Raw genomic sequence first — 115,343 nt, 5'->3', positions numbered from 1 at the left:
CAGCCGTTTGGCTACATCAAGCGTGCGCACTCCAAATTTTTTCAAGCCTCGCCCCGACATTACGAATTCGTGTTTGCAATGTCCAGGGTAGGGCAGGTCAAAATGTGGAGCGAGCCGATGCATCATGTAATTGGCATTGAGCACAGCGCATTCCGATACACGCTTTAAGCCATCAGGACCGTAGCTACGGATATAGGCGTAGGCACGAACGAGAATACCGAAGTTGCCGTAAAAGGCTTTAACCCGTCCAATAGAATCTCCCTGTTCCCGGTCCCAGTGGTACACCCCCTGCGAACCACGTACGACAAGCGGCTTGGGCAAATAAGGGATGAGCCGTTGCTTTACGCCGACAGGCCCAGCGCCGGGGCCGCCGCCGCCGTGCGGGGTACTCATCGTTTTGTGCAAATTGAGATGCACTACATCGAAGCCCATATCGCCGGGACGAGTAATTCCCATGATGGCGTTGGAGTTCGCCCCGTCATAGTAGAGCAGACCACCCGCGTCATGCACGATGGCAGCAATGTCAGTGATTTGCTTCTCGAATAGTCCAAGCGTGTTCGGGTTGGTCAGCATGAGCGCAGCGGTGTCGTTGCCTACGGCTTGACGTAGCGCATCCAGATCCACCAGCCCCTCAGGGGTGGAGGGAAGGGTGACTGTTTCGAAGCCCGCGACGGTTGCGCTGGCGGGGTTCGTTCCGTGCGAGGAATCCGGCACGAGCACCTTGGTACGTCGCTCACCACGTGCTTCGTGGTATGAGCGAATCATCATCAGCCCGGTCCATTCGCCATGGGCGCCCGCGGCAGGCTGAAGTGTGACGGCATCCATGCCAGTTAACGCAGCCAAATCATTTTGGAGCGTATGCAGCAGCTCCATAGCACCCTGGATGCTCTCCTCGGGCTGATATGGATGGATTTTGGCGAAGCCTGTATATCGGGCGACATCCTCATTCACTTTCGGATTGTATTTCATCGTACAGGAGCCGAGCGGATAAAATCCGTTGTCCACGCCGAAATTGCGCCGGGACAAGGCGGTATAATGCCGAATAACGTCTACTTCGTATACCTCGGGTAATGCCGCAGGTTCACTGCGCAGCGCATAATCTGGCAAAAGCTCTGCCACCGGGCGACGGGGAACGTCGCACTCGGGAAGAGAATAGGCGATGCGACCCGGACGGCTCAATTCAAAAATGAGCGCTTGATCGTGTTCCTTCAACAGCCCTTGTTTCTGATCCTGTCTGGTGTGTATCATAGCAATCCCCCCAAGGTGTGTACAAATTGGTCAATCTCCTCTTTGGTTCTTTGCTCCGTCACGGCAATCAACATGTGACCAGCAAGTTCCTCATAGTCCCGGCCCAAATCGTAGCCAGCGATAAATCCAGCAGCTAGCAACTCAGTCTGGAGTTTGCTCATATCTGTACCCTCAGGCAGTCTAAGGGCAAATTCGTTAAAAGTCGGTGCGTTAAACGAGGCTGTTACGCCCTTCAAGCTCAGCAATTGCTCTAAAGCATAACGGCTTTTATGCAAATTTAGCTCGGCTACTTCCTTGATCCCCTGTCTACCCATGACAGACAAGTACACAGATGCAGATAAAGCTAGCAACGCTTGATTGGAGCAAATGTTAGACGTGGCCTTTTCGCGGCGGATATGCTGTTCCCGCGCTTGCAAGGTCAGCACGAAGCCGCGTTTACCGTTACGGTCAGTGGTCTGACCCACAATACGGCCGGGGATACGGCGCATATGTGCCTGAGAAACGGCAAAGTATCCACAGGTCGGACCGCCGAGAGAAGAGGAGATGCCAAGTGGCTGCGCATCTCCTACCACAATATCCGCGCCCTGTTTGCCGGGTGTCTCCAGCAAGCCAAGTGCCAGTGGGTTGGCGCTGACGACCAAAAGACCTTTGTGCGCATGGATGAGATCAGCCATCGGCTTCAGGTTTTCCACGGCTCCGAAAAAGTTGGGGCTTTGGACTAAAACAGCCGCGGTCTGTTCTGATACGGCCGCCGCTAACGCATTAGCATCCGTTACGCCGTCCGAACAGCCGATTTCCACGATGTCCAAATCCAATCCGCGTGCATAGGCTGCCAATACCTGACGTGCCTCCGGATGGACGGACCTTGATACGATAAGCTGTTTACGGCGGGTAGCTGCGGCGGACAGTGAGCCCGCTTCCGCCAGTGCAGTCGCTCCGTCGTACATGCTGGCATTAGCTACAGCCATGCCCGTCAATTCGCAAATATACGACTGAAATTCGAAAATGGCTTGTAGCTCGCCTTGGCTTACTTCCGGCTGATAGGGGGTGTAGGCTGTATAGAATTCCGAGCGTGAAGTGATGTGCTGGATGACAGACGGAATATGATGATCATAAATTCCTGCGCCAAGAAAGCTGGCATGTGTGTCTGTATTGGCGTTGTGTCCAGCCAGCTCGGCCAAGTGGCGGGTTAAGGCTCTCTCGTCGAGTCGAGAAGAAAGAGGGAGTTCCCCTTGATATCGAATGGCCTCTGGAATGTCACTGAATAAATCATCGATGGATGAAATGCCGACCACACGCAGCATTTCGGTTTGATCCTGTTCAGTCATAGGGAGATAACGATGCTGCTTCATAGGTTCTGGCTCCTTTCGAAAAGCAAAATTTAAATCGTAAATTAGCTAATAAAAAAGTGTGAGATGGAAAACCCAGAAGTTCATATCTGACATGTTTGCTTTATTGAAATGAAGAGAGTTTAAGATCAGCGCGGACGTTTATAAAAGGGGGCTGCCACCACCTCGGCACGCAGGCGTTTGCCACGAATCTCAACCTCCAGCGGTGTGGAGAGGGCGCTAAAACGACTGTCTACCAAGGCGAGGCCGAGATTACGCTTCAAGGTGGGCGACTGAGTCCCCGTTGTGACCTCACCGATGTGTTGTCCTTCTGCGAATACCGGGTAATGGGCGCGTGGGATACCGCGATCCATCATTTCCAGCCCGATCAATTTGCGAGGAATCCCTTGATCTTTCTGACGTTGCAGTGCTTCTCTACCGATAAAATCTCCTTTATTCAGCTTGACGAAGAACCCTAGACCGGCTTCGAGTGGTGAAATCGTGGCAGATAACTCCTGTCCGTACAGCGGCAACCGTGCCTCAAAGCGTAGGGTATCCCGAGCACCAAGTCCAGCGGGAATCAGCCCATACGACTCACCGGAACGAAGCAAACCCTCCCATATGGCTGTTGCTTCCGCGGCAGGTACGTAAAATTCAAAACCGTCTTCACCCGTATATCCGGTTCGTGAGACGAGTGCTTTTGCTCCGAACAATGGCACATTCTCATGGAAGCGGAAAGATGCCAGATTCGTAATGTCCGTATCTGCCACGGCTGCGGCAATACGTGCTGCTTCCGGTCCTTGCAACGCCAGCAATGCTATCGCATCAGACACATTCTCCATGTGAACGGATGCAGGCATATGGCGAATTAGCCAATCCCAATCCTTATCGATGTTAGAGGCGTTCACAACGAGCATGTAGCGCTCCGGTCCTTTGCAGTAAACAAGCAGGTCGTCTACTACCCCTCCATCGGGGTAACACAGGAGTGAATATTGTGCCTGACCTGGTTCCAACTGGCTGACATCATTCGTGGTCATCCTTTGCAGAAAAGCTTCGGCCTCTTTGCCTTCAACCAAAAATTCGCCCATATGCGATACATCGAATAAACCCGCACGTTGCCGGACGGCCTCATGCTCCTTTTGAATGCCGCTAAACTGAACGGGGAGCTCCCAGCCGCCAAAGTCAATACAACGAACCCCAGACTGCGTCCCGTAGGACGAATATAGCGGTGTTTTTCGCAAATTAGTCATTTTTCCACTCCTATCCGGTGTGATCGGCTAAACAAAAAAGACAGGCCGAAAAAAACGTATAGACGGCAGTCTACACTCTTTTTTCAGCTCTGTCCTTGATACCAGAAAGTTACCCCGGTATGTACCGGGTTTCCCCTTGGGTGATCCGCTCCAATAGCGAATGCTCTCCAGAGATGCGTCCGGCAGAGGTCCTTTTGCCTGAGAGATTCACCTGCAATGCAGGCTTACTCCTTCGGCGCTACCTTCGGGATCAACAGTATATTACCTGGCTTTGCAGATAACAACTTGATCCGATTCGCGTGAACTTATGTTTCATAAGCCGCAACAGCTATGCGAATCTTTTTAGCAGTCTCTCCCTCCGCGTTCATCCGCGTTTGCAGTTGTCGGGGTGTTTCCCAAAGCATTTGCTATAACCCATTAATACGCAAATTCATTCAAAATGTCAATAAAAATGTCATCAAAAACAATAGAAAAAACATTTAATATATAAATAAGGATATGTAAGCGTTTGTTATAAGCTATCATATTTTTATATAGTACGCCATATGAGGTGATATGAAGTATTTTTGTTAGTATTATTGACATGAGTGTTCTTGTTGTCATAATCTTAACCTGTCTAATACAGGTGAGCAAAAGCGATTTTATTCATATGGAAGTGAGGGGAACAGGATGAGTGAAGTAAAGCAGCAACTTTGGTATACAGACGAACATGAGTGGGTTCAGCGCACAGCGGATGGGACGTTGCGGATTGGTATTACAGACTTTGCACAGCATCAACTGGGTGATATTGTTTTTGTAGAATTACCTGAGGTGGGAGTAACGATTGAGCAGGGAGCGGAGATCGGTACGATTGAATCGGTGAAGACGGTATCCGACCTTTTTGCTCCGGTGACGGGAACCGTATTAAAAGTGAATGAAGCGCTGGAAAGTACGCCTGAGCTAGTGAATGAATCTCCCTATGAAAAAGGTTGGATGATCGAAGTAGAGATGGGTAAAGATGTGGAGGAAGCATTGGGCAAGCTACTGTCTGCGGATCAATACGAGCAGTTGATTTCCGATGAGCAGTAATGGAGCAATGTAGTATGGAATAAGAGTGTTATTTGTCTGCTGATTTTTGTATACAACAGTCGCTATGATTTGACATAGCGGCTATTTTTTTGTCTTTTTTCAGACGTAATTACGTGTTTTATTCTGATGTAGAGGGTTGTCCCTATAGTAAGAATCATACATAATCCAGCACGGTTTTTCGACTATTTTCTATAGCTACAGGTCATATTAAGAAGAATTATGCAGGTATAATACCTTCTCGGATAATTTAAATTTAAATGTTGTCATCAACGTTCATGACGAAAGTACGTTTTCATTTCGTTGATGAAGATAGCGCTGTCATTTAGTATGAATTTTAAGAAAAGGTAGTGATGCTTACCTACAAGGAGGATTTGAATATGAGTACATTGGACGCAAAGCCAAGTTCAAAAGGAGGCACTCGTGTCGCCGTACAGCGTTTTGGCCGTTTTCTTAGCGGTATGGTTATGCCCAATATGGGAGCCTTTATCGCGTGGGGATTGATTACGGCACTCTTTATTCCGACCGGGTGGTTCCCGAACGAAGGTTTTGCACAACTGGTTGATCCGATGAAAAATTATTTGCTGCCGCTGCTGATTGGTTACACGGGAGGCACGATGATTCACGGACAACGTGGAGGTGTGATTGGTGCCATTATGACGATGGGTGTCATAGTGGGAGCCGATATCCCGATGTTCCTAGGCGCGATGGTCGCTGGTCCGCTGGCTGCGTGGATATTGAAGAAGTTCGACAAGGCCATTGAAGGCAAAGTCAGATCAGGCTTTGAAATGCTGGTCAATAATTTTTCGGCCGGGATTATCGGTGCCATTCTAGCACTGCTTGCCCATGTGGCGATCGGCCCGGTTGTACAAATGATCAGTCAAGTGTTGTCGGCAGGGGTACAGTTCCTCGTGAACGCAGGGCTATTGCCGCTTGTCAACCTCATTATTGAGCCCGGAAAAGTATTATTTTTAAACAACGCGCTGAATCACGGAGTATTAAGTCCGATTGCGTTGGAGGAAGCTGCAAGAACAGGGAAATCCGTACTGTTCATGCTGGAATCCAACCCTGGGCCGGGGCTCGGTATTTTGCTGGCCTACTGCCTGTTCGGTAAAGGCTCTGCGAAGTCGTCGGCTCCTGGCGCAGTCATCATTCATTTTTTCGGCGGGATTCATGAAATTTATTTCCCTTATATTTTGATGAAGCCGATTTTGATTCTTGCTGCTATAGCTGGGGGCGTTGTGGGAACCTTCTGTTTCATGTTGACAGGTGCCGGACTGGTTGCTGCTCCTTCGCCGGGCAGCATCATCGCCTATTTTCTAATGACGCCAAAAGGCGGATATTTGCCAATGCTAAGCGGGGTGATCGCTGCTGCGGTCGTATCTTTTGCTGTTGCCGCAGTGTTACTCAAGACTGGTAAGCAACAAGAAGAGGGGCTGGAGGAAGCTGCATCCCGCCTGAAAGATATGAAAAATCAAAGCAAGAGTGCAAGTGCTAACGCCACTGTAATGGAAGATAACCACGAATCTGATCGTGCTGCAGAAATTGCTGCAGATCGAACGCTCAAGGATAAATCCGAAGTGAACAAAATCGTCTTTTCCTGTGATGCAGGTATGGGTTCAAGCGCTATGGGTGCCTCGATTTTACGCAAAAAAATGAAGCAGGCGGGTGTGGGCGTAACAGTTACGAATACGGCAATCAGTGAAATTCCACAGGATGCGGATATTGTCATTACGCAAAAAACGTTGACAGACCGGGCTAAAACAGTAGCTCCGAGTGCTGAGCACATTTCCATTGACAATTTTCTGAAGAGTCCTGAATACGAAGCGCTGGTTGAACGTCTGAAATCCGATTCTTAATCCCCATCGAAGTCAGGCGGACTGTATGCAATGTACGTCTCCTGCTGGAGGGATGAGCTTGGGAAGGAACGGTATGCGCTTATGAATATTACGAAACGACAACGTGACATCGTGGAATATCTTCTGGAGCAGTCCAAAGAGGTTACAGCCGGGGAAATTGCTACGAAGATCAATGTCAGCACAAGGACGGTTCATCGGGAACTGGGTGCAGTCGAGCATTGGCTGGCAGCTCATGAGGTGAAGCTGGAGAAAAAGTCAGGGATCGGTATCTGTATAGATGCTGATCCAGCTCAGCTTGTATGCCTGCGAAAACAATTGCTGCATACGAAGTCAGACGAATATTCGGCTGAGGAGAGAAAGATCGTGGTACTCTGCATGCTGCTGGATACACGGGAGCCGATCAAGCTGTTGGCGCTGGCTTCAGATCTGAAAGTCACGGTAACTACGGTCAGTCATGATCTAGACGAATTGCAAGACTGGATTGAGGAACGTGGACTCATGCTTGTGCGCAGACGGGGGTACGGGGTCGAGATTACAGGGCGGGAGACAGACAAAAGACGGGCGATTTCCGAGCTGGCTCTCGAATATTTGGATGAATCCGATCTGTTTTCAGCCCGGGAAGAACTTCGTCCTGTAACCCGTGTTGCCGACAAGTTGCTGGAGATGATTGGCAGAGATAACCTGCTAATCGTGGAAAAGGCCCTCTGGCAGCCCCATGAAAAATGGTTGGAAAACATGGTGGAAAGCAAATACATGGAGCTGCTGATTCAAATTTGCGTTTCGCTGGTACGTCTGCGACTCGGGTATGTTATAGATCCTCTTCTCTCGTATTTAAAAACAGATTCGGATGAAAATATCATGCTTCGCACAGCTATGGTGGAACGCATATGCACGGAGTTGTCAGAGGCGCTGGATATTGAATTTCCAGAGCCGGAACGATCTTATCTCAGGCTGCTATTTCGTGATGCCGAAGATCACTCTACCCGACTACTGCCGTTGGATGATCTCGTACTGTTGGAGTCGGTTCATGAGTTGATTCGTCGTGTGGAGGAAGAGACAGGCACGCCATTGAAAGAGGACCGTGTTCTGCGTGAAGGACTGATTGCCCATATGGCTCCGGTATTCAAACGTTTGAAGGAAGGCAGGTCGATTCGTAACCCTCTCCTTCAGCAAATCCGCAAGGATTACAGCAGCTTATTCGAATCAGTGAAAAAGGCTGCGGCGAGCATGACAGAAATGAAAGTGCCTGATGAAGAGATCGGATTTCTCGTCATGCATTTCGGCGCTTCGCTGGAGCGGCTGCGACAATTGCGTCGGGAGGTGCGGGCCATTGTAGTCTGCACGAGCGGCATTGGATCATCCAGACTTCTGGCAACAAGGCTCGCCAAAGAGCTCCCACAGATCAAAATTGTGGATAGGGCTTCATGGTACGAGGCGGTGCGGATTCCCAAGGAGGATTATGATCTGATCATTTCGACAGTAGAGCTACCGCTTGAACCAGATCGGTATCTTAAGATCAGTCCGCTGCTAACGCAGGAGGAGGGTGACCGTCTGCGTCATTTCATCCAGCATATTACACTCCATCATCTCAATGATCATCAGCAGGAACAGGCCGTTCAGCCTGGTCAGGATATGGAGTGGCTTACCGGTCTGCGGAAAAGTCTCGAGGAAATTGTACACATTGTACAGCAATTTCAAGTATATCCGCTGGAAAATCAAGGGATGGATATGGCGGCGACCGTAGAGGCGATATGCATGCTGGAGGCGGGGCGGGGGAATGTTACAGAGCCTTCTGCGGTTGCTGCACAACTCATGGAAAGAGAGCGCCAAGGTAGTCAGGTGATCTCTGATACCTCTATTGCTTTAGTTCATACGCGTAGCCACTATATTCGCAAGCCTTCGCTTACCTTGTATAAGCTGGCAGAGCCGCTGTTGGCGGATACAGGTGAACAGGTAGAATGCGTGCTGCTCATGTTGGGGCCTCGTGAGCTGCCGAGAGAAAGCTTGGAGGTATTGAGCGAGATTAGTGCATTACTTTTGCAGGAAGACATGGTTACGCTACTGGAACACGGTAGCAGGGATCATATTGTCAATTATATATCGAGTGAGCTGGCTGAATTTTTCCACAGTAAATTAGGGACAGGGAGGAACCTACCGTGAGTATTATGACGATAGACAAAGTAAAAATGAACGCAACCGCCAAAGACAAATATGAGGCGATTCGTATGGCTGGACAAATCCTGCTGGATGCAGGACATATTTCAAGTGAGTACATTGACAAGATGCTGGAACGCGAGGAGATCGTGTCTACCTACATCGGGAATGGGCTGGCTATTCCACATGGCACCAAGGAATCCAAGACGCTTATTCAATCCACAGGCATCTCCATCGTTCAGTTCCCGCAAGGCGTAGATTTTGGGGAAGAGAAAGCATATATGGTGATCGGCATTGCAGCACAAGGCGGCGATCATATGGAGATTTTGACGAGTATCGCTGTGGTGTGTGCGGAGGAAGAAAATATGGATAAACTTCGCAACGCGGTGACCCCACAGGAAATTATAGATCTGTTCGAAAGTGAGCTGGAGCTATGAGAGCCGTCCACTTTGGAGCAGGAAATATCGGTCGCGGCTTTATCGGATTAATTCTGTCGCGTGCAGGCTATGAGGTTGTCTTTTCAGATGTCAACGACACCCTTGTATCCGAGTTACGCCGTCGTAAACAATATACCGTAGAGTTAGCCAATGATACAAAGGATACGGAGCTGGTCACGAATGTAACGGCGATTGACGGCAGAGATGCATCCGCTGTAGCGGATGCGGTAGACCATGCTGATCTGGTAACGACCGCGGTAGGGGTTAGCATCCTCAGGCATATTGCAGCAGGTATTGCCGAGGGAATAGCGCGGCGGGTGGAGCGAGGGGCAGGCCCGCTGCATGTGATTGCTTGCGAAAATGCAATCGGAGGCAGCGCCCAACTGAAAGAGCATGTTTTTGCGCTACTGGATGAGGCGACTCGTGCCAAGGCAGAGGCTTCGGTATATTTCCCCAATGCTGCTGTAGACCGGATTGTGCCGATCCAACACCACGAGGACCCGTTACATGTGCAGGTAGAGCCTTTTTACGAGTGGGTGGTGGATCGTTCACAAATGGCACCTGAGCATGAAGAAATCGAAGGTATCCTGTACGTGCAGGATCTAGAGCCTTACATTGAACGAAAGCTGTTCACGGTGAATACGGGGCATTGCGTGGCAGCCTATCTTGGTTATACCGCAGGTTATGCTACCATCCAGGAGGCCATGAAGGATAGCAAGGTGGTGGATTCGATACAAGGGTCACTGGAGGAGACAGGAGCAGTGCTTGTGAAGCGCTTCGGTTTGGATCAAGGGGAGCATAAGAAGTACATCTCTAAAATTTTGGATCGCTTCCGCAATCCTAATCTGACAGACGATGTTACTCGGGTCGGACGTTCACCGTTGCGCAAGCTGTCTCCCAATGATCGTCTTGTACGTCCCGCGCTCCAAGCGCAGGAGTATGGCATCCCTACGGATTATCTGGCGTTAGGAATGGCTGCTGCCTGTAAATTTGATATTACGGAAGACCCCGAGGCAGTCGAGCTTCAGCAGGTGATTCGTAGCGAAGGACTGGGTGCGGCGCTGACGCGTTATACTTCCATAACCGCAGACCACCCGTTACATCGGCAGGTATTGGAGCAATATGATATTATAAATTCATAAAACAACGAATTATCAACATCTACTTTCCGTAATCCTCTTGAAGACAAAGCATCCACATCAACACTAACGTGTTCTGTAGGGATGTGCTTCAAGAGGATTTTTATATGCGTGATTTACATCACATAACAACCTGCTTAAATTGTTTATATTGATAATGATTATCATTATCTATGAAATGAAATCATTACTATTATAACTATTAGGGAGGATTATAGTGAAACCGATCTATATTACCTTAGGGTTTTTATTTTTGGCGCTTGGAGTTATTGGTGTAGTGCTACCGTTGCTACCGACTACACCGTTTCTGCTGCTAGCGACCTTTTTCTTTATGCGGGGGTCCGAAAGGATTCACCAGTGGTTTTCGAATACCTCTCTGTACCAAAAGCATCTAGAGAGTTTTGTTCAAACAAGATCGTTGAAGCTGTCTATGAAAATCACGACATTGGGCTTAGCGTCAGCGATGCTGATTACAGGCTTTATTTTCACGCCTAATGTGTGGGGGAAAGCGCTCATCGTCTTGGTCATCCTTTTTAAATATTATTACTTTATATTCCGCATCGGAACAATAAGAAATGCTGCAGCAGAAATAACGCCTTCATGTTCATCTGAACCTATACCTACACCTACTCCTAAAAAAAGGTCTAAAATGGTCGACAGCCGTCTGCTCGGTCTAGTGGAACATTCTCGGAAATATATCGTCTTGGGTGTGCTTGTGCAGTGGATCGGTCTTTTGGGGAGTATAGCCGCTGTGTTGTCTATGGCCTTTGTTATGCAGCAGGCATGGGAAGGACAAGTGACTCGCAAGCTGATTCTATCTATGACGGTCATTGTTATTGCTGCTATTGCAGTTCGCTGCCTGAGCAATTATGCAGCCAGTATGTTATCCTGTCGTGCTTCGGTAAATGCTAAAAAAACGCTGCGCTCGCAAATTTACGGCAAGTTGCTGAAGATGGGACCCGCATATACAGATCATACCTCCACCTCGGGGGTTATTCAGGTTGCTGTAGAAGGGGTAGAGCAGCTTGAAACCTATTTCGGTAGATATATGCCCCAGCTATTTTACAGTCTGCTTGCCCCCGTCACGTTATTCATCACTCTCTCTTTTGTCAGCTTCAAAGCAGCCATTATACTATTGATCTGCGTTCCCTTAATTCCAGTGTCGATCATTGTCATTATGAGGATGGCTAAAAAGTTGTTTCGGAAATATTGGGGCAGTTACGTCAATCTGGGCCACAGCTTTTTGGAGAATGTACAAGGTCTGACTACGCTCAAAATGTACGGAACAGACCAGGATAAACATCAGGAAATGAACACAGCAGCTGAGGACTTTCGCAAAATGACGATGAAAGTGCTGACTATGCAGCTTAACTCCGTGGCCATTATGGATCTTATCGCATTTGGTGGTGCTGCTGCGGGTGTACTGGTCGCGATAAGTGAATATTCTTCAGGTCATATTGGCTTGGCAGGAGCGATCATCATTGTTTTGCTGTCAGCAGAATTTTTCATTCCGCTGCGTTTACTGGGTTCTTACTTCCATATCGCCATGAACGGAATGGCAGCAAGCGACAAAATATTTCAAATGTTGAGTACAGAGGATCTTATACAAGGACAAGAAAGCATAGAAAACACAGATATTCGACTGAAACAGGTGAGTTTCGCCTACGACGAAAGAGATACCTTACGAAATATATCCATGGATATCCCCCAGGGCAGCTTGGTTTCAATTGTTGGGGAATCAGGCTCTGGTAAAAGTACGGTAGCCGGATTGATCGTTGGGCATCACGAGGGGTATCGAGGAAGTCTGACGATTGGAGGAACCGAGCTTACTGATATTTCGGAAGAAAGCCGCATGCGTCACATGACCTGGATCGGTTTTAACAGTTATATTTTTAAAGGCACAGTGGAAGCAAATTTAAAAATGGGCAATGAGTACGCGGATGAGCAACAAATGCTGGAAGCTTTGCAACAAGTGAAGCTGTATGATTTTATTCTCTCAGAAGGAGGACTGGAAGCAGAACTGGAGGAGCAGGGGGCAAATCTGTCAGGAGGACAGCGCCAACGGCTAGCACTAGCCAGAGCATTGCTGCATGATAGTCGTGTGTACATTTTTGACGAAGCCACCTCTAACATTGACAGTGAGAGTGAGGAAGGCATTATGGAGGTAATACATGCGCTGGCAGGTCAAAAAACAGTGATTCTTATCTCTCATAGACTGGAAAATGTAGTTCAATCCGACTGTATCTATGTGCTGCAAAACGGATTGGTGGCAGAATCCGGAACGCATCATGAACTGTTGAGCCAGCAAGGGCACTATGCGGATATGTATCTCAGTCAACACCGGGTAGAGCAGTTTGCAAAAGGAGGGGCTGTATATGCGTAGACACGGATTACGGATCATGGGCCAATTATTGGTATTGGCGGGACCTCTTTTACCTGTACTGCTCATCACGATTGTGACAGGAGTGCTTGGTTTTATTTGTGCTATTGGCATTATAGTGTATGGAGCCCTTGCTCTGCTTACAGCAACGGGCATCACGACAGGCTACACCATGTTGTTTTTGCTGACGTCGATCGTGGTTTGTGCCGTACTGCGCGGCGTATTCCGTTATGGCGAGCAAATGAGTGGTCATTATCTCGCTTTCAAGCTACTGGCTGTACTGCGTGACAAGGTGCTTCAAGCCCTGCGCAGACTCGCTCCAGCCAAATTGGAAGGCAAGGACAAGGGGAATCTGATATCACTCATTACGAGTGATATTGAGCTGCTGGAAGTATTTTATGCGCATACGATAGCGCCTGTAATGATCGGCATCATCACTTCACTGCTCATGGTATTTTTTATCGGTTCTTATGAGCCTCTATTAGGCTGGCTCGCTGCGCTTGCTTATCTAACTGTCGGTTTATTTATTCCCTTACTCACGTCACGTATGGGCAAACGTCAGGGGATGGAATACCGAAGCAGCTTTGGCAAGCTGAGCAGTTACTTTTTGGACAGCTTACGGGGTATGAAGGAAATTGTGCAATATGGACAAGGAGAACAACGTTTGAATGAGATTAACCGTCGCACGGATCAATTGGATGCCAAGCAGAAGGACTTGAAGCATCATGAAGGCATCACAAGAGCGATTACAGATGCGGCTGTAGTTGGATTCTCATTCTTGATGCTGCTGGCTGGCTTGTACGGTATGTCTAATGGTCAGGTTGACTTTACAGGTATGCTAATTTCTGTCATTGCACTGTTTAGTTCATTTGGTCCGGTCGTCGCACTGAGCAACTTGTCCAACAATTTGCTTCAAACGCTGGCGAGCGGGGAACGAGTGTTGAGTCTATTGGAGGAAACCCCGGAGGTTGAGGAAAATATCGAAGGGATGAGTGTTGCCTTTACTGGGGCACGAGTAGACAAGGTGACTTTTGCATACGATGGTCAAACGGTGCTGAATGATGTAAGTCTCACGATACCGCATAAGCGGATTTTAGGCATTCAGGGTAAAAGCGGCTCTGGCAAGTCTACATTGCTAAAGTTGCTGATGCGATTTAGGGACCCGCAGCAAGGTGAAATTTTGCTATCCGGACACGATTTGAAGGAAATTGGGACCCGACATTTGAGAGGATTACAGAGCTATGTAGACCAGCATACGTTCCTGTTTGATGATTCAATTGCAGCTAATATCAAAATCGGAAAGCCTGATGCTACACATGAGCAGGTGGTGGAAGCAGCACGTAAGGCATCCGTGCACGATTTTATTATGACCTTGCCTCAAGGGTATGACAGCCGAGTTGGAGAATTGGGGGACAGGCTGTCCGGTGGAGAACGTCAACGCTTGGGACTGGCCAGAGCCTTTGTCCATAATGCGCCTCTCTTACTGCTCGACGAGCCTACCAGCAATTTGGACAGCCTGAACGAGGCAATTATTTTAAAATCGTTAAAGGAACAGCAGCAAGATAAAACGATTGTCCTTGTTTCGCACCGAAGTTCTACCATGCGGATTGCAGACGATATTTTTGAAATGGATAACCGTAGATTGTCCTGACTTTTCTAACTATTGTTATACCTTAAGGGCAAAAGCTGTAGCCTGTTCATAGTTTTGTCATAAAATGGAGTGTGCGTTGAGATGGAAGCGTCATCCTTATTTAAATCATCCAGCTTTTCAAACTTGTCTTATTTTGATAGCCTATTAGGTGAAGATTTTACAAAATCCTGAGGTATATTGACAAGTCATAAACATCATAAATGATGGATGAACAGAGGCTGTAAGCCGATGTACAGAAATGGGTGGTGAACAGGAATGTCAGATTTCAATCAGCTCAATGAGCTTGAGCACACAACATATCCCATATATGAAGGCTATGATTTGGGTCTTACTTATACGCCTGCGGGCAGCAAGTTCAAGGTATGGGCACCGACTGCGCAGCAGGTCCATATAGCGTTGTATAACGATGCGGGGGTGTACGATCAGGAGGGGAACGTTCAGGAGCACAGCGGTGGTCAGGAATTTCTCATGAGCCGTGGTGATCAAGGTGTATGGTCTATAGAGCTGGAAGGGGACTGGAACAAATATTATTACATGTACAGGCTGGAGTGGGCGGACAACACCATTCATTATGCTGCCGATCCATATGCCACAGGGGTATCAGCCAACGGGCAGCGTACAGCGATCATTGATTTGGCTCAAACCAACCCGGACGGATGGGAATTGGATGCGGGGCCTACCCTTAAGCGGCCGACAGATGCCATTCTCTATGAGCTTCATGTGCGTGATTTTTCGATGGATACCCATTTTAATACGGGGAAAAAAGACTTATCTGCTGCTCAGGGACGGTTTGAGGCCTTTACGTATACGGGATTGAAGGATACTGAGGGGAACAGCATCGGGCTGGATCATCTGCTGGAGCTGGGCATTACACATGTTCATTTGCTTCCAGTGGCTGATTTTCATACGGTGAATGACTTTGCAGAATTAGAAACTGAATATAACTGGGGCTATGATCCGCAACATTATAATGTGCCGGAGGGGTCTTATTCTTCCAATCCGGCTGATCCGGAGACACGCATACGAGAGCTGAAACTGCTGGTACAGTCTTTGCATACTGCCGGCATCGGTGTCATTATGGACGTCGTGTACAACCATACTTATTCGGTGGAACAGGGGCCATTTGAGCCTGTTGTACCTGGATATTATTACCGCACGGATGAGCAAGGGCAGCTCACCAATGGATCAGGTGTAGGTAATGAGGTGGCAACCGAACGTCCGATGGTGCGCAAGTATATCAAGGATTCACTACGCTATTGGGCAGAGGAATATCATATAGACGGCTTTCGATTTGATCTGATGGGGCTGATTGATACACCGACCGTAGAGCAGCTTACCCAGGAGCTTCGCTCTGAAGTGCGTCCCGATCTGCTGATCTATGGTGAGCCTTGGACGGGAGGAGAATCTCCGCAACCCTTGCTTACGCTAAAAGGAACGCAACGCGACAAAGGCTTTGCCGTTTTTAACGACAACTACCGTTCTGCTATTAAGGGAGATAGCGACGGTACTGGGAGCGGGTTTGCCACGGGGGCAGAACATCAGGAGGAGCAGGTGCTCAAAGGTACTTTTGGGGCTATTCATGATTTCACAGCTCAGCCATCGGAGACCGTCAATTATGTAACTGCCCACGATAATCTCAATCTGTGGGATAAAATTTTGACGGTAAGACAATTGCGGGAGCACTGTCGTTTTCCACAATGGGAGCAGGGGAAGCCACAGGATGGGAGGACACCTGAACAAGCTGTTGCCGAAGCAGACCCGTATTGGGAACTGGATGAAGATAACTTGCTAGAGAACGAAACCGTACGCAAGTCCCTGTTGGCTAACGGTATGGTACTCACATCCCAAGGCATTCCTTTTATTCATGCAGGGGATGAACTGCTGCGCTCCAAATATGGAGACCATAATAGCTACCGAAGCCCAGATGTGGTGAATGCCATCCATTGGCATAACAAGGCGAGGTTTCGCCCAGTGTTTGATTACTACCAAGGTTTAATTGCTTTGCGGCGCAACCACCCGGCATTCCGAATGGACCATCGTGAGCTAGTGGAGCAGCATATGGAAGTGCTGCAAAGCAGTGGGCATGTGGTGGCTTTTGCTTTGAGGCACCATGCTAACGGCGATGCCTGGAATCATATTGTGGTGATTTATAACGGCTCGGATACAGAGCAAACGATATTATTGCCTGCGGAATCGGATCGTTGGCGTGTGGTCGTGGACGCACACGGGGCTGGTAATGAGACCCGGTATGAAGTGGTAGGCCATCGTGTGACTGTATCGCGCTGGTCGATGATGGTGTTATATGATCAGGAAGAACCTGCACGAGTCTCCTTTTTGACTGAACAAGATCAGGTTAATCGTCAGGCGGAGAACGAATTGGAAGACTCGGATGAGGGAATAGATCAAGAAATTGCAGGTACAGCCATGGCGTTGACAGATATGCAGCTTGGAAACGATAGGGAAGTCGCGCCATTTCGCACGATTGAACTGATATACGAGCGTGCAGATCGGCAATACACTGGCTGGAACGTATGGGTATGGGGAACTGGGCACCGCGACGGACATGTTGAATTTCGTGATTTGGATGACGGTCGTGCAATAGCGCGTATTCAGGTGTCTCCTGATATACAGCGAATTGGCTACATTGTCCGGCTTAATCACTGGGATGCCAAGGATGTTGAGGCAGATCGCTATATTGATATAGACCTGAACCAGTCTGTGATGCAGGTATTGATTCATAGTGGCAGAGAAGAATATTTGCTACTGGTAAATGATAATCGGGCCGGATAGACTTGTATGCTTGGTCGCTATATATACGAAAGTAGCATTTTTCGATTATTTCGAGAAATGCTATTTTTTTATGTAAACGTGTGTCAGTTTCAGAAAAAAGGGGTAAAATAGAATTATGGACTTGTTTAGTTTTGCCAGCTTGCTGGCTTATATCCTGTAGTACGACTGGTAAACAGGCAAGATTCTTGGAGGAAAATCATTTGTAAGGTAACCTGAAGGAGGTTGTATATCATGAGTTCTAATGGAGGAAGTATTCAACTGACCGCCCAGCCGAGAACAGAGAAGAAGGGTTCGGCTATTCGTGAATTGAGGTTAAAAGGACGGATTCCAGCTGTGGTTTACGGCTCTGAGCTTGAAGGAACCCCTGTACATGTCGATGCCAAGGAATTTAATAAAGTAGTCAAAACCGGACGTTCAGAGGTGTTCAACCTCACTGTAGAGGGTGGAGAAACCATTCCGGTTATTATTAAAGATTATCAACAGCGTGACACCCAATGGCTGCATGCCGATTTTTTGAAAATTGCCAAAAACAAACCGCTTCGCGTGCGTGTTTCTATTGATTATCAGGGTACACCTGTAGGTACAAAAACAGGCGGTATTCTGCAAGTTCAGGAAACGGAAGTTGAAGTCGAAGGCCTTCCTGCTGATTTACCATCTACCATTGAAGTGGATGTATCCGCACTGGATGTTGGCGACAAGCTGAGCGCTAGCGACTTGAAGCTCCCTAAAGGAGTAACACTGCACGTCCCTGAAGAAGAACTGCTTGCTTCTATTATCGTTCCGCGTGCAGTTGAAGTAGAAAATGCTGCTGTGGAAGGTGATGCAGCGGCAACTGAAGGCACTGAAGAGGCTTCCGAAAACAAGGAATCCTAATGTTTTCAGTTGGTTTATGAATCTTTTTCAATTGCAGAAGATCATCAAAAAGGTATTCAAAATCGCTCCCTGCTAGGGGGCGATTTTTTGCATTCATTTATTTACACTTACATACTCTTTCTCTTTAAAAAGTTGTCCTGTTGTGATTTGGTGTTTAAAAGGGAATGTGGTGTTCGTACGATTTTCATTCAATACGCGTTCTGATATGACGATATATATAGTATGGTATTTACATTTTTATTTTATAAATACCTAATATATATCTAAGGAGCGCGTACACAATCATGGACAGAACGAATGAATTGTTGTGGCAAAGAAACAAATTGGTGATCATTATATTTTGGATTATGACCTTGAGCAGCACCATCCCGGCATTATCTAATCCATCGGTGTGGGTGTCTAGTGGTGTAGGATTTGTAGTCGCGGCAGTGTTGACGATTCTGAATGTGAAAAAGAAAGGAATCCGCCTTATTCCTTGGATTATTACGTTGTATAGCGTATTAATATGTATATTTGTGAACTTATCTAGCGTGGAGGCAGTGACCACGATCTTTATTTGCTCATTGTTGTTGCTCTACCCATCTTACCGATACTTTTTGATAGCAATGGTCTTAAATCTGTGTAATATTTTTATACAAATTACCATCGGTACGCCAGCAACTCCCCCGGCTACCGGTCCTTTGCGTTATGTGCACGAGTTTATTATTGTTTTACTGATTGGTTTGCTATTGTTAGTGGTATCGGTGTTAAATCAAAAGCAGTTTAAGAAAACGGAAGAGCAAAATAAAGATATGGATGCCACAAGGCAACGTATTGATTTTTTGTTTGAACAAGTGAGACAAGCTGTAGCTGGATTGCATAGCTTCACAGAACGATTCAGGCATCAAGTGGATGCTACCGGCAGCGTGACGAATGAAGTCGCCATCGGGTTTCAGGAGGTTGCCAAAGGGGTAGAAATGCAAGCTTCGAATATCACTGAGGTAACGGATAACTTGGCTCAGTCTGACCAGCACGTGCGCGAGGTTGCCGATCATTCCCGAGAATTGAAGCAGCTCTCCGAAGATACGAAAAGCGCCGGGAGCAGAGGGAGCAGTCAACTGCTTGCATTAACGTCTCAAATTAAGGATTTGGGTCTGGTTATGAGTCGTACCAAAGAAGAATTGGACGAGTTTAAAACACAAAGTGATAATATGTCTGCCATGCTCAAAGATATTACTCAAATCTCGAAACAAACTAATTTGCTGTCCTTGAATGCATCCATTGAGGCCGCCAGAGCGGGAGAGCATGGAAAAGGATTTGCCATCGTGGCTGGCGAAGTGCGTAATTTGGCTGAAATGGTAGGGAATACCTCGGTGGCAATGGAAGGTATTTTGACCCAACTGAGAACTCAGATGGATTCTGTCGTAAGCCAATTTGACATGGGACAGCAAAGACTACAGCAGAGTATGGAATCGGCCCATACGACCGAAATTGTACTGGAGGATATCCTGCAAAATGCCAATAAAGTGCTGCTGCAGGCCGTGGAGGTGGAAGCCAGTACGAATAGTATGCAGCAATTCTCATCTCAGGTCGTTCAAGAGATGGAGGAGTTTTCAAGCGTTACAGAACAAGCGAGTGCAGCGTCAGAGCAAATTTTGGCTGGAGTAGAGGAGCAACGAAATATAACCTCCAATATGGTGACCGGGTTTAATGAGCTGGAGACGTTGATTATCCAGTTAAAAGAACTGGTATATGATCAGAAGGAGGACAACATTCCTACCGAAATCAGCAAAAGCAAATAACCGAAATACTTCATTATCGGACTAGAGATCCGGGGATTATCGCTATCAAGCGGTACTCTCCGGTTTTTTACTGCGTTTGAAGAAGGGAAATGAAGAGGGGATTTCTAGACGCTATAATTAGATGGAAGTTGATGGTATAATTTGTGGCAGTTTAAATGCTTTGTAATTAAGGAGGAATAAATTCTTATGGAGCTTAAATATTTGTTGATCGGCGTGTTGAGCCTATTGGGTAGCGGAGTGATTTATACGATGGAGCGCTTTATATCGGTCATTCAATGGGCTGCGAATTCCGTACCTGTTAAATTAAATAGTTCGGGCATCTCTATGTCAGAACCTGATATGCCGAGTTTTGTTGACAATATATTTGTTATTATTTTATTCGTATGTGGCTTGATGATACTTGGGTATGGTGTGTATGAACGACGTACACGATAACACAACCTATGTAGGCATATCCGTTTTTATTTGGGAGGAACGCAGGTGAACGCCTTGTTGGAAATGCTGATGCAGCTATTTGAGCGCGCAGCGTTGTTACTAATTTGTTTATTTTTTATTACACGTATCCCACGATTTAAGGAAACCTTGCAAAAGAACAGTCATTCCCCCGCAGAGCTAACCTTACTAACGTTGATTTTTTGCATGTTTGCACTGTTCGGTACGTACACCGGGATTGAAGTCGAAGGTTCGCTGGTTAACGTTCGAATCATTGCAATTATGGCGGGCGGTATTTTGTTTGGACCATGGGTTGGGATCGTTACAGGTATTGTATCAGGAATCCATCGTTATCTAATTGATATCGGGGGAGTGACCTCGATTCCGTGTCTGATTACAAGTATTCTGGCAGGTGTGGTGTCAGGATATATCGGCCGCCGGGTCAACCGTTCCAAGAGATGGCTGGTCGGTATCGCCGCAGGTATGGTCTGTGAAGCGTTGACGATGCTGCTCATTCTGGTGATGGCACAACCCCATGGCCTTGGTGTGGACATCGTTTCCAAGATCGGTCTACCCATGATTATCGGAGAAGTCAGTATCGGTTTAATCGTTCTGTTGATCCAGAGTGTGGAGGGGGAAAAGGAGAATATCGCGGCCAGACAGGCCAAGCTGGCACTGGATATTGCCAATAAGACGTTGCCTTATTTTCGCTCCATTAATGCGGAATCCTTGCATACCATTTGTTCGATCATAAAAGAAGATATCAAGGCAGACGCGGTAGCGATTACCGATACCAGAGATGTGCTGGCCTATGTCGGTTTTGGCGAAGAGCGTTATCACATCGGAGATGAGATTATTAGCGATGTGACTAAATCGACGATCCGCAGCGGTAAAATCACGATCCGCAACCATATTGCAGACGATAAAACACCCCAAATCCAGTCTCTGCTCATTATCCCGTTAGAGGAGCGGGGAGAGGTAACTGGCACCTTGAAGATTTATTACCGCAAAGCTTATAAAATCACGTATCCGTTGCAGACGATGGCGATTGGCTTGTCTCAAATCATTTCCACGTTAATGGAAGTGTCGCGTGTGGAGCAAATTAAGGAAGCGGCGAATAAAGCCGAGCTAAAGGCGCTCCAAACGAAAATTAATCCCCATTTTCTGTTTAACGCGCTGAACGCCATTGCCTCTACGACACGCACCAAGCCGGATAAGGCACGAGAGCTGATCATTAATTTATCGGGCTACCTGCGCTATAATTTGGAGCTGAATGATGATTTGATCGAAATTCATAAAGAGCTTCAGCAGGTGTCTGATTACGTGGAAATTGAGAAAGCACGCTTCGGCAACCGGCTTCAGGTAGAATATGTAATGGATGAGGTGTCTGTGCGTATTCCTAGTCTTATTATCCAGCCCCTGGTTGAGAATGCGATTAATCACGGAATCCTCAAGAAAAAGGGGTCAGGTACAGTAACTATTTCTGTAAAGGATCGTGGAGAAAAGGTGCGTATTTCTGTGGCGGATACCGGGGTAGGTATACGGGATGATGTTGTGGATAACCTCTATCATGATCGGGTTCCGGCTAAACAGATCGGCTTGTACAATGTGCACAGACGACTCAAGCTTATGTACGGCGAGGGAGTTATTATTCTAAAGCATGAGCCGGGCACCGAAGTTTATTTTGACATACCAAAGGAGAAGTCATGAAGGCCATAATTGTAGAAGACGAGCTTCCGGCACGTGAAGAGCTGGAGTATCTTATTCAGACTCATAGCAACATTGAGGTGACTGATAGTTTCGAGGATGGGCTAGATGTGTTTCGGTTTCTGCAAGATCAGGAGACGGACGCGATCTTTCTGGACATTAACATTCCTTCATTGGACGGGATGCTACTGGCACAGAACATTAGCAAATTTGCCAAAAAGCCCTATATTATTTTTACGACCGCCTATAAAGAACATGCGGCGCAGGCTTTTGAACTGGAGGCGTTCGACTACATCCTCAAACCATATGATGAAAAAAGGATCGCATCTATGCTGCGTAAGCTGGAAAATGCTTATGAGCAGCAGAACGTTCCAATACAGGAGCCTGTCCAGACGGCGCAACCCCGAGCTGCCGAAGCCAGCACCATTGCTGCGCCAGGTCGTATTAATCTGCTGAAAAATGACAAAATCATCGTAACGGATGCAAACGATATTTACTATGCGTGTGCGCAGGAAAAGGTGACCCGTGTCTTTACAAGGCACGAAGAATATACGATGCCGATGAGCATTTCGGAATTTCATGCCCGGCTGCCGCAGCAGGACTTTTTCCGCTGTCACCGATCGTACACGGTGAATCTGTCGCAGATCCGTGAAATTGTACCTTGGTTTAATCATACGTATCTCTTGCGTTTGCGTGGACTAGAAGCTGAAATTCCGGTAAGCCGTAGCAAGGCCAAGGAATTTCGGCAAATTATGCGACTTTAAAGGCATTTCATTCCGCTATATGTGCATTTCATTCCTCAAACGATTTCTGGCTAACATGCAGGGTTATAATAATCCATGTAGAGAGAATCCTTACAGACTTGCTCCTCCACAGGCGCAAAGCGTACTGGATTCCCGGTTATGATGATCACAAATTGACGCTGTAGAGCCGGAATGAAAAGAGGAGATTGAAATGAAAACAAACAGCGGAAATCGTTGGCTTGTCGTACTTGGAACAATAATTGTCCAGATGGGATTAGGAACCATTTACACATGGAGTTTATTTAATCAACCGTTGGTGGACCGCTTTGGCTGGAACCTCAGTTCGGTTGCCATTACATTTTCAATTACCAGTTTTGCACTGGCGTTTGCTACATTATTCGCAGGCAAACTACAGGATAAATGGGGATTACGTCGTCTGATTTTGTGTGCAGGTGTCGTCTTAGGAGCCGGTCTCATGCTCAGTTCGCAGGTAACATCGCTGTCCCTGCTTTACATTTTGGCGGGTATTGTCGTAGGTTTTGCGGATGGAACGGCATATATTACATCACTGTCGAATCTGATTAAATGGTTTCCTGAGAAAAAAGGACTTATTTCCGGTATTTCGGTTGGGGCATATGGAACAGGCAGTCTTATATTCAAGTATATTAATGGTTCGTTGATTCAGTCCGTTGGCGTATCACAAGCGTTTTTATATTGGGGAATGATCGTGCTGATTATGATTGTGGGGGGGTCTTTCCTGGTAAGAGAAGCTGTAGTCGTGAACAAGCCTTCGGTACAAAATGGGGTTGTACAGCGAGATTACACCGTCAAAGAAATGCTGCGCACCAAGCAGGCATATCTGTTGTTCGTAATGTTCTTTACCGCTTGTATGAGTGGTCTCTACCTGATTGGGGTCGTCAAAGATATCGGCGTTCGGATGGCCGGCCTAGATGTAGCAACAGCTGCTAATGCGGTCGCTATGGTCGCAATTTTCAACACGGCGGGCCGGATCATACTGGGTGCGCTATCGGATAAAGTAGGTCGTCTGAAAGTAGTAGCGGGTGCGTTGCTGACAACGGCGGTTGCAGTCACAGTGCTGAGTCTGGTACCGCTGAATTTTGGTTTATTCTTTGCCTGTGTAGCAGGAATTGCTTTTTGCTTCGGCGGCAACATTACAGTCTTTCCTGCCATTGTAGCTGATTTCTTCGGTCTGAAAAATCAAAGTAAAAACTATGGTATTGTGTATCAAGGCTTTGGCCTCGGTGCGCTGGCGGGGTCATTTATTGCAGCCTTGCTCGGTGGATTCATCCCGACCTTTACCACGATTGCTGTGCTGTGTGTCGTATCGTTCCTAATTGCCCTCACCATTCGCACTCCAGAACAAGGCAAAGGCAAACTGCGCAGTGAACGGAAGAAAAATACGAACAGTGTGCGCAGCATGAAGCCTGGAACGAAACTGGGTTAAACGATTTGAGAACAAAGAACCAGATGAATGCCAAAAGACCTGTCATCATTTCTCTAAGGGAGATTATGGCAGGTTATTTGTTTTTCCAATAATCTATTTTACGGTATAATAAAAAGATGTGTAATAAGCCGATATATACAAAAGACATAAGCTAAGAACCTGACAGGAGGACGAGTCATGATCGTGGATACAAGCGGGAATCTGCTTGCCCGCAATACGAAGCTGCGAAATACATATCAAATTCGAAGCGCCTTGTCCCGCAGTGAGCTGGCCATCGTGTATACGGCAAGGCTGTTGGATAACCGAGAAAAGGTCATTGTGAAGGAATTTTTTCCGAATGCCCTGGCTTTGCGAGGGATGGATCGAAAAACGGTCACTTGCGGTGCTTCTATGCAATCCAAATACGTGGAGTTTATGCATTATTTTTTGCGTGAAGGGCAAATGTTGAAGGAGTTAAGTCATCCGGGAATTGTCGGTTATATAGATCACTTTGAGGAAAATGGAACTGCCTATCTGGTCATGGAATACTGTGCAGGCAAGACATTGGATCGAATGATGAAAGAAGAAGCTGTGCCAACATCTGATCCCACTTTTTTGTACCACACGGTGCTACCTTTAATTGATGCCATGGAGTACATTCACGACAAAGGAATTATTCACCGGGATATTAAGCCGGGCAACATTATGATTGGGGAAAATGGCAACATCAAGCTGATTGATTTTGGTTCGGCTGTGCATTTTGAAGGCAAAGAGCATCCGATCTTTACCACGGCGGGCTATTCTCCGCTGGAATTTTACTCTAATCGTTCGCAGCAGGGGCCTGTGTCGGATATCTATAGTTTGGCCGCCACGCTGTATTATTGCCGAAAAGGAACACCTCCGCCAGATGTGCCGGGCCGATTGTTTGCAGATCATTCCGAGCGGATTCAGATTGAAAATGCAGGACTTTCTCTGCTGCCGTATGTCATTCGGCGTGGTCTGGAGGTACAGGCTAACAAGCGTTGCCGTTCACTTCGATGGTTTAAAGCCGCACTACGTGCGGAATATTGGATAAAAAAAGGGAAGCGCCCTACTCTTACGGTTCATTAATCGTAAGAGACGGTGCTTCTCTTTTTTTACGTTGTGACGGACATTATCCTGTCGGAGCTTGGATATGGTCGGTGTACACTGAAGTATTCGGTTTAATCGCTTTGTATCGCAGCTCGATTTCAGTGACACCATCCTCGAATGTAATGTACAGCTTGTCGCTGTACTCCATGACCGCTTTTTTGTTACGGGCTAATCTGATCTTTCCATGCTGTAAGGCGCAGCGTGTATCATGTTTTACGATTAGGCTCCCTTTTTTACCTGCGGAAAATACGATCCGTTCCGCTTCTGGCAACGGTTCGTGAACGTCAAGCGTACGGAACAATTCCTGCAAGCTGACCTTATGGCCCGGAAAGGAGGTGAGTGGCCAAGATTTTACCGGAATCTCCTGTCCACTTGCTGTAGCGAGAAAATATCCTTCAATTCTTCCGGCAAACTGCGGCTTCGGCCGCAAGAACCAATACAGAAGAGCGGCTACTACGACACTGATGGCTACCGTCCATTTAATGGCTGTATACCGGGATTGTACAGAAACGGTTAGTGTAGCGCTGCTAGATGTTCCTTCCGGATCGGTAGCGGTAATCTTCAGCTGTGAGTCACCTGTGTGGAGCTCGGATAGCAGCAGATCATTACCGTTAATCTCAGCATGGATCGTATCCCCAGAGCCTTCTGAATCCAGCTTATAGTTCAGCTTGTCATGATTGGGGTCAACAATAAAATCTGATAAACTTCGACGGGAATCGCCATCTTCTTTTACCAGGTGAATCGTCAGGTCTTTTAAGACCTGTGGTGCTGCATTGGCCGCGTGAACCTTATGTACAATTCCCTTACGGTACCATTGCGGACTATCCAGAGATAGCTGCCATGTATAATCCCCGGTTTGAGGGAACGCATATTCGGTATGAAAGGCTCCTGACTTATAGGTCATAGGCACCTTTTTGGCTGTGCCCCCCTTGGGAGTAACTACAATATGGGCTTGGAGAGACGTATATACGGCTTCATCTGTAAGCTTTTGATTGTTCGGCAACAGAAGCTGAGCTTGAAACGGTGTCGCTTGACCTTTCAGTAACTGCACAGGCTTGTCGCCATGAGTTGCCGTTGCTTGCTTTCCTCCCATGGTAGCTTCGGCTTCCAGTCGATAGCTGCCAAGTAAATTGATTTTCACCAAATCTCCGCGTATGCCCCGTAGCTTCAACTTCACTTTACCTGCCTGTGGATGCTCGATTTTTAAAATCGCATAGCGGCTCGACTTGTACCTGCGGACATTTTCTGAATTGGAATATAGCTGTGTTTCCAGAAGGGGATGCTCCGACAAAAGCACCAGATTGGCTTCCTCCATACTAGAGTCAGGTAGAGTTACAGTTAATTCTTGCATCTCGCCAGTAGTCGTAATTGCAGCAATTGGGACGAGCTTGGAACGAATTTGACTGGCGAAAATACGGTTCAGAATTTCCGGCAGATCCTCAGCACTACTCGTAATAAAAGAAGCTCCACCCGTTTGAGAAGCAATCCGTTCGAGTTCTTGTCGATTCACTGTGCCATCATGGTTCAGACCAATCGTATACACCGGATATCCCTTGGTCTGTGCAGATTTGATGACAGAGGACACATCGTTATTGGAGTCACCTTTGGATCGGGAACCAGAGGAGGCACCAAAATCAGTCTCTCCATCAGACAACAGAATCATAAAAGGCTGACGCCCTTGGGATGCTCCTGCCGCTAGCAGCTCTGAGCCTTTACGCAGCCCAAGTCCCAAATCCGTATAACCGGAACGGTTTAGCGTTCTGATTTCCTGTTGGATCTGGGATTTTTGCGCTGCCACGGCAATCGAAGTCAGTGGTTTCGAGGCGACCACATGGTGATTGTAGGCAACGAATCCGACGCGCGTACGGTCTGCATCACTCAAATCCATAAACATATTGATGACTTCGGCGGCAATGCCTTCAGGATCAGTATCCCTCATGGAATAACTGGTATCCAGTACAAAAACGGCATCGTAACCCTCGATCGGGACAGTACCTAAAGATGCTGCATTAGCCTGATTTACAGTGCAAATGACCCCGTTTAGGCTCATTTGTAAAAATAGTACAAAAGTCATGAAAACGATAATCCCTAGTTTCCTTATTCTGAACATAAGCTCCTCCATCGCAGAGGCCAACGTGGGGGGATCAGCTCTCCTAATCCTTGGGATATAAGGGATAAAGGATCAAAACAGCTGATAACCCTCACATTAGCCATGAATTTGATTCTTTTACGCTTATCAGAAATATCCAATGGACTTCTATCGGTAATTGAGTTCCATTTGTGAATATTTCCCTGAAGAAACAGGTCTAACATATCATGAAAATTACGTATTCACGCATAAAATGAGTCAAAATGCCCTATTTCAATCTGAGACTACAGAAATTGACAAAACTGAAGGGTGCTTTGTATGATAGCTCTCGTATCAACGGCAAAAATTGGGATTGAAGTTAGGAATACGAAATCATAAATTTAAAATTTATGTGTTATCTGACTTTTCATTTTGGAAATACATCTCATTTGCATGCTTTGCCGTTAAAAGCCGAATAACGCTTCGGACCGATTTTCGAGGTTACATGCCTGTACCTTAAATGTGGTATAAGCTCAATCCTTTGACGAATTTAAATGTTAAGTAGGGGGGAGGAGGCAAAAGAACTAAAAATGAGTTTCGTCCGTTTCAAATTGGACATCCCATGTCCGTATATGGAGCAATGGACCTATAACTCATACTTTGTTCATTTGCCGACAGCGATGGAAATCATTTATCAAACCAACCGGACAATGCTTTTTGAAGAGATTAACCCGGAAAAGCTGGACCTGATCACCATTGTAGGTGATGTGAAGGGTATTGACAGCTTGAGCGATGAGAAGATCAAGGAAATTAATCAGCACCTTCTGGTGCGCAGCTTTGACGAATTTTTGGATAAGTTTTCACCGACCGTGTATTCGTTTTTTAACGCGGCCAATCAAAAAGTCGTCTACACCCTTAAAAAGCCAGAGGGAATTGATGAGGATAGCATTTCTGAAATTCGTGTAAATCAAAGTAATGATTTTCTGAAAATGTTGTTTACGCTCATTGATACCAAGCGCAGTCAAGGAATCACCAATGTAGATTTCAAATTTGAAAATCTGCTGGATATGATTTCACCGAAAAAGGTTATGGATGATATTCGTCAAGTCCGCAAAGAGATTCACTATATGTACGGTGAATACGACAAGCTGGATGATGGCGATCCGAAGAAACTCGACATGGGTGACAAGCTGAATGGAATGTTCGAGGAAGCGAGTCAGAACTATAACAACGTTATGGCTATGCTCCCACTGGCAATTGAGGACATCAAAACCCGCCTTCTGCTCGGTGGCGCCCAAGAGGAAAACTCCGGTGAGCTGATCCAGGTGGGTATGCTCTCCATTGGGGAAAGCGGCGAACTGAAAATTATTGAAGCGCCGAAGAGCGACAGTACTGAGCTGATGCTGTTGGATGAGAACAGCACTGGCGATCTCTCCCAAGTATTCGAAGAAGATTATAACTCCATCACAGATACGCCTTCTGACTATGTGAAGGATTTGGTGGTTCGCACATTTGTGCCACTGCCAGCTGTTCAGACCAAGGTGGATACAGCGGTTGAAGTTCAAAACTACAACACGTATCTGGAGTTCTATAAAAATGCCAAGGACGATTTCGTAAAGGCGGTTAAGCCGCTTGTGGAGAAAATCCTCGGTGTCAAAATGTTCTTCGACCAATATGCAACGAAGAGCAAAGGCATGCTACCGACAATGCTGGTGGCGAACAACAAGCTGGACATGCTGGTGAAAAGCAGCAATATCCCGCGCCTGGAAACGTACCTGAACACTGTGAATGCTAAGAATGAATTCAGCGACACGATCTGGTTCGGTATTGTTCCATCCGTCGAGTTGGAAGCAGCCGGTAAGGTAAAGGTTTCACGTGAACGCTTCAAGGGCAACGAGAAGGTCGTTAAGCAGGGCGGAAATTCTATGGAATCGCTCTCGATGCTGCTGCAAGTCGTGAAGGATTACAAAATTCAAATGTTCTTTAACTTTGAATCCGGTGAAGAAACGACTTTCAACAGTATGGCGACAGCGGGCATCGACAAATATGTCGATAAATGCGCCAGTCTCGTTCGCAGAGAATATAGCGAATTTGCCATTCCTTGTGTACCGAACTTTACGATTATTCCGAAGGACAAATCGGGTGTCATTATCGACAGCAAAATGCTACAGACCGAAGACGGTGTACAGCTCTCTAAGGAGAAAGAGGATATTCTCAAGCTGTGGATCGAGGGCGTTTATGTGGGTGCAGCCTACGTTGCTGCTGGCTTGGTCGCTTCCTATCAGTGTCCTGAATACCTGCGTGAGACGTTTAAAACCGTCAATAAGAACTTCCCTGGCGTACGCTTCGACATCGAAGCAGGAGACAACAGCCTGCGCACGGTAACGACGATGGCCAAGGAAATCACCGGATTCACCAACACGATCAAGGATGCCATCAACCGTAAAAACTTCGGCTTTGTATTCTCGTCGGAGAATGCTCAGATCCAGGATAAGGATATCCGCCGGATTACCGTCTACAAGGCGAGAAGCATGGCGATGTCCGAGGACGGTTTTGACTCCATCTACAAGACGCTGGTCAGCACGTACATTGAACGTATTTTGCGCTACCAGACAGGGGACTTCAAACACGAAAATATCGTCCGCTTCTTCAGTAACAATCCGAGCAGTCAGAAGAGCAAGTGGCTGAGCAGCAGAGGATCTGTTAACTCGATCATTCAGGATGGAGACGATATGAGCTTCATTATTGATGAGAAAAGCAATATGTGCCATATCGATCTGGTCTTCAACGGTAATGTGAAGAACCTGGAAGTCATGATTACTAAGGGAACCAGCTCGGTCAAATCATGATCCGAGCACTACGAAAGATGTTAGAGGCGTTTCTATCCAGAACCGCCTTTATACATAAATTGCGGAGAAGCTCTGCATCTCCCGCCATCATATTACCTAATTTCAAGGAGGCAACACACATGGGATTCAGATTGAAAGTAGAAGGACAAGAAACAATCGAGCTGGGCTTGGATAACATCCAAACGGTTATTTATGACACCGATACACCGGACGATTCCAATGCACGCTCCACTGACGTAGGCTCCACGCTGCGCATCAGCGGTAAAATCATCACAGCAGTAGACGGTGACAGCGCGGATGACACGCTGAAACTGGCTTTGTGGTCTCTGGTTCCTGCTGAAAAAGCAGACAGCTACCGTAAAGTAACACTGGAAGTTATCGCAGCTGATCAAGTTGTGCGTAAAATCCACTTCCCGAATGCTTTCGTTGTAGACTACACCGAGCACTTCGGCGACACAGAAGGTGTAGGTGCATTTACACTCTACATCAAACAAAAGAAAGACAAAACCGAGCTGGCTACAATCGACGGCGGATATCCGGTTTAAGCTTAACGTCTTCACGTTAAGTGCAGCTTAAAAACACACTCACCCGGCACACAAGTGCAGGGTGGATAAATATTAAGAGGCCTACGGGTCTCTTAATATTTATTTTTTTCGGAGAGGGGAACATCACACAATGACCAACTACTATGAGCTGCTCGGTGTCAGCCGGGATGCTTCGGAGGCAGAGATTAAGCAGGCTTACCGTAAACTGGCCAAAAAGTATCATCCTGATACCAACCAGGGAAGCGAGGAAGCAACGCGCAAGTTCAAGCTGATTCACGAGGCTTACAATACCTTGCGTGACGAAGCATTGCGGCAGGCATACGATGCCGAGCTCATCCGAAAAACTGAGGGAGCTGGCGGGGAACAGCAAGAGAGAGGGAGAGGGTCTGCATCCTCCAGCGGTGCGCGTACGGCAGCCAAAGGATTCAATCCAGCTGATATAGGAACTGACTTTGAGCAATTTTTTGGTTTTCATCCGAAAACGAAGGAGGGCTCACCAGGGAAAAAAACGAAAAAACCCGGTGATCCGACGGATACCTCCGCGATGTTTAACCAATTTTTCGGTATTCGTAAAAAGTGATGATTTCAGGATAGAAATGGGGGAAGCAAGCAGTGAAAACGGCGCAGAACAGATGGGTTTTCATCATAGATGTTGCCATGTTCGGGCTGATGCTGGCGATCGCCTTTTATGTGTTTAATCGTACAGGCTACAGCGGTTTGAAAACCGTGGTCGCGATAGGTATTGGAATCGGCGTGCTTGTATACATATTGCGCAATCTGGTGTCCGTTGTACCCGTGGCCAAGCCAAAGGCGCAACGTCAGCGGATTGCCAAGCTAGTGTTGATTGATGAAGAGGGCGAGTCCATTAAAGAATGGTATATCGAAGGCGAAACGTCGCTCTTAATTGGTAAAACAACGTCGCGTTCGGAGGCGGATATTGATTTGGTAGGTACAGATTATGCCTCCCTGGTAAGTGTGGAGCATGCGGTACTCAACCGGGTGAACAGCGACTGGTTTGTGGAGGATGTGGATTCCGGTAATGGTACAGGCTTGCGGTCTGCCAACGAAAGTGTAACCAAGAAGTTGGAAAGCGGTGAGCCATACCGGATTTACTCAGGTGATTTATTATATATTGCCAATACGAGACTGCTCGTTAAATAGATGAGGATGCTGCAAAATCCTCAGATCGCTGAAAAGACAATCATGACAATGGGGGAAGGAACCGACTATGAGTTTGACAAGATGCCCGAACGGACACATGTTCAGTACACGAAAGCACGGAAATACGTGTCCTTATTGCAACACGGTAGTAAATGTAGCTGCACCCAAGAGCGCAGAGCCAGTGGCGAAAACAAACGTCGCAGGAGATAACGACAAAACAATGCCGTATTTGGGCGAGACGGTGGGCATTCATCCAGTAACCGGATGGCTGGTATGCATCGAAGGAGCACAGGTGGGTCAGGATTATCGCATTATGGCGGAGAAAAACTTTATCGGGCGCGCAGAGGAAATGCATGTCCGCATTATCGGGGACAACACGATTTCCCGTAGAAATCATGCGGTTATTGTGTATGATCCGAAGAAACGTAACTTTTACTTGTTGCCAGGCGATTCATCAGGTTTGGCGTACCACAATAACGAGGCGGTATATTCACCAGCAGAGCTGGCTGCCTATGACGTGATTCAGCTGGGACACAGCAAATTTATCTTTATCCCGCTGTGTGGCGCCCATTTTGAGTGGGATAACGAAAACTAGGACGGAATTGGGCAATGGTGCAGGGAGGTAACGATATGCAGCCTTATTTTGTTGTAAGTGGAGCTGCGGTACTATTCGCTGTTCTGCTTATGATCCGTATACGACTGACGCGAAGTTCCGGCAGCCGTATCATGAGTGGAATTGAGATCGGAAATGGTCAAACGATCGGGAGCCGGAGCGAGCAGGATGATTATTTCGCCAGTATGACGACACCTGTCGGTACGCTGGCTGTTGTCGCAGACGGTATCAGTGGGCTGGCCAATGGGCGTATGTCCAGTACCTTGGCTGTGACGACTTTTACGAAGGCGTTTGCCAAGCTGGAAGATGCAACGAATTTGAACGGATATTTTGCAGAGGCGGCAACTCAAAGTAATCGCGGCATTTTGCAAAATTTGAATGGACAGGGCGGAGGTACGACGCTGGCTGCGGTCATTGTGTGCGGCTATCAGCTGTATTACGGAGCGGTGGGCGACAGCTTGATTACGATTTACCGCAATGGTCATTTCCAAACAGTCAATTCCAAGCATACAGCAGAAACACTGCTGGAGGAACGAGTGCTTGCTGGACAAATGACCTCGGAGGAAGCCAAAACGAGTCCAGTGCGCAATCAACTGGTCAACTACTTGGGCTATGAGGGCTTTGAGAGTATGGAACTGGGTAATACACCGATTCGTCTGTATTCAGGGGATCATGTGCTGCTGTGCAGCGATGGCATTCAGGAGGCGCTGACGGAGATTGAATTGGAAGAGATTATGCGCAAGAGTGGAACACCGCAGGAAACAGCGGATGCCATGATCGACGCCATTAATGATAAAGGCTTTAAAAGTCAGGATAATGCGACAGTACTTATTTTGGCGATAGGATGAAACAAGAAAGACGGGGGTAGCGATGCGCAAGGACAACAGCGATTTTAGTACCGCCTTTGTGTCGGAAGCGGGCTCTTACATAGACAACCGGGACTATTTTGCATTCATGGAGACGGACGACATGGCCTGTTATGTCCTCGCAGACGGTCTGGATTCGGATCAGGAGCTGCGCAGCGCAGAAATGGTTGTCAAAACGGTGCTGGAAAACTTCATGGAGAAGCCTTCCATGTCCAAACGGCGCTTGATGAGAGATCTGCGTGAAGCGCAGGAATGGCTGCAATTTGAAAGCCGTCGCGTTCGGCTTAAAGCCAGTCTGCTGATGGTAGTGACCAACTATAACAAAATGGTGTATGTTTCGTGCGGTAATGTGCGGCTATATCATTTTCGCAATGGAAGGCTTAATTTTCGCAGTAAGGATCATAGTCTGGCTCAGTCATTGGCAGATGATGGACGCATTCCAGACGAAGCGACCAGCACACATGAGGAACGAGGTAATCTGCTGGAATACTTGGGAAATCCGAATGGAGTTCATGCCCATTACGCCAAAAAGACCCAGCTTGCAGATGGAGATGTAATCCTGCTTGCCACCTCAGGGATGTGGGAGGACGTCGAGCTGGCGGAAATGCTGGGGGCGCTGGAGGAAGCGAAGGACCCGGTCATGCTGACGGACACCTTGGAAGAGGTTCTGCTAAGCAAACAGCACCGGACGGTGAATAATTACACGGCTGCGGCCATTTATGTAAATAAAGTTTTTCAGGAAAAGCCTAAAAACCGCCGCAAGTTGATCAAACGGATTTTGATTGCGTTGCTTGTCTTTATTGTTGTGGGCGGGGGAGCATGGATTACGCTGGCTCGTATGGCTGCGAATAAGGCAGCTGCACTGGAAACGATGATCGAATCAGCCCAAGCCGCAGATGATTATGCAAGGACAGGAGATTATGCGAAGGCGCTCAAGTCCTACAGCGAAGCGAAAAACGCGGCGGTTAAAATTAACGATAAGATTCATAAGCGACTGTATACAGCCGAGCAGAAACTATCTCAATTGCTGGTGGACGGAGACGGCTACGTGGAAAAGGCGGACTTTACCAAAGCTGAAGCCAGCTACGAGAAAGCACGGAAAAGCGCCGGGCTATATCCACCGTTTAATGTGAAGGATATTGAGCATAAAATCGACCAATTGGACAGCTATGCCGAGACAGCGAGCTGGATGAAGGACGGAGATTTAAAATTTCAGGGCGGCGATTACACGAATGCGCTTAAGCTATACAAGAAAGCAAACAAGGCTGCGATGGAATCCGGTTATACGTCCGCGCAAAAAGAACTGGAGAAGAAAATTACCGAGGCCAACGATAAATTGACAGCTATTCAGCAGCAGCTCAAGGAGATTCAAGCTGGCAAACTTCAGGCCAAAGGGGATCGGATGATGAAGGATCTCGATTATGAAGGAGCCATTGATGCCTATAGCGGGGCACAGGAAATTTATCAGGAGATCGATAAGCTCGAAAGTGTTCTGGCATTGGAGCGGAGCATTGCCAAGGCGGAGGAAAAGCAGAGCGCGGAACAGCAGAAAAATGGTCAGCTTCCTGCTGGATTGGGATTGTCTGATGGAGCATTGAACGACACGGACGCAGGGGACACAGCGGGTGGAGCTTTATCTTCCGCTGCTGCAACCCCTGCTGCAGAATCGCAAACGAAGGCTGCGCCAACGGCTTCAGCGGGAACCACACCCGCGAAGAAGGAAGCCACTTCGGCTGCAAAGAGCATGGGTACAGGCGATGGAACTGCCCCTTCGGCCAAGGTGGATACCAACAAAGAGCAAGGAACTGCTGATTCCGCTTCTAAAACAGCAGGGGCGTCTGATTCAGAGAACCAAGATCGGGCTGCTGCGAACGGAGGTTAAGTTTTTCATGTTCAATGAATGCTGGAGCCGGAAAGGAGTGAGACGTCGTGAAAGAGCTGGTACAGGACCGTTTGAGCAAGATGGACGATTTAGAGCAGAGACGTTTACTGAAAAATATGATGGCGGGGGTATTTATGAACCTCGTCGAATATCAGGAAGAAATGACCCGCCAGCTAGAACGGCGGGTATTTGAGGAAATTGAGAATACGGAAGAAAAGATTGATGTGTACGTGTCATTGACATCGCGTGAGGACTATGACCCGATTCATGAATTTTTATATCCTGTGTTACCGTCTGATACGGAGGAAAAACAGATGGACATCAGCCGTGTGGCAGAGGTGGTACGCGAAGGCGGTGCGATGCCGTTGTTTACGCTTTTTCTTGAGATGGAGACCGAACGTATCTCAGCGCTGGTGCGCAGCAAGCGTATTTTCTCAGGAATGTTGGTCACGGAAACTGGCAATTATCCGATTCGTTTTCGTCTGGAGCATAACCGTTCTTATATTTTGGAAATTGAGCAGTTATATCACACGTTTATGCAAAATGGTATGCCGTGGAAAACAATTAATCATCCGTACGCTTATAAGTTTGTGGACTGTGTATTGATTGGTGGAGACGGCGAGCCGGCCGCCCATGAAGAAATTCATGAAATTACAATTTCATTGGAGGAATTCGACGTTTTTAAGAAGGGCGACGTTTTTCCGCTTTGGAACATTGAAAGGCTATCTCTAAAGAACAGCGGTTTTCCTATACCCGCTATGGATCGTGTGAACTATGAGCATGTGCTGCCTTTGCGAAAAACAGGTCCTGAGCATGGTTATTTGATTGACGGGACTGAAGGCGATATCCGGTATATCAAGCGTACAGAAGAGGAACTGACGATTGTCACACCACGTGATAAGTCTGGCGAATGGAATGTGTTGAAGGTTACGAAGCCTGTTACAACGAGACTTAGTCGTCAGACTTATCCGTTATTGTCTAATCGGCGACAGGACAGCTTTTTGGGCCGCTATGCAGGAAAACAGGCCGTGATTGTCCGTGCCAAAGCGGAAATCATGCGCATCGTAAACTCGTTTGAAGCAGCGCAAGGGCTGGAGCTGGAACGTGTGGACATCTGGGGAGGTGCAGGGAGAAATGATGTAAGCAACCTTGTAACCAAAACCCAGACGTATCCGTTAAATCCGTTTGTCAGCGATAACGTACGGACAGAGGAAGGCAAGCAGATCATGCGTTTGGGGTTCAGACGTGGTTCTGACGATGTTTCGCCAACCGCGCCTGCTTATATTTTATCCGATTTAATGAGCTTTTTGGTATCGGAAGTGCAGATGTATTTTCCAGAGTACAAGTGTGAAGGAGAATGGGTGTGAATTACGTCTGGGATTTGCTCATGCGCGCGAGGGAACAGGGGCTGGATGTAGATAAATTCCGCTTCGTACCCGCTGTCAGCTACTCTCCGTATATGGAGCTTAGTCTGGCAGAGTTGAATACTTCCCATTTGGAGCAGGTAGTGGAAATCAATCCGTACTACCGCTTTTATTCTATTTTTCGGGATCTGTTTCCACCGGATGCTGAAGAGTATCTGGAGCTGAGAGAATCGCTATTTGATATTATGATGCATTTTCTGGCGGAAATGGACTTGTATCAAGGGATGAATCGGCGGGAGTACCATATCCAGTTTGTTCGGCGTGATATTGCAGAGGGCATTTTTGGCCTGAAGGTAAAGGAAGGCTTTGGACAATTAAACCGTGAGGATCAGGACGCGATTGCTGAAGGACTGCTGCGCCTGTATGAGACGGGAGAAGCCGTACATCTGCTAAAAGAAACGATGCGGCGCGTCTTTCATCGCTCAATCATTTACACCAATTGTGAGGAAAAAGACGAATTACTCATCTATATCGGCCAAGAGGAGACGCCATTGTCACGGATTAAAGTGGATTTGATTCTGGATTTGTTTCTTCCGGCACGTTTTACGACGGAATTGTATTGGACAAGTCATTTCGGCATTTTAGAGGAAGATCCTACGATGAAAATAGACGCTATCGCCCTCTATTAAGGCTAAATGGCTAAGAAAGGACATGTGAACGATGAACGGACCCTATACATACAGGTTGCTAGACCCGCTCACCGATCGAAAAAGCATACGCTTCACGGCGAAATACACGCGGGCGGAATTGGAGCAAATGACGACCTTTCAGTTACGTGGGATATGCGATAAGGAACGACTGGTCGAGGGATTTGCCAATCGCCTGGCACGTGAAGAATTGATTCGCGTGATTTTGCGATTTCGGAGTGCGGAAGAGCATTTACTCATCACAAGGCCGAACCCTGGCGGTTTTGAACGCATGGAATCGGCACTACAGCGAAACTGGAACGACCGTCGGCAGGAGAGCAGCGGTATCCGGGTTCCCGCCAAAATCACACTGTATCAGGGTGTACGCACAGGTCGCATGGACAACTACCGGATTGAATCCGATTTGCCTTGGCTGAGCTCATCTAATGTGCTTCTGGTGAATGCGACAGGAGAACTGTGCGGTGTTTTGAATTTGGTGAAGGATGAGGGACGAACAGGCGTATATTATCTTTCTCGTCATCGTGATGCTGAACTGCGAGAGACGTCTAATCATAGTTATAGCCTATTATTTCTGCGAAGACAGGAATCAGAATATTTTTATAACCTCTACTATGGAGATAAGCCAATGCTGCCGCTGAAGCTTCAAGGTCACCGGGTTCCGGTGGCAGAGCTGATCATTCGGGGCACGGAAACTACAGATGCGGTACTTGCGATTGATTTTGGCACCTCGAACACCACAGCAGGTGCTTATTTGGATAGCTCCTACGTTACGGCTCCTGATACAGGTATGAGCAGCACGGTAAGGCTGAACGCCATCAATTATGTGTCATTCCCCGGCCCAGAAGGGGCAGAAGGCGACTGGATCGAAGTATTGCCGACTGCTATTCGTGTCGCAGACTGCTCCAATCCAGAACATATCCTTTATGTATTTGGGGAGGATGCACTACGTGGATCTGACGTGGCAGGCAGCCGTGCGACAGTATTGCGAGGGATCAAGCGGTGGGTCAACGATTATAAGCGAATCGAGGAATTAATGGATTCCGAGGGGAATACAGCAACCGCTTCCCGCAGTGATATTTTAGCTGCTTTTATCCGTTATGTGATTGCTACAGCCGAGCAGCAATTTAAGTGTCGGTTCCGCAACCTGCACTTTTCTGCTCCGGTCAAGCTGCAGCCCCAGTTTATAGAGATGTTTAGTGATATTTTGCCTGATTACCAGATTGAAGCGGAGGATGCGCTGGACGAAGGGCTGGCTGTACTGTACAACACGCTGGCAGACCAGATGGAACGAGGGACTTTTGCGGACGGTGAGGAGTATCAGGCACTTGTCATTGATTGTGGTGGAGGCACGACAGATTTGTCTTCCTGCCGATTCCGAATTGAGGACGGACGTATTGCTTACAAGCTGGATATTCACACAACGTATGAAAATGGGGATACCAATTTTGGTGGAAACAATCTGACGTATCGGATTATGCAGTTTATGAAAATTGTATTTGCAGGTTATTATGCTGCCGAGACTCGTTTGCCTGACACCGATATTGATGCCCTGATCGGCATTCCTTCGGGAGATTTGTACCGTCATGTGGATGAGTTTGGTGTAGATGCTGTATATGCGGGACTGGAGGAACGCTACCGAGAGGCAGAGGCCATCTTGCCTACCGCGTTCAAACAGTATGAGCATGCTACACGGGATGAATATCAGCGGGTACTGAGTAATTTTCATCTATTGTGGAGCGCGGCAGAAAATATGAAAAAGGAATTTTTTCTACGCACGGGGATCTTGCGCAGCCGCTTCGAATCCGAGCAGGTATTATCTGCTGAAAGCGACCTGAACATTGCAGTGATGGACCGTTGGCTGGTTTCAGTCATCGAGAACGGACGGTTTCGTGATGAATATGGTCTGCCTGATGTGGTGTTTAACATTCGGGAGATACAGCAACTTCTTAAGGCGGACATCTACAATATTGTGCGCAAGTTTCTGGATGAGTTTTATCTGGAGGGGCGCTTGCAGGATTATTCGATTATCAAGCTAACCGGGCAGTCCTGCCGGATTGACGTATTTCGCGAAGCACTCAAGGAATTTGTACCAGGGCGCAGTATTGAGTTTCGTCAAAAGGCAGAGGACCTCAGCCGGGTACCTGAGTTGAAAATGGCCTGTCTGCGCGGGGCTATCCGTTACCTGAACGCTAAAAAAATGGGCACGATTGAGCCTGTTATTACCAATCATATTCCGGCTATTCCGTACACGGTCAGCGCATGGACGCATACGGGACGCGAGAAGGAGCTGATTGCGAGTTTGGAAAGCAACCGGGTACGCGGTTCTATTTCCCGGCCGTCTCATGCGGCTGAGGTAGAGTTCTTCCTGACGGCCGACGGCGGCAAGCTGCGTCAGCGTCATGTGTACCGTAGTCGGCCAGAAGCTTTTGAACCCATGCCGTATGAGGAAATTGCCGTGCTGTACGGGCGGGATATCCCGCAGGATGATACGGACTCCATCCGTAATGGGGAAACGAAATATTTTGTTTTTGTCGGAGATAGCCGCTGGGGCTTTTATGTAGTCCCGATTACCCGCCGAGATGAATTGCTGCATCTGGGACCCAAACGCTTTTTTGCTTTCGAAAATGATCTCTCCGAGCTGGATTTCTTTGACGGCACGAAATAGTAAATTAAGAATTTCGCAAAATGCTGAAATCAGAAAAGTACACACCACTTGGAGGGGATAACGTGCTGTATGCAGGTTTTTGGAAGCGAACTTTGGCTTATATCATTGATAGCCTTATTTTAGGATTTGTATTTATGATTATTGGATTGATCTGGGGTGTAATTCAGCTTTTTGGGAACTGGGCGCCATCTCCGGCAGAAACCTCTATGCTGACAGACGGGTCGACTGCTATTTTCACCATGCAATTATTGGGGCAAACTCTGATGAATTTGGGGGCTTCATGGCTGTATTTTGCGATCATGGAATCGTCCAAATGCAGAGCTACGGTGGGCAAGCTGGCTCTTGGTATCGTTGTAGTAGATGAATTTAACCAAAAGCTGAGCTTTGGACGTGCGAGTGTCCGCTACTGGAGTAAAATTTTATCGAGTATCATTTTGTGGATCGGTTTTATCATGGTAGGCTTTACGGCTAGAAAACAGGCTCTTCACGATCTGATCGCCCGTACCTATGTTGTGGACAAACGCGAGCTGGACTATATCCTTCGTGAGCAGGCTCAACGCGGAGCCGGGATGTAAAGGTAGATAAATAGATTCTAAGATCATAATGAACCGTAGTCTTCAAACAGGGGGAGCAAGATGGATATACGCAGATTTTTAGAAAAGAATATTCGCCTATTTACTGGATTACTTGGAGTAAGTAAAGCTCAACCCATCGATGATGCAGTTCCTGTTCCACCTCCTGCGCCCGGTGTGAATCGGCTATCTGTTCCCCTAAATAAAGAAGAATAGAGAAAGGAGGAGAGCACCATGTTAACGCATATTGTTCCGAAGTTTGAGAAGGGCCGTATTCTAAAAACCGAGATGCTGGAGAACCTGCGAGACTACCCACGCAGTTTTCTGGATATCCGGTATCAGGATTTTTCGGATGGTATTATCACCGGAATGAACGTAACTGTCGAGGAGAACACGCTGACCATTGGTAGAGGCATCGTGAAGCACAAGGATAGACTATACCTGCTGGAGCAGGAGCAGGAAGTGCCGTATGCGGCTACAGGCCGGCTATCGGTGTTGAAGTTGCTCTTTTTGGAACAAACAGATCGCCCGGATTTCACAGCCCATCATGCAGATATCGTGCTGGAGGATGAGGCAGAGATCGGTCTGGATAAGATGGAGCTGGGCCGATTCAAGCTCAAAGATGGAGCCGTGCTTCGCTCGGATTATCAGGATTTTGCCGACATGGCAACCGAATTCAATACATGGAGTGATATCCATGCTCCTTTTGCGGGTTTGAAGCAGAGTACATTGCGGCCAGAGACGATGCGCTACTTCGCATCCGAGCTGCTTAAAAGTGGTGCCACAGATCCGATGGATTGTATGTTTGCGCTCATATGCCTGAACTCAGAAGCCGTAGACAGAGATTCCATTCAGCATTACATTGCAAACCGAAATGGTGCGGAATACAGAGATTATTCTCATGCTCAGTTGCATAGACAGCTAGTTCTTATTCTAGAAGGCGCCGGACGTGGAAAACGAACAGCAGGCCGTTGGCAGGGCGGCGGAGCCGGACGGATGATTGTGGATTAGAAAATCAGGTAGAGGAGTGTGCATTATGAAATATTTGGACGAGGAAATTGCCAAGCTGGAAAAAAAGCAACGGAATCAACAGATTCCAAATGAACCTCCTGTTAACTCTGCGATGAATGATATAGAGCACGAAGAAGAGCAGCAGTGGAGGGGTGAAGATATCATTAATGGAGTAAAGGGAGGGAGTTTGGACAATGATGCCATTCAATTGGAATTTGGAAGGTTGAATGTAATGAAGACAAGTTTAAGTATAAACTTCCCAACAGATTTCTTTGTCTGCACCCTTGAAACTGATGAGCATATGGTTTTTAGCAATGACGAACATGAAATTAACGTTATTTTTAATTGGATAGAGGCAAAAGAAAAATTTTCTATGAAGCATATGAAAGATTCCATGCTTCAACAATTTCATGCGATGGAGATGCCGATCAGTTGGGTCGAGGATGGTACGGTTAATCATGGCCTATTTGAGCCTCATTATTGTCTGTTCACCAATAACGTGGCTAATGGAGTCGTGTTCAATTATTTATGCTTTGTAGAAAAAGGCAACCATCAGCTCATTATTAATGTAAACGGTAGTGATCGGCAACGAAACTTATGGAAGTGGATTACCGAAGGTATGATTTCATCACTGGAGGTGGACAGCAAATGAGTACGTCTATTCTTGCTTATGACAACGTCAAAATAAGTCCTTTTGAGCAGGTGAAGTTAAAAGAGTTAAAAATTATTCATCAAGTGAATGAACACGGCAAGCTTTCCTTTACCGGTACGATCACCGAAGAACAAAAGGATAACTATGTTCACTCCATTCAAGCTCAGACACCAGTGGAAGTATACCAGGTTTTGGATGGCGGTGGACGGAAAGAGCTGTTTTGCGGATTAATTAGCATAATGGAAATTCAGAAAGTGCTTGATGTGTATTACCTCAAAGTGGAGGCCTATACCTACTCTTATTTATTGGATATGCAAATTAAAACCAGATCATATCAGAATGCATCAGTTACCTATTCACGTCTGGTTAAAGAAGTTGGTAGGGGATATGACGATTATGATGTTAAATATTCCGCTGACCGTGATGAGAGTATTGGAAATTTTGTTCTTCAATATCACGAAACAGACTGGACCTTTTTAAAACGGATGGCTGCCCGTGTGAACACGGTGCTAATGCCAGTGGGCAAATTTAAAAGCATAAAAACATTCTTTGGCATTCCTGATGATGAAGCAACTGAACGCCTGGAAAACTTTAATTATACCGTCAAAAAGAATTTGTCAGAATATTTGGTGCATTCCAAAAACTATCAGACAGACATTCATGAGACGGATTTTGTGTATTACGAGATTGAAACATATAAAATATTTAACCTGGGCGATGCTATTCGTTTTCAAGATAGGCCATATTTTATCCAGAAAAGTATATCAACGATGGAAAAGGGACTGCTCGTTCACCGCTATACGGTGGCAAGTCGCTTAGGCATTAATCGTGCCAAACCTTATAACGAACGGATACGTGGTGCTTCCATAGGGGGAAGGGTACTGGCGATCAAACGGGATACAGTAAAAGTTCACTTAGAAATTGATAATCATCAGGATGAAGGAACTGCATATTGGTTTCCATATTCAACAGTGTATGCCTCAGAGGACGGAAGCGGTTGGTATTGTATGCCGGAAAAGGGAGACAGCGTACGAGTGAATTTACCGAGCCAATGGGAAGATGCGGCTTTTGCCCTCAGTTCAGTCAATTCGTACTCGGAGGATTCTGCCCAGCGCGGAAGCACTTCCGGTGGGGGAGGAAGTACATCGGGGGCAAGTAGCAATTCTTCAGGTGATCGAATGTCTGATCCGAATGTACGATATTTCCGAAATCCAGCAGGGATGGAAGTTAAGCTCACGCCAGATCATGTGGAGATTTCAGCTAACGGGGGACAGGCGCTTGTTAAGCTGGAGGCTAGTGGTGCAGTTACAATCATTGGACAAAAAGAAGTATCGCTGCATTCTAAAGAAAACGTAAAAATCAGAGCTGAAAAGACATTGATGATGACCGCGACAGATGAAATTGTAATTGAAAGTGATAAGGGTGGAAAGATCACTCTGGATCAGTCGGGAAATGCTAAACTTGCGGGTACTGAAGTGTTCACAAACTAATTTTCTCGTCAGCCTGAATTAGCAAGGGAGGTCAATATGAACGATGAAACGTCAGGAAGCTTTATTACATTTAAGAGAAAATAGTGTCCTGAAATATCGTGTAGAGCAGATTGCGGCTTTGCATGAATATTTGATAATTAATCGTGATGAACTTGCGAGGCAAATTCTTTCTGTTTTTAAGGATAGTTGTATACAAGTTCTAAACCTGCAGAAGAAATGTGATAAAGGAAAGATTCAGCATATACATTTTACTTTTTTCAGACATCGCGTGATTAATCATGATGCAAGCTGTCGGATATATTTTTATGATCATCAAGGCTATATGGACTCGGTAGAATGCGCGAAGGAATTTAATGCAAACTGGGTATTTAAATTTCTGGATATCTTTGAACGTCAGCTTACACAAGATAGTAAAAAGTATGTCAATAAAATTTATTCTGCAGATATATCTCAAATAAAGAGAGAAGAAGCATCGTTTTATGTAAACTACATGGCTAACTTGATAAGACATGTCATGAAAGATGCAGTAGAGACAGATGAGTTTTTAGCGTTAGGCAAGGACAGCGAGGTGTATATTCGTGTGGGTGAGTATAAGGATTTTAATGAGCTTGTGTATAAATTTGACTCTAAAGAGCAGCAAAGTGCTGAAGTTAGAAGCAGGCTGGACCCTAATGAAAATGATCAATATGCACACGAAAGTTTTAAGAATGTAGACCTCAGTCACATGTATTTCAAGTTAGTTAACTTATGCTACAGCCATTTTTCCAAAACTTCATTGGTAGGGAGCTATTTGGTAGGGTGCCCTCTCATCGGTGCAGATTTCCGTAGTGCTAATCTACAAGAGACCAGCTTGGATTACAGCTTAATCCATGGTGCGGATTTTAGAGGGGCCAATTTATGTAAAGCTCAACTAGAAGAGGTTCAGGGAAGTTTTGTTGTGCCCACAGAAAAGGAATTTCATATTCCCCCGTTTATGGAAACGAACTTTGCTGAAGCCAATTTAGAAGATGCGAGTTTCAAGGGAGCGGACTTGAGGGGTGCTAATTTTAGAGGGGCTTTGTTAAAACAGACGGATTTTTCCCAGGCCAATCTGGAAGGTGCATCGTTCTATCTGAAAGATATTCAATTGTTGAAGTTAACTGATCAGCAGCTTGATGGCATACAAGTATTTTCTAATGACTGATGTTCGCACTATTACTAGACAATGAATGGGTGTGTCAAGGAGGGAAATATGGAGTACTTTATCATTTCACAGGATAAAAGTCTTGAGGATCATCTGATCACATTCGAAGGACTAATAGCTGCCAACTCTACGTTGGAGGTAACAACGGATCAAGCAGACTCGATTAAAGACCTGACGGTTGTATTCGTAAATGGTGATGAAAACCGTGTTTGTCCGGATTTCATTGAACGTCCAGTACTACTCGTATCCGACGCGCTAAAAAAAGTGATCTCTATGTATGACGAACATGTGATTTTTAAGTGTGCTGTATTAACAAATATAAAAATGGAAACACAGAGCACCTACTGGTTGATGCTTGTCGACAGATTGGACTGTTTATCAGATCAAACTGTTTTTGATAAGGCAGGAAGAATACAACAAATTGTTATTGATTCGGAGAAGACACGTAGACATGCTGCTTTTCGCATTAAAGGTATTGATGAGACGATGCTTGTGATCAACCTAGACATAACTGAGAGCATATTAAGGAGAGATTTGTTTGGCATGAAAATAGAGAAGGTAGAAACTTACAATAGGAGGCTGTCGCTATGAGTGGAGACCAGAGTTTTGTAGTGCACGGTGCATTTGCATTTTGTGATCAGGGATCAAGACCAGCGAGAATCATCGTGCCTGCGAGTCATGGGGAATACATACATGAACAGCCTCAACTGAATATTCATGACTTTTTTCCTGAGCAGAATGTTCGTCCCTTTGGAGTGTGCAAGAGTCTCAGTAACCCGGCAGTACAAGCTGAAATGAAAAAGGTGGAAGAAGCCGTCAAGGCCCCTAAACAGGATGTTGGCTGGTTTAAATCATTATTTATGAAAGAAGAAGATATTCCTCTCGAGCAGCTCCCTCCACCAGAATGTGTGGCTATGTGTACTCCTAAAATAGTAAGACCTTGGGATTTTGGAAAAGAGGATGTCAAAGTGGGCCCGGCGGATGCGATGTTAAGCAGTTGCTGTAACTCTTGCTTGTTTGGTGGGAATATTTCCATTATTGATAATGGACAGCGCAAATAAGAATGCCAATGAAGAGAGGAGGCAAGTCGTTATGGAAACTTTTTATGCCGGCTTAATACTGGATTTTCCTTATAACATTCAGAGGATAGAAAAATTAAATTTTCTGCATAAAATGAATGAACATGCAGTTCTTCGTTTTAAAGCGATTATTCCTGATGCTCAAAGCGAAAGCCTGCAGAAAATGAGTGTTGATGATAAGGTTTCACTTTTTAAAGCTCACCCGATAAATGCTGAAAAGGAAAATCCACTATTTAGAGGGATGATCAAGCGAGCAGCCGTAAAGTATGTGCAGGGAGTTCATTTTTTAGAGGTTGAAGCTGTATCATTCACGTACCAGATGGATTTGGAGTGGAAGAAGCGATCGTTTCAAAACAAGCAAAAAACGTACGGGCAAATTGTAGACAACCTATTGGAAGATTACCCTGGAGCACATTGTTCAGATGAAACAATAGGGAATATTGAGACAGGGCAGTTACTACTACAATATGAAGAGACGGATTGGCAATTCATCAAGCGTATGGCCTCTCATTTAAATACTGTTGTGATCTCTGTTATGTCCGAAGAAACTCCGTCTCTTTTACTGGGCATACCAGAGGGGCAGGAAACTGGTAAGTTGGAAAATGACTCTTATACGATGCAAAGTCGTTTTGGATCAACAACCCAAATGGGATATGAGGCTAATCATACTTTGTTTAGTGTGGAGAGCAGAGTGGCATTAAGACTGGGAGCACAAGTTGATTTTCAACATAAACCGTATATTGTATGTGAAGTAGCAGCATCTGTTGTCAAAGGGGAACTGCTATATACATATACCTTAACTTCGCGAAGTACGATCAAAACCAATAAAATAATGAATACTGCTATACAGGGACTTTCTTTGGAGGGGCGGATCACACAGATATCCCGTAATCAAATCAAACTGCATTTGGATATTGACGCCACAAATGACGATGCAGGTACTTGCTGGTTCCCCTATTCCACAGGTATGGACAATCAAAGTGCCTACATGATGCCTAAGTCAGGCTCTCCAGTCAAGCTTCATTTCCCAACAGCTTTGGAAACAGGAGCTATTGCGGTAAGCTCCGTTCGAAGAGGGGCTGAACAAAGCAAATATAGTCAGAAATCTTCCGATCCTGTTATCAAGTCATTAACCAATGACTCAGATAAAGAAATGAAGCTAACTGGGCAGGATATTGTATTTGCGGCTAATAGTCAGGAAAGCATTAAGTTCCAGCTTACAGGTGACGGAAAGGTAGAAATCCTCTCCGATACGGATATGTGTGTTAAGGCGACCACGGATTTTAAAATTAATCTTGTTGGTGAATTACCAGCTCCAAAACAAATTCAATTGACAGCTGGCGAACTCGTTGCAATCTCCCGTAGCCCGGTTGAAGGAGTAAATCCTGAACAGGTGATCTGGATTGAAGACAAGACAAACGCTCAAGCCGCCACGATATATTATGAGGGAGAACCAGGTAAAGCACCAGCAGTACAATACGATGATAGTGCTCTAATTGCTCAGGATAAGCAGGTGATGGAACAGGTAAATAATAATGCGGCAGCTAAACGTCAAGCCCTCGTGAATAAGTTGGAGGCAGGCAAGCAAAAAGTAGGCTTTGGAAAAATAGCCATGATTATTGGAGCAGTGGCTGTGGGTGTTGCGGTAACTGTTTTAACAGCGGGTGCAGCTGCTCCTTTAGTTGTGGCTGCTGCCAGTGTCACACTCGCTGCAGGAGCTACAACAATGGTAGTCGCTGCCAGTGAGTCTAGTGAGGGACAGCAGGATATCGCCAAAGCGAGAGTAGGTGATCTCTCTCAATCGTATAACTTCATGCGAGATACCGTTCTGGGAGGAAATCAAGAGTTATATGATGTGGTTAAATATGGGGCCGTAACGGTTTCGGTGGCCGGAGTAGCGTTTCTCACTGGAGGTGCAAGTGCTCTCATTGTTCCTTCCATAGGTGGAGGAATTAATACAGGCATTACGGCTATATTTGATCCTAATGCCCATCCAGGCGAGACGCTCATTGGACACTATATGAACAGCTTTAGTAATGGATTTATCAGTGCAACTGTCGCCGGAAAATTTATGACAGGAGTAAAATGCGGTACAGGTGCTCTCAATATATATTCACGTCTTGTAGCAAGTGGAGTTGCAGCCGGAACGGTTCAAGACGTGATGAATACTGGACAAACAGATCTTAAATCTAACTTGACCCGAAGCCTTGTAGGAGGAGCATTTTCTTTTGCAGGTAATAACAAGATCAGCTCTTATCTATCCTCAGTGGTAGGCGATATGTCAGGTTCTATGGCGGATGATTACCGAAAGCATGGGAATGTCAAAGAGTCGCTAACGGTAGAGAATTTAAAAAAGTCTCTGATATCTAGTATAGGAAATCTTGTTACACGCGGAGATCCGATTGATGTTGTGAAGGGTAGATTTTATTTTACGGCTACAGATATGGTGGTTCAGGATATTGGTCAGATTGAGATGGTCCGAAGTTATACTTCCACTAACTCCATGACAGGCGGCACGGGGCGTGGTTTTACCTTTACTTACGAGAGCTCCATTCGGCGGATGGAAGATCATATCCTGGTCATATGCACGGATGGACATTATGAACATTTTATTGAGCAAGACGGTCAGTGGATTAATGAGATCGGAGGAAAACAGGATTACAACCTCTCGGAGGATTCTGTTACCAAAGAGTATCGCTTAACCGATAAAGAGCGTCGAACTTATATCTATGATCAGGATGGACGACTGCTGAAAATCAAGGATCGCTCTAACAATGAAACGTTGCTGGAATACGATGTGGAAGGATTGTGCAAGTTAACGACCCCGGGTGGTAAGGAGATCACCTTCACCTATTCAGGTGGCAAACTTTATAGCATCACTGATAATATAGGCAGAACAGTGAAGTACGAATATGAAGGAGATTTTCTGACTCGTGTAACGTATCCGAATGCGGGAGTGACGTCATATGTCTATGATGCTAAGGGAAGAATTGACGCAATCACGGACCAGAATGGGCATAGGTATGTCCGAAATCAATATGATCAACATGATCGGGTAATCAGGCAGTGGGATGCGGACGATCACGTTACGGATATTGAATACGATGAGGCGAAACGGAGAACTACTTTTACGTATCATGCCACAGGAGTCGTCGAGAATTTTGAATACAATACTGATGATCTGGTGACGGATACGATCTACAGTGATGGAACTCGTGAGTCTTTTACGTACGATGCGCATCAAAATAAATCAAGTCATACGGATACTATGGGTCACACCACAAAATGGGCATATAATATCTTTGGTAATCTTGCGGAAGAAATCCGTCCAGACGGAACTCGTACTGAGCGTCAATACGATCAGGATCAAAATCTGACTCAGATTGCTGTTAACGGCGTAACAGAGAAATGGTTCACGCATGATGCCATGGGAAGGCTGATCGAAGAGAAGACCAGTATTGCGGATGGAACGCATGCGGTCATTTCTTATATGTATGATCCGCAAGGACGGATATTGAGCAGCACGGATACACTCGGTCACACGACGGTTTATTCGTATGGAACAGATCATACAGATGCGCCGACTCAGGTGCAAGATGCAGAGGGCAATAAATACCTATATACATTTGATGATGCTGCGCGAATGATGAGCATTACCACGGCCTACGGAACGGTAGAGTTTGAATACAATCATTTGAATAAGCGTACACGCATCGTAGATGCTGAAGGCAACACTACATTAATGTTCTATGATAAGATGGGCAATTTGGTCAAAAAAGTGCTCCCTAACGATTATGTCGCCCGTATAGACAATGGCAAAGGCATCGAATATCGGTACGATGCGATGGATCGTCTGGTTCGGATGACGGATCTGGCTCAGAACGTATCCCGTACTCGGTATGACATTAACGGTAACATTTTAAAAGAGATTGAACCGAACTACTATAACCATGTTGAAGATGATGGACCTGGCACGGAGTATGAGTATGATCATCGGGGACGCAGGATCAAGGTAAGGTATCCAGATAGTGGCATCGCTCGCATGAAATACGATGCGAACGGAAATATGATCAAAATGATCTTACCAGAACATTATGATCCGATTATGGACGATGGACCTGGCACCGAGTATGTATATGATGTCATGAATCGCTTGGTTCAGATCACCGATGCAGAGGGCCATGTCAGTCGCCGGTTCGTGTATGATCATGCAGGGCGTGTAACGAAAGCAATAGATGGCAAGGGTTATGCTAGTGAAACAAACGACAGTGAACGTTTCGGCACACTCTATGTATATAATACGGCAGGCTGGCTAATTGAAAAGCGCGAACCTGTGGAGGAATCCGATCAAGTCTTGTATCGTCTGACCTTGTACCGTTATGACCAAGCCGGAAACCTGCTGGAAGAGAAACGGACTCAGGAGTATGTCAGCGAAACGGATTATGCGGAGACCTATCAAAGTGTTCGTTACAGCTATGACCGGAATCATCGGGTGATCGCCATTGCGGATGATACTGGAGCGGAAATTCACTATACGTACGATTGTCTGAACCAGAAAACGTCGGAAAGACAGAAACTGAACGAGCAAAAGGATCGGTTGATCCGCTACGAATATAACAAAACCGGATGGTTGCAACGGCACGTAGAAGTGCTGAATGCTAATGATCTGACCGATCGTGTACCGGGCTTGGTAAATGCAGTTACATCTTACGGATATGACCGTAACGGCAATGTGGTCGAGATCGTGACCCCGGAAGGATATCAAACTGAGATTAGCTACGATGCCGTTGATCGAATGGTTCAGATCAGTCGCCGGGAGAGTACAGATGCCCGGACCAGCAGCGTCTATTTGAAATATGACCGCACGGGTAACGTGATAGAAGAGACAGATACGAATGGCAGTAAGGTAACCTATACGTATGACCCGGTGAATCGGCGTATCCGCATGATCGGAAAACGCGGGGGTACCACGCGTCTGTTCTATGACAAGACGGGGAATATCGTGAAGCAAGTCACGCCGAATCAGTATGATCCGGCTATCGATGACGGTCCGGGAATGACCTTCACCTATGACCGCCTGAACCGGTTAATTGAAGTGGCTAATCCGTATGGTCAGATCATGGAGCGAAGCCGATATAATGAGTTTGGTGAACTGGTCAGCAAAATGGATGGCGGTGTTGGAGTCGAATATACGTACACTCTTGGTGGCCGAGTGAAGCAAGTGATGACACCAGCCAAGGCAGGACAAGGCATCGTAAAGCAAGAATATATATACGATGCGGCAGGTAACATTACAGGCATTCGGGATGGTGAAGGCCATCTGACCCGGCATATTGTAGACGGCTGGGGTAAGATCACGGCTCTCCACAAAGCGGACGGTAGCACGGAGCATTACCGCTACGACTATGCGGGGAATATCGTCAGCTCGACGGACGGAAACGGTCAAACGACGCAGTATGACTACAATAGCTTGGGTAAGCTGTCTGCTATATTAGACCCGGACAAGCAGAAGATGCTGTACCAGTATGACACTGAAGGCCGCTTGGCCCGCCAAACGGACCGTAACGGCAAAGTCATTGAGTATGCATATAACTTCAATGACCAGTTGCTCAAGCGTCGTGAAATGTCGAGTGGTGTGGAAGAGTCCTATATGTACCGGGAAGACGGCCTGCTGCAAACAGCGGCAAACGAGCATACGCGATATGATTATACGTACAATGAAGATGGTTTGCTGACGGGCAAATATATGAGCAGCAGCGGAAATATGAGTGCAGCGTTTGCCAACCTGATGAGTAACAACGCGGCAGAAGATCGTGGGTCAGGTCATAAAATACTGGCTTATGAGTATGATGCGGAAGGCAACCCGATTGCTCAGACTGATGCGGGGGGCCGGACCACGGAATACCGCTATGATTTGGTTGGGCGTGTCTCCGAGATCCGACAGGATCAAGAACTGCTGGCGAAGTATGGATACGTATACGGCAACCGTGTGGCTTCCATTTTGTATGGTAACGGCATTGAGATGGCATACGACTATGATGCAGATGGAAATGTCTCGAAGCTGCAAGCGCAATCGCCGGACGGAAGTCCGCTCCTACAGCACCGTTATGAATATGATAACAACGGTCACCAGATCGCCCGGGACGAAAACGGAAAACGAACGAAGTATCGCTATGATGCCATAGGGCAACTGGTAGAAGCAGAATACCCAGGATGGGGAACGGAACGTTTATCCTATGATGCCGTAGGGAATCGGTTAAGTCGGATGTGGAACGACCACAAAGCGAGCTATACGTACGATTCACGGAACCGTCTGCTGTCGGTTTTGGAAGAGGCGCTGGGTGAGGGTTCGAATCAAGAAGCGGGATCGCGAGGGCAGCAGACGCGTTACGAATATGATGCGCAGGGGAACCTGCTGCGAGAGCGAAGCGGACAGGAAAGTATCTCATATGCCTACGATGCCTTTAACCGAACGGTAAAGGCAGAGAAGTCGGATGGCAGCTATATCCGTCATCTATATGATCCGGAAGGACTTCGTAATGGCGTAGAAGAGAATGGCACGCATCGTCGATTTGTGTATGACGGCTGGTATATGGTGAACGAGCTGGATGAGGAAGCCCGAGTCCAGGCCTCATTTGTGCGCGGACATGAGTGGTTGGCCCGGGTGGACGAGGTAGGGAATCCGTCTTATTATGTAAATAACACACACGGGGATGTCCTGCATCTGACCGACCGTAAGGGCAGGGTACAGAACAGCTACGCATACGATGCGTTCGGGAATACACTGTCGATGGCAGAGCAGATCGAAAACCGCTTCCGCTATGCGGGAGAGGCGTGGGAGAGTGTAACGCAGCAGTATTATCTGCGAGCGCGTTTCTACAATCCGGCCATTGCCCGCTTTACCCAGGAAGATACGTATCGCGGGGATGGACTGAATCTCTATGCGTATGTAGGGAACAACCCGATTCACTACGTGGACCCGAGCGGGTACATGAAGTGTGATGACAAAGGGAATGTTCATGAGGGGACGGGTGAAGTTAAATCAGAAGTATATTATAGAACAATGTCGGAAAAACATTATAAAAGATTGGAAAAAACAAATATAATGCCTGGTACAGGTGAAACTTTTATTTCACCTACTAAGGAATATGCAGCACTGTACGAAGGAGTACTAGTAAGGTTTGAACTTGATCCTGGTACTACGGCAAAATTAGAGGAAATAGGTTTGAAAAACGATTCTCCAATTACAAATGTTAGGTATCCAGAAATGAAAGATATCAGTAGTGTCTCTAAATGGAATGAGAAATATGCACACTTTAAAGGGGAGGGTCTCTCTGGTAAAAAAGGGATAGGAAAACCCCAAGTAAATATAGGCCTAGGAAAAGGAACTGCATTGGGTATTTTTAATGATCATATTACTAGTTTTGAAAGGACAGAAAAATGAATCAAGAACTAAGAATAATAATAAAAAAACTTATTGGCGGTGAAATAACAGATCTAGAATTTTTGGATTTGTTCAAGGGAAGTATAGAAATAACTAGCTACTTTGACAAACTGTTAGAAGTTATTTGTAGAGAAAAAAATAAAGATGATCTAGGATTAATATTTTATATAGGATTTACATTTGATTTGTTTGATGAAAGACATTTGGAAATGTTAAACCAGTTAATTACTGAAGCTTGGCATAAGGCACATGAGGATATTGCTGGCTTGCTTCAATACTTTAAATCAAATTCATCGGTAGAAAGTCTTTATAAAGCAGCAATAACTAAATTTGAGTATCTTCATTACACAAATGCCCTTGCCGTAAAATGTATCTGGGCTTTAGGTGATATTACTACGCCAGAGTCTAAAGAGAAATTAGAACTCTTAAGTAAATCAAAGGAAAAAGAAATTAAAAAGAATGCTTTACACCAATTAAAAAGAATCTCTATAAAAAAGTAGTATAAAATAGTTTACCAAAGTGAACACATTTATGAAATATTCGAAAAGCGACAGGTGATTTAGTTACTTGTCGCTTTTTTAAATTTACAATCCAATTTTAGTAAGGAAAGAGACACCAAAAGTAGATATAACCGCAAATAATACCAGTTACAATAAAAATTGCATCACCTACTAATCGACCTGCAGATTACAGGGCGGCAAACACAGAAGCTAAATTGAATAAGGATTCGGATCCACCAGTACCGGCACCTGATAAAGCACCTGAAGGTTATATATGGCATCATCATGAAGATGGAACAACAATGATTCTTGTTGAAAAAGATATTCATAGGGAGTTTACTCATTCTGGGGAGTATCTTAAAGTAAACGGGAAGAATCGACAACAAGGAGGAGAGCCAGTGGGCAAATACAGACCTTACAGATTACCTTAATGGAATTGCATCATGGGTTGAGGATAGATACGAACTAATTGAAGAGTCAAAAAAAGAGTTCTCGGAAAATATAAATTGGAATTCGATAGCTACTATTTTATTTGTAGGAAGTAGATACGAGTAATTGTTTTTCTTTAGACGGATTGTAATATGAAGTACGACCCTTGCTCCGAAAATAAAAAGGGCCCGTGGCCCGATTCATGTAAAATGAAGCTGCCGCACACCATACACAAGGAGAATCATACTATGAGCTATCACATCTTAGCATAGTTGAACGCAGCAAGCTTGAAATCCTTATCAGGATGGAGTGCACGATAGCCCCATGAAATCAAACGTCATCATTCGACCGTGATTCGGGAGATTCGCCTTATTCAGATGGAGGGAGTTATACGGCAGAATCCTCTGAGCTGGCTTATCAACATCAGCGAAAAACCTCAGCACCCGGTGGGAAATGAACGAAAGGTCCTGCTAGAGAATAGAGGGAAAATACCGTTGGATCTATGTTGGACGTATAGCTCAGAGGCTCATCTAGGGTACTTCGACACAAAGAGAAGTGTCACAAACCTGTAAAGAAGCGAGGACAATTCTTGGTAGGTAAGTCGATTCAGCAACGTCCGAAAGAGGTTCGTTCCCGTGAGATGTGGGGTCACTGGGAACTCGATACGGTGGTATCCAGCCGCGGAAAAAGCAAAGCCTGTCTAGACTCTGTTGAACGGAAAACGCTACTGTACACCGCTATAAAGATGCCTGACCGAACTGCTCTTTCCATGGAAATCGCCTTCGGAGTCGGAGTCGCTGCACCCCAATTCCCTCTTGGGACGTTTCAAGCGGCTACCGTGGGCCGCGGTAAGGAGTTTGCTTGTTACGCGTCTTTAGAGTCCGTTTACAACCTGGAGGTCTATTTTGCGGATTTGTATCTTTTCTAGCAACGGAGTTCGAATGAGAACGGGAACGGGCTCCTGCATGAGTTTTCCCTAAGGGTAAAGACTTTGCTGAAGTCACAGAGGAAGAACTGACTATGTTTTAAACCTGGTTAATAACTGCCTCTCAGAAATATCTAGGGTGGAAAACCGCTCACGAAACATTCACAGAAGCTTTGTCGCACTTCGCTTGACAATCCGTTATAATTATAAATCTTAAGACTTATTCCACTCGAAATATGAGTAGGAATAAGTCTTTTTTGTACGACCAAACGACGCAGTATGACTACAACAGCTTGGACAAGCTGTCTGCTATACAAGACCCGGGCCAGCAGAAGATGCTGTACCAGTATGACACCGAAGGCCGCTTGGCCCGCCAAACAGACCGCAACGGCAAAGTCATAGAGTATGCATATAACTTCAATGACCAGTTGATCAAGCGGCGTGAAATGTCGAGTGGTATGGAAGAATCCTACATGTACCGGGAAGACGGTCTGCTGCAAACGGCGACAAACGAGCATACGCGATATGATTATACGTACAATGAAGATGGTTTGCTGACGGGCAAATATTATGAGCAGCAGCGGAAATATGAGTGCAGCGTTTGCCAACCTGATGAGTAACAACGCGGCAGAAGATCGTGGGTCAGGTCGTAAAATACTGGCTTATGAGTATGATGCGGAAGGCAACCGGATTGCTCAGACCGATGCGGGGGGCCGGACCGGAATACCGCTATGATTTGGTTGGGCGTGTCTCCGAGATCCGACAGGATCAAGAACTGCTGGCGAAGTATGGATACGTACACGGCAACCGTGTGGCTTCCATTGACAGAGGCTCCAATAAGACAACGCGGTCAAAAATTTGAGATGCCGGGTAGAAGTATTCCGATAACTCCTGGCCCTAAAAATCTCGAAATAATAGACATAGTCACACTTCCGGAGTAGTAATTGAAAGGAGCAAATTAATGGAAAAATCAATACTTCATGCAGTAGAAGTACCTTGGCAAATAAGCCCGTCTCACGATTTTATAGAATTTATAGGAGAGGAATCAGAAGTTAAAACAAAATTTTTAATTAATTATAACGCTAAAATAAGGGAGCGTGAAATTAAACATTTATGTAGACAGTATGGTAACGAAGAGAAAATACCAGATGAGATTTGGAATAGGGTTGGAAATGCAATTATAGAGATTAATTTTGCTCAGGTTCACTTTTTTAGCAAAACTGTATCACAGCAAGAATATGGACTGTTAGATTCAGAGAAATTTGATTTAAGTCAAATAGCAAATTTAGATGATGATCTGTGGAATGAAACAAATATTTGTCCTGATCCTAGCTTTTATGAAGTAATAAACTCAAATTTGAAAAGTAGATTAGGTATTGATTCTTTAAGTGTAAGACATTGGTTAATTTTAGGCCATGATGTTTTTTTTGATATATTAGCGCCATCATTTAACTGGGAAGTAGTTTAGTGAAGCAATTTATTCAATGTTTTATAATTAAATTTAAACCAATTAAGTTGATTGATTCTAAATAAAAAAATTAAAATAGCAAAACACCTTTTTATATAGTGATGATTGTTCTACACTGTCATTTCACTAAAAAAGGGTGTTTTTCTTCTTTACAAATAGCGATTTATCCTATCATATCATGTAATTGAGTGGAATTTCTTTCTGCTGAATATGTCGGCAAACGAGCATACACGATACGATTATGTGTGAAGATGGTTTGGTGAATAGCAAATAATATTAGGTTAATAATAGTTGAAATATAAGCGTAGTATTTAGTAACAAAACTGCAGGAAATCGTAGGTCAGGCTGTAAAAATCCTAGCTTACGAATATGATACGCAAGGCCGAGCGACGGCTCAGACCATGCAGGAGACCGGACTATAGAATACAACTGATCTGGTCGGACGAGTGTCTGTAATCTTTAGGCTCAGGAGCTACTGGAGAAGTACGGATACGGCATGGTAACCGTATAGCTTCCGTTCTATACGGCAACGGTATTGAGATGGCATATGATTTGATGCAGACGGAAATGTCACGAAGCTGTAAACTCAATGGCCGGACGGAAGTTCGTTCCTACATCATCGTTATGAATATTGATAACAACGGTCACCAGATCGACCATAACGAGGAAATGGAAAAGAGCTCGGAGAAAGTATCCATGGGCAAACATCAAGAAACTTATGGGAAGGTTATAGAAGATGCTTTTAAGATATTACTTGCTAAATTGTATTCTAAAGAATAGTGGGTGGAGTTTTGTTAATATAGAATTTGAATCATCATTTAACCAATTCAAAATCAAGAACCTAAAAACTTTTGAAGAAATGTGCAATCTTGTCTTGCCAAATTATTATAAAGAAAATTAATGTATCGTAACGGAGGTAAGACTGTTCGAAGAAGATTTGAAACAAAAGATCAGAAAATAACATCGTCTATTATGTTATTTCTACACTTAGTAAAGAAACGGAGAGTAATCTAGTATACTACTATAAAAAATATAATGGTGGCAAAATAATCCCTTCTAACTTTATTCCTATTGGAATAGATCCTGCAGATAGTCTTATATGTCTTTCTGTTAATGAGGAGGATCAAGGAATAGTTTATTTCGTGATATGGATTATTTCGAAGAGGACAATGAGTTGAAACCCGAATTCATTAAACTAGTATCTTCAAGTTTTAGTGAGGTTGTAAATTCACTCTTCCAGCCAGATTGATTCCAAAATATAGTAATCTCCTAATATGGAAACAGGACTCTCTAAAGTCCAAAAGTCCGCTTTAGGGGATCTATTTTTTACTCTGGCTGCTCTCTTGGGGTGTGGCGGGGGCAGGTGGAGCAATTTCAACGGCGGCTCCGATAACATTCACAACACGGCTATTAACTGGTGTCGCTGCAATGATTGTTGCCACCAGCGAGTACAGTGAAGGAACTAGTGATATCGCTAAAGTCAGACAAGGTGATCTGTCCCAGTCTCGGAGCGGGCTTTGGCAAGCTGAATAAGTAGTATGGTGACATTATCAAATGCTGGTGAATAGCTACAACCTCAAAAACAAGCAATGAACTTGTAGAGGGTTTTTCAATAATTAGCTTACTTCTAATCAATCGACCCTATGAAATCCTATATATTCTTTTAAATAAAAAAGTTGACATATGTTTAAAAATAGGAAAAAGTCACTAAGACTAAAGTCGCTTGTTAGATGAATTATACATTCCTTAATCTGATGAAATTCGACATTTATATGCTGGACGGATGTGTTCGAAATTAAGCTAGAAGTCAACGGGGTTGTTGTATCAAGGAATAAGCCTTTTTTAGGAGTTCATAAAATAGGAAGCTAGAACGGATAAGTAGTGCCATTGCGCAATTGTGCTTGTCCTTTATGAGTTTTTCTTATCGCTCATTCACATATTATAAATTCAGTTCGTTTAGATTAGAATATTTGCATACATATGTATAAAAATGAGTATTAAGTCTCGGAAACTCCCTTTGCTACTGTGAATTGACAAAATATGAAGCAGTGGCTAATATGGTTGGGCATACGGGAGATATTGGAATTTATAAAGGGGTAATGAGTTTTGAACAAGAGACTAGATAACAGATGTAGTAGCAAAATGAAATGGAGCCAAACGATTTTTGGAGCGCTGTTGGCGCTTAGTCTGGTGTTACTTAGTGGGGGGAACGTGTGGGCCTCATCCAATGAACAATTAAAATGGATTGAAGGTGGCCGAAAGGTAGACCTGGGAAAAATGGCTGCGGTCGAACTGGACTCATCTCTTCTTTTCCTAGATGCAGCTAACACAGCAAAGGTAAGCGAAATGAATCACGAGAAGCCATCTGGTAAAGAAATTGGGAGTATATTTCCGAAAGATGAAAATCAAAATTGGGAAGTTGTTTTTGAATACTATGAACTTGGACACATCAAGGATGATGAAAAAGAAGACATCGATGCGGATGCCATTCTAGATAGTTATAAAGAGGGTTTAATGCTTCAACGGACAAAATTTCCGAATACGGCCTGATCGGATTGATTTTGGGAGGAGCAGGCTTGGCAGTTGCAAAAAAGGTAGGCTTGTTGGCATTACTCATTGCTTTTTTTAAGGGCGCGGGAATTAAGGTTATCATACTTATCGGTGCTGCTTGTGCAGGTGTGTTTGGTGTGATAGGCAAGTTTTTTGCCAAATTATTTCGTAAAAAAAGATCAGAATCCATGCACAATGAAACGAATGCTCAGGAGCGTTCAGACACCTTGTAGTAACTATATAGAAACACTCCATAAAATTGCTGATAAAAAGGGGATGGTGATTGAACGCAAAACATAATCTCAGGCGGCCTGAAAAGCACGAGCTGGATACGCAACTTGAGCAGAACAATATGAACAGATGATCATGGTGACGATAGATCCGTGAATCATCTGTTTTTTGTTTATTTTATCCTTTGTAATACTTTCGGTACACCGCGGGCGTAGTGCCTTCATACTTTTTGAATATTTTAATGAAATACCCCGGCTCATTGAAGCCGAGCTCGCTACTGATCTGGGATACCGGAATATCTGTAGCTTCGAGCAACTGCTTCGCCCATTTAATCTTCAGGCGGGAAAGATAGCTGGAAAAGTTCTCTCCCGTTTCCTTCGCAAACAGCCGACTAAAATAGCTTGGGCTAATGTGGCATAAGTCAGCCAAGGCTTTCAGAGAAAAAGTTTCACCTTTGTGCTCAAAAATATATTCGAAGGCGGGTTTTAGTACGGGATTTCCGCACGAAATATCCACATCTCCTGAGGAATTCAGATAGGCATCTGCTAAGAAATTATTCATTTCTTTCTTAAGGTTTTCGATATGCTCCAACGAGTAGCCAGGAAGGATCTCGGACAACTGTGGAGTGGACTGTGTGGCCGACGCCTTCTCGAACATTTCTGCGAGAAGATTTTTGTTCATCGCTTCTTCAACAATATAATTACACAATAAGGATAACATGCTGGAGATCGTCTGAATTTCCTGATAGGTCATGGACGGCAGATCGGCGTAGTCGTTCTTAAGTTCTTCCCATTTGGAACTGTACAGTTTTTCATTTTTTGAGGTGAGGATTTGCTCGAGATGTAAGGCGCTCGAAGGATCGGCTAAGCGGACCTGACCTGCCATGACGGCGCCGATGTACTTATCGTCGATAATGATCGGTACCGCGATGTCGATGATATCATAATGACAGAGATAAATATAAGGTTTGTTGGAACGCACCGCTTCAAGTCCACCGCGAGAATCACATTTTTGGCAGTAGGGAAGGAGATTCTCATCTTGGCGAACCTTCTTGCAAAACGATTGGCATTGGCTGTGGCTAGTTACGGGATTCCCTTTATAATCGACGGTGAGAATGGCTAATTTGGTAACGGATGCTAATGAATCTTGCAACTGCTCCCACTTTTTCAAATCGAAGATTTTCTGGATGCTCAAATGTTCACGTATCAAGATTCTCATCCCTTATAGGTAAATTATTCTGTAAGCAATAACAAAAAAGTACAATTCGTGATCTTCAGTGCAAAAAAATACGATTGTAAATTATAATATATTCCTTGATTCCTCCAATGTAAAGTTTACATGGTTCGGTTATAGTCTTAATCAGAACGAAGCCAACACAATCATAAGGAGGAATTATAGATGAGAAAAGCTTTTATCAGCCCAAGCAAATATGTACAAGGTGAAAACGAATTGTTGAATTTGGGTTACTATGTGAGCACCTTCGGCAAATCCGCTTTACTGATTGCGCATCCTGACGATGTGGCGCGGGTAAAAGATAAGCTTGATTCCACTTTGGGTAAATATAACGTAACCTTTATTGAAAGCGGTTTTATGGGTGAGTGTTCCAGACAGGAAGTGTCCAGACTTCAGGAAATTGCTACTGCAAACGGATGCGATTGTATCGTAGGTCTCGGCGGTGGAAAAGCGATCGACGCGGCGAAATGCGTGGCTCAAGGGGAAGCGCTAATCATCTGTCCGACGATTGCTGCGACGGACGCACCGACAAGCCACTCGGCCGTTCTTTACACCCCAGAAGGCGCTTTCGACGATTACGCCTATTTTAAGCAAAGTCCGAGTGTCGTATTAGTCGACACCACCGTTATCGCTAATGCACCAACCCGATTCCTTGTATCAGGCATGGGTGATGCACTGTCAACTTACTTTGAGGCCCGTGCGACTTCCCGTTCTTACTCTAGGGTCAATGCCGGACTGCCTAACGGAGTACGCGAAGGACAGTGTGCGCCAGCAGTAGGTACGAATGCGGCGATTGCACTTGCAACGCTATGCTATGAAATGCTGTTGAAAGACGGTGCCAAAGCAAAAGCGGCATGTGATGAAAACCAAGTTACGCAAGCACTCGAAAATATCATTGAAACTAATATTTTACTCTCAGGCCTCGGCTTCGAAAGCGGCGGACTTGCGGCGGCCCATGCAATTCATGATGGACTCACGATTTTGGAAGGCACACATCATTATTATCATGGAGAGAAAGTTGCATTCGGCACGATCGCACAGCTGGTGCTCGAAAACGCACCGACGGAGGAATTACATCAGGTCCTTGATTTCTGTTTAGCCGTCGGTTTACCGGTCTGCTTGGCTGATATCGGCGTCGATCATATCAGCCAGGAAGAACTCATGGAAGTAGCCGCAAAGGCTTGCATTTTGGAGGAATCGATTCATTCCATGCCGTTTCCGGTCACAGTGGAGCAGGTTGCAGCGGCAATCGCTGCGGCCGACCGTATCGGGAGCCAGTACAAAGCGGAGGTAAAGTAGCATGAAAAAGGTCATCAACCGTGCGGAAAATTTGGTCCTTGAGATGTGCAGTGGTATTGCGCTTGCGCATCCCGAATTGGAATTTCTGCCAAAATACAAAGTGCTCAAGAAAAAGGAATTGAACGCGGAGAAAGTAACGCTCATCAGCGGCGGTGGCAGCGGGCATGAGCCCGCCCACGCCGGCTTCGTTGGCAAAGGGATGCTCGATGCCGCGGTCTGCGGTGATGTCTTCGCCTCTCCCTCACAGATTCAAGTATATCAGGCCATCCGAGCGACAACTGGGAAAAAAGGTGCGCTGCTGATTATTAAAAATTACAGCGGCGATATTATGAACTTTAGAAACGGCGCCCATTTGGCCACTGAAGACGGTCTGGAAGTGGACTATGTAAAGGTTGAGGACGACATCGCTGTAGAAGACAGCCTATATACAGTCGGACGGCGCGGGGTGGCGGGAACGGTACTTGTCCATAAGATCGCGGGTGCAGCGGCGGAAGAGGGCCGGAGTCTGGCGGAAGTTAAAGCAGTGGCCGAGAAAGCCGCTGCGAATGTACGCAGTATCGGATTCGCATTGACTTCGTGTACCGTGCCGGCGAAGGGCACGCCAACATTAGAGCTCGGGCATGATGAAATCGAGTACGGCGTCGGCATTCACGGCGAGCCTGGGACCAGCCGTGAGAAGCTGACGGATGCGGATACGCTGGCAGGCAGAATGGTAACCGATCTCCTTCGAGACATGCAGATCGAAACTGGCTTCAGCGGAGAAATCGCCCTGTTGATCAATGGTTTCGGCGGTACGCCTCTGCAAGAACTGTACCTCTTCAACCATTCGGTCACTCGCGAACTAGCAGCGAAGGGGATCACGATCGATCGCACTTTTGTCAACAATTATATGACGAGTATCGATATGGCAGGTATCTCGGTTTCCATCATGAAGCTGGACAACGAACTGAAAACGCTCCTTTCCCATGAAAGCAACGCACCTGCGTTCAAGGTGGCTGGACCTGTTGATCATGTCGAATTCACGGATATTTCAACTGTAGCAGACGAAAATCGGCAAGTATCCTTTGAGGTAGAAACGGACCCTGCCTTCGCGGTTATTGAGAACAACAAAGTTACGTTGAACAATCTTATCTACCTAGTCGATAAGATGAGCGAGGTTATCATCAAGAATGAGGTATCTTTCTGCGATCTTGACTCTCATGCAGGCGACGGCGACTTTGGCATGAGCGTTGCTAAGGGGTTTCGTCAGCTGAAACGGGAATGGAGAGACATCCTGAATCAAGATTCTTTGACGATGGGAGCCTTTCTTCATTCATGCTCGCTCGTCATCATGGAGTACTGCGGTGGCGCTTCGGGTCCGATCTGGGGCTCAGCATTTCGCGCAGCGGCACGATCTGCGGACGAACGAAGCGAACTCACCGTTTCCGAATTTGCAGATATGATGCAGGCTGCGGTGCAAGGCATACAATCGACAGGCGAACGTTCTTTCGGCAGAGGAGCCGTCGTGGGCGATAAAACGCTTATAGATGCATTAGTGCCATGTGCGGATAGCTGGGTGGAGAGCGCGAAATTAGATTTTGACGTGAAGACAGCCTTTATAAGAGGTGCTCAAGCCGCTGTATCAGGGGCCAAAAAGACGGAAGACATCGTGGCGCGCATGGGCCGTGCCGGAACGGTAGGAGAGAGAAGCCTTGGTTATCCAGACGCGGGGGCTTATGCGCTTGGAGTGATTTTTACGGAGCTTGCTGAATGTTTGAACTAATTCTATAAATCCAAAATTACTGGCACGAACCCTTCGTTTAGATAGCTATTCCTGCCTGTAACACTCGCTAATTCTTAAAAATTCAAGGTTTGTTCATTGCAATTGATGTGCATTAGGTTTATAATTTCAGACGGATTCAAAGGGCTTATCCCGGAATCCATGGGAGTTCATCCCATCTGAGCTAGCTTACTGCATGCTCAAATATGAATTAAGCGAGGGATTTACAATGAAAACCTGCTGCACCATCCAAGTTGACGAAGACAGTTTAGTTATTGATTTGCCAGAAGAAGGAACCACGCTAGAGTCCCTGCTCGGTGATATTGAGAGCTGTGGAGGTAGTGAAGAACCTTGGCTGCAACTTATTGACAAGGTAATAGGTAACTCATCTGAGACTGTACTGACAGATCAAGCGACGGATGGCGGCGATATGAAGGAAGATCAGACGACCAAAGAACCTCAAGCAACTGCTCAGGGGTAATAGGGAGATCCTACGTTAAGACGAAATTTGTAACATTATTCGATCACATATAAGATCATCTATAAGACTGCTACCGAGCCAAGGCACGGGAAGCAGTCTTTTTTTATCAAACAACTAAAAATTCTCCGAATTTTGCTATCGGTAGATGAGTCTTTTGTCCCTTTAGTATTCTATAGTAGCCAACCAAGCAGAACACATCCCAAAACCGTGACTTCCTGTTCATTTTCAATCATAGAGTCGAAATGTAACATGAAACTAACTATAATAGTAGTATCATCCATATACAGGTAAGTGACATCGATGTTTGGACCTGATCCTCTTATTGTATGAAGGAGGGGGTAAAAAAGCAGAGAACAACGCACTGATAAGTCTCATCTACTTTATAAAAAGGAAGGAACGTGTAAATGATGAATGGGCAATGGGTCCTGCCAAGGATCGCAAAAAGAGTAGCGGTGATGCTAACAGCAGTATTGCTATTAACGTTAACGAACGGATTCAACTGGAATACGCAAACAGCAGAGGCTGCCGGGACGACCCCTGTGGAACGTTACGGACAACTTTCAGTAAAAAATGGTAAACTTGTGGATAAAAATGGTAAACCTGTACAGCTCAAAGGTATTAGCTCTCACGGCGTCCAATGGTTTGGGGATCTGGTAAATCAGGACTCTATGAAATGGCTACGGGACGATTGGGGCATTTCCGTATTCCGGGTTGCACTGTATACTGAAGAAAATGGTTATATTGCCAACCCTTCTTTGAAAAATAAAGTGAAGGAAGCGATTGAGGCAGCACAGAAACTGGGCTTGTACGTCATTATTGACTGGCACATTCTTTCAGATGGCGATCCGAACATTCATAAAAATGAAGCCAATGCTTTCTTTAATGAATTTTCGACTCAGTACGGCCATTTGCCTAACGTAATCTATGAACTTGCCAATGAGCCGAATGGGAATGTGAACTGGAACAATCAAATCCGACCTTATGCGTCTGAGGTATCTCAGGTTATTCGAGCTAAGGACCCGGACAATATTATTATTGTAGGAACAGGCACATGGAGTCAGGATGTACATGATGCAGCAGACCATCCACTTCCAGACAAGAATACAATGTATACCGTACATTTCTATGCGGGTACGCATGGACAGTACTTGCGCGATCGGGTCGATTATGCGCTGAACAAAGGCGTGGGCATATTTGCTACCGAGTGGGGTACAAGCGATGCTTCGGGTAACGGTGGTCCGTTCCTGAATGAATCCAAAGTATGGACTGATTTTCTTGCAAGCCGTGGAATCAGCTGGACTAACTGGTCGCTGGCAGATAAAAATGAGACCTCTGCTGCGCTGTTGCCTGGTGCTGATCGTAAGGGCGGATGGCCTGATTCGCAATTGTCGGCTTCCGGCAAATTCGTAAAACAGGCGATTCTGGAAGGCTCCAGCAACAATGGTGGAGGCGGGAACAACAACGGTGGGGATAACGGCGGAGATGGCAATACTGGCAATACTGGCAATACTGGCGGTGATAACGGTGGTGGCAACAACGGCGGCAATAACGGCAACGGAGGAAGTACACCAGGCAGTAACGATCAAGGAATTGTGCTTCAGTATCGCACTGGTGACACGAACGCCAAGGATAACGCAATCCGTCCTGAATTTAATATAAAAAACACAGGAAAAACAGCTGTGAAGCTGAGTGATCTAAAAATTCGCTACTATTACACAGATGAAAGCAAACAAGCTCAACAGTTTTTTGTGGACTGGGCTAGGATTGGCACTGAAAAGGTAAAAGCAACTTTTGTAACATTGCCGAATCCAAAGGCCAAGGCTGATAAATATGTGGAGATTTCTTTCACAGATGGAGCGGGAACGATTCAGCCCGGCGGGGAAAGTGGAGAAATTCAACCCCGGATTCATGCTGCAAATTGGAGTAATTTTGATGAGACCAACGATTACTCCTATGGTGCTACCCAAACAGCATTCGCAGACTGGGACCATGGCACTGTATATCAGCAGGGTAAGCTGGTTTGGGGTATAGAACCTTAGAATTTAACCGTTACTAACTTTATCGAAACGAGTAAAGGTATGGGACTTTAGGGTGCAATCTTTCCAAGCTTTGGAGTATAAAGCATACGTCTTTGGTATATGGATACTGGAACTTTGGGAGTGGACGACCCACCCTTTAGTGTCGGTTTATGTACTACTAAAGTACCATATGATATTCGACTTTTGTGGTGCTTGAATTACTTCCATAGTGCAGAGGGGTTGGTTCCAATGAACCCTTCTCTACGACAAACCCCCGCTGTTGCCATCATAGGCAGGCGGGGGTTTTAATGTTTCAGAAGCTCAGCCTCCGTTCAATTGCGTCTATACCAAAGCAAAAGCTTTGGCCAGCAGACGGTAGGACTGAACACGTTTATCAAAGTCATGAATGGATGAAACGACCAGTAACTCATCGGTACGATACTGCTCAGCCAGTCTTAGCAGCTGTTCTTTACACTGTTCAGGGGTACCCACAACACGCCAGGCTGCGGACTGACGCAGACGCTCACGATCCAACTCCGTGTACGGATAGGACATTGCTGTTTTCACCGACGGAAGAGAACTCATTTCTTTACCTTGCATGAGCAAAAGGAAATACAAACTAGCACTGGACGCCAGCTGCTCAGCTTCCTCTTCGGTTTCCGCGCAGGCCACCGTAACTGCCGCCATGGAATGGGGCTTATCACCCAGGATCGAAGGCTGGAATTGCTCGTGGTAACGTGCGGTAGCTTCTACACCACCTGGAGTCCCGAAAAATTGGGCAAAGGCATAGGAGGCACCCATCATCGCGGCCAATCTGGCGCTCTCTCCGCTGGAGCCTAGCAACCATAATTCAGGAACGGTCGATATCATCGGGGAGGCATGAAGACCGGCAAACCGATGATTGTCAGGCACCGAATCATGGAAGTAGTCGATTAAATCGAGAATCTGCTGTGGATATTGTTCGACAGATTGATACTTGCCTTCCTGCAGGGCACGAGTAGCCAGGGGTAAACCACCGGGAGCACGTCCTATTCCCAGGTCGATGCGTCCTGGATGGAGCGCCTCCAGCAAGCGGAAGTTTTCGGCGACTTTATACGCGCTGTAGTGTGGCAGCATAATACCGCCTGAACCCACACGAATGCGTGATGTGTGAGCAGCCAAATGCGCAATCAGCACCTCAGGGCTGGAGTGCGCTAGTGTTTTGGACGCATGATGTTCGGATACCCAATAACGGCTATATCCCAGTTGATCAGCTTCACGCGCTAAATCTGTTGTATTGGATAATGCATCCTGAGCAGTACCGCCTTCAGGAATATGAGACTGGTCCAGTATACCCAGTTTAAGCATTTATAATCACCTCTTACACAACTGTATCAGACACAACTCATTAGGTCAAAACTCAAAAATGGATAGGTTGGAGTTTGGGGATCTTTTCGTTATAATAAAGGATGTGTAAAGGATGAGAGAACATCCTTGCTTATGGAGAGGGGATTAAATTTGTGTTAAGAACACCTTTGGGGCGTGTCCGACTCATGCTCTGGATTCAAGCTATAGCTTATTTGGCGATACTATTCACCCACCAGCCCCTGCAAGCTGCGGGCATGACCCAGGCGGTTATGGTGATTGGTAACATATACCGGGTGAGCTTTTTGTTGCTCCTCGTTGCTTTGATCTATGGGAAAACAGCACTGCATTGGTCTATACGGCGGCCTCTTTTTATTATGTTTGCCTCCTTCATTCCGTTTGGTCTGATGATTATGGATTTTGTTTGGGTGCGAAAATGGACAGGGGATTCGGCAGCAGAACAGCGAGCTGCATCGTAATCTTAGAAGATTTGTTTCGTGTGAGTTGTCGAGGAGTTTATCCGGGCGTAAGCGGGACTGGCCCCGATGCAGTAGAAAAGAACATTACGCAGTTTGATGCGTGGTGTTCTTTTTTTGTGCACCGGAGGAATCATTCTATATATTGTACTTTCGAGCGTTGGAAATCGAATTAAGAAAAATGCTGAACTAAAAATTCTGCCGTTTTGCGTCTTTGAAAGCCTTCAACCCAATGTCCGGTAAAGGGATAAATTTCAATCGTTTTCGGTGATTCAATACGGTTATAAGCGGCGAAAATTGTCTCTGGCATACACACCGTATCCTTGAACCCTACCGATACCATGATCGGGGTACGAATACGATGAGCCAGATTCATCACGTCAAAATAACTTAATGTATGTAGTACCTGCTCTAAATGCTCCGGAAATCGGTTGGCGAATTCAGCTGCTTCCGTCAGTGAACTGGTAGAATTCATCATACCAAAATCCATATGACACATATTGGGGATATCCGCTACCGTAATGGCAGCTTTATTGCTGAGCGCAGCCACCATTAATGAAAGTCCGCCGCCCTGACTGGCGCCACTGATTGCGATTTTAGCCGAATCGACATCTGACTGCTCCGCTACCCAATCTACGGCTCTAAGGGCATCGGTTGTAATTGTTTTGTAGTAGCAGGTATCCTTGTCCAATATTCCTTTCGTTACCCAGCCTTTAATCGTACCATGAGGATCACCCAGACGGTCTCCCGTTTCTCCTCCCTGACCACGCACATCTACCGCCAATACTGCAAAGCCAAGCATGAGCCAGGAGGAATAATCTTCAGGATAGCCTTTTCCGCCTGTATAGCCATGAAACAGAACGATACACGGCAGTTTTTGATCTCCGGCAAATCGGGGGCGTACATACCAGGCATGCAGAGGCGTATCATCGACACCCTCAAAAGTAACCCGGTAAGCAAGAATATGAGGATATGGCGTTTCTACGAGAGTTTTGAACGCATGTACAGGTTTGGCGTGAACTTCTTCCAGTGTATTGGCCCAGAATAAATCTATATCCTTCGGGGCGGTAAGATCAGGCCGATATTGCTTCAATTCGGCAATTCTTTTTTCAATAACATTCATAATTAAAATTCTCCTTCATATAGAATGAACTTTTCCTTAAGCTTTACCCGGTAAAGTTGACTCCTCCAGCTCTCTTAGCAGCTCAAATGCTCTTTCATTAGTGCTTCCACACGTATCCTCATCAGCATGGAATCCACTGCATATAACTGGGCGCTCAGGTTTGCCAAACAATCGGCAACGGTAATCGGAAGTTAACTGAGGGCAAGGAACACCAGCTGGTTTTCCATCTGGCATGCCAGGAATAGGGGAAGAAATCGTAATGGCAATACAGCAGGCGGCACATCCTACTCGACACTCCAGTTGGGGTCACTCCTTAATTAATCTGTTATTTTTGTAACTTATGCATGAAGTGACATTAATGAAGCCATAATGTGAGGATGGCACAAAAAAAGCAGGAATACAAGGATAAGCGCACATTAGACACACTTTTTACACTAGGGGTGTATAAATAGTCGTAGAGGCACGTAGGATGGTATCAAGCCCCTAAATCAGTGTTTCGTTCGGTGGTAATATTAACCAATTGTCTTCTGTGTGTTCAAAAGGAGTTCGAGTGGTTAATAATAGAACACAACGATAAAAACTTAAACGAGGTGACGCAAAATGAGTTGGTTATGGGCATTGATTGTTGGTGGTATTATTGGTTGGTTGGCAGGAATTATCGCAGGTCGTGATGTTCCGGGTGGCGTGATAGGTAACATCATCGCTGGCTTTATCGGTGCATGGTTGGGTAGCTTGATTCTGGGAGACTGGGGTCCTGAAATCGGATCGTTCTACATCGTTCCTGCATTAATTGGTGCGATTGTGCTGGTCGTGATTGTAAGCTTGATCTTCCGTTCCGTTGGACGGAGCAGGGGTTAACTTTACGAATCATTGAATAGACTAGCCCCTATGGGGATTAGGACTAAAATGAAAAAAGCTGCTTCCGCAAGGTTCGAAAATGAACCTGTGGGAGCAGCTTTTTTTGAGGAAAATGACGAATTTTTCCTATTGAAACCGCCTGATATGAGGAACACTTAGAACGCCCAGCACGATACACATGCCGATGGTTGCAAACATGCCAATTGTGAACATACCACCAAGCTTATCTGCCACAGCACCTACTGCCAGATAGCCGACAGGGAGCAGGGCAAAGGAAAACATTAGATCCAGACTAGCTACACGTCCAAAAGACTCGGCTGGGACTAATTCCTGGAGGCTTGTCTCCCAGATAATCGCAAATATCATAATGCCAAATCCTTCGAGCATCATGCTCATAATCAGTCCTGGCATCCAAGTGACTACAGACAACAGTAGTAAAGCAAGACCGCTGACAAAAGCTCCTAAGTAAGCGAGTAGACCGCGATGCTTCCAATGCTTGCGTGATCCATACACAAAGGCCCCCAGCATAGCGCCAATGCCGCTACTTGCCATCGCAATGCCGTATACGACTGGACTGTAGCCATGATGAACCTTGAACAGCCACGGAATGAGTACAGCGATAATGCCTGAATAACAAATATTAATGAAGGAAAAGGCAAGAATCGTAATCCATAGCCAGGGGTGGCTTTTGAGAATGGTAAAGCCTGCGATAAAATCCTTGAGAAAATGCTGCTTACCCTGATCTTGCTGTTCTGGATCTACCTGACCTTTGCCGATGATGGAGGCCAAATGAGCGCTTAACATCCAAAAACAGGCAAAAGATATCAGATAAGCGATAGAATCCAGTCCAAAGCCAACACCAGGTGAGGAAAAAGATACAATGAAGCCTCCTAACGGAGGGCCAAGTAGACGGACGGCTTGTATACTGATCTGGCTAAGTGCGTTGGCTGCATTGCGTATGTCCGGTGTGAATACCTGTGCACGTAAGGCAGAATAAGCAGGATTAAAGATACCGTCCATCAATCCGTACAACGCTAGGCCAACGAATAGAACCGGCAATTTCATTCCGCCTGTAAACATCAGCACCGCCGCAATGAACATCAGTCCAAACCGGGCGATATTCGTAAACAGAAGGAGACGAATTCGGTCAATTCTATCCACGATCATGCCTGCGAAAGGCAGAATAAGTACGTTAGGCAACATATAAACAGTCATCGCCAGTCCCATAATAGTAGTCGAGCCTGTTAGGGAATAGATAACCAGTGGCAAAATGACTGTGGTGACTGAGCTCCCCAACATTGCGATCCAATGTCCAAGCCACAACAAAGTGAACGCTTTGGATTGTTTTAAAGGTGAAGTGAAGGTAGCCCAGGCCGAGTGACTTCCTTCAGGTGATGTAGAGGATAAGGTTGAATTTTGGGTATCCATGATCACACTCCGGTATATTTCTAAACTGCATATTAAAACCTATTATACGAAATCTCTAACGTAAGGGTACAGAAAAAGTTGCAGTGAGGGGAGTTATAATGAATAGCCTGCCAATGAAAGAGTCAACCTAGAATAACTTTAGGCTGCAAAGATATATAGCTTACCTTTTGCATAGGGATTATTGGATAAAAGCATTGACGCGTGAAAATGAATGATGTACTATTCAATGACCAGCCGCGTGCTAGGTTATCAAGAAAAAGGGAAAGAGTGTGGATACCATGAAAAAATTTAGTTTTTTGCCGATTGTACTCATCGTGATGGCATTGCTGGTTTCGGCCTGCGGTAACAACGATAAAGGCGCCAGTAACAATAATGCATCTACCGGAGATAACGGATCTAATAATGGAAAAGCAGATACTACTGCTACTGCTACTCTTGAATCTGTAAAAGCAAGCGGCAAGCTAAGAATTGGCACGGAAGGCACCTATGCTCCGTTTACCTACCATGATGCTGCAGGGAAACTGACAGGCTTCGATGTCGATATTGCGACTGAAGTGAGCAAACGCCTGGGTGTACAACCGGAGTTTATCGAGACGCAATGGGACGGCATATTCGCAGGGTTGAACTCCAAGCGGTTTGACACGGTGTTCAATGAAGTATCCATTACAGATGAGCGCAAGCAAAAATATGATTTTTCCGATCCGTATATTGTCTCCAAGGCAGTTCTGATCGTAAGCGAAGACAATACAGACATCCAGAAATTTGCTGATCTAAAAGGGAAAAAGGCTGGGCAGTCCCTGACCAGTAACCTGACTCAAATCGCGAAAAGCAACGGCGCAGAAATTGTGGCAACAGAGGGATTCAACCAAGCCATTGACCTCCTGACTTCCAAGCGGGTGGATGCGACCGTCAATGATGGATTATCCTATCTTGATCTGAAAAAGCAAAAGCCTGACGCACCAATTAAAAAGGTGGACGAATCTTCAGATGCTTCACACAGCGCAGCTGTATTCAATAAAGGCAGCGAAGATTTGATCAAGGAAGTAAACAAAGCGCTGGCTGATATGAAGGCTGACGGTACGTACCTGAAAATTTCCGAGAAATATTTTGGAGCTGACGTATCCAAATAATAAATGAAGACCCAACGTTCGCCAAGTCGAACCGAATCTTCCCAAACCTATCTTTTCAAAGGATGTCTGTACAATGGATGATCGCCAAATACAAATCATTATCGATTCATTATTGCCTCTGCTTAAAGCAGGGGTTTCTTTTACGATTCCGCTCACGCTTATCTCCTTTGCTCTTGGACTCGTGCTGGCGCTGATTACAGCGTTGGCCCGGCTGTCCAAATGGAGAATACTCAAGCTGATTTTCGGCTTCTATGTATGGGTGATTCGAGGAACTCCTTTGCTGGTGCAATTGTATATTATTTTCTATGGTTTACCTTCCGTAGGTATTACACTGGACCCGTTTATTGCTTCAGTGATCGGCTTTACTCTCAGCGTAGGGGCTTATAGCTCTGAAATTATGCGTGCGGCTATCATATCCATTCAGGAAGGCCAATGGGAGGCGGGGTACTCCTTGGGGATGACGCGATGGCAAGTATTGCGTCGTATCGTGCTTCCGCAAGCATCCCGTGTGTCCGTACCTCCGTTGGCTAATTCATTCATCAGCTTGGTGAAGGATACCTCACTGGCTGCGACCATCACCTATGTGGAAATGTTCAGAACGGCTAACCAGATTGTAGCTACCACATACGAACCGCTATTGGTGTATACCGAGGCGGGAGTTATTTACCTGCTGTTTAGCACCATTTTGACTGTGCTGCAAAATTACCTGGAGAAGCGACTAGGCCGTTTTTCCGTCAGATAAAGGAGATTGTACCGGTGATCCAAATTCGGAATATACACAAATCGTTCGGCTCGCTGGAAGTGCTTAAGGGTGTTGACGTGACGTTGGATAAGGGGAAAGTGCTTGTTATCATTGGTCCTTCCGGCTCTGGTAAAACAACGCTTTTACGCTGCTTGAATTTGCTGGAGGTTCCTGACCAAGGAGAGATCCAAGTAGGGGATATTGCACTGAATTTTGCGAAAGGAACGAAGCTCCGGCAAGAAAACATTTTGGCGCTGCGAAAGCGGACAGGGATGGTATTTCAATCCTACAACCTCTTCCCGCATATGACAGCCGTACAAAATGTGATGGAGGGACAAGTCACGGTTCAGAAAAAGAGCAAGGACGAGGCGCGCAAACGTGCATTGGAATTGCTAAAAAAAGTGGGGTTGGCTGATAAAGCGGAATCCTATCCTCATCAGTTATCGGGAGGACAGCAGCAACGGGTCGGTATTGCCCGGGCAATGGCTGTCGAACCTGAGGTACTATTGTTCGACGAACCGACCTCTGCGCTTGATCCTGAGTTAGTAGGTGAGGTGCTTAAGGTCATAAAGCAACTGGCTGCTGAAGGGATGACCATGGTTATTGTCACCCATGAAATGAAGTTTGCAGCTGAGGTGGCGGACCATGTGATTTTGATGGATCAGGGTGTAATCGTTGAGCAGGGTACGCCGCATGAGGTTTTGGAGCAGCCGACCAGTTCGCGGGCTATTCAATTTTTGAATCGTCTAAGCGGGGAAGCAGAATAAAGGGAATTTGAGTGTTTGTTAAATATAAGCGATTAGACAGAATAAAAAGGCAGCTACAGGCGGGCGTTGAAAAATAAGCCCCGCACCCGTAGCTGCCTTTTACTCATCAGTTGTCCTCTTTTATTTCATTTTTAATGTAAGCAAAAAAGTACCCAATAGAATACAACAGCCTGCTATGAATGGTGCGAACATATTTGTATCAAATAAAAATCCCGCTAGAGTGGGGCCGACAATATTCCCGACACTCATATAGGCATTATTCATACCAGCTACATATCCTTGCTCATTCCCTGCCATCTTCGATAATTGTGTATTAAGAGCTGGACGAAGCATAGCGGTAGCAAAGAAAATAAGGGAAGTGAGAAGAAAGATACTCCAAAAATCTATGGCGAAAAGAAACAAAATATAAGCAGCTGAGGTGAAAAGAAGCGAACCTTTGATCACCCTTTGTTCACCAAACTTATTAATTATTTTAGCAACAACTAGTGCCTGCATACCGACTCCGATCACAGCACCTGCGGTTAGAATAATTGAAATATCTTGCGGCGAGAATTGGAAGCGGTTCGTTACATATAAACCAAGAACAGATTCAAAATTAGCGAGTCCAAAGGTCATCACCAGAACAAGTACAAAGAGCATCGCATACTTTGACCTTAACGATCTCACATATTGTTTGTACATAGATTCCTTCCGAGAAATTCTTGCCCGAGCTGCCTTCATTTGTTCTTTCGTCAAACTTTCAGGTAAACAAATCATTGAAAAAATAACTGCAATAATAGCCGCACCCGTTGCTATATACAGCGGCACTCTCGTTCCATATCCTGCAAGAAGACCACCAAGTCCAGGACCGATGACAAATCCGAATGACATGGCTGCGGCTAGCAGGCTATTTCCTTTGGCACGTTCTTCGGTTGTTGTAATATCCGCCACATATGCCATCATGGGCGGAATAATCAGGGCTGCTGCCATTCCTTCCAGAAGTCTTGAGGTATACAGCATCCATAACTCATCTCCGATAGCAAAGATAAATTTAGCTACAGCAAAAACAATGCCACCTACGACGATGAATGCTTTTCTCCCATATCGATCAGACAGTTGCCCAGTCATTGGAGAGAGCAGGAATTGTGTCACTCCATAGGCTGCTACCAATAAACCGATCGCCCGCCCACTGGCACCAAATTCAATGATCAGTTCTGGCAGGATGGGGGTAATTAAACCAACGCCCACCATAACGATGAAGATATTAATCATTAGGATTCCAAGTATTCTTTTCATGCAAAAAACCTCCTGATCCATTGGTTTCTGGATAGGAGGTAGACGTACGAACAAGAAGATACACTGCTCCCGTCAAAGAAGCAATGCGCTTATCGTGAATACCCAAAGCCTACACTAATCCTATCCAGAAAATTCGTAAGATTACGATTTTTTCTTTGGTGGAATAGGATTAGTAGATCATTGGCTTAAGGTCACCCTTTCGATACTTTATTGTTTATCAATATAACATAAATTTCTTTATAAGGCAATGAGAGGATAAATCAGAAGAACCCAACACGTCCTTCGGCCACATTTTTTAACCAGTCCTGCTTACGGCTCTTATCGAGCTCGCCTCGCATACCTTTGATAATCAGTTCAATATCGGCTTTTCCCTGCTCATGCCACTCCAGAGCCGTGCTGACATACAGTTCTCCGAGCTGAGCCAGGGAAAAACCGTCAGTCATGGCTGCCGCCTTCTGTGTACCTGTTTCCCCTGCAAAAACAAGGAAGTTACGCAGCTTGAGATATGCCAGTCGCAGCGCTTCGTCAGGCAAACTGATTTCATAGGCCCGATCGAAACGCCCTGCCCGGTTCATCAGACCCGGGTCGATTTTTTCGGGATAATTGGTCGTTCCGATCAGGAAGATGCCCTCCTTGGATGTAGCACCGTCGAGGGTATTCAGGAAAAAGGAACGCACCTCCTGAGGCATGGAATCAATGTCCTCAATAACCAGTACCATCGGAGCCAGGCGAGTAGCCGCCTCGAACACCTCTTTGACCGATTCACTGGTTGTATACTCCGTAATTTGCCAGTAGGCTGCCGGACCCGGTACACTGCTGGCAATAGATTTTACAAGTGTTGTTTTACCGTTGCCCGGATGGCCATATAGCAAAATACCACGCTTATAAGGAATGTTATAAGTCTGATAGAAGGTACGATCCGCTTCAAAAAACTGATCAAGTGATCGGAAAATATCCCGTTTGATTTCCGCTTTCAAAATCACGTCATCCCGCGTAATTGCGCGGGTTATCGGCTCTGCCTGCCGAGAAAGTCCACGGCTTGTGTCGGTAAAAACGGTGACACGCTTCATATTCTGCTTACGTTCACGACCGCGTACTCCCGCGAGGAAGCCTTGCAGCTCCTGGTCGCCTATCGCAAATACGTAATCTTCATTGTACACGCCATTCTCACGGAAAAAGGGAACTCGCGCCAGCGCGATGCCCCACTTGGGATAGGCGAATACATTATTACGCATCGACAGATGCACGCCGTATTCAGGAGTCGGTCCGTCATCGTCATACTGGATGGTGCGTTCCTCCAAACGATCGAAGACCCGTGCCACATGTTCCAGATCGGGACTGCCTGAACGAATATCTTCCTCCAGCAGATCCCAATACTCAATATTGGGATCATCGCTGGCATACAGCACGTATTTTACACCATAGCGGTTATAGAGTGCTTCACTGATACCGTCGATTAGACGGGCATAAGCGGCATAACCGGTAATGCGTCCATCTGTACGTTCATCAAATTCGTAAATAGCTGGGATGTCTATACTCAAATTATTTGGCTCCTTTCAGGGCGGCCAGCGGCTTGCATTTGGCTACAACTGCTGCGAGTCCTGCCCCGGTGACACTTTCGATAATATCATCTACATTTTTGTAGGCCTGTGGAGACTCGTCGATAATGCTTTCAAGTGATGCCTGATTGACCACAATTTCATCGTCTGTCCCTACACCCAGGGCCCCTGCAAAATCGTCCACACTGACGAGTCGTTTGGTCGCAGAACGCGAGCGAATCCGGCCTGCTCCATGGCAAATGGAGTGGAAGTTATCCTGACCGCCCGGTAAACCTACCATAATATAAGAGGCTGTCCCCATAGAGCCGGGGATCAGGGCTGGATGCCCTGTCGCCTGATAAGGCCGCGGATTGTCGGGGTGTCCTGCTGGAAGAGCACGCGTAGCACCTTTACGATGCACAAACACGCTGCCGTGATCCGGATGGGATTCCTCCCAAGCATAATTGTGCATTAGATCGTACAAAGTACGCAACTCGCACTTTGTACCAAAGACATCGCGGAAGGCTTCACGCACGGAGTATGCGATGAGATGTCGGTTCACCACAGCATAATTCAGCGCCGAATACATCATATCGACATAATGTGCAGCCTCGGGGTGATCCAGCGGTGCGAATACTAGTCTTGGGTCGGAGGTACCGAGCCCGAGACGGCTCATTGCCTTGGCAATGGCAGATGAACTGGCCTGGCTGACTGCTCCACCCCAAGCCCGTGATCCCGAATGAATCATCACAGCCACCTGACCGTCGAACATGCCCCAAGCTTCAGCTGTTTCGCGGTTTTCCTCCGCGATTTCAATCGCCTGAATTTCGACGAAATGATTGCCTCCACCCAGCGTGCCGAGCTGTCGGTGAGCCCGATGCCACGTACGATCTTCGACAAGATTCAGCACCTCCTCGTCAAAGGAGAACTTACTGTGCTCTACATGGGTGAGTGAGGTGGATTTCTTAGGAGTGTAGCTGTCCGGAATATATTTGTTGGGTAAGCCGTGCAGACCCTTGCGTACAATATGCTCCAGTCGGATATCCGAATAATGCCCGCGCTGGTGGGCTTCCATGGGCAAGTATTTGTCAATGGTTTTGACCAGCTTACGTCGCAGCTTGGTTTCCTTCAAAGCATCCTTGTGCAGATTGGTCAGATGTACGCGCATGCCGCAGCCAATATCGCTGCCAACGATGGAGGGAGATACATAGCCGTCCTCCATCCCCCATACAGCAGTTGTACCGATGCAGGTTCCGACGCCTACATGTACATCTGGTGTGTATCCCATATAGCGGATACCCGGAATTTGTAAATTGTTATTAGCCATCTCGAACACCTTGTAATCTAGTGAGGAGAAAAGTTGCTGAGAAGCATATACGGTCAGATCACCTGCCGGAAGCTTCATCAGATGGCTGTATGGTCCTTCATGCAAGGACGAGTCGGTTGTATGTTGTATATTCATATAAATGGGTAGTTCCCTTCTTCAAGTAAATTCATAAATACTTGCATAAAAAGATATAAAAAAAACAAAAAAGCCGCAGACTTGTCGTCTACGGCTTCCTGCACCGAAAGTGTCATTACATTTTATGATCAACACATCATAAATACGTAAAATAACCTGTTCTTCCAATAGCATAAAAAAATAAAAAAGCCTGGCTAATCACGCCGTCAGACAGCGTGATATCACCCATCATGTCGCCCGAACGGGGCCGATGAGACGAAAACTCAAATATGTGGTTGTGCTATGCTGCCTGTCTGTCGTTATCATGTAAAGCTCAGTCATGTCTGTCGGCCCCCTTTTCTTAAAGTTAATTGCTATGTTAATGGAAACCTGTGGAAGCTGTCAACCCTGAAAGGTAGAAGTGTGGGGAAATGTGACTTTACTCACGGTGAAGTGTGAGTAACATCATAGTTCAATTGGCCCAAAGCTGATATTGTACTAAATATTCAAATATTCAGATATTGTTGAACGTTTATAGGACAATTCTGTGAGGGGGACGGAGCAGGCATGGAAGGAGATCTCCAGAAATTTAAGGCCGACTTTTTCAAAGCATTGGCTCACCCTCTGCGCATCCGCATTTTGGAGGTGCTGAGTGAAGGGGAACGGAATGTGAACGAGCTACAGACTGCGCTCGGTTCCGAAGGTTCTGCCGTATCGCAGCAATTGGCCGTTTTACGAGCCAAAAATTTGGTGAACAGTTTCAAGGAAGGTACATCGGTCGTGTATTCACTACGTGATCCGCTTTTGAAGGAGCTGCTTGCGGTGGCGCGGCGGATTTTTGACAATCATTTGGTCGAAGCGATCTCGTTGCTGGAAGGTATACGTAACGAGAAGTAATGCTATTACAGAAAAGAAGGGTTACAGGAATGAAGTGGATAGGAAGGTTCGAAGGCTATAACGCAGGAGCTTTGCGTAAGGATCTCATTTCCGGAAGTATTGTAGCGATTGTGGCGATTCCGCTTGGTATGGCGTTTGCCATTGCATCAGGAGTAAAGCCGGAATATGGGCTGTATACGACCATTGTTGCGGGAATTTTGGTTTCGCTACTGGGAGGGTCAAAATTCCAGATCGGAGGACCTACGGGTGCATTTATTCCGATTTTGCTGGCTATTGTCATGCAATACGGTTATGAGAACCTACTCATAGCTGGTTTTATGGCGGGCATTATGCTCATTTTAATGGGTGTGCTAAGGCTGGGGGCACTGATTAAGTTTATTCCCAAGCCAGTAACAATTGGCTTTACGGCCGGAATTGCCGTGACGATATTCAGCGGTCAGATTGCTAACTTTCTCGGCTTGCGCGGGGTAGAGCGGCATGAAACTTTTCTGCCTTCCATGGCAGAGCTCATCCATCGACTTCCTTCACTGAATGTATATAGTATCCTGACGGCTTGTATCTGTCTTGCCGCGCTTATTTTGGTGCCTAAAAAATGGCCCAAGATACCCGGCTCACTGGTTGGTCTACTCTTGTCAACACTGGTGGCAGCTTTACTTTTTCCAGGGCAGGTGGCTACGATTGGCTCTGCGTATGGCGCAATTCCAGCATCTTTGCCTGAGCTACATATTCCTGTGATGACGTGGGATTTGATCGTGAAACTCTTGCCGCCAGCACTTGTTATTGCAATGCTGGGAGCTATTGAATCTTTGCTTTCAGCGGTGGTAGCTGACGGTATGACGGGAGCCCGGCATAACAGCAATCGTGAACTGGTTGGACAAGGGATAGCTAATTTGCTGACACCGCTGTTCGGCGGCATTCCTGCGACAGGTGCAATTGCCCGCACCGCCACAAATATCCGTAACGGTGCTGTTTCTCCTATGTCAGGCATCGTACATGGGTTCGTGGTGCTCCTCATCCTGGTGCTTTTCGCACCTTATGCGTCTAACATTCCGTTGGCCAGTATGGCTCCGGTGCTGATGGTAGTAGCTTGGAATATGAGTGAGCGCAAGCATTTTGCGCACATTCTCAAAACGCGGACAGCGGATTCTATTGTGCTGGTTGTCACCTTTTTGCTGACAGTTTTTACGACGCTGACAACGGCTGTGGAGGTAGGTTTAATTCTGGCAGTTGTATTGTTTGTTAAACGTATGAGCAGTACACTTTCAGTAGATAAGGTACTTCCTGATCCTTCTGTAAAACATGAAAAAGTAGGCGCACATATGGTCACAGATCAGCATGATTGTCCACAGGTGGCTATTTACAATGTGGAAGGCCCTTTATTTTTCGGTGCAGCCTCGGTATTGGAAAACTCAGGTGTGGGAGGTCGGACTGACCACCTACAAGGGATATTGTTGTTGCGTATGGGGAAGGTCCCTTTTATGGATATGACGGGAGAAGGTAACTTTACCGCATTAATTCAGAAATACCGGCAGTCTGGCGGAACGGTGCTTGTTTCTGGGCTCCAGCCTCAACCGCGGGCATTACTACAGAAAACCGGATGCTACGACATGATTGGACAAAAGCATTTTTTCGAACATACAGGAGAGGCCCTGACGGCTGCCCTTGCACTGGTGAATCAGGATCATTGCTGTGGATGTAGGCAAATGGCTTTCCGAGAATGTACGAGTCTGTGCCGCAGATCGCAGCAAACCAAATCTTCCTTTACAGATGGAGCCGTTTCGGTTCCCATACCTGTAAATAGCGGCAGATAACACTCTTTTAAATTTGTTGCTGAATGCCGAAAAATCTCTTCTAATCCCCGAAACCAAGTGCATAACAAAGACTTGCATTTGCTTCGAAAATGGAAGAGATTTTTCTCTTCTTCAAGAAAAAAAGGAATAAAATTCAAAAAAATGCTTGAATATCTGATTTTATGACACTATACTAGATTCAAAAGATACCATATGTTTCATTCTTTTGTTTTAAATTGTATTTTAATACTTGCACATTAACCTCCTCGATTACTTCTAAATTTCTTATCCTACCTTTCTCTTCATTTTTTTCACTTATCATTTTCAAACTTGTCCACCTGTTTCTACCCGATGCTCGTTCTTTACGGTCTGCACCAAGGGTTGTTCACCTCAGAATGATGACCTATGGATATCACCTCGGCGGAATCTATATTTTTTAAAGGAGGTGAGTACCAGAGGCTATTTTGTGAGCTTTTGACGTAGCTGCCCGGAAGGCTGTCCTTGAGAATTAAAAAACCAAGTAAAGGGAGATGGAAAGTATTGATTAAGTCGAAAAATATCAAAAAGACGCTGTCGGTCAGTTTTACCGCTCTTCTTGCTTTTTCTCTGATTTCTCCGGTATATGGTGATTCCAGCACAACCACCTCAGCAGGAGCATCGACGATTTCCGCCAAGGTTTCTGCCAAGCTGAACCAACAATTCAGTGCCAGTGAGTATGTCACCTATCTGGTTAAATTAAAAGATCAGGTGGATACGGAGTCAGTTGCCAAGCATGCTTTCCAAAAGGCCTCTGCAGAGCAAATTTCACCCGCTGCTGCTAAACTTTCTGTACGTACAACGGTTGTGAACTCTCTCATGGATACAGCAGAAAAAACGCAACAATCTGTGGAGGAATACTTAAAGAAGGAAGTCAATAACGGAAACGTCAAAAAGTACAAGAGTTACTTTATCGTGAACGCATTTGCGGTAACCAGCACCAAAGAGGTCATGGATAATCTCGCCACACTTCCTGAGATCGACAAAATTTTACCGGATGAAAAGCGGGAACTGCAAAAGGTAGAAATAGATAAGGATGCCCAGCCCGTAGTTGAGGAATCTACAGCTGACCAAGCGGTTGCAGATCAGGCCGCTGTAGATACGGCTGTGACGGAAGAGAATGCGCAAAAATCGGTGGAAGAATCCGTGTATAAGGATGCGGTAACACCAAGCCGTGTCGAGTGGAATATCTCTAAAATCAAAGCACCACAGGTCTGGGCCAAAGGCATTGACGGCAAAGGCATTGTAGTCGCCAATCTGGATACAGGCGTTGAATATACTCACCCGGCGTTGAAAAGAAAATGGCGTGGTACGAACGCTTCCGGTCAGGTCGTTAATCCAGAACTGAGCTGGTATGATGCGGTTGATGGAGCATCACTGCCGACTGATTCAAATGGACATGGTACACATACGATGGGTACGAGCGTTGGATCGGACAGCAACGGTACGAATGAAATCGGTGTTGCCCCTGGCGCCAAATGGATTGCGGTTCGAGTATTCAATCCAGATACGACCGACTCCATCTTACTGGACGGTGGGCAGTGGATTCTTGCTCCTGTAGATAAAAACGGTAAAAAGCACCCTGAGCTTGCACCGGATGTGGTGAATAACTCTTGGGGCGGCGGACCTGGCCTGGATGAATGGTATCGTCCAGTCACCAAGGCGTGGAGAGCGGCTCAGATTTTCCCTGAGTTCTCCGCAGGCAACACAACATTGTCCAATCCGGGCGGACCTGGGTCTGTAGCCAATCCGGCAAATCTGCCGGAAGCCTATGCGACAGGAGCCACGGACATTAACAACAAGCTGGCTAGCTTCTCGCTGCGCGGTCCTTCTCCTTATGGCGAAGTGAAGCCTGAAATTTCGGCTCCTGGTGTCAACATCCGTTCTTCTGTACCGGGCGGAGTGTATGAGGGGGGATGGAACGGTACCTCCATGGCAGGCCCGCATACTGCTGGATTAGCGGCATTACTGCTTCAGGCCAAGCCATCTTTGACTGTGGATCAACTGGAGGATGTTATTTCAAAAACAGCGACGCCGCTGACAGATAGCCAGTATCGGACTTCACCGAACAATGGTTACGGATATGGTCTGATCGACGCGCTTGCTGCGGTGAACTCCGTACTTAAGTGAGGATTTTGCAAAAATCCCATAAGCGACTTCCAATGAACAAGATATAGAGCGAAAGATAGGATTAAGAAAGACCCCCGAAAATCCCTTTGAGCGGCTCGTACAGAGATTGCATACACCTGTTAACCGTGTAATGCACTATTACGTAGCCGCAAAAAAGGGGTTTTCGTACATAAAAGAATATAAAAGTCATAGAATTTCAAGAAAAATGCAAAAAAATGACTTGTATATCTGTTTTGATAACTTTATACTATTCCATAATATATGATTATATATCAATTTTTAATATAAACTGTAATGATATAACATGTTTTTCTTCGAAGTTCTCCTGCTTTTTCTCCTTGGTTTCTACTGAATTTCATCGCTTCCTATTGGGATAGTAAACTCACCTATGAAGTACCACCACCTATGAACAGCCAAATATTTTTGTGCCTCTATATTCTATGAAGGAGGTGGTCGCCAACCACATCGTGTTGCGCAACCCGTGTGTTTGATGTGTAAGGTATGAGGTCTTACTCTGTACAGGTTATTCCAGAAACATTAAACCTAGTAAAAGGAGTGGAGAAGTAATTGATTAAACCTAAACGATTCAAGAAACCACTATCTATCGGACTATCTTTGCTCATGGCCTTTTCCTTTGTTCAACCTGCTTTGGCGAATAACACACCGGATGGCTCCAAGCTGGAGCTGAAATCCGCCTCGCACAAGGTCACGACCGCGAAGGTGTCCCCGAAACTGACCAAACAGTTTGAGGAGAATAACTATGTTACCTATCTGGTCAAATTAAAAGAACAGGTAGACACCAACAAGGTTTCTAAAAATGCACTCCAAAAGGCCTCACTTGAGAAAATAACACCTTCCGCTGCCAAAATGGCTGCGCGCAGCCATGTGATCAGTTCTCTGCGTGAAACGGCTTCAAGAACCCAATATGGGCTTGAAAATTATTTGGATAAGCAATCAGAGAGCGGCGGAGTGAAGGAATATAAAAGCTTTTTTATTGTGAATGCATTGGCTGTAACAAGCACCAAGGAGGTGCTGGATCATATTTCGCAGCTGCCTGAGGTCGATAAAGTCTTGCCGAATGAAACGCGTTATCTGCAAAAGGTGACGGTTGACAAGCAAGCAGAGGGAGCAAATGCCAAAACGGCTGAAACAGCTGAAACAGCCACAGCAGCAACGGCGAAGTCTGCAACGGTAGAGAAGGCTGTTGAGCTGGAGAAGGACGATGGCAAAACATCGGCTAAGCCTGGCAATGCAGGTAAGAACGCTGTAGACCCATCTACGGTGGAATGGAACATATCCCATATTAACGCACCACAAGTGTGGGAAAAGGGAATTGACGGAACCGGAATCGTGGTTGCCAATCTGGATACAGGTGTAGATTATACACATCCGGCCCTTCATCGCAAATGGCGGGGGCTGGACGCGGCAGGCAATGTCGTGAATCCCGAGCTGAGCTGGTACGATCCGCATAGTCATGCGACGCTTCCGGTCGATCAGGAAGACGATTCCCATGGTACACATACGATGGGCACGATGGTCGGCTCTGAGGAAAACGGAACGAATCGAGTTGGCGTTGCACCTGGTGCGAAGTGGATTGCGGTTCGGATTTTTAATCCGGAAACGACGGATGCGATTATACTGGATGGCGGTCAATGGCTGCTTGCGCCAAAAGATGCCCAAGGGAATCTTCATCCCGAGCTTGCTCCAGACGTAGTGAACAACTCGTGGGGAGGCGGACCGGGTCTTGATGAATGGTTCCGGCCTGTGGTTCAGGCATGGCGGGATGCTCAAATCTTCCCCGAATTCTCCGCAGGTAATACCTCTCTTTCCAATCCGGGCGGACCTGCCTCGGTAGCCAATCCGGCAAACTATCCGGAATCCTTCGCTACTGGAGCCACGGATAGCAATGATAATCTGGCCAGCTTCTCATTGTTAGGACCATCACCCTATGGTGAGGTGAAGCCAGAAGTTTCCGCACCGGGTGTTAATATCCGGTCATCTGTCGCTGGTGGCGCCTATAAAGGCGGGTATAACGGTACTTCCATGGCGGGACCTCATGTTGCGGGCCTTGCAGCTCTGTTGCTGCAAGCGAATCATTCGCTTACCGTAGATCAGCTTGAGGAAATTTTGATGAACACAGCTACACCGCGCACGGACAGCACATATCCTACTTCGCCAAATAATGGCTACGGACATGGTGTCATTAATGCGCTGGATGCAGTCGGTTCGGTCATGCAAGGTCTGGGCTCCGTGTCTGGTAAAGTTGTAACGGGTGGCGACGATCTGGAAGCACCTGTTCTCGAGCATACACCGCCCGCAGCGGCATTCGAGGGTATTGATATACCTCTGACTGCTCATGTAACGGATGATGTCGGCGTGACAGCCGTTGAGGCCTTTGCCAAAACAGCAGGTACGTCAAACTATGTATATATTCCGTTGGAACGGACCTCCGGCGACAGCAAAGATGGTACATATCAAGCGTCTATCCCGACTTTTTTGGTGGACAGCGCTGGTCTGGAATACTATATTCGTGTAAATGATTATGGTAATAATGGATTTGAAACTGAAGTATACAAGGTTAAAATCTCCAAAGGTGTAAAACCAGGCTACACACAAGACTTCGAAAAAGACATTGCCGGTATTAATATCGGTGGACAGGGCAGTGTTTGGAAATGGGGAACTCCGACAAGCGGCCCTAAAAGCGCACATTCGGGTACAAAGGTCATCGCGACTAATCTCGAAGGCCAATATCAGGCCAACTCCAACAGTTATTTTATGGCCCCTCCGATTGATCTGACCGAGAGCTCAAAAGGGGCACTGGTCAGCTTCAAGCATTGGTACGATCTTGAAAACAATTCTGATTTCGGCAAAGTGTACGTAGCAACCACAAACAATCAGAATGCGTTTGAGCAGGTATTATCGTTTACCGGCACCAGCAATGGCTGGAAAACACAATATCTTGATTTGCGGGCATTCGCGGGTCAAAAGGTATACCTCCTGTTCAACTTTACGAGTGACAATACGGTTGTGAAAGATGGCTGGTATATTGACGATCTGTCGATTCAGGAGCCAGACACCGTTGCACCTGCTGCGCCGAGCAATTTGACTGCTGAAGCAGATACTGTGGGCAACGTCACACTGGCCTGGAATGCTTCCTCCGATGAGGATGTAAAGCAGTACAAGGTGTATCGTTCTACCCAATCAGGCAAAAATTATACTTCCATCGGTACAACCTCAGCACTGACACTCACAGATACCATCACGGTCGGTGGAGCGACCTATCATTATGCAGTGGCGGCTGAGGATTATAGTGGCAATGAAGGAATCAAGTCGAATGAGGCTTCTCTGAGAGTAGACGTGCCAGATACGCTGTATAGCGATCATTTTGACGGCAGCTCGGATAATGGCTGGACTTATTCCGGTACCAAGGATGAATGGGAACGCGGCATTCCCAAGGAAGTAGGACCAGAAAACGCAGCGTCCAGACCCAATGTGTGGGCAACCGATCTTGATAGCAATTATGAGAACGGAGCTGAATTTTCGCTGGTTTCTCCCAAAATTAATTTGCAGGCTGTACGCAACGCAACACTGACCTTCAATCACTGGTTTGAAATTGAGGCCGGCTATGATTACGGTTATGTGGAAGTGTCCAAAAACAATGGTGACACGTGGAGCGAGCTGGGCAAATTCTCTCACAACACGAATGGGAAAAAGTGGAGTCCAGTTTACTACAATCTGGATAGCTACACCGGCAATGAGATTCAAATTCGCTTCCGTTTGAAATCGGATAACAGTGTGAACAAGAACGGCTGGTACATTGACGATTTCCGTGTGCTGGGCATTCCAGCTGCGACAGTGACCAAGGACATCGTACCTGAGTCGAATATCAAGCTGGAAAAAGCGGAAGAACAATTCCCGCTGTACAAAATTACAAGCACTGAAAAGAGTGAATTCCAGGAGAAAGTGAAGCCGGCAGAAACAACGGTGGATAGTGGACGTGTCGGGCTCGACAGTCTTCCAGCCAGCGCTACGGTTACGGTATTGGAAACCGGACGTTCGGTGAAAACGGATCCGACCACAGGCAAATACAGCTTCACTCATGTAGCGGGCGACTATACGCTGAAGGCTGAAGCCTATGGTTATGTGCCTCAAACGAAAGCAGTCACGATTGAGAATAACAAAGTCATCAGAGCAAACTTTAGTCTTCAGGCCGTACCTCACGGTACGATTCACGGGGTCATTACCGACAAGCAATCCGGTGAACCGATCCAAAAAGCGAAAGTGTTGGTGCTGGAGGATGCGCGTATTGCTCCGGTAGAGACGAATGAGGCTGGAGAATTTACGCTGGACGTGCTGGAAGGAACATACACATTGTCCATTTCAGCTGAGAATTATTATAGTGACAGTGTATCCGTTACTGCTCCTGCGAACGGTAGTGTGGAAGCGAATGTCACGTTGAAACCTTTCATCGGGTTCCAGGGAGGCATTGCCTACGATGACGGGACAGGAGAAAATGCTAGAGCCTTTAACGCGGCAGGCAATTCATGGGCAGTCAGAATGACGCCTGAGTCGGAAGTGGCTCAAGTGACAGGAGCATCGCTTTTGTTCTGGAACTCTGCCTTCCCGAATCCGGGAGGAACGGCATTCCAATATTCTATCTATGACGCCTCCGGTGCGGCAGGAGCACCTGGACGATTATTAGCTGGTCCATTCGACGGGACTGCCGTAAGGGATGAGACACAATGGACGACGGTGCAGCTTCCAGAGCCGGTGACGGTTCAAGGTGACTTCTACATCGTATATACACAGTCTGCTGTAGGCACACAGTCGCCAGGTCTTGCTACAGATGAGAGTGGCCCGAATGCACTTCGCAGCTGGCAAGGTGTAAGCGGAGCATGGAGCCAATCACCTGAGGAGGAAGGGAACTACATGATCCGGGCTATCGTCAGATATCCGGTGAATGCTCCAACGATTATGACTCCTACGAAGGCTACGTATACGCAGGAAGAGTCGATTACCGTAACAGGAACTTCCCCGGCAGAAGGAGCCGATATTCAGCTCTTTAACGGTAAGGAACTGGCTGGCACAACGAAAGTGAAGGATCGCCAGTTCAGTTTGTCGGTTGATCTTCAGCCAGGTGCTAATCCGCTAAGTGTCCAAGCAGCGGTATACGGCAAAATAACGGATCGTTCCGAACCGGTGGTCGTGACACTTGACCAGACTAAACCGGGTCTGATCCTGACTTCGCCAGATGAAGGAGCCCGTACGAATGCGGGTGTCGTGAGCGTCACCGGTACGGTGTATGACGAATTCCTCACCGATTTGACGATTAACGGCGAGCCAGCCGAATTTGGAAGTGACGGCAGCTTTAACAAGCGATTGCTTATCAACGAAGGCGAAAATCAAATTACGGTGACGGCCAAGGATCTTGCCGAAAACGAAACAACCGTTACGCGCTCGGTGTATGTCGATACAGCTCTGCCGAAGCTTGAAAACATTAGCCCTGCGGAGGATGTGCGTATTACTCCAGGGCAGCCGGTACGAGTATCCTTTGACAGTGCATCCGGTTTGGAGGCGTCCTTCCATGTGGAGCTGCCTTTCAACCTGTCCACTTTGGGCCGCAACGATATTCCATTAAATGAAACTTCGTCAGGCCACTATGAAGGTACTTATTTCACTACATCTTCTCTGAATCTGGAAGGCGGAGTCATCGTGATCCGGGTAAGGGATGCAGCGGGAAATGAAGTGGAGACGGAGGCGCCGGGAAAATTATATGTAACCAATGGTGGAGGACAGAACCCTGATCCGAATCCACCTACATCCAATGAAAAGCCAGTAGCCATTATTCAGGCTAATGAATCAGCTAAGAAGAACAAAAATGTACAATTTAACGCCAAAGCTTCCCGTGATGTAGATGGTGAAATCGTCAGCTACAGCTGGAATTTTGGCGATGGCGATACGGCAGTCGGTTCCAAGGTGAAGCATAAATTCACCACAGCTGGAACGTATACCGTAGAGCTAACGGTGACGGATAATGACGGCGCAAGCGGTAAGACTGTGCATACGATCACGATCCGTTAACAGCCAGTAGGAAAGGGAAGGCTTCTTTTAGAATAGCAATGAAGGCCCACAGCAAGCCACGGTTTATAGAGGCTGCTGTGGGCCATTTTTAATTGTCGAGCCGTTCAGGAAGCGATACAATGAATAATGCTCATAAAGTGAATCGTTTCACAATAATATTTTTAGCAGGAGAGGATTATATGATTCATTTGCAAAAAGAAAGCGGACGTATCCGTCTTGTGCTGGATGCCTATTTTATGGGGGAAGATATCATTGTACTCATTTCTGGCGGTGATCAGCCGCATTTGGGAACGATTACAGCAGGGGCCAGGCTCGAGCCGATTCAAAATGTGCAATTACAAAACCATAAGGAATTTTATATTACCGAAGAAATTGCAGTTCGCTTGCGAAAAGAGTTTGCGGGCAATTTTGCCATTTGCTGCGGGGCACATTTGGATCATGCAACCAAGGACGAAATCCGAGTGCTGACAGATATGGCTATACAACTGGGAAAAGATCTCATAGGAGAACTCAAGCAAGCACGCTAGTAGCAACCTTTTTAAGTGAACTCCTGAAAGAGCAGATTGCGATAGGGATACTTGCTAAAGGGATACTTAAAAAGCAATGCAAAGCCATCATCCTCAATTTGTACGGATTTCAGCGCAGAGGATGGAATTAAACTACGGATCATGACATGAACTGCACGCTGGTCTTGTCTGTTGATCGCTTTAGCTAAGGCAGAAGCAAAACATGGATTGCGTGCCAATTCGCGATACAGCGGAAAAACGGCTTTTGCGATGGCGCGATGAACCCTCGGCTCAAACGTAAACTGCACAGTCCCTGGTGGAATCGTCGTTCCATTCGTATAATAGAGCATCGGTGGCTGAGCTAAAAAGGAAATAAAGTAGCCGATGCCATTCGTGCCTAAGCCTTGTTTAGCGGCAAATGGCGCTACTGAGCAGAGAAGGGATTTCATCCGATCCAAATTGCCCTGAACGACAGCTCGTGACCATTGGACGGCAAAAGCACGTCGGGTTGCAATAGCTTTGTAAAAGGGCAGCATGGCAGCGGATATTTTCCTAAGTGTTTCTGCATTTAAACGTTGGTGAGGCGAGCCCTTTCTACGGGATGTTGCACGATATAGCATAGCTCCGACCTCCTTGGCAGGATGCTCTCATGGAGCGCAATTGATCTGTAACAGGTAAAATACTGTATGCCCGGTTACCTCAAAAAGTGCTAATATCGCTATGTTTCTTCTTTTTAACGTTCTAATTTAAAAAATTGAAATAAGTACTGTCCTGATTTGTAAGATTGTGGTACCCTAGAACTTATATAATTGCTATTTTTCGTATTGGAGTTGAATTTAACAGATGAGTGATTTGTACAAGGAGCCTCGATCTTCCGATCCTTTTCAGGAGACGAACGATTATAACGCCCCATTTAACCCGCCCCCAGTAGTTCCACCTACGAATAGTAAAGCTGTTGCCTCGATGGTGCTTGGGATTTTATCTGTGGTCATTCCCTATCTCGGGTTGATTATCGGAATTGTGGGTATTATTTTGTCCAGTCTTTCCCTGAAGGAAATTAACCGTCATGGCGAGCAAGGCAGAGGTATGGCCATTGCTGGATTGGTATGTAGTATTATCGGTACACTGATTTATACACTGATCATCATTTTTATAGTTATTGTTTTTATTGTAGCGGCCTCCAGTGGCGATCCAGATGTTTTTTCAGACATTTAATGAATTGAAGAATGCTTGAGTCAGACAAACCATTCACGATTTGACTATTGGATGTTATGATAAAAGGAGTCCAAAGAAGGAGAGTGAAGCCGTATGGCACGTACTCAAACACAAAAAGCGCTGAGCAAGGCAAAACGCGCTGGAATCTATTGTGCGGCACAGAGCCGCAAAACGAATGACCATTATGGCGAGATTTCACAGCACATACGAATGAAGCCGACCAAGCAAGAACAATTACAAAAGGTCAAGCACAAGAAGCGAATCGTTCAGAGCGACGCTTCTTTTTTTGTTTTTAGAGAGAACAGCAGGGTCCTTTTCGACGTGGCTTTATAAAGTAAGCCTGCAACCAAACGTTGAGCAGAGAAATGATTGTGTGGATTGAATAGCGCTTTTCTGTACCGAAAAAGGACTTGATAATAATTATCATTCTTGTTAGAATATCATAAGAAAGAAGGAACCCGGGCATGGGCTCCTTCATTATAAAGCTTAGGCTTGAAATCAAAGATTTACTTGGCTTCGAAGGTTTTGCAGTCTGTTTCTTCGGATTTGTGAGTGTCTTCAGGTCTGTTGCTTACGATATAAATGGAGCTAGCGCTACATTTATTTTCTTGGGCCCAGTACGTACATGAATTGACTTCACACAGAACGTCTTTTGCCATGTTGTACACCTCCTTATATGGTTGTGATGGGCTGAGCAAATAGTATCACGGTCAGTCAAGGTAGGACTTGTCCAACTGTGTTTACCCTCTTGTTAGGAAGAGGGATTTTGCTATGCCTGCTTGTACAATATCAAATGAAATCTAAAATTGCAATGTTTGCTTCATTTTGCAGTTCGAAGCGGACATAAGTGTCCCTTTTAATTAAAAAACAAAAGCTGTCCTCCATGCAGAACGAAATGTTTCTCTGCTGGAGAACAGCTTTTTTTGTTTTTCTGACATAATGACGATATGAAAAGACTTAGCGCACGTTAGGAATATTTACGATGGGATCGATGTCAGCATCATAGTCTACGCCCTCAAACTCAAAGCCGAACAGTTGGAAAAATTCGTGACGATATCCTTCAAGATCTGACAATTCGTAGATATTGTTGGTCGTCAGCGCCTCCCATATCTTTTCAACCTCTGCCTGTACGTCTTCGCGCAGTTCCCAATCATCAATACGAATACGTCCTTCTTCATCTACAGGAGTTTCTGGTGCGTACAGACGCTCAGCAAACAGGCGGTAGCTCTGTTCTACGCACCCTTCATGCAGCCCTTTTTCCTTCATTACCTTATATAAAGCAGAAATATACAGAGGAACGACAGGGATAGCGGAGCTAGATTGGGTAACGAGTCCTTTGGTGACTGCGACGAAGGCGCGTCCGCCTGTAACTTTCAGCTGATCGTTCAGCTGATGCGCTGTCTCCTCCAAATGATCCTTTGCACTTCCGATACTGCCTTCTCTGTAGATGGCTTGCGTAATATCTGAACCAATATACGAAAAGGAGAAGGTTGTTGCAGTATCAGCCAATACACCGCCTTCACGCAAGGCGTCAATCCACAATTTCCAGTCCTCACCACCCATAACCTCTACCGTTGCTTGTACTTCTTCTTCTGTTGCGGGTTCAAGCGTCACGCTGCTGACTTCCCCGGTGTGGAAGTTAACGGTCTTGTTTGTGTAAGGCTTACCAATAGGTTTGAGCACGGAATTAAACGTTTCGCCTGTGCGAGGATTTGTACGACGACCTGAAGCGACACTGTAAACCACCAGATCGACTTGTCCCAGTTCTTCGCGAATGGCTTCCACCGTTTTGGCTTTGATCTCATCCGAGAAGGCATCGCCTGTCACGCTTAAGGATTTAAGCCCAGCTTCCTGAGCAGCTTTTTCAAATGCAGCAGAATTGTACCAGCCTGCCGATGCTGTACGTGTGGCCGTAGCATTACTAGGGCGATATACACCAATTGTATTGGCACGCGCACCGAAGGCAGCAGTAATGCGAGAAGCCAACCCATATCCGGCAGATGCCCCGATCACAAGTACATTACGGGGTCCCTGGATAGCAGGACGGGCCTGTACATAGTCAATTTGCTCCTGAACATGTTGGGCACAGCCCACCGGATGAGCAGTGGTGCAGATAAAGCCACGTGTTCTTGGTTTGATAATCATGTTATTGTAATTCCTCTCTTCTTGTAGCGATCTTCACCCTTACTATTTTAACTTTTAACTATTTTTTTTCAAACGTGGATTTCAGTAAGTATCCTTTTTACCCAAAAGTGTATCCTTGCACGGGGTGGCAAGTGCCTAAGGGCCTGCATATGATGCTGTAACGATAAATACGAGAAGGGAGAGAGCTGCTTGAAGAATAAGAGCCGCAAAACCATAAGAAACAAAAAGCCGCTCTATAGTGTAATTGACCCGGATATGAATGAATTAAGTATGATACAGCGCGTGAAGCCACAGCCTGCGGAGAGGGAGACAGAAGCAAGACTTCATCAAGTTGCTTCTCCGCCTCCCCCAACCAAAGAGGAGCCGGAGCTACAGACTGTTGTCGAACCTGAAATCGAGGTTTCGCATGAGACAGAGGTTGAAGGTGTGGATGCAGAGGAGACTCAAGTGTCGATAGAGGAACCCCAAGAGCTAGAACCAGAACCACAACCAGAGCCGGAGCCAGAACCAGAACCTGATCCAATTGATGTGGAGGAAATTTTGAGCAATAAGAAGGCCCCACATGTAAACAATGCTTTCATCTATACAGACGATTTGAGCGATTTCGCTGTGACGGGTGAGAAGATCGCTCCCGCTTCCATAGATTTCAGCAAGCTGAAACAAGAGAGCATCCACACGGAATCTCTGGCGGATTATGCCGTTCAAACGATTAAGATAGCCGACGGTGCTGTGACTTCTTCGAAGATTGCCGCAGACTCCATTACGGTGGAACATCTGTCGGACGCATCGGTGTCAGGCAGTAAATTGCAGGATCGCTCCATCGGCGGTGAAAAGCTTCGAGATGGCAGCATCACTCCTGAGAAGCTGGCTGATAAGATTATCAGCGGTGATCATATTGCGAATGGCTCCATTGAGAGCCGTCACTTCAAGCAATGGATCGTGTCTTCAGATATGCTTCAAGATCAGTCGGTCACCTCGGATAAAATTCGCAGTGGTACGATTCAATCGAACAATTTGGCTAATGAAGCTGTCGACAGCTCCAAGCTGGGCGATCAATCTGTGACCACTTCCAAACTGCGGGATGGTGCTGTGGATGGAGCTAAAATCCAAGCTGGCAGCATTGAGAGTGCACACCTGACCGAGCATGCCGTTCATGCAAGGCATCTGGCCCCCGGTTCGATTAATCGCAAGCAGCTATCCAATGGAATTGTGGGTAAGGAACAATTGGAGGAAGGCGTTGTTAGCGGGCGCCATCTGGAGTCTGAGGCAGTGACCAGTGCGCACATTCAGGCTGGAGCGATTGAAAGAAAGCATCTGAGTCCTGGCTCCATCGGGGAAGAGCAGATTGGAACGGGCCAAGTGACAGCCCGCCACCTGGCGGATCGGAGCATTCAGTCCAATAAACTGGCAGATCAATCTGTAGGCTCATTGCAAATTGTCGATCAATCCGTCACTTCATCCAAAATATCGGATCAGAGCATTTTACCACACAAAATTGCCGACGAGGCGGTACTTACCAGACATATTGCTACAGCAGCCATACAAGGTCCCCAAATTTCTCCGGAGGCAGTCTCTTCCGTACACCTCCAGTCGGAAATCATTCGAAAAGATCATATTGCATCGGAGGCGGTTACGGAGCAACATTTGCATTCCGGGGCTGTGACGAGCGAGAAATTAGGGAAGGGGGCAGTGCTGGAACACCATGTGGCGAATCAGGCTGTCAAGGAAAATCACATTGCCTCGAGCGCGATTAAGTCTGACAAAATTGCTGACGAAGCAGTGACAGAACCTAAAATTGCCACAGGAGCGGTAACTGGAAATAAGATTGCCCCTCAAGCCATTACACACGCACACATTGCAACGGGGGGGATTCGTGAAAACCACCTTGCCGACAACAGTGTGGGTGGAAAGGCATTGCAGGCTCAATCTGTCGATTCGACCCATTTGGCCCAGAGTTCTGTGCTGAGCAAACATCTTGGGGAAGACAGTGTTGGAACCTCGGCTTTGCAAGAACAGTCCGTTACCGCAGACATACTAGGGGAAGGCGCTGTTCAAACCGCGCATTTGGCCAGCGGAGCGGTGTACTCCCATCATTTGCAGGACCATGCCGTTACTTCACTGAAACTATCGCCGGAAAGTGTGGCCACGGATAAAATCAATGATTTGGCGATTACGGCTCCTAAGTTAGCTGAGGGTAGTGTCACTTCCTCTAAGCTGTCTGCTCGTTCCGTGCAGCCGTGGCATATTACGGATAAAGCGGTGCAGAGTAACCATCTGGCTGTTGAAGCGGTGGAGGCGAATCATCTCGCTCCAGAATCGGTCACCTCTAATCATTTGCAATCTGCATCGGTCCAAACCAAACACCTCGCCCCCGACAGTGTATCCGGTCATGCACTTCAGTCAGAAAGTGTCACCTCTGAGAAGCTAGCGGCCCGTGCTGTGCAGGCTTCTAATCTGGCAGAAAACAGCGTGGGTCCCGGACATTTGGCTGCGCAAGCCGTACACACTCAGCATTTGGCTGCAGGAGCAGTACAGGAGACGGAATTAGCCCAGAACGCTGTAAAGTCTGTACATCTTGCGCCCGAATCCATCCAATCGGAGCACTTGCAAAGCGGGGTCATTCAGGGAGAGCATATCGCATTGCAGGCTATAGCTACTCCGGCCTTACAGGATGAATCGGTCACCTCTGCCAAACTGTCGGAGGGAAGCGTAACTCCCACCAAACTGTCTGCCCATGCCGTGCAGTCCGGACATATTATGGACGAAGCTGTACAAAGCAACCATTTGGCTGTGGCGGCCGTGGATTCGGCACATCTGGCTGCAGGAGCGGTCACCTCGGTGCATCTACAGGCTTCCTCGGTGCTCACGAGACATTTGGCCCCGGATAGTGTGTCCGGTCGTGCGCTTCAAGCGGAAAGCGTCACCTCGGAAAAGCTGGCAGCGCGCTCGGTACAAGGAATGAACCTCGCGGAAGGCAGCATCGGCCCTTCACATCTTTCTGCGCAGTCGGTGCACACTCGGCATCTGGCAGCTGGAGCAGTACAGGATAGAGCACTGGCAGAGGGGGCAGTGAAGTCCGTGCACATCGCACCGGAATCCATTCAGCCACATCATCTGCAAATTGGAACCATTCAGGGAGAGCACATCGCGTCACAGTCCATATCGACCGATGCTTTGCAGGATGAGTCTGTTACGTCCGATAAACTGGCGGATGAGGGTGTGACTGCCGCCAAGCTGTCAGCCCACTCGGTCCAGCCGTGGCACATTACAGACGAAGCGGTGCAAGCCAAACATCTGGCAGAAGAAGCCGTCCAGTCCAATCATCTGGCCCGGGAATCTGTCACCTCTGCCCATTTGCAGGCCTCAGCGGTGCTTGCGAGCCATCTAGCTCCAGATAGCGTATCTAGTAGTGCGCTTCAAGCAGAAAGCATCACCTCGGAAAAGCTGGCGGCACACTCGGTGCAAGCGACGAATCTCGCAGAAGGCAGTGTCGGCCCTCCACATCTGTCCACGCAAGCGATACACACCCGGCACTTGGCAACGGGTGCAGTACAGGACAGAGCGCTAGCAGAAGGGGCAGTGAAATCCGTGCACATCGCACCGGAGTCCATCCAGTCGCATCATCTGCAAACGGGAACCATTCAGGGTGTGCATATCGCCTCACACGCGATATCGACCGATGCTTTGCAGGATGAGTCCGTTACGTCCGACAAACTGGTGGATGAGGGCGTGACTGCCGCCAAGCTGTCTGCCCACTCGGTCCAGTCGTGGCACATTACAGACGAAGCGGTGCAAGCCAATCATTTGGCAGAAGAGGCTGTCCAGTCCAACCATTTGGCCCGGGAATCCGTCAGATCTGCCCATTTGCAGGCTTCAACGGTGCTTGCAAGCCATCTGGCCTCGGATAGCGTATCCAGTAGTGCGCTTCAAGCAGAAAGCGTCACCTCGGAAAAGCTGGCGGCACACTCGGTGCGAGCGTTAAATCTCGCGGAAGGCAGCGTCGGCCCTTCACATCTGTCTGCGCAGGCGATACATCCCCGGCATTTGGCACCCGGCGCAGTACAGGACAGAGCGCTGGCAGAAGGGGTAGTAAAGTCCGTGCATATCGCACCGGAGTCCATCCAGTCGCATCATCTGCAAACGGGAACCATTCAGGGTGTGCATATCGCCTCACAGGAGATATCGAACGATGCTTTGCAAAATGAATCCGTTACGTCCGACAAATTGGCGGATGAGAGCGTGACTGCCGCCAAGCTGTCTGCCCACTCGGTCCAGCCGTGGCACATTACAGACGAAGCGGTGCAAGCCAATCATTTGGCAGAAGAGTCCATCCAGTCGAACCATTTGGCTCCTGAATCCGTCACCTCTGATCATTTACAGGCTTCCTCGGTGTTTGCGAGACATCTGGCCGTTGATAGTGTGTCAGGTCGTGCGCTTCAAGCAGAAAGCATCACCTCGGAAAAGCTGGCGGCACGCTCGGTGCAAGCGACGAATCTCGCGGAAGGAAGCGTCGGCCCTTCACAGTTGTCTGAGCATGCCGTACACCCCCGGCATTTGGTACCTGGCGCAGTACAGGACAGAGCGCTGGCAGAGGGGGCAGTGAAGTCCGTGCATATCGCACCAGAGTCCATCCAGTCGCATCATCTACAAATTGGAACCATTCAGGGTGTGCATATCGCATCACAGGCGATATCGAACGATGCTTTACAGGATGAATCCGTTACGTCCGACAAATTGGCGGATGAGGGCGTGACTGCCGCTAAGCTGTCTGCCCACTCGGTCCAGCCATGGCACATTACAGACGAAGCGGTGCAAGCCAATCATTTGGCAGAAGAGTCCATCCAGTCGAACCATTTGGCCTCGGAATCCGTCACCTCTGATCATTTACAGGCTTCTTCGGTGTTTGCGAGACATCTGGCCGTGGACAGTGTGTCAGGTCGTGCGCTTCAAGCAGAAAGCGTCACCTCGGAAAAGCTGGCGGCACGCTCGGTGCAAGCCACGAATCTCGCGGAAGGCAGCGTCGGCCCTTCGCAGTTGTCTGAGCATGCCGTACATCCCCGGCACTTGGCAACGGGCGCAGTACAGGACAGAGCGTTGGCAGAGGGGGCAGTGAAGTCCGTGCATATCGCACCGGAGTCCATTCAGCCGCACCATCTGCACCTTGGAACCATTCAGGGTGTGCATATCGCATCACAAGCAATATCGACTGATGCTTTGAAGGATGAGTCGGTTACGTCCGACAAACTGGCGGATGATGGCGTGACTGCTGCCAAAATATCTCCTCATTCGGTCCAGCCGTGGCATATTACGGACGAAGCAGTGCAAGCCAATCATTTGGCAGAAGAGGCCGTCCAGTCGAGCCATCTGGCTCCTGAATCTGTCACCTCTGCCCATTTGGAGGCTTCGGCAGTGATGACCCGGCATATTGCCCCCGGGAGTGTATCGGTTCACGCGCTCCAGGCAGGCAGCGTGAACGCTGAGAAGCTTGCGCTTCGGGCGGTGCGTGCTTCGAATCTGGCAGAAGCCAGCGTAAACTCCGTGCATTTGACGGAACATGCCGTACACGCTCAGCATTTGGCCGATGGGGCGATTCAAGGGTCCGCGCTGGCAGAGGGCGTGGTGCAGTCCAGACATATCGCGCTGGATTCAATCCAGTCGGAACATCTGCAGGCAGGGGCAATTCAGCCACAGCATGTAAGCTGGCAGGCGGTGGCTGAGGATGCTATACAGGAAGGTGCGGTGACGTCCAGCAAGCTTGCAGATGGAACGATACAGTCCCGCCATGTGGCTGAGGAAGCTATTGAAAGCCACCACATTGGAGAGGAAGTTATTGATTCGCATCACCTAAAGCCGGGCTCGGTGACACTGGCTCAGCTGTCCACAGATATTCATCTCTCCGGACTTTTGCCAGAGGAAGGTGTCAGTGGCGACAGACTTCAGGCAAACAGTATATCTCGCAGCCATCTGCAAGCTCAGGCCGTCGACAGCGAGGTACTGAGCCCGGAAGCTGTGGGTCCAGAGCATCTGCAGGCTGCTGCGGTACAAAGCCATCATGTGGCAGAGCAGAGCATTGAAGGTCATCATCTGGTGGAAGGCTCTGTAGGCTCACGTGAGCTGGAGCTAAACGCAGTGAAGCCGGAGCATTTGAGCATCACTCCGGTCCGTACTTGTGCGAATCAGCCCGCATTGCAGCAGTTTGGCAGAGCGCCGTTTCTTTTGAAAGGTAGTGAAGGAGAGACGGAAGTGACCATTGTATTCGGGGAGCCTTTTGTAAACCCAGACTACACGTTGGTAGCGATGACGAACCACCCTCTCTTTCATGCAACGCTGAAATCTCAGACACCGAATGGAGCAGTGATCGTCGTAACCAAGTGGAACGAAACCGCGCATAATTATGGTATTATTTCCTGGATCGCCATTGGCTAGTGAAGATGGTTATTGTAGAACTCATAGCGTGCAGACTCATGTATTTTCTAAATACATGAGTCTGCACGCTTTTTCATATACTTTTCACACATTTGCTCCACAATTATCCCGAATTCTCCTGATAAGCTAAAGATACTTTAAAGGAGAGGTGATTCAATCATGAAAAAATGGACTAAAAATGCAGCAGCCGTATTGACCGTAGTAAGTGTACTGGGAGGAGCAAGCAGTGCATTCGCCGCTACAGCAACAACGACTCCAGCGAGCACTGCACCAGCGATCAAAGCTCCTGCGGTTACGACTCCGGCTACCAAAACACCGGTGAAAGCACCTGTGACGAAAACACCTGTGGTGAAAGCACCTGTTAAAAAAGCTGTAACAGCTCATAAAACAACAACCAAAGCGAAGAAAGCTCCTGCTAAAAAATCCGTTGCGAAAAAAGTGGCTAGCCACAAAACAAAAGCAGTGAAAGTGCAGCACCGTACAGTTAAACATCATGCAAAAAAACATAATGTTGTTAAACACAAAGCAACAGCTCATAAAACTCGTGCACATCATGTCGTAGCTAAAAAAGTGACTCACAAAGCTCCAGTTAAAAAAGTAGTCCCAGCAAAAACAGTGAAAACAGCGCCAAAAACAGCTGCTAAAGTAGTAACAACCAAGAAATAAGATTGATGTGTAATTAGCTTTCAGCTCGCCTGGCATATACAGCAGCGATTCATGATAAGAAAGACGGGACCGGGAACGGTATACCCGTCTTTTGTCTATTCTGCTGGGCTTCTGTTAAGCTTAAAGAGAGGATGGAAGCATCCAGAACAACGGCAAGGGGTTAAGGCCATGACAAAAATAGTAGTAGTGGATGACGATGTGTTCATTTTGCAATTAATATCTGAATATTTGAAAAAAGAATCCTACGAGGTCACTTCCTTTTCCAGTGGTAAAACACTGGTAGAGCATATCCGTACGAACCGTCCGGATTGTCTCGTTCTTGATATTATGATGCCTGGCATTGATGGGCTTTCTCTACTGACTCAGCTTCGTGATTTTACAGAAATGCCGATCATTATGATCTCTGCCCGTGGAGAAGAAAACGACCGTATTCACGGACTGGAGCTGGGATGCAGCGATTTTTTGACCAAGCCCTTTAATCCAAGAGAGTTGGTAGGAAGGGTTAAAGCGATGCTGAGGCTGAGCAAGGCCGGAATGTCTGCATCGGACGATAGGCAAGCGGCAGGAAGCGCAGATCTTTGCCATGCGGGCAATCTGTGTATTTTTGCTGACTTTCGTAAAGTTACAGTGGACGGACAAGAGCTGAATTTGACCTCACGTGAATTCGACCTGCTGCTGTTTCTTGCGAATCATCTGGAGAGACCTTTTGGCAGGGAGCATCTGATTCAGCAGGTGTGGAGCTATGATTTTATAGGTGATGTGAGAGTCGTGGATGATCTGGTCAAACGGATTCGTAAAAAGTTAGCTGAATATCACTCTACGCTCGTCATTAACACCGTATGGGGTTTCGGATATAAAGCAACGGTTCAGGAGTTGTAACCATGCGTACGATGAGAGCTAAAATACTGCTTTCCCTGTCCATCGCCATGCTTATTACCGTCTGTATTACGGTCGTTTTATTCATCAGGCTTATCGACGACATTCTGGTGAATCAGGCTAAATCCAAGCTCCATGAGCAGGCGCGCAAAGCCGTCCATATTATGAGCGACGGAGGCTTTGATCGACTGGATAATGCTGAATTCAACTATGTTATCAAGGGCGTGCTTTTATCTGCCGATTACTTTATTTTAAGCACGGATAACCGTATCATCGACTCAAGCGTCTCTGGAATGGAAGGCAAAAAGATCGAGCGTTTGCTTTTGATCCGCCAGGGATTTTTTGCATCGGTTCATCCGTCTCCCCAGGATCTGACCGCTACACATGAAGGGGTAGCTGTGCTTCAAGGTAAAAAGGTACTGTTTACGAATGAGGAATTGCCCGGACAACCTTTTCGTATTTTTGTATACTCACCCTTATCTTCCTTGAGAGCACTGTATGTACCGTTAATGAGAACCACATTACTGTCTATCATCGCGGGTTTTTTGGTGATTCTCGTCATTGGTCTGATGGTTGTCTCACGTCTGGTGCGTCCACTCAAACGATTGAAAGAGGCGGTAGGCAACTACGAACCGAATCAGCCACAGGATAGTGATTTTCCGCAGGCGGATAAAAGTGAGATTGGCGAGCTGATCGGTACCTTTCATTCCATGTCCGCCCGTATTCAGCAGCACCATCAGGGTCAAATTGAATTTCTACAAAATGTATCTCACGAGCTAAGGACACCGTTAATGTCCATTCAAGGCTATGTATATGCCATTCAGGATCAAGTGGTATCCCAGGACGAGGGGCTGAGTATCATCAAAGTGCAGTCCCAGCGGTTAATTGATATGGTGGAAAAGCTGCTGCAGCTATCAAGGCTGGAAGCGCTGAATGAGGAATGGCCTGTCTCTCTCGTTGATCTTAGAAGCATGGCGGAGGATGCTGTTCATCTATTGATGCCGGTGGCTGCTGAACGTTCTATCTCGCTTAGAGTGGAGGGAGAGGGCCTGCATGTGGCCGTTCCGGCCGAGCAATTGTTCCGTATAATGTTGAATTTGTTGCAAAATGCAGTTCGGCACACCTCTACGGAGGTTGTCATTCATTTGGAGACAGGGACAACACCGGAGGTTGTATGGGTTATGCATGTGGATGATGATGGAGGAGGGCTGACCGAACAAGAGGCAGCCGAGGTGTTCGGAAGATTCTATGCGGGCTCGAATGGTGTCACAGGTCTTGGATTGGCTATTTGTCGTCAAATTGCTACCCGATTGAACGGAGAACTACTCTGCACCCGTTCGCCATTGGGTGGAGCACGCTTCAGCTATATCCAGCACATGTTATAAATGAGTACAGAAATGGGTAAAAATGATCGTTTTTTCGGCCTAATATCCCATTTATCTAACATAGTATGAGAGGTTTTTGGTGATATTTTAGATATAGCTTGACTGGTAGGTACTAAACTGAGTAAAATTAATCGTATATACCTTGACTCCTGGACGTCGTTTTTTTAGATAGTGGTCAATAATAGCGATGAATAATAAATGAAAGAGTGATGAGATGAACCGCCTTTTGGAAGTGAAGGACTTAACGATATCTTTCAAGACCCGTCAGGGACTAGTGCAGGCCATTCGTGGCGTAAACTTTCATGTCAATAAAGGAGAGACGCTGGCGATTGTGGGCGAATCCGGCTCAGGCAAAAGCGTAACCTCACAAGCTGTTATGAAGTTGATTCCGACCCCTCCGGGCATCTATCAAAAGGGTCAAATTATGTTTGACGGACAAGAGCTGATTAATAAAACAGAAAAACAGATGCAAAAAATTCGTGGTAAGGAAATTGGCCTGATTTCTCAGGACCCAATGACTTCGCTTAACCCGACGATGAAAGTCGGCAAGCAGATCACGGAAGTGCTTTTCAAGCATGAAAAAATATCCAAGGATGCTGCTCGCAAGCGGGGTATTGAGTTGCTGAATCTGGTAGGTATTCCACATCCTGAACAGCGTTTTAACCAATATCCGCATGAATTTAGTGGCGGTATGCGTCAACGTGTCGTCATTGCGATGGCATTGGCTGCTAATCCGAAACTTCTGATTGCCGATGAACCGACGACAGCGTTGGACGTAACGATTCAAGCTCAAATTTTGGAGCTGATGAAAGATCTTCAGAAAAAGATCGATACTTCCATCATCTTTATTACGCATGACCTCGGTGTTGTGGCGAAGATGGCGGACCGTGTTGCCGTTATGTACGCAGGACAAATCGTGGAAACAGGTACGGTTAATGAAATTTTCTACAACCCAAAACATCCATATACATGGGGCCTTCTCGCTTCTATGCCAAGTTTGGACAGCCATGGTCAGAAGCTGGCAGCTATTCCGGGAACACCTCCGGATCTGCTTCACCCACCTGTAGGGGATGCTTTTGCAGCCCGCAGTTCTTATGCTATGAAAATTGACTTTGAGAAAGAGCCTCCACTCTTTCAATTATCCGATACGCACTTTGTAAAATCATGGTTGCTGCATCCAGATGCGCCTGCGGTTGAGCCACCAGAAGCGGTAAAGGCTAAACTTCGCAAGCTGGATAACGCATTTGAAAAGCCGGTTTTGGTAGAACAATACGGCAGTTAATGCGCAACGTAATTTATAACTAAACCAATGAGAAATAAAAAAGGGCTGTTCTCTCCGTGTGGAATCATTCTACGGAGGAAACAGCCTTTTTGGTGTAATATCGCAGGTTGTATGCGCCTGTGGTTATTGGTGTTAGCGGGCAGTGCTTACAGCTTACCGGAACCAGCTTGGGAAGTGACTTCTGTCTTCACACTGGCGGATGGGGAAATTTTATCGTTCAGCGATGGTTTCCAGCCTACAGAGGAGCTAAGACCCGCGCTGGAGCCTGCGTTAACAGCTTGTCCATTCAGGATTGTGCCCGTATCTGACAGGGCAGTTCCTCCAAAGACAGTCACGATTTTAGCTGCAGATAAACCGGCAACGTCAATGACATTGTTTTCGGCGAAGATTTTGGAGGATTTACCTGCACCCCATATATACAGTAAAGGATATTCGGAGCGTTTTACATCACCTGTATAGTAATTGTTGTACAGATGGACTTGTCCATACCGTACACGTGGTGTGCGTTGTACCGTGTTTTCATAATAGTTGTGATGCAAGGTTACACGTAAAGCTCCTTCATCTGCTGTTTTGCTGTCACTGTTGCCAATAATCGACGATTTATCATGATCGTAAAAATGATTGTAAGAAACCGTAACCAGATCGCCTTGGTTGATCACATCGAGAAGTCCATCATGATGCTGGTATTCTTGACCGTAAAAGGTGCCATTTTGGCTATCGGGGTGAGACCCATCATTGAAGGTATTGTGGTCTACCCATACATGTGTGGCGCCGTTAACTGTAATACTGTCATATTCCGAATTCCAATTGCCTGTGCTGCCGTCTGTTGGGTCCCACTGAGGGAAATAATCGTAGGCATCCTGGAATTCAATATTACGGATAATAACGTTGTCTGTCCCTTTTTTCAGCTGGAGGTTTGCGCCGTTAATGACGGCGTCGCTACCCAGCCCGACAATGGTTGTATTGGACGGAATATCAATAATGACACGACTGGCTTGATTTTTTTGTGAAGCCTCACGTGCCTTTTCCAATGTGCCGGACGGAGCCTTTTTCCCCCATGTGGACGGGTCATACGCTTTGAGGTAGGCGTCAAAATTATATTTAGGGTCCTTGTAATCGTCCAATCCTAACGGTTTATTATTGTCATCGACGTTGGCGTAGATCGTTCCTTTGACATAAATGATTTTAGGCGCTGTGTTGCTGCTCTTGCCTAAGGCATCGACAAGTTGTTTGCGATTCGTTACGGTGAAAATATTGGAGGTAGTCGCCGCAGCTCCACCTGTTGTGCCTGTAGAAAAGGCTGCCCATCCGTTTTTGCTGCCGAGCGTCTCCTTGCCAATATCGCTGGCTGCATGAGCAGGTGCACCTATAGGAGCCAGAGTAGTGAACAGTAGAGCCGCTGCGATTCCGAGTGAAAATCTCTTTTTCATAAAATACCTCCGTATATTGGATTAATGGAGTAGATGAACGAACGGAGTCCCGGGTGCTCCTGTGGTTTCTACATTTTCTATCATACTTCGTGTTCCAGTATTTGTTAATATAATAAAAGTTACATACTAAAATTTTTGTCGAATTTTTTATATAATTCAATAGACCCCTTCTTTTTCCAATCAATACGTATATGTAATAATGAAAACGTTAACAATCACACGGAATAGGAAATGTATATATGAATATATGGAATTGTTTATGTTTTTTTCTCAGAATGTTAACGATTGCAATCTATATTAGTTTAGCAGATCGATTTATAGATTTTTGAAGAATCCTCAGGTAAAATGGCTTGTAATAAAGCTGAGGAGGAATGGGCATCATGGCAGAGCATTTAGCTGATATCTTGAAGTTGTTGAAGCAAAAAGAGTGGGTAGATTTGTCCCACGCTTTTTATCCTGAAATCCCTCATTTTCCCGTATTCGATAATGTTCAGGTGGATACCCTGTTTACCCACGACGATGGCTTTTTTGTAAAACAATACTGCTTTCCCGGTCAGTATGGGACTCATATTGACGCACCCGTTCATTTTGTGAAGGGCAAACGTTACTTGCATGAGCTTTCGTTGAAGGAACTGGTTTTGCCGCTAGTTGTCATTGACCGTTCAGCAGCCGTTGCAGCCAATTCTGACTATGAACTTACGGTTGCGGATATTTTGGACTTTGAGAAAGAGCATGGACGCATTGCTGATCAGTCCTTTGTCGCTTTTCGCAGTGATTGGAGCAAACGTTGGCCTGATTCAGATGCCTTCTCAAACAAGGACGACGCTGGAGATGCACACTGTCCGGGCTGGTCGCTGGAAGCGCTACGCTTTTTGGTAGAAGAACGGAATGTAGCTGCCATTGGACATGAAACACTAGATACTGATTCCTCTGTAGCTTATCGCAATGCTGGCAAGCTGGTAGGGGAATATTACATATTGGAGCAGGATCGATATCAAGTTGAGGTGATGACGAATTTGGACAAGCTGCCCCCGACGGGCGCGGTTATATATAATATCGTTCCGAGCATTCAGGATTCCCCCGGATTTCCGGTGCGCTCCTTTGCTATTTTGCCTTAACCATACAGTACTCAGTCATTGATAAAACGATAATATAATCATCTTGAACTAAAAGACCGATTCAGATATCGACATCTGAATCGGTCTTTTCTAGCTTATATGGGGTAATGTACAGCGTGAATGACCGTTCAGTCCATCTTGAATCAAAATAATGAAACGTCTTAAGTGATAATCGTTACGGTAGGGGCAGAGATGGTGGGCTGAGTTGATATGGTGGAGGTTGTACTGCTAAAATCTGTTATTTCTATAACAACTGGGACACCTGGTGTAATATCTACGGAGGCAATGACCAAACTTGCTGTGGTTAGGGTGAATAAGGAGCTCTGCTGAATAACTCCGTTAATATAATAATTAGAAGAATCCGTAGCTGCTAATGTTGGCAAAGCAACAACTGGAGCATCAGCGTCATCTACAAAACTTGCAGCAGGAACGGTTGTTACTGTTGCTCCGATCATTCCAGCTGTAATGGTTGCAAAAAAGCGAGTCGTGGCTGGGGCTATAGTCGTGGTTACGGCACCACCTGTTGACACTGGAGCTGTAGCTACTGCTGTGAACACAGGTTTTATGATTGGCATAGTTCTCATCTCCTTTCTTTACTGGTAATGAGCCATTCGCTGGCTCTTAATCAATAAATGATTTTTCAACCTATTTGGAAACGGCATATTAACCTTTCTATTAATAATAGGGTAAATGGAGAAGGCCCTATTTTGCTACAAATATAGATGGAAGCGAATACTTGGAATCGGCATGCTACAGATGCCTAAAACCCTAAAGGGGGATGTGCATACAATACATAGCATGAGAGAAGGAGGTGCATACGGCTGGTATGAGGAGACGCGATTCATCACTAAGAAGGCAAGGAAAGAGAACCGTACATTGCAAGACCAACAAACGTAAAAAGTGTAAAACAAGTTATTCATTCCAAGGTAGAACAAAAACAAGGTTCAATGCCAAAAAGCATCCAAAGCTAATCATGCAACGACGGTGTAGAAATATTCCTGTCAAGCGGAGGAAAAGAATGGGCCAGACGGGAAAGCGAGGTGTTCCGGGTTCGACAGGAGCACAAGGCATTCCCGGTTTGACAGGGTTACAGGGTGAAACTGGTTTGACCGGAGTACAAGGCATTCCAGGTTTAGCAGGAGCGCAAGGCATACCGGGAACTGCGGGAGCACCGGGAGTCCAAGGAATACCAGGAATACAGGGTCCAGCAGGAACACGGGGAGCGCCAGGAGTGCCAGGTCCGGCTGGAGTCCAAGGTAGTTCAGGTGCAACAGGTGCACCTGGCCCTACTGGAGCACAGGGCATAGCGGGCCCTACCGGCGCCCAAGGAATAACAGGCCCAACCGGTCCGGCAGCTGACATTTCAAATATTGAAATTATACCCATAGCTGAGCGGTATTTTTATTTTGCGCCTGCTACAATTGAATCTTCAATCACGATTATGGCAGATCAATTTTCTGTAGATGGTGTACAGGAGGTCTTTCAGCGTTTTAATGTCGGAAGCAATAGTTACGCCAATCTATACATTAACGGCATGATACAAGAAAGCACATTGTATAGCCTGACACCTGAATCGCTGACGATTCGCCTTAACGAAGGAGAGGCAATTCTCTCCGGCACACCTATTATTGTGGAAATTGTCCAATTTAGTGTGCGATCCAGTGGATGATACGGTTTGCGGTGAGGCAACCCAGAGGCAGATACAGCTGTTTCTTGGGGCAACGAGCCTTTGCATCCGACATGCCAAAGCTGAAGACCGACTTTGGAGCCTTGGTCATGGATGGCTTGCACGACTTTTTTGCAGCGGGGAAATGTGCTCGTCGCTCCATAGGCCAAGATTGCCTGAGTCTTTTCCCTGCTGGGTGGCTGCGTGCATCTCAAGCATAATTAGTCCCAACTGTCCTAGCGCCCGTTTTATTCGGTTACATATCTATTTTATATGAATAAAATGGGGTGATACACGTATAATTTAAGGTGTTTATAATTAATCACATATAAAAACATGGTGTATTAGGTTGGATTCAATATATTTTAAATGAAGGTATGAAGAGGGAATGAGCCTGCATAAATATAATTTGCATTTTAGTTAGTTATCGCTTACTATAAGCTTATGAATAAGAAAACACATATAGACAGCAAAAAGAAAGATATTCTGCAGGCAGCGATGTGCTTATTTGCAACCAAAGGAATTGACGGGATTTCGGTCAAAGAAATTGGAGAGGCTGCCGGTGTGACGGATGCCGCGATTTATAAGCATTTTAAGAGTAAAGATGCGATGGCCTTGGAAGTATTCGGGCAGTATTGCAATAGCTACACCACATTAATTGACTTCTATCGCAAGCAGAGTGGGAGCTTCGTCAGTCGTTTCCATCAACTGGTGGATGAAGTGCTGAATTTGCATGATGAGGACCAGTATGGCTTGCTTCTACTATCACAGCATCATGAGCTGTATGTTGAAGCAAGCCAGAGCCAGAATGTGCGTCAGCCGCTGGAGGCGTTGACTGAATTCATCGAACAGGGGATTCAACAAGGTGAACTGCCGAAGCAGGATGTCCAGCTATCCGGTGTGCTCATCATTGGAGCTATTACACGCTTGTCCGTGTCCAGCCTCGAAGGTGAACTTCCACAGCAGTTGGTCCCATTTGCAACAGAGGTCAAACAACGTTTAACTGCTTTATTAAGTAAAGGTCAGTAGTGACCTTTTCTTTTTAAATATAAAGTTAGTGTTTTCTAACTAAAAACATAATATGAAGGTAGGAATAGTTTATATGTCTAAAAAAATATTGGTAATTCAAGGGAATCCTGTCGCTGGCAGTTATGGAGAAGCGTTGGCTCAATTCTATGTAAAAGGGGCGAAGGCTGCAGGGGCAGAGGTTCGTTTGTTGCAACTATCCGAGCTTGATTTTAATCCAAATCTATTAGGTGGATATCGTAATAAATTGCCGCTGGAGCCTGATTTGATCCAGGCACAGGAGTCGATTAAATGGGCAGAACATCTCGTTTTTGTCTTTCCGATCTGGTGGGGCAGCTTGCCTGCATTAATGAAAGGATTCATTGACCGTACCTTTATGCCGGGATTTGCGTTTAAGTATCAAAAAGGAAAACCCCTGCCTGACAAGCTTCTAAAAGGAAGAACGGCCCGCCTCATTACAACGATGGACGGTCCACACTGGTACTACCGATTTTTCCAGGGACAACCTGGGCATCGAATGATGAAGGATTCCACGCTGCATCTATGTGGTGTCAAACCAGTGCATTCTACGGCGATTGATCTCATGAATAAATTATCGGATCAGCAGCGCAACGATTGGCTGAGCAAGGTGGAGCAGCTGGGACGAAGCATGAGCTAGGTTTTCGCCTGCCTGCCCCAAATCCATTGGCTACAGGTAAACCATGGTGGTATCTGATCATAATTGACCTTCAAAAAGAAAAAACACCGCAATGGGAGCAACTGGCTCGCATTGCGGTGTTTGGAATCGCTCATGTTTGCAATCAACGTTATATAAATATCGATGCAACGATTAAAATAAATCCGGTCGCTAGACCGGCAGGGCCCCAATAATGCATAGGGATAAAAAACAGACTGTGCTGGGTTCCCATTCAATGGGGGATTTACAATGTGTAAAACTGGAAAAAAGACGTCAAGAAGGGAAGGAAAGCTTAGCTGTTATTGTACTGTGTTGATTCTTGAAAAAAATATGACCACCATTTAGCTATAGGCGGTCATATGAGGAATTCAAAAACGTTCCTGTTAGTGGAACATTTGAGAACAATTATTCAGATTTATTGAGGAGCCTTTGTTCGAAGAAGATTTAATCCTAATCCGATGAAGATTATCCCGGTTATTTTGTTTAAATAGCTGCTAAGCCTTTGGTTGACTTTTATTTTATGGGTAATGTAAGAGGAAAAATAGGCAATAAACAAGCACCATAACAATCCGGTGAACGAAAATGTAAGTCCTAAAATGATAAATGGAATGGGCCCAGAAGCCTTTGTATCAATAAATTGTGGAAGAAAGGCAATGAAAAACAAAGAAACCTTGGGATTCGTAAGACTGGTCAACATCCCTTGTAGATATGTTTTTCTGTTGCTGTGTTGTTTATTGGATTCAGATGCTCTAAAACTTGCATTTGTTTTATCTAATAGCATTCTAACCCCTAGATAAACTAAATAAATAACTCCAATTATTTTAATCATGTTGAACACGATAATTGACTTTGTAAGTATAATTGATAAACCAAAAGCAACTAACAACGTATGGATCAAAGAACCACTAATGATACCGAAAACAGAATACACACCGGCTTTTCTCCCCTGTGCAATGCTTTTCCCAATTATATACATGGTGTCTGCACCAGGAATTAGATTTAGGAGGATTCCAGTAAGCAAAAATACTTCATAATTTACGATTCCAAACATTTTGTGAACACCACCTATTCGTTATGAAATACATTAAAAGGTAATGATAATTTAGTAAATAGCTCATTGTCAATCTTCAATATCTGTTATACGTATATGTAAGTTTACCTAAAAAAACCGCTTTTCACCCCTCCATAGGTCTGGCATGACCTGATCCTGAAGGAGGGAAAAGCGGCTTTTACAATGAGGATACTACGTAGTTACTCATTCACGATAATCAGCAAAAAACATGGGCAGCCTGTCCTGTGTCAAATGCCCAAAGGATGGGCCGTTGTCATATACCCGCGGAGCAGGCGACAGGCTTATTCGGCTGCTGCTTTCGCTTGTTCCGCTACGAAAATAACAGGCTTCATAATTCGACTCAGCATATCTTGCTTCGGACGATTCCAGGTAACCCAATCATCCAGTAGCAGACCGCCTGTGTCGCCGCTATTCGGATTCAGGGACCAGTACGTAAAGTACAGGTTGTTGGCACCAATATAGTCTACGAGTGCATTTTGCCATTTCCCCTCAGTAGTAGACAAATCAACATTACGACCGCCGAATTCACCGACCAGTACCGGAGCTATGTTTTGCTTGCTGATGTAGCCCCAGGTTTGATCCCAGATCGCTGGCAAGTTGGACGGGAAGGCCGGATCGTTGAACCATGGCTGCGAAGACACACCAGGGCCGTAATCATGTGGAGAATATACGACACGGTTCGGTACGTCCAGAACGACAGGATAGTTGGCTACACCTGTCAGGTTGCCACCCCACCAGTATTGGCTGTTGTTGCCTTGTACATTGTGGTCTACACCTTCTACGAGAATCAGCCAATTCGGATTCACGGACAGAATCGCATTCCCTGCACGTTGTGCCGCCAGACGCCAGTCTGTGGAGGCATTGCCTGTGCCCCAGCTTGCTTGACCGTGTGGCTCATTGTGTAAATCCGCACCAATGACGGTAGGGTTGTTTTTATAACGATCAGCCAACATTTTCCAGTCGCTAATCCAGCGAGACTCAGGGTACTGGGATGTGTACCACAGCTCGGATTGCCCACCTGAGCTTGGACGGTGACGGTCAAGGATAATCTGAATACCGCGTTGTCCAGCTTTTTCGATCAGCTTGTCCATAATTTGAATCGGAGTTAATCCGACCAGATCAGGGTTTTTGTGATAATCAATACTGTCTGGACGAGAACTGGAATCGAACAACTGATTGCTGTAAGGCAGACGAATCAGATTGTAGCCTTCTTTCTTCACCTGATCTAGCATGTCGTCCATTGAGCGGCTCCACAGTCCGTGCAAGGTGTAATTAGGAGTTTCCAGACCGAACCAGTTCAGACCGTTAAATGCCGCTTCTTTCCCGGATTCGTCTACAATCTTGTTTCCTTGGGTGTGATAATATCCTTTCACACTGGCTGCATCTGCTGAAGCGGGAGTATAGCCAGACAGTGTGAAGCCCATTACGAGGGAGGCAATGACGAAAAATGTTTTTTTCATTCCTTTTTTCTTCATAATTCTGCTTCCTCCTTTATTTAAAAGAAATTGTAACCGATTACATTTTTATTTTATGTTCAAATCTTCCATCAAACAAGTTCATAAAATTCGTATCTTTCTAAGATTTTGTTCGAATTCAATAGATTCGTAACAACGGATGGTTAAGCTAAGTGTCCAGCTTTTGTGGGAGCGGTTGTTTATGGGCTGGATGGCACGCTCTAACTCTTTATTTATTATATTTTCCTGCTGTAAAAGAAGGTATATAATAAAGTGAAATTCACTTTACATACAGGTTGCAGAATATATATATTTGAAAATTAACACGCATGACATGCAAAAAGGAAAGGAGGGTAATTATGGTAACAACGATGAAGGAAGTTGCAGAACGTGCCGGGGTGTCGAAGAGTACAGTTTCGCAGTTTCTACAAAAGAGATACAACTATATGAGTGAAAACACCAAGAAGAAGATCGAGCAAGCGATTGAGGATCTCAGTTATATACCCAATGAGGTAGCACGTAGTCTCAAGCAGAAGAAGACCTTCATTGTGGGGGTTATTTCTTCAACCATTTTATCGAGATTTACAACAGAAGTCGTGCGTGCCATTGAAGATGAATGCCAACTGGAAAATGTCCAGGTCATTGTCTGCAATACCGATGATGATTCGCTCAAAGAGAAAAAGTATGTCCAGTCGATGATTGCTCGGCAAGTGGATGGACTTATCATTTTCCCGACGGAAGAGAACAAGAAATTATATGTTTCCCTTGTCAAGAATGGCTATCCTTTCGTGTTTGTGGACCGGAAAATCGATGAAATCAGCGTAGATACGGTGCTGTTGAATAATGAAAAGGCCAGCGAGCTTGCGGTTGAAGCACTCATTGAGCATGGTCATAACAACATTGGGATTATCACGTTCCCCTTAGGCAAAAAAGCGATCACTACACGAAGTGAGCGACTGTCAGGTTATCGAAATACGTTGGGCAAACATGACATCCCAGTGAATGAAAACTACATCAAAAGCGGCAGGTTGGATGAAATGCCCAATCTGATTGGACAACTATTCCACATGGAGAATCCGCCCACTGCAATCATTGCTACGAATGACATGATTTTGGAGCAGGTGCTGATTTATGCAAAAAATAATCATCTGACCATACCTAATGATTTTTCCTTGATTGGCATAGATGATGTATCCTTTGCGTCTTTTTATAATCCGCCGATCACCACCGTTTCCCAGCCGAGTTTTGAAATGGGGAAAAGAAGTGCCCGGCTACTGCTGGAGAAAATTGATCAAAAAGAACAGGAGCATGAGGAACTGTCAGAAATCATCCGAATGAATCCGGTCATTAACCACAGAGAATCTGTCCAAAAACTGAACTGAATGATATGAATAAGTCCTTTTTATCTTTTTGAAAACGTTTTTATGAATTCTATTGTAAAAAGAAAATAAAGAGCTATAATGATCTTATGATTCGAGTCATGAATACCCTTTCATTTATGTATGTCCTGATTTTAGTGATGTTGCGATTGAAGAGAGGGGAGGAATGGAGCTTAGACGAATAATGTATGGAGTTTGTTGTGATTTAATTCACAAAAATGATTCTGCTTTTTTTACATTCCCGGAAGGGAAATTTTTTTCGAGTATTACTAAATCGATTTAGTAAGAATGAAAATAAATAAAAGAAAGTCGGAGATCACTATGGAAATGTTTATGAGCATTATCAGGGAGCCATCCATCATTATCGCGATTGTGACATTACTCGGCCTTATATTCCAGAGGAAGAAAGTATCGGAGATCATTACGGGAACCACCCTTTCTTTTATGGGCTTCACCATGATCAAGGTCGGCGGCGGCATTTTAGGTGGCGTTCTCACTAACTTCAGCCAAATTTTTTCTTATGCGTTCAACCTTAAAGGTGTCGTACCCAGCAATGAAGCCATTATGGCACTGACCATTGATCAGATCGGGGCGGATGCTGCGCTCATTCTGCTCTTTTCCATGATCCTTAACATCGTGCTTGCACGCCTGACCAAGTTCAAGTACATTTATTTGTCTCTTCACTTGATTTTGTTTATGAGCTTTGCCGCTACAGCCGTTATGAAAGGTCTGGGTCTCAGCTCGCTGACTACGATCATCGTCGGCTCTTTGGTAATTGGGAGCTATATGGCGGTGTTTCCTTACCTACTCCGGAATGCCAGCAAAAACATTATTAAATCGGATGAATATACGATTGCTCATGCTTCCATGACCTCTTACATTCTAGGTACCTATTTAGGGAAAGTTTTTGGCAACCGTGAAAATGACACCGAAAATGTGAACATTAATGACCGCATCAGTTTTTTGCGCGACCCCAATGTTGCAACGACCTTGACGATGCTTGTGCTTTTACTGGTATCTGGACTGGTTGCTGGTTCTGATTATGTCAGCAAATTATCGGATGGCAAAGAATATATCGTCTTTATCCTCGAACAGTCAGCTATTTTTGCTGCCGGCTTGTATATCGCAAAAGCAGGTGTTAAGCTGTTCACAACTGAAATTGTACCCGCTTTCAAAGGCTTCTCCCAAGTGTTCGCACCTGGAGCAATCCCTGGTGTGGATGTTCTGGTACTGTTCGATAAATCACCCAACTCCGCGTTGGTAGGCTTCTTGGTCAGCTTCTTCACAGGCGTTGCCTGCGTCTTTCTTTTCCCGTTTATCGGATTGCCTGTCATTGTGCCAGGGATCATGGCCTGCTTCCTCGCTGGTGGTGCAGCCGCGATATTCGGCAATTCCAGCGGTGGTTTCAGAGGAGCTGTTATTTCCAGTTGTCTTAATGGATTCTTGCTCTGTCTGCTGCCGGCCCTCACCTTGCCGCTCTTTTCCTTTTTGGGTGCCGAAGGAGTAACA

88 protein-coding genes, 2 pseudogenes and 1 riboswitch (2 of these 91 running past the window's edge) are annotated in these 115,343 nt (G+C 46.2%); of the genes and pseudogenes, 71 read left to right on the top strand and 19 right to left on the bottom strand.

Going from position 1 to position 115,343, the window contains the following annotated elements:
* The 3 genes from gcvPB to gcvT all read right to left on the bottom strand — a co-directional run.
* Positions 1 to 1,248: the 5' portion of an aminomethyl-transferring glycine dehydrogenase subunit GcvPB gene (gcvPB, locus tag ACYCSE_RS02330; protein ID WP_459701189.1), read on the bottom strand. It extends 249 nt beyond the left edge of the window; only the first 1,248 of its 1,497 coding nucleotides appear in the window; the start codon lies at positions 1,246 to 1,248; its stop codon lies off the left edge, out of view.
* Entirely contained in the window at positions 1,245 to 2,600 is a 1,356-nt protein-coding gene (gcvPA, locus tag ACYCSE_RS02325; RefSeq protein ID WP_459701186.1) for an aminomethyl-transferring glycine dehydrogenase subunit GcvPA, read from the bottom strand. Before gcvPA ends, gcvPB begins: the two co-directional genes overlap by 4 nt.
* A 125-nt stretch (positions 2,601 to 2,725) precedes the next feature.
* Positions 2,726 to 3,826, bottom strand: a complete 1,101-nt coding sequence (gene gcvT / locus ACYCSE_RS02320; protein WP_459701184.1) for a glycine cleavage system aminomethyltransferase GcvT — start codon at positions 3,824 to 3,826, stop codon at positions 2,726 to 2,728.
* A 176-nt stretch (positions 3,827 to 4,002) separates the two neighbouring features.
* A riboswitch (glycine riboswitch) is annotated at positions 4,003 to 4,101 on the bottom strand.
* A gap of 394 nt (positions 4,102 to 4,495) precedes the next feature.
* Between gcvT and gcvH the strand changes: the two genes are divergently transcribed.
* The 15 genes from gcvH to ACYCSE_RS02245 all read left to right on the top strand — a co-directional run bounded on the left by gcvH (position 4,496) and on the right by ACYCSE_RS02245 (position 25,391).
* Positions 4,496 to 4,894 carry a glycine cleavage system protein GcvH gene (gene gcvH / locus ACYCSE_RS02315; protein ID WP_069290174.1) on the top strand — a complete coding sequence of 133 codons (399 nt, stop codon included), beginning with the start codon at positions 4,496 to 4,498 and terminating at the stop codon, positions 4,892 to 4,894.
* A gap of 377 nt (positions 4,895 to 5,271) precedes the next feature.
* A complete protein-coding gene (locus ACYCSE_RS02310; RefSeq protein ID WP_459701182.1) occupies positions 5,272 to 6,750 on the top strand; it encodes a PTS mannitol transporter subunit IICB in 1,479 nt (492 codons plus the stop codon).
* An 81-nt stretch (positions 6,751 to 6,831) separates the two neighbouring features.
* Positions 6,832 to 8,910 carry a BglG family transcription antiterminator gene (locus ACYCSE_RS02305; RefSeq protein ID WP_459701180.1) on the top strand — a complete coding sequence of 693 codons (2,079 nt, stop codon included), beginning with the start codon at positions 6,832 to 6,834 and terminating at the stop codon, positions 8,908 to 8,910.
* A complete protein-coding gene (locus ACYCSE_RS02300; RefSeq protein WP_235308869.1) occupies positions 8,907 to 9,341 on the top strand; it encodes a PTS sugar transporter subunit IIA in 435 nt (144 codons plus the stop codon). Before ACYCSE_RS02305 ends, ACYCSE_RS02300 begins: the two co-directional genes overlap by 4 nt.
* Positions 9,338 to 10,483, top strand: coding sequence for a mannitol-1-phosphate 5-dehydrogenase (locus ACYCSE_RS02295; protein ID WP_061828701.1), 1,146 nt, complete (start codon positions 9,338 to 9,340; stop codon positions 10,481 to 10,483). Before ACYCSE_RS02300 ends, ACYCSE_RS02295 begins: the two co-directional genes overlap by 4 nt.
* A 214-nt stretch (positions 10,484 to 10,697) precedes the next feature.
* The gene (locus ACYCSE_RS02290) at positions 10,698 to 12,863 is read left to right on the top strand and encodes a DUF454 family protein (RefSeq protein ID WP_459701177.1); all 2,166 of its coding nucleotides are present in this window, start codon (positions 10,698 to 10,700) and stop codon (positions 12,861 to 12,863) included.
* A complete protein-coding gene (locus ACYCSE_RS02285) occupies positions 12,856 to 14,511 on the top strand; it encodes an amino acid ABC transporter ATP-binding/permease protein (RefSeq protein WP_254328708.1) in 1,656 nt (551 codons plus the stop codon). Before ACYCSE_RS02290 ends, ACYCSE_RS02285 begins: the two co-directional genes overlap by 8 nt.
* 255 nt (positions 14,512 to 14,766) lie before the next feature.
* A complete protein-coding gene (gene pulA, locus ACYCSE_RS02280) occupies positions 14,767 to 17,301 on the top strand; it encodes a type I pullulanase (RefSeq protein WP_459701175.1) in 2,535 nt (844 codons plus the stop codon).
* A gap of 231 nt (positions 17,302 to 17,532) precedes the next feature.
* Positions 17,533 to 18,174 carry a 50S ribosomal protein L25 gene (locus tag ACYCSE_RS02275; RefSeq protein ID WP_459701173.1) on the top strand — a complete coding sequence of 214 codons (642 nt, stop codon included), beginning with the start codon at positions 17,533 to 17,535 and terminating at the stop codon, positions 18,172 to 18,174.
* Between the two features lie 284 nt (positions 18,175 to 18,458).
* Complete coding sequence (locus tag ACYCSE_RS02270) at positions 18,459 to 19,955, top strand: methyl-accepting chemotaxis protein (protein ID WP_459701171.1); 1,497 nt, start codon at positions 18,459 to 18,461, stop codon at positions 19,953 to 19,955.
* Positions 19,956 to 20,141: 186 nt separating this feature from the next.
* Positions 20,142 to 20,390: a hypothetical protein gene (locus ACYCSE_RS02265; protein WP_039272912.1), complete on the top strand. Its 249-nt coding sequence runs from the start codon at positions 20,142 to 20,144 to the stop codon at positions 20,388 to 20,390.
* A 45-nt stretch (positions 20,391 to 20,435) separates the two neighbouring features.
* On the top strand, positions 20,436 to 22,097 hold the full coding sequence (locus ACYCSE_RS02260) for a sensor histidine kinase (RefSeq protein ID WP_172828267.1): 1,662 nt from the start codon (positions 20,436 to 20,438) through the stop codon (positions 22,095 to 22,097).
* Complete coding sequence (locus tag ACYCSE_RS02255) at positions 22,094 to 22,858, top strand: LytR/AlgR family response regulator transcription factor (RefSeq protein WP_235308886.1); 765 nt, start codon at positions 22,094 to 22,096, stop codon at positions 22,856 to 22,858. Before ACYCSE_RS02260 ends, ACYCSE_RS02255 begins: the two co-directional genes overlap by 4 nt.
* 190 nt (positions 22,859 to 23,048) lie before the next feature.
* Positions 23,049 to 24,302, top strand: coding sequence for an L-lactate MFS transporter (locus tag ACYCSE_RS02250; protein WP_235308887.1), 1,254 nt, complete (start codon positions 23,049 to 23,051; stop codon positions 24,300 to 24,302).
* A 177-nt stretch (positions 24,303 to 24,479) separates the two neighbouring features.
* On the top strand, positions 24,480 to 25,391 hold the full coding sequence (locus ACYCSE_RS02245) for a serine/threonine protein kinase (protein WP_254325064.1): 912 nt from the start codon (positions 24,480 to 24,482) through the stop codon (positions 25,389 to 25,391).
* 43 nt (positions 25,392 to 25,434) lie between these two features.
* Here ACYCSE_RS02245 and ACYCSE_RS02240 read toward each other — a convergent pair whose 3' ends face one another.
* Positions 25,435 to 27,522, bottom strand: a complete 2,088-nt coding sequence (locus ACYCSE_RS02240; protein WP_459701166.1) for a vWA domain-containing protein — start codon at positions 27,520 to 27,522, stop codon at positions 25,435 to 25,437.
* 638 nt (positions 27,523 to 28,160) lie between these two features.
* Between ACYCSE_RS02240 and ACYCSE_RS02235 the strand changes: the two genes are divergently transcribed.
* The 28 genes and pseudogenes from ACYCSE_RS02235 to ACYCSE_RS02100 all read left to right on the top strand — a co-directional run bounded on the left by ACYCSE_RS02235 (position 28,161) and on the right by ACYCSE_RS02100 (position 59,668).
* Positions 28,161 to 30,329 (top strand): hypothetical protein, encoded by a 2,169-nt coding sequence (locus ACYCSE_RS02235; protein WP_023989860.1) that lies wholly within the window; start codon positions 28,161 to 28,163, stop codon positions 30,327 to 30,329.
* 119 nt (positions 30,330 to 30,448) lie between these two features.
* Positions 30,449 to 30,874, top strand: coding sequence for a hypothetical protein (locus ACYCSE_RS02230; protein WP_025685506.1), 426 nt, complete (start codon positions 30,449 to 30,451; stop codon positions 30,872 to 30,874).
* 130 nt (positions 30,875 to 31,004) lie between these two features.
* Positions 31,005 to 31,454, top strand: a complete 450-nt coding sequence (locus ACYCSE_RS02225) for a J domain-containing protein (RefSeq protein WP_235308890.1) — start codon at positions 31,005 to 31,007, stop codon at positions 31,452 to 31,454.
* Between the two features lie 32 nt (positions 31,455 to 31,486).
* Complete coding sequence (locus ACYCSE_RS02220) at positions 31,487 to 32,035, top strand: FHA domain-containing protein (RefSeq protein ID WP_023989858.1); 549 nt, start codon at positions 31,487 to 31,489, stop codon at positions 32,033 to 32,035.
* Positions 32,036 to 32,102: 67 nt separating this feature from the next.
* Positions 32,103 to 32,630: an FHA domain-containing protein gene (locus ACYCSE_RS02215; protein ID WP_069290165.1), complete on the top strand. Its 528-nt coding sequence runs from the start codon at positions 32,103 to 32,105 to the stop codon at positions 32,628 to 32,630.
* Between the two features lie 35 nt (positions 32,631 to 32,665).
* Positions 32,666 to 33,496 carry a PP2C family protein-serine/threonine phosphatase gene (locus ACYCSE_RS02210; protein WP_459701161.1) on the top strand — a complete coding sequence of 277 codons (831 nt, stop codon included), beginning with the start codon at positions 32,666 to 32,668 and terminating at the stop codon, positions 33,494 to 33,496.
* Positions 33,497 to 33,518: 22 nt separating this feature from the next.
* Positions 33,519 to 35,396, top strand: coding sequence for a serine/threonine protein phosphatase (locus ACYCSE_RS02205; protein WP_459701159.1), 1,878 nt, complete (start codon positions 33,519 to 33,521; stop codon positions 35,394 to 35,396).
* Positions 35,397 to 35,443: 47 nt separating this feature from the next.
* The gene (locus ACYCSE_RS02200) at positions 35,444 to 36,763 is read left to right on the top strand and encodes a hypothetical protein (RefSeq protein WP_039272928.1); all 1,320 of its coding nucleotides are present in this window, start codon (positions 35,444 to 35,446) and stop codon (positions 36,761 to 36,763) included.
* Positions 36,760 to 37,449 carry an iron-dependent peroxidase gene (locus ACYCSE_RS02195; protein ID WP_254328717.1) on the top strand — a complete coding sequence of 230 codons (690 nt, stop codon included), beginning with the start codon at positions 36,760 to 36,762 and terminating at the stop codon, positions 37,447 to 37,449. Before ACYCSE_RS02200 ends, ACYCSE_RS02195 begins: the two co-directional genes overlap by 4 nt.
* Before the next feature lie 31 nt (positions 37,450 to 37,480).
* Complete coding sequence (locus tag ACYCSE_RS02190; protein ID WP_061828706.1) at positions 37,481 to 40,132, top strand: Hsp70 family protein; 2,652 nt, start codon at positions 37,481 to 37,483, stop codon at positions 40,130 to 40,132.
* A gap of 62 nt (positions 40,133 to 40,194) precedes the next feature.
* Positions 40,195 to 40,707, top strand: a complete 513-nt coding sequence (locus tag ACYCSE_RS02185; RefSeq protein ID WP_459702466.1) for an RDD family protein — start codon at positions 40,195 to 40,197, stop codon at positions 40,705 to 40,707.
* Positions 40,708 to 40,767: 60 nt separating this feature from the next.
* Positions 40,768 to 40,920 (top strand): hypothetical protein, encoded by a 153-nt coding sequence (locus tag ACYCSE_RS02180; protein ID WP_023989850.1) that lies wholly within the window; start codon positions 40,768 to 40,770, stop codon positions 40,918 to 40,920.
* A gap of 18 nt (positions 40,921 to 40,938) precedes the next feature.
* Positions 40,939 to 41,715 carry a DNA and RNA helicase gene (locus tag ACYCSE_RS02175; RefSeq protein WP_459701155.1) on the top strand — a complete coding sequence of 259 codons (777 nt, stop codon included), beginning with the start codon at positions 40,939 to 40,941 and terminating at the stop codon, positions 41,713 to 41,715.
* A gap of 25 nt (positions 41,716 to 41,740) precedes the next feature.
* Positions 41,741 to 42,367, top strand: coding sequence for a hypothetical protein (locus ACYCSE_RS02170; RefSeq protein WP_459701153.1), 627 nt, complete (start codon positions 41,741 to 41,743; stop codon positions 42,365 to 42,367).
* Positions 42,364 to 43,857 carry a phage baseplate assembly protein V gene (locus ACYCSE_RS02165; RefSeq protein ID WP_459701152.1) on the top strand — a complete coding sequence of 498 codons (1,494 nt, stop codon included), beginning with the start codon at positions 42,364 to 42,366 and terminating at the stop codon, positions 43,855 to 43,857. The genes ACYCSE_RS02170 and ACYCSE_RS02165 overlap by 4 nt, the downstream gene beginning before the upstream one ends.
* 43 nt (positions 43,858 to 43,900) lie before the next feature.
* Positions 43,901 to 45,040, top strand: a complete 1,140-nt coding sequence (locus tag ACYCSE_RS02160; protein WP_459701151.1) for a pentapeptide repeat-containing protein — start codon at positions 43,901 to 43,903, stop codon at positions 45,038 to 45,040.
* Positions 45,041 to 45,088: 48 nt separating this feature from the next.
* A complete protein-coding gene (locus ACYCSE_RS02155) occupies positions 45,089 to 45,631 on the top strand; it encodes a hypothetical protein (RefSeq protein WP_459701149.1) in 543 nt (180 codons plus the stop codon).
* Entirely contained in the window at positions 45,628 to 46,101 is a 474-nt protein-coding gene (locus ACYCSE_RS02150) for a DUF4280 domain-containing protein (RefSeq protein ID WP_025720806.1), read from the top strand. The genes ACYCSE_RS02155 and ACYCSE_RS02150 overlap by 4 nt, the downstream gene beginning before the upstream one ends.
* A 31-nt stretch (positions 46,102 to 46,132) precedes the next feature.
* Positions 46,133 to 53,563 (top strand): RHS repeat-associated core domain-containing protein, encoded by a 7,431-nt coding sequence (locus tag ACYCSE_RS02145; RefSeq protein ID WP_459701147.1) that lies wholly within the window; start codon positions 46,133 to 46,135, stop codon positions 53,561 to 53,563.
* Positions 53,560 to 54,063, top strand: coding sequence for a hypothetical protein (locus ACYCSE_RS02140; RefSeq protein WP_322162211.1), 504 nt, complete (start codon positions 53,560 to 53,562; stop codon positions 54,061 to 54,063). Before ACYCSE_RS02145 ends, ACYCSE_RS02140 begins: the two co-directional genes overlap by 4 nt.
* Before the next feature lie 215 nt (positions 54,064 to 54,278).
* Positions 54,279 to 54,494, top strand: a complete 216-nt coding sequence (locus ACYCSE_RS02135) for an HNH endonuclease (protein WP_416145802.1) — start codon at positions 54,279 to 54,281, stop codon at positions 54,492 to 54,494.
* Positions 54,439 to 54,618 (top strand): DUF7660 family protein, encoded by a 180-nt coding sequence (locus ACYCSE_RS02130; protein ID WP_459702465.1) that lies wholly within the window; start codon positions 54,439 to 54,441, stop codon positions 54,616 to 54,618. The genes ACYCSE_RS02135 and ACYCSE_RS02130 overlap by 56 nt, the downstream gene beginning before the upstream one ends.
* 178 nt (positions 54,619 to 54,796) lie before the next feature.
* Positions 54,797 to 55,608: pseudogene (locus ACYCSE_RS02125) on the top strand (IS30 family transposase).
* A gap of 66 nt (positions 55,609 to 55,674) precedes the next feature.
* Complete coding sequence (locus ACYCSE_RS02120) at positions 55,675 to 56,037, top strand: hypothetical protein (protein ID WP_459701144.1); 363 nt, start codon at positions 55,675 to 55,677, stop codon at positions 56,035 to 56,037.
* Positions 56,038 to 56,054: 17 nt separating this feature from the next.
* Positions 56,055 to 56,279 (top strand): hypothetical protein, encoded by a 225-nt coding sequence (locus ACYCSE_RS02115; protein WP_459701142.1) that lies wholly within the window; start codon positions 56,055 to 56,057, stop codon positions 56,277 to 56,279.
* 99 nt (positions 56,280 to 56,378) lie between these two features.
* The gene (locus tag ACYCSE_RS02110) at positions 56,379 to 56,885 is read left to right on the top strand and encodes a hypothetical protein (RefSeq protein WP_220025791.1); all 507 of its coding nucleotides are present in this window, start codon (positions 56,379 to 56,381) and stop codon (positions 56,883 to 56,885) included.
* Positions 56,886 to 57,437: 552 nt separating this feature from the next.
* Complete coding sequence (locus ACYCSE_RS02105; protein WP_459701139.1) at positions 57,438 to 57,665, top strand: hypothetical protein; 228 nt, start codon at positions 57,438 to 57,440, stop codon at positions 57,663 to 57,665.
* Positions 57,666 to 59,027: 1,362 nt separating this feature from the next.
* Positions 59,028 to 59,668: pseudogene (locus tag ACYCSE_RS02100) on the top strand (DUF2167 domain-containing protein).
* 175 nt (positions 59,669 to 59,843) lie between these two features.
* On the opposite strand, the gene ACYCSE_RS02095 reads toward ACYCSE_RS02100, so the two are convergent.
* Complete coding sequence (locus ACYCSE_RS02095) at positions 59,844 to 60,875, bottom strand: PocR ligand-binding domain-containing protein (RefSeq protein WP_235308917.1); 1,032 nt, start codon at positions 60,873 to 60,875, stop codon at positions 59,844 to 59,846.
* A gap of 189 nt (positions 60,876 to 61,064) precedes the next feature.
* Between ACYCSE_RS02095 and ACYCSE_RS02090 the strand changes: the two genes are divergently transcribed.
* The 4 genes from ACYCSE_RS02090 to ACYCSE_RS02075 all read left to right on the top strand — a co-directional run bounded on the left by ACYCSE_RS02090 (position 61,065) and on the right by ACYCSE_RS02075 (position 66,477).
* Positions 61,065 to 62,198 (top strand): glycerol dehydrogenase, encoded by a 1,134-nt coding sequence (locus ACYCSE_RS02090; RefSeq protein ID WP_061828720.1) that lies wholly within the window; start codon positions 61,065 to 61,067, stop codon positions 62,196 to 62,198.
* Between the two features lies 1 nt (position 62,199).
* A complete protein-coding gene (gene dhaK, locus ACYCSE_RS02085; protein ID WP_459701136.1) occupies positions 62,200 to 63,960 on the top strand; it encodes a dihydroxyacetone kinase subunit DhaK in 1,761 nt (586 codons plus the stop codon).
* 226 nt (positions 63,961 to 64,186) lie between these two features.
* Positions 64,187 to 64,438: a hypothetical protein gene (locus tag ACYCSE_RS02080; RefSeq protein ID WP_025723818.1), complete on the top strand. Its 252-nt coding sequence runs from the start codon at positions 64,187 to 64,189 to the stop codon at positions 64,436 to 64,438.
* A 404-nt stretch (positions 64,439 to 64,842) separates the two neighbouring features.
* Entirely contained in the window at positions 64,843 to 66,477 is a 1,635-nt protein-coding gene (locus tag ACYCSE_RS02075; protein ID WP_459701133.1) for a cellulase family glycosylhydrolase, read from the top strand.
* Between the two features lie 321 nt (positions 66,478 to 66,798).
* Here the strand turns inward: ACYCSE_RS02075 and ACYCSE_RS02070 are convergent, their stop codons facing one another.
* Positions 66,799 to 67,803 carry an LLM class flavin-dependent oxidoreductase gene (locus tag ACYCSE_RS02070; RefSeq protein ID WP_165178664.1) on the bottom strand — a complete coding sequence of 335 codons (1,005 nt, stop codon included), beginning with the start codon at positions 67,801 to 67,803 and terminating at the stop codon, positions 66,799 to 66,801.
* Between the two features lie 152 nt (positions 67,804 to 67,955).
* Here ACYCSE_RS02070 and ACYCSE_RS02065 point away from each other — a divergent pair, with 152 nt between their 5' ends.
* Positions 67,956 to 68,279 carry a DUF3817 domain-containing protein gene (locus tag ACYCSE_RS02065; RefSeq protein WP_025723814.1) on the top strand — a complete coding sequence of 108 codons (324 nt, stop codon included), beginning with the start codon at positions 67,956 to 67,958 and terminating at the stop codon, positions 68,277 to 68,279.
* Positions 68,280 to 68,448: 169 nt separating this feature from the next.
* Here the strand turns inward: ACYCSE_RS02065 and ACYCSE_RS02060 are convergent, their stop codons facing one another.
* On the bottom strand, positions 68,449 to 69,399 hold the full coding sequence (locus ACYCSE_RS02060; protein ID WP_459701130.1) for an acetylxylan esterase: 951 nt from the start codon (positions 69,397 to 69,399) through the stop codon (positions 68,449 to 68,451).
* Between the two features lie 36 nt (positions 69,400 to 69,435).
* A complete protein-coding gene (locus tag ACYCSE_RS02055; RefSeq protein WP_459702464.1) occupies positions 69,436 to 69,699 on the bottom strand; it encodes a YkgJ family cysteine cluster protein in 264 nt (87 codons plus the stop codon).
* Positions 69,700 to 69,999: 300 nt separating this feature from the next.
* Between ACYCSE_RS02055 and ACYCSE_RS02050 the strand changes: the two genes are divergently transcribed.
* The gene (locus ACYCSE_RS02050) at positions 70,000 to 70,257 is read left to right on the top strand and encodes a GlsB/YeaQ/YmgE family stress response membrane protein (protein WP_025686368.1); all 258 of its coding nucleotides are present in this window, start codon (positions 70,000 to 70,002) and stop codon (positions 70,255 to 70,257) included.
* A gap of 126 nt (positions 70,258 to 70,383) precedes the next feature.
* Here ACYCSE_RS02050 and ACYCSE_RS02045 read toward each other — a convergent pair whose 3' ends face one another.
* Positions 70,384 to 71,685, bottom strand: a complete 1,302-nt coding sequence (locus ACYCSE_RS02045; protein ID WP_069290152.1) for an MFS transporter — start codon at positions 71,683 to 71,685, stop codon at positions 70,384 to 70,386.
* A 278-nt stretch (positions 71,686 to 71,963) separates the two neighbouring features.
* On the opposite strand from ACYCSE_RS02045, the gene ACYCSE_RS02040 reads away from it, so the two are divergent.
* The 3 genes from ACYCSE_RS02040 (at position 71,964) to ACYCSE_RS02030 (ending at position 74,324) form a co-directional block, all read left to right on the top strand.
* Positions 71,964 to 72,815, top strand: a complete 852-nt coding sequence (locus ACYCSE_RS02040) for an amino acid ABC transporter substrate-binding protein (RefSeq protein WP_069290151.1) — start codon at positions 71,964 to 71,966, stop codon at positions 72,813 to 72,815.
* Positions 72,816 to 72,888: 73 nt separating this feature from the next.
* Complete coding sequence (locus ACYCSE_RS02035; protein WP_023989825.1) at positions 72,889 to 73,557, top strand: amino acid ABC transporter permease; 669 nt, start codon at positions 72,889 to 72,891, stop codon at positions 73,555 to 73,557.
* A 14-nt stretch (positions 73,558 to 73,571) separates the two neighbouring features.
* Positions 73,572 to 74,324 carry an amino acid ABC transporter ATP-binding protein gene (locus ACYCSE_RS02030; protein WP_061828725.1) on the top strand — a complete coding sequence of 251 codons (753 nt, stop codon included), beginning with the start codon at positions 73,572 to 73,574 and terminating at the stop codon, positions 74,322 to 74,324.
* 120 nt (positions 74,325 to 74,444) lie between these two features.
* Here the strand turns inward: ACYCSE_RS02030 and ACYCSE_RS02025 are convergent, their stop codons facing one another.
* The 3 genes from ACYCSE_RS02025 to ACYCSE_RS02015 all read right to left on the bottom strand — a co-directional run bounded on the left by ACYCSE_RS02025 (position 74,445) and on the right by ACYCSE_RS02015 (position 78,599).
* Positions 74,445 to 75,599, bottom strand: coding sequence for an MFS transporter (locus ACYCSE_RS02025; protein ID WP_254351062.1), 1,155 nt, complete (start codon positions 75,597 to 75,599; stop codon positions 74,445 to 74,447).
* Positions 75,600 to 75,859: 260 nt separating this feature from the next.
* Positions 75,860 to 77,140, bottom strand: a complete 1,281-nt coding sequence (locus tag ACYCSE_RS02020) for an AAA family ATPase (RefSeq protein ID WP_250239969.1) — start codon at positions 77,138 to 77,140, stop codon at positions 75,860 to 75,862.
* A gap of 1 nt (position 77,141) precedes the next feature.
* Positions 77,142 to 78,599: an RtcB family protein gene (locus tag ACYCSE_RS02015; protein ID WP_336077507.1), complete on the bottom strand. Its 1,458-nt coding sequence runs from the start codon at positions 78,597 to 78,599 to the stop codon at positions 77,142 to 77,144.
* A gap of 546 nt (positions 78,600 to 79,145) precedes the next feature.
* Here ACYCSE_RS02015 and ACYCSE_RS02010 point away from each other — a divergent pair.
* From ACYCSE_RS02010 to lpdD, 5 genes are all read left to right on the top strand, one after another.
* A complete protein-coding gene (locus ACYCSE_RS02010) occupies positions 79,146 to 79,475 on the top strand; it encodes an ArsR/SmtB family transcription factor (protein WP_061828729.1) in 330 nt (109 codons plus the stop codon).
* A 29-nt stretch (positions 79,476 to 79,504) separates the two neighbouring features.
* Complete coding sequence (locus ACYCSE_RS02005; RefSeq protein ID WP_459701125.1) at positions 79,505 to 81,286, top strand: SulP family inorganic anion transporter; 1,782 nt, start codon at positions 79,505 to 79,507, stop codon at positions 81,284 to 81,286.
* Positions 81,287 to 81,805: 519 nt separating this feature from the next.
* Positions 81,806 to 83,431: a S8 family serine peptidase gene (locus tag ACYCSE_RS02000; protein ID WP_459701123.1), complete on the top strand. Its 1,626-nt coding sequence runs from the start codon at positions 81,806 to 81,808 to the stop codon at positions 83,429 to 83,431.
* Between the two features lie 567 nt (positions 83,432 to 83,998).
* Positions 83,999 to 89,512: a S8 family serine peptidase gene (locus ACYCSE_RS01995; protein ID WP_459701121.1), complete on the top strand. Its 5,514-nt coding sequence runs from the start codon at positions 83,999 to 84,001 to the stop codon at positions 89,510 to 89,512.
* Between the two features lie 179 nt (positions 89,513 to 89,691).
* Positions 89,692 to 90,039, top strand: a complete 348-nt coding sequence (gene lpdD, locus ACYCSE_RS01990) for a prenylated flavin chaperone LpdD (protein WP_459701119.1) — start codon at positions 89,692 to 89,694, stop codon at positions 90,037 to 90,039.
* Between the two features lie 11 nt (positions 90,040 to 90,050).
* On the opposite strand, the gene ACYCSE_RS01985 is transcribed toward lpdD, so the two are convergent.
* Positions 90,051 to 90,638 carry a hypothetical protein gene (locus tag ACYCSE_RS01985; RefSeq protein ID WP_440722767.1) on the bottom strand — a complete coding sequence of 196 codons (588 nt, stop codon included), beginning with the start codon at positions 90,636 to 90,638 and terminating at the stop codon, positions 90,051 to 90,053.
* Between the two features lie 223 nt (positions 90,639 to 90,861).
* On the opposite strand from ACYCSE_RS01985, the gene ACYCSE_RS01980 reads away from it, so the two are divergent.
* Entirely contained in the window at positions 90,862 to 91,233 is a 372-nt protein-coding gene (locus ACYCSE_RS01980; RefSeq protein WP_061828734.1) for a DUF4190 domain-containing protein, read from the top strand.
* 93 nt (positions 91,234 to 91,326) lie between these two features.
* Entirely contained in the window at positions 91,327 to 91,566 is a 240-nt protein-coding gene (locus ACYCSE_RS01975; protein ID WP_069290141.1) for a hypothetical protein, read from the top strand.
* A 173-nt stretch (positions 91,567 to 91,739) separates the two neighbouring features.
* On the opposite strand, the gene ACYCSE_RS01970 is transcribed toward ACYCSE_RS01975, so the two are convergent.
* Positions 91,740 to 91,892, bottom strand: a complete 153-nt coding sequence (locus ACYCSE_RS01970; RefSeq protein WP_013311427.1) for a DUF1540 domain-containing protein — start codon at positions 91,890 to 91,892, stop codon at positions 91,740 to 91,742.
* Positions 91,893 to 92,190: 298 nt separating this feature from the next.
* Positions 92,191 to 93,378: an enoyl-ACP reductase FabV gene (gene fabV / locus ACYCSE_RS01965; RefSeq protein WP_254325096.1), complete on the bottom strand. Its 1,188-nt coding sequence runs from the start codon at positions 93,376 to 93,378 to the stop codon at positions 92,191 to 92,193.
* Positions 93,379 to 93,567: 189 nt separating this feature from the next.
* On the opposite strand from fabV, the gene ACYCSE_RS01960 reads away from it, so the two are divergent.
* From ACYCSE_RS01960 to ACYCSE_RS01940, 5 genes are all read left to right on the top strand, one after another.
* Complete coding sequence (locus ACYCSE_RS01960; RefSeq protein ID WP_459701116.1) at positions 93,568 to 99,804, top strand: WIAG-tail domain; 6,237 nt, start codon at positions 93,568 to 93,570, stop codon at positions 99,802 to 99,804.
* A gap of 159 nt (positions 99,805 to 99,963) precedes the next feature.
* Positions 99,964 to 100,470, top strand: a complete 507-nt coding sequence (locus ACYCSE_RS01955) for a hypothetical protein (RefSeq protein WP_459701114.1) — start codon at positions 99,964 to 99,966, stop codon at positions 100,468 to 100,470.
* 168 nt (positions 100,471 to 100,638) lie between these two features.
* Complete coding sequence (locus tag ACYCSE_RS01950) at positions 100,639 to 101,349, top strand: response regulator transcription factor (protein ID WP_061828739.1); 711 nt, start codon at positions 100,639 to 100,641, stop codon at positions 101,347 to 101,349.
* Between the two features lie 2 nt (positions 101,350 to 101,351).
* Entirely contained in the window at positions 101,352 to 102,731 is a 1,380-nt protein-coding gene (locus tag ACYCSE_RS01945) for a sensor histidine kinase (RefSeq protein WP_459701111.1), read from the top strand.
* A 214-nt stretch (positions 102,732 to 102,945) separates the two neighbouring features.
* Positions 102,946 to 104,013, top strand: coding sequence for an ABC transporter ATP-binding protein (locus ACYCSE_RS01940; RefSeq protein WP_013311421.1), 1,068 nt, complete (start codon positions 102,946 to 102,948; stop codon positions 104,011 to 104,013).
* A 146-nt stretch (positions 104,014 to 104,159) separates the two neighbouring features.
* Here ACYCSE_RS01940 and ACYCSE_RS01935 read toward each other — a convergent pair whose 3' ends face one another.
* Entirely contained in the window at positions 104,160 to 105,443 is a 1,284-nt protein-coding gene (locus ACYCSE_RS01935; protein ID WP_459701109.1) for a pectate lyase family protein, read from the bottom strand.
* Positions 105,444 to 105,823: 380 nt separating this feature from the next.
* Between ACYCSE_RS01935 and ACYCSE_RS01930 the strand changes: the two genes are divergently transcribed.
* Entirely contained in the window at positions 105,824 to 106,561 is a 738-nt protein-coding gene (locus tag ACYCSE_RS01930) for a cyclase family protein (RefSeq protein ID WP_440722761.1), read from the top strand.
* A 161-nt stretch (positions 106,562 to 106,722) separates the two neighbouring features.
* On the opposite strand, the gene ACYCSE_RS01925 is transcribed toward ACYCSE_RS01930, so the two are convergent.
* The gene (locus ACYCSE_RS01925) at positions 106,723 to 107,136 is read right to left on the bottom strand and encodes a DUF4183 domain-containing protein (RefSeq protein WP_061828743.1); all 414 of its coding nucleotides are present in this window, start codon (positions 107,134 to 107,136) and stop codon (positions 106,723 to 106,725) included.
* Positions 107,137 to 107,579: 443 nt separating this feature from the next.
* Here ACYCSE_RS01925 and ACYCSE_RS01920 point away from each other — a divergent pair, with 443 nt between their 5' ends.
* The 4 genes from ACYCSE_RS01920 to ACYCSE_RS01905 all read left to right on the top strand — a co-directional run bounded on the left by ACYCSE_RS01920 (position 107,580) and on the right by ACYCSE_RS01905 (position 110,123).
* Positions 107,580 to 108,230: a DUF4183 domain-containing protein gene (locus ACYCSE_RS01920; RefSeq protein ID WP_459701105.1), complete on the top strand. Its 651-nt coding sequence runs from the start codon at positions 107,580 to 107,582 to the stop codon at positions 108,228 to 108,230.
* 441 nt (positions 108,231 to 108,671) lie between these two features.
* Positions 108,672 to 109,256, top strand: coding sequence for a TetR/AcrR family transcriptional regulator (locus ACYCSE_RS01915; RefSeq protein ID WP_459701103.1), 585 nt, complete (start codon positions 108,672 to 108,674; stop codon positions 109,254 to 109,256).
* A 73-nt stretch (positions 109,257 to 109,329) separates the two neighbouring features.
* The gene (locus tag ACYCSE_RS01910) at positions 109,330 to 109,911 is read left to right on the top strand and encodes an NAD(P)H-dependent oxidoreductase (RefSeq protein WP_459701101.1); all 582 of its coding nucleotides are present in this window, start codon (positions 109,330 to 109,332) and stop codon (positions 109,909 to 109,911) included.
* On the top strand, positions 109,869 to 110,123 hold the full coding sequence (locus ACYCSE_RS01905) for a hypothetical protein (protein WP_459702576.1): 255 nt from the start codon (positions 109,869 to 109,871) through the stop codon (positions 110,121 to 110,123). Before ACYCSE_RS01910 ends, ACYCSE_RS01905 begins: the two co-directional genes overlap by 43 nt.
* 221 nt (positions 110,124 to 110,344) lie before the next feature.
* Here the strand turns inward: ACYCSE_RS01905 and ACYCSE_RS01900 are convergent, their stop codons facing one another.
* Complete coding sequence (locus tag ACYCSE_RS01900) at positions 110,345 to 110,980, bottom strand: LysE family translocator (protein ID WP_071642325.1); 636 nt, start codon at positions 110,978 to 110,980, stop codon at positions 110,345 to 110,347.
* Between the two features lie 302 nt (positions 110,981 to 111,282).
* Positions 111,283 to 112,476 carry a glycoside hydrolase family 5 protein gene (locus ACYCSE_RS01895; RefSeq protein WP_459701099.1) on the bottom strand — a complete coding sequence of 398 codons (1,194 nt, stop codon included), beginning with the start codon at positions 112,474 to 112,476 and terminating at the stop codon, positions 111,283 to 111,285.
* 338 nt (positions 112,477 to 112,814) lie between these two features.
* Between ACYCSE_RS01895 and ACYCSE_RS01890 the strand changes: the two genes are divergently transcribed.
* Positions 112,815 to 113,837: a substrate-binding domain-containing protein gene (locus tag ACYCSE_RS01890; RefSeq protein ID WP_459701097.1), complete on the top strand. Its 1,023-nt coding sequence runs from the start codon at positions 112,815 to 112,817 to the stop codon at positions 113,835 to 113,837.
* A 324-nt stretch (positions 113,838 to 114,161) separates the two neighbouring features.
* A protein-coding gene (locus ACYCSE_RS01885; RefSeq protein ID WP_430151466.1) for a PTS ascorbate transporter subunit IIC crosses the window boundary here: on the top strand, positions 114,162 to 115,343 show its 5' portion. 63 nt of this gene lie beyond the right edge of the window; only the first 1,182 of its 1,245 coding nucleotides appear in the window; it begins with the start codon at positions 114,162 to 114,164; its stop codon lies beyond the right edge, outside the window.

It is taken from the genome of Paenibacillus sp. SEL1, assembly GCF_054602535.1.
This window is presented reverse-complemented; position numbering and strand designations above follow the sequence as displayed.

Coding starts and splice junctions, on each gene's coding strand:
- gcvPA (WP_459701186.1), bottom strand. CDS start 2,600: ATGAAGCAGCATCGTTATCTCCCTATGACTGAACAGGATCAAACCGAA.
- gcvT (WP_459701184.1), bottom strand. CDS start 3,826: ATGACTAATTTGCGAAAAACACCGCTATATTCGTCCTACGGGACGCAG.
- gcvH (WP_069290174.1), top strand. CDS start 4,496: ATGAGTGAAGTAAAGCAGCAACTTTGGTATACAGACGAACATGAGTGG.
- ACYCSE_RS02310 (WP_459701182.1), top strand. CDS start 5,272: ATGAGTACATTGGACGCAAAGCCAAGTTCAAAAGGAGGCACTCGTGTC.
- ACYCSE_RS02305 (WP_459701180.1), top strand. CDS start 6,832: ATGAATATTACGAAACGACAACGTGACATCGTGGAATATCTTCTGGAG.
- ACYCSE_RS02295 (WP_061828701.1), top strand. CDS start 9,338: ATGAGAGCCGTCCACTTTGGAGCAGGAAATATCGGTCGCGGCTTTATC.
- ACYCSE_RS02285 (WP_254328708.1), top strand. CDS start 12,856: ATGCGTAGACACGGATTACGGATCATGGGCCAATTATTGGTATTGGCG.
- pulA (WP_459701175.1), top strand. CDS start 14,767: ATGTCAGATTTCAATCAGCTCAATGAGCTTGAGCACACAACATATCCC.
- ACYCSE_RS02275 (WP_459701173.1), top strand. CDS start 17,533: ATGAGTTCTAATGGAGGAAGTATTCAACTGACCGCCCAGCCGAGAACA.
- ACYCSE_RS02270 (WP_459701171.1), top strand. CDS start 18,459: ATGGACAGAACGAATGAATTGTTGTGGCAAAGAAACAAATTGGTGATC.
- ACYCSE_RS02265 (WP_039272912.1), top strand. CDS start 20,142: ATGGAGCTTAAATATTTGTTGATCGGCGTGTTGAGCCTATTGGGTAGC.
- ACYCSE_RS02255 (WP_235308886.1), top strand. CDS start 22,094: ATGAAGGCCATAATTGTAGAAGACGAGCTTCCGGCACGTGAAGAGCTG.
- ACYCSE_RS02250 (WP_235308887.1), top strand. CDS start 23,049: ATGAAAACAAACAGCGGAAATCGTTGGCTTGTCGTACTTGGAACAATA.
- ACYCSE_RS02245 (WP_254325064.1), top strand. CDS start 24,480: ATGATCGTGGATACAAGCGGGAATCTGCTTGCCCGCAATACGAAGCTG.
- ACYCSE_RS02240 (WP_459701166.1), bottom strand. CDS start 27,522: ATGTTCAGAATAAGGAAACTAGGGATTATCGTTTTCATGACTTTTGTA.
- ACYCSE_RS02235 (WP_023989860.1), top strand. CDS start 28,161: ATGGAAATCATTTATCAAACCAACCGGACAATGCTTTTTGAAGAGATT.
- ACYCSE_RS02230 (WP_025685506.1), top strand. CDS start 30,449: ATGGGATTCAGATTGAAAGTAGAAGGACAAGAAACAATCGAGCTGGGC.
- ACYCSE_RS02225 (WP_235308890.1), top strand. CDS start 31,005: ATGACCAACTACTATGAGCTGCTCGGTGTCAGCCGGGATGCTTCGGAG.
- ACYCSE_RS02215 (WP_069290165.1), top strand. CDS start 32,103: ATGAGTTTGACAAGATGCCCGAACGGACACATGTTCAGTACACGAAAG.
- ACYCSE_RS02210 (WP_459701161.1), top strand. CDS start 32,666: ATGCAGCCTTATTTTGTTGTAAGTGGAGCTGCGGTACTATTCGCTGTT.
- ACYCSE_RS02205 (WP_459701159.1), top strand. CDS start 33,519: ATGCGCAAGGACAACAGCGATTTTAGTACCGCCTTTGTGTCGGAAGCG.
- ACYCSE_RS02190 (WP_061828706.1), top strand. CDS start 37,481: ATGAACGGACCCTATACATACAGGTTGCTAGACCCGCTCACCGATCGA.
- ACYCSE_RS02180 (WP_023989850.1), top strand. CDS start 40,768: ATGGATATACGCAGATTTTTAGAAAAGAATATTCGCCTATTTACTGGA.
- ACYCSE_RS02175 (WP_459701155.1), top strand. CDS start 40,939: ATGTTAACGCATATTGTTCCGAAGTTTGAGAAGGGCCGTATTCTAAAA.
- ACYCSE_RS02170 (WP_459701153.1), top strand. CDS start 41,741: ATGAAATATTTGGACGAGGAAATTGCCAAGCTGGAAAAAAAGCAACGG.
- ACYCSE_RS02165 (WP_459701152.1), top strand. CDS start 42,364: ATGAGTACGTCTATTCTTGCTTATGACAACGTCAAAATAAGTCCTTTT.
- ACYCSE_RS02160 (WP_459701151.1), top strand. CDS start 43,901: ATGAAACGTCAGGAAGCTTTATTACATTTAAGAGAAAATAGTGTCCTG.
- ACYCSE_RS02155 (WP_459701149.1), top strand. CDS start 45,089: ATGGAGTACTTTATCATTTCACAGGATAAAAGTCTTGAGGATCATCTG.
- ACYCSE_RS02150 (WP_025720806.1), top strand. CDS start 45,628: ATGAGTGGAGACCAGAGTTTTGTAGTGCACGGTGCATTTGCATTTTGT.
- ACYCSE_RS02145 (WP_459701147.1), top strand. CDS start 46,133: ATGGAAACTTTTTATGCCGGCTTAATACTGGATTTTCCTTATAACATT.
- ACYCSE_RS02140 (WP_322162211.1), top strand. CDS start 53,560: ATGAATCAAGAACTAAGAATAATAATAAAAAAACTTATTGGCGGTGAA.
- ACYCSE_RS02110 (WP_220025791.1), top strand. CDS start 56,379: ATGGAAAAATCAATACTTCATGCAGTAGAAGTACCTTGGCAAATAAGC.
- ACYCSE_RS02090 (WP_061828720.1), top strand. CDS start 61,065: ATGAGAAAAGCTTTTATCAGCCCAAGCAAATATGTACAAGGTGAAAAC.
- dhaK (WP_459701136.1), top strand. CDS start 62,200: ATGAAAAAGGTCATCAACCGTGCGGAAAATTTGGTCCTTGAGATGTGC.
- ACYCSE_RS02080 (WP_025723818.1), top strand. CDS start 64,187: ATGAAAACCTGCTGCACCATCCAAGTTGACGAAGACAGTTTAGTTATT.
- ACYCSE_RS02075 (WP_459701133.1), top strand. CDS start 64,843: ATGATGAATGGGCAATGGGTCCTGCCAAGGATCGCAAAAAGAGTAGCG.
- ACYCSE_RS02070 (WP_165178664.1), bottom strand. CDS start 67,803: ATGCTTAAACTGGGTATACTGGACCAGTCTCATATTCCTGAAGGCGGT.
- ACYCSE_RS02060 (WP_459701130.1), bottom strand. CDS start 69,399: ATGAATGTTATTGAAAAAAGAATTGCCGAATTGAAGCAATATCGGCCT.
- ACYCSE_RS02050 (WP_025686368.1), top strand. CDS start 70,000: ATGAGTTGGTTATGGGCATTGATTGTTGGTGGTATTATTGGTTGGTTG.
- ACYCSE_RS02045 (WP_069290152.1), bottom strand. CDS start 71,685: ATGGATACCCAAAATTCAACCTTATCCTCTACATCACCTGAAGGAAGT.
- ACYCSE_RS02040 (WP_069290151.1), top strand. CDS start 71,964: ATGAAAAAATTTAGTTTTTTGCCGATTGTACTCATCGTGATGGCATTG.
- ACYCSE_RS02035 (WP_023989825.1), top strand. CDS start 72,889: ATGGATGATCGCCAAATACAAATCATTATCGATTCATTATTGCCTCTG.
- ACYCSE_RS02025 (WP_254351062.1), bottom strand. CDS start 75,599: ATGAAAAGAATACTTGGAATCCTAATGATTAATATCTTCATCGTTATG.
- ACYCSE_RS02015 (WP_336077507.1), bottom strand. CDS start 78,599: ATGAATATACAACATACAACCGACTCGTCCTTGCATGAAGGACCATAC.
- ACYCSE_RS02010 (WP_061828729.1), top strand. CDS start 79,146: ATGGAAGGAGATCTCCAGAAATTTAAGGCCGACTTTTTCAAAGCATTG.
- ACYCSE_RS02005 (WP_459701125.1), top strand. CDS start 79,505: ATGAAGTGGATAGGAAGGTTCGAAGGCTATAACGCAGGAGCTTTGCGT.
- lpdD (WP_459701119.1), top strand. CDS start 89,692: ATGATTCATTTGCAAAAAGAAAGCGGACGTATCCGTCTTGTGCTGGAT.
- ACYCSE_RS01985 (WP_440722767.1), bottom strand. CDS start 90,638: ATGCTATATCGTGCAACATCCCGTAGAAAGGGCTCGCCTCACCAACGT.
- ACYCSE_RS01980 (WP_061828734.1), top strand. CDS start 90,862: ATGAGTGATTTGTACAAGGAGCCTCGATCTTCCGATCCTTTTCAGGAG.
- ACYCSE_RS01975 (WP_069290141.1), top strand. CDS start 91,327: ATGGCACGTACTCAAACACAAAAAGCGCTGAGCAAGGCAAAACGCGCT.
- ACYCSE_RS01970 (WP_013311427.1), bottom strand. CDS start 91,892: ATGGCAAAAGACGTTCTGTGTGAAGTCAATTCATGTACGTACTGGGCC.
- fabV (WP_254325096.1), bottom strand. CDS start 93,378: ATGATTATCAAACCAAGAACACGTGGCTTTATCTGCACCACTGCTCAT.
- ACYCSE_RS01955 (WP_459701114.1), top strand. CDS start 99,964: ATGAAAAAATGGACTAAAAATGCAGCAGCCGTATTGACCGTAGTAAGT.
- ACYCSE_RS01950 (WP_061828739.1), top strand. CDS start 100,639: ATGACAAAAATAGTAGTAGTGGATGACGATGTGTTCATTTTGCAATTA.
- ACYCSE_RS01945 (WP_459701111.1), top strand. CDS start 101,352: ATGCGTACGATGAGAGCTAAAATACTGCTTTCCCTGTCCATCGCCATG.
- ACYCSE_RS01940 (WP_013311421.1), top strand. CDS start 102,946: ATGAACCGCCTTTTGGAAGTGAAGGACTTAACGATATCTTTCAAGACC.
- ACYCSE_RS01935 (WP_459701109.1), bottom strand. CDS start 105,443: ATGAAAAAGAGATTTTCACTCGGAATCGCAGCGGCTCTACTGTTCACT.
- ACYCSE_RS01930 (WP_440722761.1), top strand. CDS start 105,824: ATGGCAGAGCATTTAGCTGATATCTTGAAGTTGTTGAAGCAAAAAGAG.
- ACYCSE_RS01925 (WP_061828743.1), bottom strand. CDS start 107,136: ATGCCAATCATAAAACCTGTGTTCACAGCAGTAGCTACAGCTCCAGTG.
- ACYCSE_RS01920 (WP_459701105.1), top strand. CDS start 107,580: ATGGGCCAGACGGGAAAGCGAGGTGTTCCGGGTTCGACAGGAGCACAA.
- ACYCSE_RS01915 (WP_459701103.1), top strand. CDS start 108,672: ATGAATAAGAAAACACATATAGACAGCAAAAAGAAAGATATTCTGCAG.
- ACYCSE_RS01910 (WP_459701101.1), top strand. CDS start 109,330: ATGTCTAAAAAAATATTGGTAATTCAAGGGAATCCTGTCGCTGGCAGT.
- ACYCSE_RS01900 (WP_071642325.1), bottom strand. CDS start 110,980: ATGTTTGGAATCGTAAATTATGAAGTATTTTTGCTTACTGGAATCCTC.
- ACYCSE_RS01895 (WP_459701099.1), bottom strand. CDS start 112,476: ATGAAGAAAAAAGGAATGAAAAAAACATTTTTCGTCATTGCCTCCCTC.
- ACYCSE_RS01890 (WP_459701097.1), top strand. CDS start 112,815: ATGGTAACAACGATGAAGGAAGTTGCAGAACGTGCCGGGGTGTCGAAG.